This window comes from Streptomyces sp. NPDC104313, assembly GCF_055583985.1.
On sequence record NZ_JBVJMW010000014.1, the window covers coordinates 115,344 to 199,300 of the forward strand.

At 71.0% G+C, this 83,957-nt stretch carries 58 protein-coding genes, 1 tRNA gene and 5 pseudogenes (1 of these 64 only partly in view); 20 read left to right on the top strand and 44 right to left on the bottom strand.

Going from position 1 to position 83,957, the window contains the following annotated elements; genetic code table 11:
- From ACZ60Q_RS28290 to ACZ60Q_RS28315, 6 genes are all read right to left on the bottom strand, one after another.
- On the bottom strand, positions 1-3 hold the 5' end (the start) of the coding sequence (locus tag ACZ60Q_RS28290; RefSeq protein WP_469640266.1) for a response regulator. Its footprint begins 642 nt before the window's first position; the window shows 3 of its 645 coding nt (coding positions 1-3); the start codon lies at positions 1-3; its stop codon lies beyond the left edge, outside the window.
- Between the two features lie 53 nt (positions 4-56).
- Positions 57-1,397 (bottom strand): sensor histidine kinase, encoded by a 1,341-nt coding sequence (locus ACZ60Q_RS28295; protein ID WP_469640156.1) that lies wholly within the window; start codon positions 1,395-1,397, stop codon positions 57-59.
- 435 nt (positions 1,398-1,832) lie between these two features.
- Positions 1,833-2,084, bottom strand: a complete 252-nt coding sequence (locus tag ACZ60Q_RS28300) for a hypothetical protein (RefSeq protein WP_469640158.1) — start codon at positions 2,082-2,084, stop codon at positions 1,833-1,835.
- Between the two features lie 595 nt (positions 2,085-2,679).
- The gene (locus ACZ60Q_RS28305; protein ID WP_469640160.1) at positions 2,680-3,369 is read right to left on the bottom strand and encodes a hypothetical protein; all 690 of its coding nucleotides are present in this window, start codon (positions 3,367-3,369) and stop codon (positions 2,680-2,682) included.
- Between the two features lie 36 nt (positions 3,370-3,405).
- Complete coding sequence (locus ACZ60Q_RS28310) at positions 3,406-5,655, bottom strand: hypothetical protein (RefSeq protein ID WP_469640162.1); 2,250 nt, start codon at positions 5,653-5,655, stop codon at positions 3,406-3,408.
- Positions 5,656-5,668: 13 nt separating this feature from the next.
- Complete coding sequence (locus ACZ60Q_RS28315; protein WP_469640164.1) at positions 5,669-5,950, bottom strand: hypothetical protein; 282 nt, start codon at positions 5,948-5,950, stop codon at positions 5,669-5,671.
- 643 nt (positions 5,951-6,593) lie between these two features.
- Between ACZ60Q_RS28315 and ACZ60Q_RS28320 the strand changes: the two genes are divergently transcribed.
- Both ACZ60Q_RS28320 and ACZ60Q_RS28325 read left to right on the top strand, forming a co-directional pair.
- The gene (locus ACZ60Q_RS28320) at positions 6,594-7,133 is read left to right on the top strand and encodes an ArsR/SmtB family transcription factor (RefSeq protein ID WP_469640166.1); all 540 of its coding nucleotides are present in this window, start codon (positions 6,594-6,596) and stop codon (positions 7,131-7,133) included.
- Entirely contained in the window at positions 7,130-8,437 is a 1,308-nt protein-coding gene (locus ACZ60Q_RS28325; RefSeq protein ID WP_469640168.1) for an MFS transporter, read from the top strand. Before ACZ60Q_RS28320 ends, ACZ60Q_RS28325 begins: the two co-directional genes overlap by 4 nt.
- A 233-nt stretch (positions 8,438-8,670) precedes the next feature.
- Here the strand turns inward: ACZ60Q_RS28325 and ACZ60Q_RS28330 are convergent, their stop codons facing one another.
- The 14 genes and pseudogenes from ACZ60Q_RS28330 to ACZ60Q_RS28395 form a co-directional block, all read right to left on the bottom strand.
- Positions 8,671-9,828: a thioesterase domain-containing protein gene (locus ACZ60Q_RS28330; RefSeq protein ID WP_469640268.1), complete on the bottom strand. Its 1,158-nt coding sequence runs from the start codon at positions 9,826-9,828 to the stop codon at positions 8,671-8,673.
- Positions 9,802-11,301 (bottom strand): annotated as a pseudogene (locus tag ACZ60Q_RS28335) (amino acid adenylation domain-containing protein); the annotation flags it as partial. The gene ACZ60Q_RS28330 and the pseudogene ACZ60Q_RS28335, both read right to left, overlap by 27 nt.
- Positions 11,302-11,397: 96 nt before the next feature.
- Positions 11,398-12,846 (bottom strand): annotated as a pseudogene (locus ACZ60Q_RS28340) (condensation domain-containing protein); the annotation flags it as partial.
- Positions 12,847-12,857: 11 nt separating this feature from the next.
- Complete coding sequence (gntD, locus tag ACZ60Q_RS28345; RefSeq protein WP_469640170.1) at positions 12,858-13,895, bottom strand: guanitoxin biosynthesis L-enduracididine beta-hydroxylase GntD; 1,038 nt, start codon at positions 13,893-13,895, stop codon at positions 12,858-12,860.
- Positions 13,888-14,124, bottom strand: coding sequence for an MbtH family protein (locus tag ACZ60Q_RS28350; protein ID WP_469640172.1), 237 nt, complete (start codon positions 14,122-14,124; stop codon positions 13,888-13,890). Before ACZ60Q_RS28350 ends, gntD begins: the two co-directional genes overlap by 8 nt.
- A 14-nt stretch (positions 14,125-14,138) precedes the next feature.
- A complete protein-coding gene (locus ACZ60Q_RS28355; protein ID WP_469640173.1) occupies positions 14,139-17,573 on the bottom strand; it encodes a non-ribosomal peptide synthetase in 3,435 nt (1,144 codons plus the stop codon).
- Positions 17,574-17,587: 14 nt separating this feature from the next.
- Positions 17,588-18,394: a phytanoyl-CoA dioxygenase family protein gene (locus ACZ60Q_RS28360; protein WP_469640175.1), complete on the bottom strand. Its 807-nt coding sequence runs from the start codon at positions 18,392-18,394 to the stop codon at positions 17,588-17,590.
- Between the two features lie 98 nt (positions 18,395-18,492).
- Positions 18,493-20,334: a hypothetical protein gene (locus ACZ60Q_RS28365; protein WP_469640177.1), complete on the bottom strand. Its 1,842-nt coding sequence runs from the start codon at positions 20,332-20,334 to the stop codon at positions 18,493-18,495.
- 69 nt (positions 20,335-20,403) lie between these two features.
- Positions 20,404-25,914, bottom strand: coding sequence for an amino acid adenylation domain-containing protein (locus ACZ60Q_RS28370; protein ID WP_469640179.1), 5,511 nt, complete (start codon positions 25,912-25,914; stop codon positions 20,404-20,406).
- Between the two features lie 47 nt (positions 25,915-25,961).
- A complete protein-coding gene (locus ACZ60Q_RS28375) occupies positions 25,962-26,237 on the bottom strand; it encodes a helix-turn-helix domain-containing protein (RefSeq protein WP_469640181.1) in 276 nt (91 codons plus the stop codon).
- 137 nt (positions 26,238-26,374) lie between these two features.
- Positions 26,375-27,214, bottom strand: a complete 840-nt coding sequence (locus ACZ60Q_RS28380; protein WP_469640183.1) for a hypothetical protein — start codon at positions 27,212-27,214, stop codon at positions 26,375-26,377.
- The gene (locus ACZ60Q_RS28385; protein WP_469640185.1) at positions 27,198-27,812 is read right to left on the bottom strand and encodes a phosphopantetheine-binding protein; all 615 of its coding nucleotides are present in this window, start codon (positions 27,810-27,812) and stop codon (positions 27,198-27,200) included. Before ACZ60Q_RS28385 ends, ACZ60Q_RS28380 begins: the two co-directional genes overlap by 17 nt.
- Before the next feature lie 21 nt (positions 27,813-27,833).
- The gene (locus ACZ60Q_RS28390; RefSeq protein ID WP_469640187.1) at positions 27,834-28,643 is read right to left on the bottom strand and encodes a class I SAM-dependent methyltransferase; all 810 of its coding nucleotides are present in this window, start codon (positions 28,641-28,643) and stop codon (positions 27,834-27,836) included.
- Positions 28,644-28,645: 2 nt separating this feature from the next.
- Positions 28,646-33,430, bottom strand: a complete 4,785-nt coding sequence (locus ACZ60Q_RS28395; protein ID WP_469640189.1) for an amino acid adenylation domain-containing protein — start codon at positions 33,428-33,430, stop codon at positions 28,646-28,648.
- A gap of 368 nt (positions 33,431-33,798) precedes the next feature.
- Here ACZ60Q_RS28395 and ACZ60Q_RS28400 point away from each other — a divergent pair.
- A pseudogene (locus ACZ60Q_RS28400) lies at positions 33,799-35,577 on the top strand (amino acid adenylation domain-containing protein); the annotation flags it as partial.
- Between the two features lie 127 nt (positions 35,578-35,704).
- Here ACZ60Q_RS28400 and miaA read toward each other — a convergent pair.
- Positions 35,705-36,643 (bottom strand): tRNA (adenosine(37)-N6)-dimethylallyltransferase MiaA, encoded by a 939-nt coding sequence (gene miaA, locus ACZ60Q_RS28405; protein WP_469640191.1) that lies wholly within the window; start codon positions 36,641-36,643, stop codon positions 35,705-35,707.
- A gap of 201 nt (positions 36,644-36,844) precedes the next feature.
- Here miaA and ACZ60Q_RS28410 point away from each other — a divergent pair, with 201 nt between their 5' ends.
- Positions 36,845-37,111, top strand: a complete 267-nt coding sequence (locus ACZ60Q_RS28410) for an antitoxin (RefSeq protein WP_469640193.1) — start codon at positions 36,845-36,847, stop codon at positions 37,109-37,111.
- A gap of 63 nt (positions 37,112-37,174) precedes the next feature.
- Here ACZ60Q_RS28410 and ACZ60Q_RS28415 read toward each other — a convergent pair whose 3' ends face one another.
- A complete protein-coding gene (locus ACZ60Q_RS28415; protein ID WP_469640195.1) occupies positions 37,175-37,894 on the bottom strand; it encodes a class III extradiol dioxygenase subunit B-like domain-containing protein in 720 nt (239 codons plus the stop codon).
- Between the two features lie 163 nt (positions 37,895-38,057).
- On the bottom strand, positions 38,058-39,578 hold the full coding sequence (miaB, locus tag ACZ60Q_RS28420) for a tRNA (N6-isopentenyl adenosine(37)-C2)-methylthiotransferase MiaB (protein ID WP_469640197.1): 1,521 nt from the start codon (positions 39,576-39,578) through the stop codon (positions 38,058-38,060).
- A gap of 149 nt (positions 39,579-39,727) precedes the next feature.
- Here miaB and ACZ60Q_RS28425 point away from each other — a divergent pair, with 149 nt between their 5' ends.
- Entirely contained in the window at positions 39,728-40,729 is a 1,002-nt protein-coding gene (locus tag ACZ60Q_RS28425; protein ID WP_469640199.1) for a TAXI family TRAP transporter solute-binding subunit, read from the top strand.
- 79 nt (positions 40,730-40,808) lie between these two features.
- On the opposite strand, the gene ACZ60Q_RS28430 is transcribed toward ACZ60Q_RS28425, so the two are convergent.
- Together ACZ60Q_RS28430 and ACZ60Q_RS28435 are read right to left on the bottom strand one after the other, a co-directional pair.
- A complete protein-coding gene (locus ACZ60Q_RS28430; protein WP_469640201.1) occupies positions 40,809-42,203 on the bottom strand; it encodes a sensor histidine kinase in 1,395 nt (464 codons plus the stop codon).
- Positions 42,204-42,222: 19 nt separating this feature from the next.
- A complete protein-coding gene (locus ACZ60Q_RS28435; RefSeq protein ID WP_469640203.1) occupies positions 42,223-42,915 on the bottom strand; it encodes a response regulator transcription factor in 693 nt (230 codons plus the stop codon).
- A 466-nt stretch (positions 42,916-43,381) separates the two neighbouring features.
- Here ACZ60Q_RS28435 and ACZ60Q_RS28440 point away from each other — a divergent pair, with 466 nt between their 5' ends.
- From ACZ60Q_RS28440 to ACZ60Q_RS28480, 9 genes are all read left to right on the top strand, one after another.
- Positions 43,382-44,167, top strand: a complete 786-nt coding sequence (locus ACZ60Q_RS28440; RefSeq protein WP_026291196.1) for an amino acid ABC transporter ATP-binding protein — start codon at positions 43,382-43,384, stop codon at positions 44,165-44,167.
- Between the two features lie 32 nt (positions 44,168-44,199).
- On the top strand, positions 44,200-45,123 hold the full coding sequence (locus ACZ60Q_RS28445; RefSeq protein ID WP_469640205.1) for a glutamate ABC transporter substrate-binding protein: 924 nt from the start codon (positions 44,200-44,202) through the stop codon (positions 45,121-45,123).
- Positions 45,124-45,314: 191 nt separating this feature from the next.
- Positions 45,315-45,962, top strand: coding sequence for an amino acid ABC transporter permease (locus ACZ60Q_RS28450; RefSeq protein ID WP_469640207.1), 648 nt, complete (start codon positions 45,315-45,317; stop codon positions 45,960-45,962).
- Positions 45,959-46,900, top strand: a complete 942-nt coding sequence (locus tag ACZ60Q_RS28455) for an amino acid ABC transporter permease (protein WP_469640209.1) — start codon at positions 45,959-45,961, stop codon at positions 46,898-46,900. The genes ACZ60Q_RS28450 and ACZ60Q_RS28455 overlap by 4 nt, the downstream gene beginning before the upstream one ends.
- Before the next feature lie 176 nt (positions 46,901-47,076).
- Complete coding sequence (locus tag ACZ60Q_RS28460; protein ID WP_469640211.1) at positions 47,077-48,780, top strand: FAD-dependent monooxygenase; 1,704 nt, start codon at positions 47,077-47,079, stop codon at positions 48,778-48,780.
- A gap of 40 nt (positions 48,781-48,820) precedes the next feature.
- Positions 48,821-48,907, top strand: a complete 87-nt coding sequence (locus ACZ60Q_RS28465) for a putative leader peptide (protein ID WP_311605579.1) — start codon at positions 48,821-48,823, stop codon at positions 48,905-48,907.
- Between the two features lie 74 nt (positions 48,908-48,981).
- Positions 48,982-49,563, top strand: a complete 582-nt coding sequence (locus ACZ60Q_RS28470) for a cupin domain-containing protein (RefSeq protein WP_469640213.1) — start codon at positions 48,982-48,984, stop codon at positions 49,561-49,563.
- A complete protein-coding gene (locus ACZ60Q_RS28475; protein WP_469640215.1) occupies positions 49,560-50,000 on the top strand; it encodes a rhodanese-like domain-containing protein in 441 nt (146 codons plus the stop codon). Before ACZ60Q_RS28470 ends, ACZ60Q_RS28475 begins: the two co-directional genes overlap by 4 nt.
- A 219-nt stretch (positions 50,001-50,219) precedes the next feature.
- Positions 50,220-50,924, top strand: a complete 705-nt coding sequence (locus tag ACZ60Q_RS28480; protein ID WP_469640217.1) for a DUF6197 family protein — start codon at positions 50,220-50,222, stop codon at positions 50,922-50,924.
- A gap of 82 nt (positions 50,925-51,006) precedes the next feature.
- On the opposite strand, the gene recX is transcribed toward ACZ60Q_RS28480, so the two are convergent.
- Together recX and recA are read right to left on the bottom strand one after the other, a co-directional pair.
- Complete coding sequence (recX, locus tag ACZ60Q_RS28485) at positions 51,007-51,735, bottom strand: recombination regulator RecX (RefSeq protein ID WP_469640219.1); 729 nt, start codon at positions 51,733-51,735, stop codon at positions 51,007-51,009.
- Between the two features lie 3 nt (positions 51,736-51,738).
- Positions 51,739-52,875, bottom strand: coding sequence for a recombinase RecA (gene recA, locus ACZ60Q_RS28490; RefSeq protein ID WP_469640221.1), 1,137 nt, complete (start codon positions 52,873-52,875; stop codon positions 51,739-51,741).
- Between the two features lie 256 nt (positions 52,876-53,131).
- On the opposite strand from recA, the pseudogene ACZ60Q_RS28495 reads away from it, so the two are divergent.
- Positions 53,132-53,760: pseudogene (locus ACZ60Q_RS28495) on the top strand (short-chain dehydrogenase); the annotation flags it as partial.
- A gap of 20 nt (positions 53,761-53,780) precedes the next feature.
- Here the strand turns inward: ACZ60Q_RS28495 and ACZ60Q_RS28500 are convergent.
- Together ACZ60Q_RS28500 and ACZ60Q_RS28505 are read right to left on the bottom strand one after the other, a co-directional pair.
- On the bottom strand, positions 53,781-54,947 hold the full coding sequence (locus tag ACZ60Q_RS28500; protein WP_469640269.1) for an AI-2E family transporter: 1,167 nt from the start codon (positions 54,945-54,947) through the stop codon (positions 53,781-53,783).
- Between the two features lie 300 nt (positions 54,948-55,247).
- Positions 55,248-55,442 carry a DUF3046 domain-containing protein gene (locus ACZ60Q_RS28505; RefSeq protein WP_469640223.1) on the bottom strand — a complete coding sequence of 65 codons (195 nt, stop codon included), beginning with the start codon at positions 55,440-55,442 and terminating at the stop codon, positions 55,248-55,250.
- 79 nt (positions 55,443-55,521) lie between these two features.
- On the opposite strand from ACZ60Q_RS28505, the gene ACZ60Q_RS28510 reads away from it, so the two are divergent.
- Positions 55,522-56,436 (top strand): hypothetical protein, encoded by a 915-nt coding sequence (locus ACZ60Q_RS28510; RefSeq protein WP_469640225.1) that lies wholly within the window; start codon positions 55,522-55,524, stop codon positions 56,434-56,436.
- A 61-nt stretch (positions 56,437-56,497) separates the two neighbouring features.
- Here the strand turns inward: ACZ60Q_RS28510 and ACZ60Q_RS28515 are convergent, their stop codons facing one another.
- From ACZ60Q_RS28515 to ACZ60Q_RS28525, 3 genes and pseudogenes are all read right to left on the bottom strand, one after another.
- Positions 56,498-56,803, bottom strand: coding sequence for an AzlD domain-containing protein (locus tag ACZ60Q_RS28515; RefSeq protein WP_398066037.1), 306 nt, complete (start codon positions 56,801-56,803; stop codon positions 56,498-56,500).
- A complete protein-coding gene (locus tag ACZ60Q_RS28520) occupies positions 56,800-57,624 on the bottom strand; it encodes an AzlC family ABC transporter permease (protein WP_469640227.1) in 825 nt (274 codons plus the stop codon). The genes ACZ60Q_RS28515 and ACZ60Q_RS28520 overlap by 4 nt, the downstream gene beginning before the upstream one ends.
- A gap of 117 nt (positions 57,625-57,741) precedes the next feature.
- Positions 57,742-58,589 (bottom strand): annotated as a pseudogene (locus ACZ60Q_RS28525) (AraC family transcriptional regulator).
- A gap of 102 nt (positions 58,590-58,691) precedes the next feature.
- Between ACZ60Q_RS28525 and ACZ60Q_RS28530 the strand changes: the two are divergent.
- The 3 genes from ACZ60Q_RS28530 (at position 58,692) to ACZ60Q_RS28540 (ending at position 65,220) form a co-directional block, all read left to right on the top strand.
- Positions 58,692-63,377, top strand: coding sequence for an Lhr family ATP-dependent helicase (locus ACZ60Q_RS28530; RefSeq protein ID WP_469640228.1), 4,686 nt, complete (start codon positions 58,692-58,694; stop codon positions 63,375-63,377).
- A 148-nt stretch (positions 63,378-63,525) separates the two neighbouring features.
- On the top strand, positions 63,526-64,419 hold the full coding sequence (locus tag ACZ60Q_RS28535) for an Fpg/Nei family DNA glycosylase (RefSeq protein WP_469640230.1): 894 nt from the start codon (positions 63,526-63,528) through the stop codon (positions 64,417-64,419).
- Positions 64,420-64,455: 36 nt separating this feature from the next.
- Positions 64,456-65,220: an SDR family NAD(P)-dependent oxidoreductase gene (locus ACZ60Q_RS28540; RefSeq protein ID WP_469640232.1), complete on the top strand. Its 765-nt coding sequence runs from the start codon at positions 64,456-64,458 to the stop codon at positions 65,218-65,220.
- On the opposite strand, the gene ACZ60Q_RS28545 is transcribed toward ACZ60Q_RS28540, so the two are convergent.
- The 11 genes from ACZ60Q_RS28545 to ACZ60Q_RS28595 form a co-directional block, all read right to left on the bottom strand.
- On the bottom strand, positions 65,168-65,473 hold the full coding sequence (locus ACZ60Q_RS28545; RefSeq protein WP_469640233.1) for a hypothetical protein: 306 nt from the start codon (positions 65,471-65,473) through the stop codon (positions 65,168-65,170). The two genes, ACZ60Q_RS28540 and ACZ60Q_RS28545, sit on opposite strands and share 53 nt — an antisense overlap.
- Before the next feature lie 160 nt (positions 65,474-65,633).
- Entirely contained in the window at positions 65,634-65,825 is a 192-nt protein-coding gene (locus tag ACZ60Q_RS28550) for a CsbD family protein (RefSeq protein ID WP_469640235.1), read from the bottom strand.
- A 52-nt stretch (positions 65,826-65,877) separates the two neighbouring features.
- A complete protein-coding gene (locus tag ACZ60Q_RS28555) occupies positions 65,878-66,348 on the bottom strand; it encodes a Dps family protein (protein ID WP_469640237.1) in 471 nt (156 codons plus the stop codon).
- Between the two features lie 267 nt (positions 66,349-66,615).
- A complete protein-coding gene (locus ACZ60Q_RS28560) occupies positions 66,616-66,999 on the bottom strand; it encodes a helix-turn-helix domain-containing protein (protein ID WP_469640238.1) in 384 nt (127 codons plus the stop codon).
- 109 nt (positions 67,000-67,108) lie between these two features.
- Positions 67,109-67,618, bottom strand: coding sequence for a CinA family protein (locus ACZ60Q_RS28565; protein WP_469640240.1), 510 nt, complete (start codon positions 67,616-67,618; stop codon positions 67,109-67,111).
- The gene (gene pgsA, locus ACZ60Q_RS28570; RefSeq protein ID WP_469640241.1) at positions 67,615-68,406 is read right to left on the bottom strand and encodes a CDP-diacylglycerol--glycerol-3-phosphate 3-phosphatidyltransferase; all 792 of its coding nucleotides are present in this window, start codon (positions 68,404-68,406) and stop codon (positions 67,615-67,617) included. Before pgsA ends, ACZ60Q_RS28565 begins: the two co-directional genes overlap by 4 nt.
- On the bottom strand, positions 68,403-69,884 hold the full coding sequence (gene rimO, locus ACZ60Q_RS28575; protein ID WP_469640243.1) for a 30S ribosomal protein S12 methylthiotransferase RimO: 1,482 nt from the start codon (positions 69,882-69,884) through the stop codon (positions 68,403-68,405). Before rimO ends, pgsA begins: the two co-directional genes overlap by 4 nt.
- Before the next feature lie 165 nt (positions 69,885-70,049).
- A complete protein-coding gene (locus ACZ60Q_RS28580) occupies positions 70,050-70,850 on the bottom strand; it encodes a helix-turn-helix domain-containing protein (protein WP_469640245.1) in 801 nt (266 codons plus the stop codon).
- 321 nt (positions 70,851-71,171) lie between these two features.
- A complete protein-coding gene (locus ACZ60Q_RS28585) occupies positions 71,172-73,988 on the bottom strand; it encodes a DNA translocase FtsK (protein ID WP_469640247.1) in 2,817 nt (938 codons plus the stop codon).
- A gap of 140 nt (positions 73,989-74,128) precedes the next feature.
- Positions 74,129-74,812, bottom strand: coding sequence for a response regulator (locus ACZ60Q_RS28590; protein WP_279568328.1), 684 nt, complete (start codon positions 74,810-74,812; stop codon positions 74,129-74,131).
- A gap of 244 nt (positions 74,813-75,056) precedes the next feature.
- Positions 75,057-80,501, bottom strand: a complete 5,445-nt coding sequence (locus ACZ60Q_RS28595) for a HAMP domain-containing protein (protein ID WP_469640249.1) — start codon at positions 80,499-80,501, stop codon at positions 75,057-75,059.
- 401 nt (positions 80,502-80,902) lie between these two features.
- Here ACZ60Q_RS28595 and ACZ60Q_RS28600 point away from each other — a divergent pair, with 401 nt between their 5' ends.
- Positions 80,903-83,530: a SpoIIE family protein phosphatase gene (locus tag ACZ60Q_RS28600; RefSeq protein WP_469640251.1), complete on the top strand. Its 2,628-nt coding sequence runs from the start codon at positions 80,903-80,905 to the stop codon at positions 83,528-83,530.
- A gap of 54 nt (positions 83,531-83,584) precedes the next feature.
- On the opposite strand, the gene ACZ60Q_RS28605 is transcribed toward ACZ60Q_RS28600, so the two are convergent.
- A tRNA-Thr gene (locus ACZ60Q_RS28605) sits at positions 83,585-83,657 on the bottom strand.
- Between the last annotated feature and the right edge of the window lie 300 nt (positions 83,658-83,957).

The following is an 83,957-nucleotide window of genomic DNA, read 5'->3' on the forward strand; positions in this document are numbered from 1 at the left end:
CAGCGGTTCCCGGTGGCCGGGGGACGACGGGCCACCGGGCACGATGCCGCTCCGGGTCAGCTCCATGGCAGCTCCGCCGTGATCGTCGTCGGTCCGTCCTCGGGACTCAGGACGCGCAGCCGCCCACCGGCAGCGTGCACTCGGTCGGCGAGCCCCCTCAGTCCGTGCCCCTTGGCCAGGGCCGCGCCGCCCACTCCGTCGTCGGTGACCCAGACGCGCAGGGTCTGTCCGGCGCGCCGCGCCCCGACGGTGCAGCGCAGGGCGTGGCTGTGCTTGGCCACATTCGTGAGCGCCTCTGCGACCACGAAGTACGCGGCCGTCTCCACGGCGGCGGCGGGCCGTTCGGCCAGCGGGCCGACGTCCAGCTCGGCGGGCACGGCGCTGCGCGCGCACAGGGAGCCGAGCGCCTCGCACAGTCCTCGGTCGACGAGGATCGGCGGGGCGATCCCGCGCGAGAGGGCACGTAACTCGTCCAGCGCCTCCTGGGTCCGCACGACCGCGTCGGCCAGTGCGTCCCGGACGAGTTCCGGCCTGCTGTCGAAGTGGTGCTGGGCGCGGCCCAGTTCCATTGCCAGCCGCACGAGCTGTTGTTGCGGTCCGTCGTGGATGTCGCGTTCGAGCCTCCGCAGCGCCGCGGCCTCCGCCGTCACCGCCGCGACGACCTGCGCCCGGGCGGTGTCCCGCTCCTGCTCGAGTCCGCTGATCCTGCGGTGCAGCGCTGACTTGCTGCTCAGCAGCGCGTGCCCGAGACCGGTCTGCGCGGTGACGCCGGCCCGGGTGACGAGCGGCAGGGTGAGCAGGAACAGCGCGGCGACCGTGAGCGCGAGGACGAGCCGCTCGGATGGCGCTGTCAGCCCCAGGCTGAGGGCGACGTGGGAATGGTCGCTGCCCGCGTACAGGGTCATGGGGTGCAGCGCACCGGGGGTGATGTCGTTGCGCAGCGGATAGGTGGCGGTCGCGAGTCCCACGAACCACCACAGCACGGTCACCAGCGAGGTGATCAGGACGATGGGAAGCACGAGGACCGCGTGGGCCAAGTCGAGCCACGGGCCGGCGGGGTCCGCCGTCTCCTTCTGCCTCGGGTGCCGACCGGCGGCCGGCTCCCGTTGGGAGGAGGCCCGCACCTTGCCGATGCGCCACCGCTCCAGGTCGCCGGGGAGCCGTGCGATCGCCACGGCACGGCTCGCGGCGGGCTCCGAACCCGGTAGCAGGGAGCCGACCGTACCGGCGCACAGGCCGCCCGCCACCACCAGCAGTCCGAGGACGGCGGTCACCGGCGCGGTCAGGAGGTACAGCGATTCCACGAGGGTGCGGCGTACGGCGGAGCCGACGCGCCCGGCTCCCGGCCGCCACCGGCCTGCGGCGGCCACGGCCTCGGAGGGCAAGGAGTCGACCATGCCGTCAGCATAATGTCGCCCCGTTCGGCCGGCGGAACGGTCCACCTCCCGGGGTGGGGCGGGGCGTTGGCGAGATCCGCTGGCCTTCGAGGTCCTGCGGGCCGTCCGAGGCGTCGGAGTTCGACGACCGGCTGAAGGCCCCGATCCTGGACACCGACCGGACCCCCGATACCGCACCGCGGCAAGGCGTCGAAGCCCTCCCGGCCCAACACCTCGTCGTAGCTGGCCAGATCACCGGACAGATGATCGGCCCCGTCTCCACCGGTGCGGCACACAGAAAGCAGGCCGTCCGACAGGAGTCCCAGGTCCCTCTTGCAGACCGGCCGCCCCACGGTGACCGGCCGCCCCACGGTGACCGGCGGCACCCTTCCGGAGGCAGCGCCGCACAAACGTGTGCAGGGCCCGCCCCCGAAGGGCGGGCCCTGCACGTGTGTTCTAGCGGCCGTGGAAGTACTGGGCGTAGAAGTAGCCGCGCTCCGCCTTGAAGTGCTCCCTGTTCTCGTTGGCGTAGGTGATGCCGTGCGGGCCGCCGACGTTCAGGAATTCCGCACTCGCGCGGTGGCCCTCGACGGACTGGTATCCGGCTCCGACCTTGCCGCCCTCCCAGTCGTTGGCGGCCGCGGGGGCGACAGCAACGAATCCTGCGGCCGCGACGGTTGCCACGGTGATCGCGATGCGACGAAACATGAGCTCTCCCTCTCAAAGAAGGCGTAACAGGTAGTGGACAGCAAGAACTATTACTGCTGTCGCGTTGCCTGCCGAGCAGAATCGCCTTGCCGAATGCCGAAACCACTCTTCTGGAGCCATAGTTGAACCCGGCAGTACTCAGCCTCTCGCCCGGAGTTCCGACCGAGGTCAAGCCTCTGAAGCTCTTCTGCTTCCGAGCTCCCCCGGGTGCGGACCGGTTGCCGCGTCCTGAACAGCGTTCCCGGTCCACGCGCCGGCGCCACCAACGGCACCGTCATCGGAAAGGGGTCGCACTCGGCGAAGGCTGCGAACACACGGCGAAGTCCGCTCGGCAGCTCGTGCCGCAAGACCTCGATCACACCATCGAAGTCCTGCCCCTGCTGGCTGAACGGGACTTCAGAGAGGCCTACAGGCTCGACCGGCAGGCCACAGAGTCCTCCCAAGGGGCGAAACCCGCGGGAACCGCGTCTTCGCCCCGCCAACGGAATATGGCCCGCATGCCCTCTTCCTGGACCAGGACGATGTCGAACTCCTCCGCTACGCAGGCGCCCGGTGACCCAAGTCCGCGTGGCACAAGGAGATCAGAGGGGTGAAGTCATCGGCGACGCAGATCAGGTGCAACCGCTCCTGGGGACCTGGGACGCGACCATCGCTCCGAGCCGGTCGCGGACCAGGTGCTCGAACTCCGGGCGGGCGGTGCGGGGCCGGCACTGGCTCTTGCTGATCTCGCCACGATCAGGGGTGGAGCGGTGGGCGAGGATGTCGGGTAAGGGGCGTGCCGGCCCCGGCTGACCTGGCCCTGGGGGCAGGTCAGCCGGTGGCGGTCGTAGTCGATGTGGAAGTAGTCGCGGGCGAAGCCGCCGGCGAGGCGATACTGCCGGGTGGGGTGTCCCGGCAGCGGACCGGTGACGGTGACCTGGTGGTCCCGGGCGGCTTGTTCGGGGTGGACCAGGCAGGTGTAGCCGCTGTCGACCAGGTGCTCGGCGGGCAGCAGGCCGCGGCGGCGCAGGCGGGTGTGGATGCCGGGCTGAGCCCTACTGTCGTGCGTGGTGGCCTCAGTGGTGGCCACGTCCGTGATCACGTTGGGGCTGTCGGGATCACATGTCTCTGTCAGGTGAGCGGAGAATCCCTTCCAGCTGACGATGTGTCCGTGACGTGCGCAGCGGGCCGAGGTGTCGTAGCGAGAGACGATCGCCCTGGACGAAGGCGGCAGCCCGGGCCCGCCGTCCTCGTCGGTGCGCCGGCGCAGGTGTCCTGCGGCGTCGCGGTGGTGGTTCTGCACCATGATCTGGCGCAGTGCTCAAAAGGCGGACCCATCTCTCTACGAGCCCTGCTCTTCGCGCCCACCCAGGTCCTCCACCGCGTCGCGCATCGCACGGACCGACAGCAGCGTCCGGGCCAGATTCCGGGTGACTTCGGCACCCGCTTTTCCGGTCAGCGGGCGATCGCTGCCGTCCTTCACCGCCGCGGCCGAAAGCGCTTCGAGCTCCGCCTGTAGGTGCTGTGCCGTCTGCAGCAGCCGTTCGGTCAGGTCCGCCACAGCGTCCGCCCGCTGCGACAGAGGCATCCCGACGGTTGCCGAGGCCGACCCTGAGAGCGATGCCGCGGCGGTGACCGCCGGCGCCGCCTCGCTCGCCGTGCCCCGGGACGACGGTGGAGACACGAAGGCTCCGAGCGACGCCGACGAATTCCCCGAGGGAGCCGCCGACGAGTGATGCGGGAGCTGGGGAGATACCGCAGGTGTGGGGCTGCCGCTGTTGTTCGGCGCCATGGCCGAGGGACTAGGGCCCTGGCGGGCGGCGGGCACCTTCAGCCGGCGCTTTCCCGATTCCTTGGGGAACTCACGATCGAACCAAGCCGTGCTCATCTCTTCGATCATCCGGTTTCCGGACCGGCTCACCCGGATCGGTTTGCGATCACCCTCGTCCATGGCCCTCGCCAGCTCGCGCAGGACCGCCACCGCCATGATCCGGTTGCTCCGGAGAGCGTTGAGATGGTTCTTCACCGTGCGCCGCACCCGGGCGGCCTTGGCACCGTCGTCGTCGTCCGTCTTCTGGCCGGCCAACGAGCCCCGGTCGGCATCGATGATGTCGAAAGCAGCCAGCCAGTGCGCTGCCCTGAAGGCCACGAGCTCCTCGAATGCGTCGTCGTCCTTGTCCGCGACCTTGAGCAGCTCCCTCAACGGGCGCCCGGAGAACTGCAAACCGGCTCGCACGGTTCCGGCGTTGAACACCTCGGCGATACGAGGGTTCCATGGTGCCGGGTAACTCTCCGAGGTGAGCGCGGACCACGCGCGAGCGCGCCGGTTGATCTCAGGGCTGCTGAGCTGCGAGGGAGGTGACTCGCTCAGTGCTCGGCGAATCAACAGTTTCTTGTGGAGGTCGGACGGGAAGAGCTCTCGCAAGATCTTCATGGAGCGAATATCCCGAAGCTCAGAAACAGTAGCGTCCTCTCCGGCGTCGGGCAGCTCCTTGATGGGTGCCAGCCCCGACAGGACCTGCGACTCCTTCTCGTCGAGTACACCCTGCGCCACGTACATGCCGAGAACGCTACGGCCCAGGGCTCGCCCTCGATCGTTCGGTACGAATTCAAGTGGCGGGTGCACGTGATCCCGACGGTTGCTCATCTGCACGATGCGGTAGATCCGCTCGGGTGTTGGCGTGCCGACCACCAAATGGGCTGTCACCACTGCCACGTTCGCCGCCCGGATCGCTGTCGCCTCGGCGCCATCGGCGAGGTCTGCCTCTGCGTGCTCCTGATTCAGTCGCGCCGACAGTTTCCCAAGCCAGGACTGCGGAACGAAGTCGACCTTGTCCCCGTGCAGCCCCAGCTTGATTTCCGGAACCCCGGTGAGAACCTCTGCGGAGGTGACACCAAAGATGTCCTGACGTCGCTTTGTTCGATTGTTTCCGCGAACGGCCATCCAGCCCACGTAGTCGGTGGGATATTCAAGGGTGCCGTCGACACCCCTTGGAGGCGCTTCATCGAGACGGAAGAGCTGCGGGATGTACATGCCTGGTTCTTGCTGACCGTTCAGGACCAGGTCTTCCTTGAGGTCGTAGGTCCGCAGACCATCTCGCCGATCCAGCTCGTCGGACGCCTCCTCCGTATTGGATGTGAGCCACTGTCGACTGGGTGACCGGCTCATCAGGGCGGCGTACGGCTCGTCGCCCTCCTCGGAGCCTTCACGAGTCCAGGGATACACCCTGGTGAGAGCGCGTTTCGTTCCACCGCCAACCGCCGGGTCAGCAGTGGAATTCCACAATGAGCTGATTCGCTCATTATGTTCCCATACGACTCCTGCCACTCCATGCATATGCACTTCAACTACCAGCATCTCGCCCGCATCGGTTCTCACCCTCCGCAAGGCCCCTTCCCGAAACGTGCGGACACCATTGATGTCCGGCTCACTCAGGGTTTCCTCGGGATTCACGAGGAAGACGGCTGCATTATCCAGCGCGACGCGTGGGCACTTCACTCCGGGAGTTGAGCATGCGGCATCTACCCACGCGCGCTGACGTTCCACTGAAACCGGCAACGGAAACGGCCCGCCGGTTGTAAGTTGGCTCATCGAATACTCCGGTTCACTCGTTATTCCAATCGAACAAGTCCACTGCGACCATGAAGGACTTCGTGGCCAGTGTCGCCGCCTCGTCGCCGGATGCGCGTAGTGCCTCCCGAGCGGCCAGGAGGAGGGCGGCCACCCGGACCGCCAGGGCGAAACGCTGCCTCTTGTTCTGCCTCGCCAGTTCGCGCTCGATCTCCAACAGTTTCCGGGAGATGCCGAGGTCAGCGCTGGAGGGCAGGCCGATTTCGGGCGTGTTGTCAGGCTCATGCGAAGGACCCGAAGTCGAGGCGGCGGACATGAGGGAACCCTTCGAGCGGCGGCTTGGAACGCTAACCATGCCATTGAATATTGGCCGACTCTTGCGAATGCCACACAAAGCAACAAATTGGTCATTTTTGATCAATCATGGAAATAAATCGATCGCTTTGGAGGTGGATCTCCTTTAGTGAGGGGTGTCGTTAGAAAAACGAATGACTAAGCACTCCCCGCGAGGCGGGTAGCGAAATCTCTGCGCAGTAGCACCTCTCACTCCTCTATTGACTTAGCGGTCAATTGATGGTAGGCCCTGGGGGTGCTGCCGCCTCTCTGTCACGCCGTGGTGTTGGCTCGCTTTGGAGCTGCGTGAGGGGTAAGCGTCGGCGAACTCGGCGTACCGCTCCAGGGCGGTTCACCCCGGATACCGCGCCACTTCCGCGACTGGCTTACCGATTTCGCCGCCGGGGTCGCAAACGTGGGCGTCGCGAGACCGACGCCATCCGCGGCACCCCTCGTACGCGCGGGTCGGCGGCAAGGCCCTCGGACCGGTCCTGTTCGACTCCGTCGAGACCTCCACCCACCACGTCGCCGAAGCCGTCTGCCGCGTCGACTGGCGGACAGCCGTCTCTTCCCATGTCCAAAAGAAGTCTTTGACAGTGCGGAGCCGGGACCGGATACTCATCGCCATGTCCGCTGCCGAGAAACGCACGGAGCTCAGCAGCCTGCGCGCGCTGGCTCATCCACTGCGTCTGCGCCTGCTCTCCCTGGTCACGGCGCATGCCATGAGTGCCAGTGAGGCCGCGCGCGAGCTGGGTGAGTCACAGGCGAACGTCAGCTACCACATGCGTCATCTGCATGCCGTCGGCCTGCTGGAAATGGTCGAGGAGACCTCCGTGCGCGGCGGCCGGGCCAAGCGGTACCGCCACAGTCCGGCGAGCGGGGACTCCGTCACCGGAGGATCGCTCGACGACTACGCGGTCCTGGCCTCCGCCTTCGCCGAGGAACTCCAGCGCCGCAGCCTGAAGCGGGTGGCCGGGTCGCCGGGCGCGTTCACCGACGCCGAGCTGTGGCTGCCCCCTGACGCGTGGGAGCGGGTGCATGACCTCGCCCGGGAGCTGGGCGAGGTCATGCACGCCGAGGCGCTGCCGCCGGACACGCCGGGGACCGTACGTGCCAGCGCGACGCTCATGCTGTTCGAAATGGCCCGGGAAGGAACCTCGGAGTGACCGAGCGAGTCAAGAGGGCGTCCGTCCTGGCGTCTCTACGCCACCGGAACTTCCGCAACCTGGTGTTCGGCCGCACGATGACCCACTGCGCCAATTCCATGGCGCCCATCGCCCTGGCCTTCGCCGTCCTGGACATGACGGGCTCGGCGGTGGACGTCGGGATCGTCGTCGGCTCCCGGTCGATCGCCAACGTCCTCCTCGTGCTCTTCGGCGGCATCCTCGCCGACCGTGTGCCGCGCGCCCTCATCCTTCAGGGATCCAGCCTGTCGGCCGCTACGGTGCAGGCGGCGGTCGCGGTGGTGGTACTCACCGACTCTGCCTCGCTCGGGGTACTCATCCTGCTGAGCGTGGTCAACGGCGCGGTGTCGGCGGTGTCGATGCCCGCGTCCGCCTCGTTGGTCCCGCAGACCGTTCCGGTCGCGGAACTGCGTCCCGCCAACGCACTGAGCCGCATGGGTGTGAACACCGGCATGATCGTCGGCGCCTCGACCGGCGGCATGATCGCGGCCGTCTTCAGCCCCGGCTGGGGCTTGGCCGCCAACGCCGTTGTGTTCGCGGGTGCCGCCCTCGCCTACCACGGCGTACGCGTGCCCCGGTCGAAGCCCACATCGGACACGCCCTCCCATCCGATGCGCGAACTCCGGGAAGGATGGACGGAGTTCACCGCACGCACATGGGTGTGGGTGGTGGTGCTCCAGTTCTTTGTGGTCAACGCCGTGACCTCGGGCGGCATCCAGGTGCTCGGACCGACCATCGCCGACAGCACATACGGGCGTACCGCCTGGGGGCTGGTCCTCGCCACCCAGATGGTCGGCGCGCTCATCGGCGGATTCCTGGTGGGCCGTTCCCGCTCCCGGCACGCCCTGCGCATCGGCGTGGCCGTGGTGGCCCTGGACGCCCTGCCGTTGGTCGCGCTGGCCGAGGCGGCTCCCTTGGCGCTGCTGGTGGCGGCGATGTTCGTCAACGGCATCGCGCTGGAGCAGTTCGGGGTCGCCTGGGACGTGTCGCTCCAGGAGAACGTCCCGGCCGACAAGCTGGCCAGGGTCTACTCGTACGACATGCTCGGCTCGATCCTCGCTCTGCCCATCGGCGAGATGACGGCAGGCGTCCTCTCCGAGCGCTTCGGATCGCGCGCGACGCTTCTCGGCGGCGTCTGTCTGGTCCTCTCCGTCACCGTCTTGGCACTGAGTAGCAGGGAGGTCCGGGCGCTGACCGTGAAGGGCGGGCACGAGGACGCCGAGATTCCTAGTGAGGCCGCCGCTGCCGTTGCCGCTGCTGAGCCGATGCGGGACCCGGCGGAGTGAGGACCGTGAGAACCGTAGGTCCGGAAGTGTGAAGGCCCCTGCTTGACCTGGCGGTCGACCACTGCGGCGGTCGACCGCCGTGATGTGCGGGAACACCGCGGGGCAGAGGGCCCGCAGGTGCGCGACCGTGGCGCGTCCTCGCGCCGCTGCCGCATCACCTCCGGGGCACGGGACTGCCGTCGTACGTGCCGCATCGGCCGCCGAACTCCTCCCCGGGCGGCAGCGGCTCCGGGTCATCGACCGCCGTCCGTCCCATGTGTTCCACCCGTCCCGTGCAGTGCTTCCAGCCAGGCCCGCGTCTCCCGCGCAGCCGAAGACACGTGCGGTCGGCGCATGACACTGTGGTGGTCGCCGGGCACCTCCCGGATCGCCAGGCCATCGCCGAGCATCGGCCGCCAGGGCTCCCAGCGCTCCTCGGCCCGTTCGTCACGGCACGCCAGGTAGAGCGCCGGCCCCGGATGTGGCGTGACACGGTGCCGGGACAGCGCCTCCCGGTTGGCGCGGAAGACCTCCAGCCGCCCCCGCAGCTGGTCGAGCTCCGTCTCCTCGCCCAGCACGCCGCGGCGGAGCGCCCACTCCAGAAGCGCGGTCACATCGGGCCACATCCCGTCGTGTACGTTCTCGGTCAGCCCTGCCCCCGCCGCCAGATGGGCACCGAACTCGGCGATCGGGTCGGCGACGTCGAACTCGGGGCCGGGCACGGTGCTGTCGATGAGCACCACCGGGGGCGGCATACCTCCCGCCGTCCGCAGCCGGTGCGCCATCTCCACCGCGACCACCCCGCCCATCGACCACCCCAGCAGCGCCGACGGCCGGTCGACGCCCTCCTGGCGCAGCAGCGTCAGGTAGTGGTCGGCCATTTCGGGTACGGACTTCAGCGGACCCGGACCCGTTACGGGATCGAGGCCGGGCGCGGTGGTCCCGAGGACCGGGAACCCGGCACCGAGAGCGGTGGCGAACTCGGCGTACGCCAGGACATCCCCGCCCACCGGTGGCAGGCAGACCACGGGGGCGCCGCCGGCCCCCTCCCGCAGGACCGTCACCCGCGCCGCCGCACTCGGTGGTCCCGTTTTCCCGTGCAGCAGTTCGGCGTAGAGCTCCACGGTCGGCGCCTCGAACAAGGACGTCGGGGCAAGTCGCGCGCCGGCTTCCCGGTTCAGGCGGCCGACCACGCGCAGCGCCGTCAACGAGTTGCCGCCCAGCACGAAGAAGTCGTCCGCCAAGCGCAGCCCGTCGCGCCCGAGCACTTCGCCCCAGACGTCAGCAACCAGGCGCTGTCGCGCCGTTCGCGGCGGCGGCGAGTCCGGCCGGCCGGCCGGCGCCCCGGGGTCGGGCAGCGCCCGCCGGTCGGTCTTCCCGCTGGCCGTCAGCGGGAGGGCGGGCAGCACCACGTACTGCGACGGCACCAGGTGCGCGGGCAGCCGCGAACGCAGTGCCGTGGCCAGCGCACGGGGGGCGAGCGTTTCCGGACCCGCCACGTATGCCACCAGCCGGGCCTCCGGGCCCTTCCCGTACGCCGTTACGGCCGCGCCGCGCACGCCGGGCGAGCGCAGCAGGGCGTGTTCGATCTCGCCGGGCTCGATTCGCAGGCCGTGCAGTTTGATCTGGTGGTCAGCGCGGCCGAGATACTCCAACTCCCTGTCGGGACGCAGCCGTACGAGGTCACCGGTGCGGTAGATCCGGCCACCGCGACCGGACACGAGCGGACCGGGCTCGAACGGGTCGGGCATGAAATGCGCGGCGGTGAGTGCGGGCCGGCCGAGATAGCCGCGTGCCAGCCCCGTGCCGCCGAGGTACAGCTCGCCCACCGCGCCCTCGGGCAGCGGACCGCCGCGCTCGTCGAGCACGTACGCGAAGCTGCCGTCCACCGGTCGGCCGATCGCGGGCCGGTCCGTCTCCGGTGGCACCTCGCTCCAGGTGGAGTAGACGGTGTCCTCGCTCGGCCCGTAGAGGTTGACGAGGCGGCGGACCGTCCCCTTCGCGTGCACCGCCCTCGCGAGTGTGGCCGGCAGCGGCTCACCGGCGAGGTTCACGGTGCGTACGGTCGCGGGCAGGGAGTGCTCCAGCAGATGGTCCTGGAGGAGGCTGGGGACCGTGTTGACGAGAGTGACCGGCGGGATGTCTTCCCGGTCCGGCAGCTCGGACACCCCTGCCAGGCCGTCGGTGAGCACCACGGTGCCGCCCGCCGCCAACGGCACGAACAGCTCGAAGACGGAGATGTCGAACGATATCGGCGTGGCGGCCAGCACGCCCGCCAACTCCTCTGCCGAGTACGTCCGCAGGGCCCACTCGACCATCGCGACGACACTGCGGTGTTCGACCGCCACGCCCTTGGGCCGGCCGGTCGAACCCGAGGTGTAGAGCACATAGGCGAGGTCCGCGGGACCGAACCGCGCACCGCCCTGTTCCTGCTCCTGGTTCCGGGGCGCGGCTTCGTCCGCGTCGCTCTCGTCGACCCGCACGGTACGCACTCCGGCCGCGCGGAACGCGTCCTGCCCCGCGTCCGTAGCGGTGCCCGCGTCCGCACCGGTACCTGTGCCCGTACCGGTATCGGTGATCACGAGGCGTATACCGCAGTCTTCCAGTATCCAGGCCAGGCGCTCGGCGGGCAGGGCGGTGTCGAGCGGTACGTAGACCGCCCCGGCCATGAGGACGCCCAGGACGGCGACGGGCATCCGCGCGGTCCGCCCCAGATGGATTCCGACCCGGTCCCCCGGTCCGACACCGAACGCCGCGAGCCGGTCGCGGAACGCGCGTGCCCGGGCGTGCAGTTCCCCGTACGTCAGGCGCTCGGTGCCCGCCGCCAGGACGAGGGCCAAGGCGTCCGGGGTGCGTTCCGCCTGCCGCGCCACCAGGTCGCACACGGTGGCCCCGGACGGACCGCCGGGGTCCGCGCCCCGAAGGGCGGCGGGACGGCCCGCAGTCCCCAGCCCGGACAGGCCGAGTGCGGTGCCGTGGTCGGCGACCGCGTGGAGGACGGCGACGACATCGTCCAGCAGGCGCCGCGCCGTCGCCTCCTCGAAGCGGCTTTCGGCGAGGCTCAGGCGCAGGGCGAGGCTGCCGTCCGGCCGTTCACTCACCCACAGGTCCACGTCGAACCGGAATCCGCCGCCGGGAGGCGTGATCGTCTCGCCCGGCACGCCTCCCAGCACCACCGGGTGCTCCGTGAAGCCCTCCATGGACAGGAATGCCTGGAAGAGCGGATTGCGTCCGGGCACCCGCCGAGCGCCCGCCGCGTCCACCAGGACGTCGAAGGGCACGTCCTGGTGGGCGTAGGCGTCCAGGGCCGTCCGCCGCGTGCGCGACAGCAGCTCGGCGAAGGTCTCCGCCCCGGCGGGCGCGCTGCGCAGCACGACGGTGTTCACGAACAGCCCCACCGTCCCCTCAGTCTCCTGACGGTGGCGACCGGACACGGGTGACCCGACCAGTACGTCCTCCTGTCCCGTGAACCGGTGCAGGGTCAGGGAGTAGGCGGCCAGCAGCATCATGAAGGGTGTGACGCCTTCGGCGTGCCCGCGCTCCCGCAGCCGCTCGGCGGTCCCCGCCGGCAGCTCCGCGGCGGCGCCGACGACCCCGTCGGCCCCAGCGACTCCATCCGCCACGACCACCCCGGCCGCACGGTCGGCAGGCAACGTGAGGAGTTCGGGTGCGTCCGCCAACTGCCGCTGCCAGTAGGCGAGGTGCTCGGCGGCCTCCGGGCCCTCCAGCCAGGCACGCTGCCAGGCGGCGTGTTGCGCGTAACGGTGTCGGGGCGCCGGCAGTGCCGCCCGCCGCCCTGCCACCTCGGCTTCGTAGAGCGTGGCCAGGTCGGCGAAGAGGATCTCCAGCGACCAGCCGTCGGCCACGCTGTGATGCAGCGTCAGCAGCAGGACGGTGTCCTGGTGTGTGAGCAGGACCTCGACGCGCACGAGCGGCCCCCCGTCGAGGCGGAAGGGAGTGTCGGCCGCCGTCTCGACGCGCCGCCGAATCTCCTCCGTCGCCTCGCCCTCCGCCGCCTCGTCCGGCGACGCCGGCCCGCGCAGGTCGGTCACGGGACACCGCAGCGGTTCGCCGGAGGGCAGTTGGACCGGCACCCCGTCGATCTCGGTGTACCGCATACGCAGCATCTCGTGCCGCTCGACCAGCGCGAGCAGCGCCCGGCGCAGCGCGGCGGTGTCCACAGGGCCGCGGAAGCGGTAGGCCAGCGGGATGACGTATGAGGCACTGCCGGGTGTCAACTGCCCCATGAACCACATGCGTCGCTGCGCCGCGGTCAGCAGGACCTCGTCACCGAGCCGCTTCTCGCCGCGGACCCTGGCGAGGAAAGCGCTCCGGCGCTCCGGCGAGAGGAGCGAGAAGCGCTCGAAGGGGCCCTCGGCGCCGACGGACGGGCGCATGTCCTCCGCCGGCATCGGCCGTCCGGTGTCCATCGCGCTGTCCGTCACTGCTCGCCGACGAGCACGTGCCGGGTCTCCTTGCTCCAGGCGGGCCAGCTGCGGCCCAGGTCCCTGCTGACGCTGATGCGCTTCAGCCAGCGGTCCTTGCCGTCGTACTGGGCGGCGAACGGCCTGCGCCCGTGCACGGCCGTGCGGTTGTCCACCAGCAGCATGTCGCCCGGCGTCAGCGCCACGGGGCGCAGGGACGCCTCCACCGTGTCGTAGAACCGCCGCAGTGCCTCGGCCACTCGGCCGTCTTCCGGAGGCTCCAGAAAGTACGGGTCCACGCACGCGTACGGGCGCTCGCGCGGCCCGAAGAGCACCGGCCGGAGCTCGGCCCCGTCACCCGTCACACCGTGCGAGTGGTCGGGGAGCTGGCGGAACCTCGGTTCGAAGAGCACGTCGAAGGCCGGGTCGCCCAGGTCCCAGTCGGCCGCGCAGCTCACCGTCGTGGCGGCGGCCGTGGGATTGCGCAGGCACAGCAGGCCGACGTAGTCCGGCCGGAACGGGTGGAAGGCGTCCTCCGTGTGCCACCAGATCGGCTCCTGACTGGCGAAGTTGATCTGGGTGTTCTCGTACTCCCGCATCGGCAGCACGTCGTGCACCACCGCGCCGTCCTGCTGACTCCGCCAGCCGAAGACCTCGCCGACGAGGGAGCCGATGAGCACCGCCTGGATCTCCTGGCGGTGGGTGCGTTCGTGCGCCGCTCCGTCGCCCCACGACGAGGGCGTGGTGCCGACGGCCTCGTCGTCCACCGCGAGGCCGCGGACAAGGGCGTAGGCGGCCGGGCCGTCCTGCCGTAGTCTTCCCAGCGCCCGCCGGAGCCGTATCGGCAGCTCGTGGGCGATCACCGGGGCCTCGCGGCAGAGGTCGTGCGACGCCGCCGCGGGCGCCTCGCCGGCCAGCCGGGACGTGACGTCCTCCAGCACCTGGCGCTCGGCGTCCGTCAGGGTCAGCTCGATGCCAGGGGTGTACGTCGGTGCGCTCATACCCCTCCCTTCGGGTCCCTCGGACTCCTCGGTGAGGTCGACCGTCTCAGCCATGGTTTCCTCCGCCTTCCGCTGCCAGGGCATCGCGCACCGACTTCGGGCGCATATCGGTCCAGTGCTCTTCGATGTACGCCAGGCAGGCGGCTTTGTCCCGCGCCTCACCCACCGTCCGCCAGCCGTCGGGAACGGGGTCGCCGACCGCCCAGATCGAGTACTGGTCCTCGTCGTTGACCACCACGAAGCAGGCGTTCTCCACGCCATCGTCGGTGTCCGTGTTCTCCATGGAGCCGTTCCTCCTCACTCGCGCCGTTCCGCGCCGGGTTCACCGGCGGGGCCCAGCAGTTCGTCGAGCAGCGTGTCCAGTCGCGCGAGACCCGCGGCGTTCTCCGCGCCCATCTCCTCCCGCACACTTCCTTCTCCGGCCTCTTCGGCTTCGCTCTCGGCCCGTGCCACGAGCCCGGCGAGGCCAGCGACCGTGGGGTCGCCGAAGAAGCCCGTGAAGGAGACGCTGACCGAGAACTCCTCCCGGATGCCCGTCAGCAGCCGTGCCACCAGCAAGGAGCTGCCTCCGAGCCGGAAGAAGTCCTCGTCGCGCCCCACCGCGTCCGTGCCGAGGGCGGTCGCGAACCGGTGGGCGACGCGCCGCTCCCGTCGGCCGCGCGGTTCGACGCGCTCCCCGCCGCCACGCCGGGCGGGGCCGAAACGCGGCTCCGGCAGCCCACGCTGGTCGACCTTGCCGTTGACCGTCAGCGGGAAGGTGTCCATCACGACGTACGCGGCGGGCACCATGTAGGCGGGCAGCCGCGCCCGGAGGTACTCACGCAGCGCCTCTTCGTCCGGGTTCGTCCCTGGCAGGGGAGTCGCGTACGCCACGAGCCGCCGGTCGGCGGAGCGCTCGCCCCACACCCGGACAAAGGCGGTGCCGATCTCCGGGTGCTCCTCCAACACGGTCCGGACCTCGCCCAGTTCCACTCGATAGCCGCGGATCTTCACCTGATCGTCGGCGCGGCCGAGGAATTCGAGGGTGCCGTCGGGCTGGTACCGCGCCTGGTCTCCGGTCCGGTACAGGCGGGCGCCCGGATCGCCGGAGAACGGGTCGGGAACGAAGGCGGCGGCGGTGGCGGCGGGCATGCCGAGGTAGCCGTGGGCCAGGCCGATGCCGCCGACGCACACCTCTCCGGTGACGCCGACGGGCACCAGGCGTCCCCACGCGTCCAGGAGATACACGCGGGACGCGGTGACGGGCCGCCCGATCGGAGCCCAGGCGGGCCAGCCGGCCGGATCGGGCCCGAGGGCGTGCGCGGTGGTGACGTGGGTCTCCGAGGGGCCGTACTCGTTGTGCAGCCGCCCGTCCGGCAGGCCGGTGAACAGACAGCGCAGGTCATCCGTGACGACGAGCTGCTCCGAACCGGAGATCACCGTGCGCAGGGTGTCCGGGAGTCCGCCGCCCGCCCGGTGCCCCTCGGCCATCTGCTGGAGCGCCGCCGCGGGGATGAAGAGCCGCTCCACGCGGAGCGAGGTGAGCAGCGCCGCCAGGCCGTGGACGTCGCGCCGCTGGTCCTCCGAGATGAGGACGAGCGTCCCGCCTGCCGCGAAGGTGGAGAAGATCTCCTGGAACGAGACGTCGAAGCTCAGCGAGGCGAACTGGAGGGTCCGCCGCCCCGGCGGCACCGGAGTGCGGCTCTCCAACTGCCAGGCGACGAGGTTGCTCACCGCCCGGTGCGGCATGCAGATGCCCTTGGGGCGGCCGGTGGATCCGGAGGTGTACGTCACGTACGCCACCGCGTCCGCCGGAATCCGGGTCACCGGGGCGGGGACAGGGACGTCGGGGGCATGTTCGTGGGCCTCGGCGACCTCGGCAACGTCCAAGAATCGTGCCGCGGTCGGCGGCAGCCCGGTGCGGGTGTGCGCGTCGACGAGCACCACCGGGGCGGCCGTGTCCTCAAGGATCATGGCGAGGCGTTCCGCCGGGTGGTCGAGGTCCAGGGGCACGTAGGCGGCGCCCGCCTTCAGCACGCCGAGGACCGCGGCGACCATGGCGGGGGAGCGCCGCACCGCCACGGCCACGAAGTCACCCGGCCGCACGGACACCTCACGCAGAGCGTGTGCCACCGCCTCGGCTTGTGCGTCGAGTTCGCCGTACGTCACGCGCCGGCCGTCCTGCTCCAGCGCCGTACGGCCGGGCTCGGCCGCCACCCGACGCTCGAACCACTGGTGCGCGAGCGGGGCGGGAGAGGGCGCGGTACCGGTGTCGTTCCAGGCGCGCAGGACGAGGTCGCGTTCGGCGGTGTCGAGCAGGTCGTGGTCGGCGAGCGGGGTGTCGGGGGAAGCGGCGATGGCGTCGGCGATGCGGCCCAGCCGGCCGGCCATCCGCTCCATCGTGTCCCGGTCGAACATCGACGTGTCGTACTCAAGGGTCAGTCGCGTGCCGTCGCCGGTGCCGGTGGCGAACAGCGCCAGGTCGAACTTGGCGTCGCCGCCCCCGACCGGGATCTCCCGGCACGTGGCCCCCGCCAGCTCCAAGGCGTCCACGCCCTCGCCTTCGGCGGCGAACCACACCTGGAACAGCGGATGCCGCACGTCCTGCCGGGGCGGGGCCACGGCTTCGACGACCGCGTCGTAGGGAGCGGCGGCGTGGGCGTGGGCCTCGGCGAGGGATTCGGAGGTGCGCGAAAGCAACCGCCGGAAGGAGGCGCGGGCCGGTACCGCGAGCCGCAGCGCGAACGTGTTGAGGAAGAAGCCGACCATTCGGTGGGTCTCGGGTCGGTCGCGGAGCGTGACAGGCGTCCCGACCACCATGTCCTGCTCCCCTGTGACACGGTGCAGCAGGGCGGCCCACACCGTGAGCAGTACCGTGAACGGGGAACAGCCCTCCGCGCGGCCGAGGTCCAGTAGCGCACCGAGAGTGGCGGGGCGAGCCGGGACGCGGACATGAGCCGCCGGGGCGCCCCCGGGCGGACCGGAGACCGGAAGGTCCATGCGCCGGGGGGCTTCTCGCAACCGCTCGGCCCAGTAGCTGACCTGAGGCGCCGTCAGCTCCGGCCGCTCATGCTCCCGCACCGCCCAGTCCAGGTACGAAGGCCCCGGGGCCACACCCGCCTCGTTGCCGTCGCCGTCGTCGGCGGCGGTTCGAGCGGACCGATAGAGCTCGGCCAGATCGCTCTGGAGAATGCCCAGGGACCAGTCGTCGACCAGGATGTGATGCAGCACCATGCCGAGCGTCCAGCGGCGCCCGGGGTGCTGGTAGAGCGTCAGCCTCACCGGTGGCGCCTGTGCCAGGTCGAACGGTGTGCCGGCCCGCTCCGCCAGCGCCGCCGCGAGAGCGGCTTCGTCGTCGTACGAGCCCCGGGTCGGGTCCGCGGTCCGGGCAGGGCCGCCGAGTTCCACGATCTCCACCTCGGGCGGGACGTCGAGCACGACCTGTTCCACCGCGTCCCCGTCTCCCGCCGTGCGGAAGACGGTCCGTAGCGCCGCGTGTCGCAGGCACAGCCGTTCCAGGGCGCGTACGAGCGCGGTCTCGTCCAGGTCGCCTTCGAGTCGCCAGGCCGATGCGACGTTGTACGCGGCACTGTCCGGCCGCATCGTCTGCGCCAGCCACATCCGCCGCTGCCCCCGGGAGAGAGGGCCGCTACCGCGGTCACCGCGCGGTAGCGCGCCGTCCCCGCGCGGCCGGGCGAGGCCACGCTGGGCGAGCAGCGCGGCGATCCGCTTTTCGCGACTGTCCATTCTCATGGCGGCCGTCCCTTCTAACCGCGCGGGATTTCGGCGACGAGCGCGTTGTCGCCGACGGTCAGGACCGGGTCGGGGGCTCGGCTCGCGAGAAAGTCGGGGCGCGGGTCGGGCACGTCGCGTAGCGGGTTCTCCACGCTGTTGTAACTGACCAGCACCATGGTCCTGTTGTCCGGGGACATGTTGGGACCGGAGCCGTGGAGGATGCTGCTGTGGAACAGCAGCACGGACCCCGCCGGGGCCTTGGGCGCCACGATTCCCCGTTGCTTGGCGGCGGCAGCCAGCGCCTCCACGCGCAGTGAGTACTTCAGCTTCGACGTGAGGGTCTGGGTCCAGTCCGCGTCGCGCGTGTCAACGGCGCACAACCCGTCCCGGTGCGACCCGGGGACGAACATCAATGGGCCGTTGAATTCGTCCACGTCGTCCAGCAGTATCGCCGCGCTGAGCGCCCGGTCGGTCGGCATTCCGTCCTCGTCACGCCAGAACCGGAAATCCTGATGCCATTCCCACACATCACCCACGAGAGCGATCTTCGCGTTGATTTTGAACTGGAACACATGGACGTCACTGCCCAGCAACTGACGCGCGGGATCGACCAGCCGGGGAAGCCTTACCAGCGTACGGAACACGGGGTTGGTCTCGTGCACCCCGTGCACCCCGCGAACAACGCCGCTGCCCTCCTCCAGTACCCGCCGGGGCGAGTCCTCGTTGAATACCACGGGGATCTCTCCGCGCAGTACGTCGAGTTCCGCGCGATTCACGTACCCGGGCAGCAGAAGATATCCATCCTTCTCGTACTGCTCGACCTGTTCCTCGGTAAGCAAAGGGAAGCCCGCCTCTCCGCTCGGAGGTCTCTCGTATCTCCGCAGGATTTCAACAACGCCGACATTCTTGTGAGTCGCGGAAAGATGGGACTTGACAATCAGTCCCGCCCGTCCGGTGCGACAGCGAAATAGACGCGGCTCACCGCGACTCCCAGGTCGTGCACCGCGAAGGGCAGCAGACAGTACAACTGCGGTACGGCGTCCGGTTCGATATCGACCGTGAACTCCGCCCGCGCGGACTCCCCCGCGGCCACCTTCACGCGCCGCAGCGTCGGCCGCACCTGTACGCGGATGGTCGGCGACGGCACGATGCCCAGGTTGATCGTCCCCGCGCGCCGCGCCACGGCCTCGACCCGCACTGTGACGCTTGTCCCCGGCGCGCCGCCGAGCGGCGTGTCGACGCGCAGCAGCGGGGCCCCGACCAGCGCGTTGTACACGTCGCCGCACCGCGCGCAGACTCCGCGCACCGTGTCCGTCACCTGGGGCAGCACGCCCCGGTGCACATAGCCGTCCAGCGGGCCACCGCACGCGCACGCCACGTCAAGGGCGGGCCACTCCTCCGCGACGCTACGTTCGCCGAAGTACGTCGAGAAGTCGAACACCGGGTCGTCACGGTGCTTGGCGAACCGCTGCGCCAGCGCCAGGTCGAGCGATGTCACCTCCTTCGCGACCGCCGTGAGCACGGCCCGCAGCTCCGGGGCGGAGCCGGTGACCGTACGCACCGAGTCGCGCAGCACGGTGTCCGCCAGGGGGCGCAGCCGGGGACGCAGCGGGTGGTCCTGAGCCATCAGCCCGCTGTCGAGCAGACCCGCAAGGCGGCCCCCCACCACACGCAGATACGAAACCGCGTCCTCGCGGCCCTCGCCGTCACCGGCGTCACTGTCGGGCGCGGTCGGCTCGTCGGCGGCGGGTGCCTGGAACCCCACCTGGACGAAGGCGGGGTAGGGATTGATGTCGGCGAGCCGGTCGTTGAGGGCGCGCGCCGCGCTGCCCCTGTCGCCGGCTCCCACCCAGGCGAGGAGCTCCGGACGCTGCGCGTCGCACGCGAAGAGGGCGGCCACGACGGTCTGGGCCGGTCCGTCCACGGCAGCCAGCAGGCTGAGGTATTTCGGGTCGTACGCCCCGTGGTCGGCCAGCGGGCCGCTGAAGCAGTTGGCGAGGACGAGTTCGGCCGCCCGCACCGCACGTGCCGGCACCAACTTGTCCTCCGGCTTGACGCAGCCGAGCCCGAAGGCGCACTTCGGTCCCCGCCGTCCCGGCTCCCGGTCCCCGGCGGGGCTGAGGCCGCACACGGTGAACTGGCCCAGGTGCAACTGGTCCTCGGTGCCGTTGCCGTGGAAGAGCAGCCTGCGCCACACCCGGTTCAGGGCGAGTCCCTGGATATCGCGATGGCGCATGTCGTCGGCGCCGAACCACTCCACACCGGGCGCGGCGGACGCCGAGTCCAGCGCGGAGAACATCCCGACCGGTCCCCGGGCATCCGGCGCGGCGTACTGCTTGGCAACCATCCAGCTCACGCTGTGCGCGTCACGTCCCGTGAGCAGGAACAAATCCCGCGCCGCACGGTGCGTGGCGTCGATGAGAGGCCGCAGCGCCCCGGCTGTCAGTTGCGGGTACGCGCCGACGACCAGCACCGAGCCGTGCTCGGGCAGGTCGGCCAGATCGGTCACGTCGCTCACCCAGGTCAGGGCGAGAGGGCGGGCGATACGCAGGACAGGTTCGGGGAGGGCGTCGCCCACGACGACACCGATGGCGGCCGGCCGGACCGTGCCGCGGGCCGCGTAGACGTCCTCGGCGAGCGCGACGCCGTCCAACAGGTCCTCCCTCTCCCCCGTCCACACCGGCACGGGCGCCGTGCCGGAATCCACGAACCCCGCCACCGCCGCCCCGTACTCGTCCAGCGACTTGCAGGGCAGGAAGACCGCCTCGACAGAACTCATGGAATCCTCGATTTCCTGGAGGGCCTCGGAAAGGGACCGGCGCACGCCGAACAGGACGCGAAGCGAAGGTCAGACGCCGTCCGTGGCGTGCTCGACGACGTACTCCCGGCACAGTTCGCGGATGTCCTCGGCGTGCACCTCGCGCCAGCCGGCGGGGACGGGCTGGCCACTGGGCCACATCGCGTGCCGCCCCGCCTCGTTCTCGACCACCAGGAAGGTGCCGTACTCGTCCTCGTACGGGTCCTTCGGCCAGGGCTCGGCGAGCACCTCCACCCGGCCGTCCGAACACCGCCGGGCGGCGTGGCCCGCGCGCCACATCCAGGCGCCCGGCCGCCGGAAGGGGTCGGGGACGAACCGCTCCGCGGTCTCGCCCGGCAGATCCGGGTAGCCGGAGGTCACGCCCGCGCCCGCGACGCAGAGCGCGCCGGTGCCGCCCGGCCCCACCGGGCGCATCCCGGCGTCCAGCACGTACGCGTGGTGGTTCGGCGCGACCCGTACCTCCCCACCCGGGCCGTGGACCCTGACCAGGCGCGCCTCCTCGGGCCCGCCGCGGTGGACGAGCCGCAGGCCGAGAGCCCCGGCGGCACGGACCAGGTGGGGATCGGGGTCGTACGCGCCACCGGTCACGGTGAGGGAGCGCAGCGCTTCGGGGCGCCGGCCACCCGCGGCGATCGCGTGGCACAGCCGCAGCGCGGTCTCCTGCCCGGCCATCACGTCCTGGGCCCCGGCCTCCGCCAGCCAGGCGGCGAGCTCCGACGGCTTCCCCAGCGCGCCCGGCCGGGGAACGAGCACGGTGTTGCCCGCGGCGAGCGCCGCGAGGAGATCCACCGCCCCCGCGGTGCCGCCGTACGTACCCTCGGCCAGCCAGGCGGCACGCGCGCCCGGCAACGTCAGCCGGCGGTACTCCGCCGCGGCGGCCACGCGTCGCGCGCCGATCGGGCAGCCGCCCGCGACCGCCCCCGCCCCGGTGTGGAGGGCGAGGCCGCCCTCATCGGCTCCGTCTCCGGATCGGGCGGCGGCCAGCAGGGCGGCTATGTGGTCGACCGGAGAGGAGAGCTCCGAGGGCAAGGGCCCGCCCGGACCGCGCCCTTGGGCGATCGACGCGGCGCGAGACGCCAGTTCCGCGTAGGTGACCACCGTCGTGCTGTCGCTGTCGCTGTCGCGCACCAGCGCCGGGGTGTCGGGGGCCCCGCAGATCGTGGCGTCGAGGAGTCGCGCCAGCGTGCCCGGTTCCAGGGGCCGCTCGTCGCCGTTCCACTGCCGCTGTGCCCGCTCCAGGGCCGCCGCGTCGATCAGATCGAGGCGGCTGACAGGCCGTTCGGGGTCGTCCATGGCCGAGCCGAGAAGGGTGGCCCACGCGTCGACCAGGTCGGCCGCGGTCTCTCGTGCCACCGCCTCGCTCCGGAAGAAGGCCGTGACGCCGATGCCCTCGAAGCCGCCGGTGTGGCTCTGCTCCTCCTTCAGCACCAGGCTCAGGTCGGCCCCGTCGCACGGAACGGGCGCCGGCTCGGCCGCCGCCTCAAGACCCGCGACCGCGACGGAGGGAACGGCCGGGCACCACAGGGCGAGCGCGACGCCCCCCGGCAGGGCCGGTTCCGCGCCCGGCCGCAGGCACGCGTCCACCACCGCCTCGTGCGTCCGCCGGACGAGCGCACCGAACGCCGGGTCGTCCGAGGCGTCGACCCGCAGGGCGCGGGCGATGGCCAGCGGGCCCACCGCCCGGCGGACGGCCGGGCCGCCGGGGCGCGCGACGGGGACCGTGGTGACGATCGGGCCTGGGCCTGCGGCGCCGTGCCGGGTGAGCAGCGCCGCCATCGCCGCGTGCAGGAGCGCGGTCAGGGTGGTGTCGTGCTCCGCGGCGTACGCGGCGAGCCTGCTGTGCAGGTCGGCCGGTACACGGGCGCGATGGACACCGTGCCGCCCCGCTCCGTGGTCCGGTCCGGTGGCAGTGGCAGTGGCGGAGGCGGTGGGAGTGGGCAAGGTCGTGGGCCGCACCGCGTCCGGTGCGGCGCGGTCCCCGGGCTCCGGTCCGAGCGGGGGCAACGGCGCCCAGCTCGGCGCGTGTTCGTTCACCCGGGAGTCGTACGCCTCCAGCAGGTCGGCGCCGAGCGGCGCGAGCGACCAGGCGTCGGCGAGCCACGGGTGCAGTCGGACCAGGAGCAGATGGTCGGCGGGGCCCACTTCGTGCAGCTCGGCCCGCCACGGAGGGGTGGTGCCGTACGGATCGGGGAGCGCGTCACGCGCCGCGGACAGCGCTTCGGCGACACCGGTCCCGGAGGGCGTACGGAGGACCGGCAGGTCGACGCGGACCGCGTCAACGGCGCCGATCGTACGCTCACCACTGCCACTGCCACCGACGTCCCGCCCTGCGGCGGCGAACGTGGCGCGGAGCATCTCGTGACGCCGTGCCACGTCCCGCAGCGCGGTCCGCAGGGCCTCGACATTCAGGGGACCCGTCAGCCGGAGCGGCAGCAACCGGCATGCTTTCGCGTCCGGTCGGGCGACCGGGGCCGGTTGGTGGGCCCTGGTGGTCTCCGCTCCGAGGAGCGCGGCGAGCGCGGCCGGTGTGGGTGCCTCGTACAGCGCCCGCCCGCCGGGGTCGACAGCGAAGATGGTCCGCAGCCGGGAGAGAAGCCGTGCTGCGGCGAGGGAGTGCCCGCCGGACAGGAAGAAGTCGGAGTCGGCGTGGAGATCGCGCCTGGGCATGCCGAGGGTGTCGGCGAAGAGGTCGCGCAGGGTCTCTTCGAGGGGCGTCGCAGGCGGTAGTCCGGGGGTGGACCCGCCGCGTACGGGCTCGGGCAGCGCCTTGCGGTCCACCTTGCCGTTGGCGGTGAGCGGCATGGCGTCCAGCGTGGTGATGGTGGCCGGGACCATGTAGTCGGGGAGGTGTTCTCGCAGATACCTGCGGAGCACGAGAGCCGGGTCGACGGCGCGTTCGAAGGCGGTCGGTGTGTTGGCGCAGTCACCCAACTCGCGGGGGTCGTCCTGCGGAGTGACGAACACGGAGGTCAGGCCGCCCGGCGGGAGATGCCCGGGGTCGAGCAGCATCACGTCCAGCGATCCGTGGGACTCACCCGACCAGGTCGCCAGGGCCTGGTAGCCCACGTGCTCGGCCAGCGCGCACAGCTCCTCCGGGTCCACGGCACCTGCCGCACCCGCGCCGGGCGGCGACGCCAGGGCGGCCAGGGCCGCGGCGACGCCATCACCCCCGTCCAGCGCGGCCATGGCCGCCCGTTCCCCCGCGGTGCGCGCGTCAGGAACGCCGGTGACCCGGAGCCGGGCCGGCCGGTGTTCCTGCAGGAGCCGGACCAGTTCCTCCGCGTCGGCGAGGTCCACCCCCCAGCGGACCCGGGGCGCGTCGCGCAGGTCGGCGGCGGGCGGATCGGTGCCGAGGACCGCGTCGAAGCGGTAGCGCGTCAGCTCGTTGTGGCTCCGGCCGCGCTTGACGCGTACGTCGGCGGAGCGAATGCCGGTCAGCTCGCGCGCCAGGATGTCGAAGAAGCCGGGATCGAGCAGCAGTTCGGTCTCCACGGTGACGCGTTCGTGGATCTCCCGGCGCACGGCGTCGGCCCCCCGCGCCGTGTCGCCGCCGACGGCGGCCAGGGCCACTCCGGTCTGCATGTGGTGCTGCAGCGGAGCGTTGCGCAGGTCGCCGAGGAATACGCAGCCGCCGGGGGCCAGCAGCGGCAGGACGCCCTCGATCACGGCACGGAGGTAGCCCGCGTCCGGGAAGTACTGGACGACCGAGTTGAGCACGACGGCCGTGAAGTGGCCCCGCGGCAGCCCCTCGGTGACGTCGGCGGCCTGTCGGCGCAGGATCACCCTGTCCCGCAGCTCGGGCAGTTCGCCCAGTTGGAGGCGGAGCGCGTCGAGCACGGTCCCGGAGAAGTCGGTGGCCCAGTACTCGTCGGCGCCGGGCGCCAGTTGCGCCAGGAGCAGCCCGGTGCCCACGCCGATCTCCAGGACGCGCCGGGTGTCCAGTTCGCGGATACGGGCGACGGTGGCGTCGCGCCACTCGCGCATCTCGTGCCGGGGTATGGGCTCGCTGTCGTAACTGCTGTTCCAGCCGACGAAGTTCTCGCCGAAGTCCGCCGACTCCTGTGCGCTGTAGAGCGTCTCGTAGATCTCGTGCCACTCGGCCGTCAGCGCGTCGCCGTTCGCGGTCCCTGACGCGGAGGGCACGACGTACGCGGCGAGGCTCTTGTCGCCGGTCGGTGTCCGGCGCGGGATCACACTGACCTGCGCGACGCTCGGATGTCCGGCGAGCACCGCCTCGATCTCGCTCGGTTCGATGCGGAAGCCACGCAGTTTCACCTGGTTGTCGACGCGGCCCTGGAAGAGGAGGGCGCCGTCCTCGCGCACCGTGACCCGGTCTCCGGTGCGATAGAGCCTGCCGTCACCTCCATCACCGCCGTCACCGGGCACGAAACTCTCCTCGGTCAGGGCGTCCTGGCCCAGATAGCCCAAGGCGAGGCAGGGCCCGCCGACGTACAGCTCCCCGGTGCCGCCCGGCCCCACCGGGGAGCCGTGGTCGTCCAGGACGCGGGTGACGGTGGCGCCGATGGCCTTGCCGATGGGGATGGGCCGGGTGCCGTCGCCATCCGCCTCGCCGATCTCGTACCAGGTGGCGAAGGTGGTGGCTTCCGTCGGCCCGTAGATGTTCAGCAGCCGGGCGGGGGGAGAGCTCTCCAGCACGCGCCGCACGGCACGGGGGTCGCACACGTCGCCGCCGACGAGAAGCGTGCGCAGCGGAGCGAAGGCCGAGGGCCGTTCGGCCGCGATCTGCTGGAAGAGCGCTGTGGTCAGGAAGAGGACGGTCACCCCGTGGTCGCGCACTGCGGCATCGAAGGCGATCGGGTCCAGGATGACGTCCTTCTCCAGGCCGACGACCGTGGCACCGGCGCACAGCGCGGCCCAGATCTCGAACGTGATGGCGTCGAAAGCGGGGTTCGCCGCCTGCGCGACGTTGTCGTCCGCCGCGATGCGGACGTAGTCCGTGGAGTTCACCAGGTCGAGAACGGCGCGGTGCGGGATGACGACGCCCTTGGGCGCGCCGGTCGTCCCGGACGTGTAGCAGACGTAGGCGGTCGCCTCGGGTCCCACGGACACCGGGGCGAACGTGCTGTCGCCGCGTGCGATCCGTTCCGCGGCGGTGTCGAGGGCGATCACGGTCGGGCCCGTGCCCGTGCCCGCGTGGGCGTCGGCGAACCGGGCCAGGGTGACAACGGCCCGCGCCGCGCAGTCGCGTACGATCAGCCGTCGCCGCTCGGCCGGGTGGCCGGGGTCCAGCGACACGTAGGCGGCGCCGGCGCGGACGACCGCCAGGAAGGCCACCACCAGATCTGCTCCCGGTGGCAGACAGAGCGCCACGTGGTCCCCGGGTCGCACACCCTGCGACGCGAGGTGGGCGGCAAGACGGGCGGCCCTCCGGTCCAGCTCCCGGTAGGTGAGCGTGGAGCCCTCCGCCGGATACGCCACGGCAATCGCCTCAGGGGCCGACTCCGCGTGCCGGAGGACCGTTTCGACAAGCCCCGCGACGTTCTTGGTCCGCACGCTCTTGGACTCCAGGCTCTTCGGCATGTGCGTACCCCACCCTTCCTCGTTCATTCACCCGGCTCGCCCTTTATTCACCCTGTCGCACTACACGCGACAGCGGCAGCGGAGCCTCCCCTGCCGTTCGCCAGTGAAATGCCGAGGCGGACGATATCCGCATGCGTTTCCACTTGGCACTTCTCGCGTATTCTCCGAATGTAGGTATTGACGGTATGTATGCTGATACCCAGTCTTGTGGCGATCTGACTGTAGGTGAAACCCTGGGAAACAAACGCCGCGACCTGGCGTTCTCTGGGCGAGAAGCTGTGGCCGTTCACTTGTGCCGCATTTTCGGATTCGCTGACTGGCATGCGCAACACACGCTCCCTTTGCGGCTCATCGGCAGATGGAGCTCGACCAAATCCTCAACGCCAAACATAGAACAGCCGAACCCGCGACCACCATTTAATATTGACTCTTGACTTATCCCCGGGCGTATGATCGGCGACTATTCGGCCATTCTTGGTGGTGATATCAAGTCATAAACGGTCCGGGCCACCGCAGGGTCGCGCAGCAGATCTTCCTGACGTGCCGGGAACCGGATTTCCCGCCCGACGGGCACACCGGCCCAGTCCGTGGAGAACAGAGAGGTCGCCGACGCCCAGCCGGTTCCGGGCCCCAGGTGCCGCGCCTCCGAGAGGTAGCCGGCATAGGAACGGAACAGCCTCGTCAGCTGTCGGGCGAAGTCACCGCCGATGCCCATCCGCGCGAGGGCGGCCTCGTACGCCTCGCGGTACAGGGCGACGAACGCCTCTGCCGCCTTGTCGAAGCCGTCGTCGACTCCGCCGCCCGCCGCGTCGCGAATCCGGTCGATGCCGCGGTGCAGTTCGGCCCGCTCCTCGGCGCTCACCTCGTCCATCCCGTCCACCGCCAGGCGAATGTCCCGTTCGAGGCTCGCCACGCCGGGCACTTCCGGGTCGAAGAGCAGCAGCGCGGGACGCTCGCCCTGCCGACGTTCCACGATATCCGCGAGACGGGAGGCGAACACGGAACCGGCGCAGTAGCCGAGCACCGCGCGCACCGGGCGGGCGGTGGGCCCGTACGCCACCTGGCCGGCCCACCAGCTCAGGTAGTGCCGCGCCCGCTCGCCGGCCCGTCCCTCGACGGGCACGTCGGGCGGGGGCGCCGCCTGCCGCACGTCGAGAGACCCCGGCAGCAGCCCGGCGAGGTCGGCGAACGTCGCCTCGTGTCGCCCCGTCGTGGCGAAGTCCACCGCGAGCACCACGTCCCCGTCGGCGCCCGGGACGAGCGGGGTCCAGGCGCGCCCCGCGTCACTGCCGCCCGGCACCGGCGTCCTCCCCGTACACCTCGGCGGCCACGGCCACGATCTCGGTGAAGCCTGGCACCTCGGCGGAGCGTTCCTCAAGGGCGTCCGCGAGTCCGGCCACGGTGCGGTGGCTGAACAGCGTGGCTACCGGCAGTTCGATGTCCAGGACGGCCTGGACCCGGGCGAGGACCCGCACGCCGCGTAGTGAACTCCCGCCCAACGTGAAGAAGTCCGCGTCCGCCGACGGCACTTGTACGTCGAGCACGTCGGCCCAGATCGCAGCCAGCCAGCGCTGGAGGTTGCCGGTGGGCGCGGCGACGTCCGCGGGGGCCGCGCCTCGGGTGGGGGATGTGCCCGCCGCCGCCGGTGACGGTGACGGCAGGTCCATGACCGGTACGAAGCGTGGCCACACGGACTCGCCCGGCAGCACCCGTGCGGTGTGCGCGCGCAGTTCCTCCTCACCGGGCGGCGGCGCCCCGGGCTCCGGCACGTAGTAGACGGTCAGTTCAGAGCCGGTGCTCTCCGGCGGCGCCGTGCTGCCGCCCGCCGTGAGGAGGTCCTCCAGCGCGTCGAGCTGAGAAGGGGAAAGGCCGGCGGCTCCGGGGAAGGACAGGGACACGGAGTTCCTTTCTGCCACTGCTTAGCGGGTCGCGGTTACGACGGTCATCCGGTCCGTCCACCAGTACTGACAGTCCGGCGGTGGCTGGAGACCGTCCACGACCTCCACGGAGAAGGAGGAGAAGTAGCGCAGCAGGCCACGCTGATGACGGCGGCTCAACGAGTCGCGCTCGTTGGTGTAGTACGTGAAGACCCCGCCGGAGCGCAGGTGTGCGGCGGCCTCGCAGAAGAACGCCTCCGCGACCGTGCTGTCCCGCAGTACGTACTGGTCGAACTCGGCCTCGCTGGTGGGGAAGGCGTCCCACAGGATGCCGTCGAAGTCGCCGAGCTGAGGCAGCGCGGCCTGCCAGTGCCCCCGCAGGAACTCGATATCGGAACCGGGACGCTCGGCCGCCCACTTCCGGGCCTGGTCGAGCACGCCGTCGTTGTACTCCACGATGGTGTGCGAACGCACCCCTTGTTCTTCGATGAAGGTCGCCGAGATGCCCAGGCCGAACCCGATCTCCAAGATGTCGCCGTGAGTGGCGGTCACGCGCTCCGCCATGCGGTGCATGAGCCGTTCCTCCCAGTCCTGCATCACCTGCTGCCCCTCGATGAGGAGCTGGTCGTCGTGGTAGTCGGCCTCGCTCTCGTGCCAGTCCGCGTGGATCTCGCCACGCGTGGTGCCGCCGATGAAGTCCGGTGCGATGAGGTCCAGATGGCGCAGTTGCTCGGCCAGCTCGTCGACGGCGCGGTGGATCACCCAGCGGCGCTGTTCCGCGCGCGGCGCGTTGATGAAGGCGTCCCGCCGGATGTCGAGATCCACGGCGAAGTCCTTGTAGCGGCGCAGCATGGTCACCTTCCGTTCGGCGGGGTGGTCGGGAGGGCGTCCGCCCCGGTGACCGCACGCAGCGCGGCGGCTACATCGGGTGGCACGGCGGCCAGGAGTGCGGCGATCCGGTGCGGCTGGGACACGTCGGGCGGTGTCGCGGCCACCGTGGCGGAGCGGACCCCCGGGTGGTCGGCCACATGGGCGGCGATCCGGCCGAGCCGCACCTGGACGCCTCGGAGCGCAGCCCGGTCGTCGGCCGTACCGCACAGCTCCACGGCGCCGGACGGCCGCATCCGCGCGAGCTCGCCCGTCCGTACCAGCCGGGCACCGGCCGACAGTTCCGGGTAGCGGCTCTCCACCAGACGCCGCCGGTCGAGGACGGCGCTCGTGAGGCCGTCGGACGAGTTGGCATCGGTCTCGGGGGCGTCGGCGGTCAGGCAGAGTTCACCGAGAACGCCGTGGGGAACCGCGCGGCGCCGATCATCGACGATGACGGCCGAGCCGTCGCCGGCGACGAGTCCGCGGCCCTCTTCCTGGTCGCCGGTCAGCGACCGGACCAGCGCGGCCAGGCCCCCTCCGGCGTCCGTGTGCAGGTGGTGCAGGCGCACGGCCGGAGCCAGGGTGGCGAAGCGGCGCGCCGCCTCCTCCCGGGGAGCCTCGCCGATGGTGATCACGGTCCGCAGGGAGGAGAGGTCGTCAACACGGCCGGGTTCGGCAGGCAGGTGGCCGGCTTGACCGAGCTGGTCGACCAGTTCGGCCAGCATGCTCGGCAGGAGGAAGAGTGTGTTCACACCGTCCCGGGCCAGCGTCGCCGCCAGCGCCTTCAGGTCGGCCCGTGCGCCGGATTCGGGCAGGACGGCGGTGCCCCCGTGCGCGAGCGGCCACAGCAGCTCCCAGACGCCGTGCGCGCGGGCGGGCGGTGTGAGGTGCAGGACCGTTGGCGCGGCCGTGCCGAAGCCGTCCGCGCCAAAGCCCTCCGCACCGAAGTGCCGCACGGCCCACGCTGTGTGGCGGGCGAACGCCCGGTGCGCGACGACGGCCAGCTGAGGCGGGTCGGCCGGCCCTGTCGTGCACACCGCATACATCGGTCGCCGCTCGTCGCCGGGCGCGTCCGCGGCGTACGGCTCACGGCTCGGTTCCGGCCGATCCCCGACGGGTAGCAGCCGCACACCGGGCGGCACGGCCGGCGCATCCGCGTCCGTGCCCTCGGCCACGACGACGAACGGGTTTCCGGTCCGTGCGACGACGTCCGCGACGCGCCGCGTCGGCCAGCGCGGGTCGACGGGCACGAAGGCCCGCCCAAGGCTGTTCACCGCAAGCATCGCGGCGATCAGCGCGGGCCCTTCCGGGAGGACGAGCGGCACGAACCCCGTCATCGGTAGGGCATCGCGCAACTGGGCGCGGACGCCCTCGACGAGCTCGGACAGCGCACCGTACGTCACGTCCCGGCCGTCCGAGACGAGAGCTGTGCGCTCCGGCCACCGCCGTGCGGCGGCCTCGAACCGCAGTGCCAACGGCGCCCGTTCCGCCGGATCGAGGGCCAGGTCGGCGGCGGCGGCCAGCGACCGGTCCGCCGGGCGCGCGGCGTCCATGTCCCGCACCCGCAGGTCCGGGTCCGCGACGACCTGGTCCACCAGCGTCAGGAAGCTCGCGACCATGCGCTCCGCGGTCTCCGGGGCCAACACCTCGGCGCAGTACCACAGGCGCCCGCTCAGCGTCCCGTCGTCACCTCCGTCATCGCTCTCGCCATCGCCGATGGCCAGCGTGAGGTCGAGCGCGGAGGACCGCACGGGCACGTGCGCGGGACGGACCCGCGAGCCGGGCAGCCGCAGCGAGCCCCGCTGCTCCTCGTCCATCACGAACAGTGTCTGGAACATCGGGTTCCGGGTGGCGGACCCCTGCCTGCCTACGGCACGGGCGATCTCGTCGACCGGGACGTGCCCGGCTGCCTGCGCGGCCAGCGTGCTCTTACTGACGCGGCGCACCGCCTCGGCGAAGGTGGGGTTGTCATCCAGCCGTACGCGCACGGGAAGGGTGTTGACGAAGAAGCCGATCAGCTCCTCCAGCTCCTCCGAGTCACGGTTGGCCGAGGGCACTCCGACCGCCATGTCGTACGTTCCGCTGTAGCGCGCCAGCAGGACGGAGAACAGCGCGAGGAGCGTGTGATAGCGGGTGACCCCCTCGCGCCGGGTGAGGGCTTCGAGGGCGGCGGTCTGACGGCGCGGCACGGTGAAGCGCCGCTCGGCGCCCGCGCGGGTGGGCCGCTCCGGCGGAAGCAGGTCGGCGGGGAGGGCCTGTTCGGGCAGCCCCTCCAGGTACTCCCGCCAGAATCCGAGCCCTTCCGTCACGCGCCGCCGGAACGCCGTGTCCGCCTGCCAGCCGCAGAAGTCCAGGTAGCGCGCGCCGAGCGGACGCCGATCGGACGGCGCGCTGTCCCCGCCGTTCAGGGCGGCGGCGTACGCTCCGCTCAGTTCGTCGACGAACAGCCCCGCCGACCACTCGTCGAACGCCACGTGGTGGACGGCGAAGGCGAGGAGGCTGCGGCCGGCCGCGCACTCGACCACCGTTGCGCGCAGCACCTGGCCCGAACTGAGGTCGAACGGGCGCGAGACGAACGCCGCCAGCACGCCGCCCTGTGAGGACAGTTCCTCCTGGACGGTGTGCGGGACGGACGCCGTCTCGACGGGGATGTCCGGTGCGACCACGATCTGGGAGAGCCGGGTGCCGTCGAGTCGGATGGCCGTACGCAGTGGCTCGTGCCGCACCGCCACCGCCCGCAGCGCGGTCCGCAGAGCGGGTACGCTGACGCCGCCCGTCACCTCGAACGCGAGCGGTATGTGGTAGGCGGCGGACTCGGGCAACAGGCGCTGGAGGAACCACATCCGCTCCTGGCCGGACCAGCACGGTCCCTCGCCTCCTGCCGTGTGCGGCAGCCGGGGCGGACCGCTCGCGCTCTCCCGCGTCAGCGCGCCCGCCTCGACGAGGTCCGCCGCGAGGGCGGCCACCGTGGGCTCCTCGAAGAACCGGGCGACGTCGATAGTCACGCCGTACCGTCCGCTCAACCGGGTCAGCAGTTGGATGGCGAGCAGCGAGTTGCCGCCGAGGTCGAGGAAGTTGTCCCGGGCCGTGATCTCTTGGTCGCCCAGGAGTTCTCGCCACACGGCGGTGACCGCGGCGACCGCGGCACGATGGGTGTCGGTGACCCCGTCGGAGCGCCTGTCGGTGACCTGGTCGGTGTCCGCGCTCCGCGGCGGGCGGGCCGACGGGCGGATGAGCGTGCGCGGCGCGCCGCCCGCGGGGGAGTGCACCACGTACCGCTGCGGGCAGGCGTAGTGCGGCAGCCGCTCGGCCGCCCGCCCGGTGAGTTCCGCCACGAGTGACTCGGTGTCCTCGGCGTCCGCCGTCCCGACCACCTCGGCGACCAGCAGGTCCCTGCCGTCCGGCCCCGGCTCCGCGGTCACCGCGACCTTCTCGACCCGGGCCACTTCGGCCAGTACGCCCTCGACCTCACGCGGCTGCACGGTGAAGCCTCTGATCTTCAAGCGCGTGTCGATGCGCCCGGCGAAGCGGAAACCACCGTCGGTGAGGGCCACAGCCCGGTCCCCGGTCGCGTACATCCGGGTGCCGGGGCGGTCCGTGAACGGGTCGGGCAGGAACCGTTGCGCCGTGCGCCCCGGCTGTCCCACGTAGCCGCGGGCCGTAGCCAGCCCGCCGACGTACAGCTCTCCCGGAACGCCCGGCAGCCGCGGGCGCAGTCGCGAGTCGAGCACATAGGCGCGGACGCCCGGCAGCGGCCGGCCGATCACACCGCTGCCCACCGGGTCGCCGGGGGCGAGGGGCCCGTCCACGACGGAGGTGATGGCCTGCTCGGTCGACCCGTACATGTTGAACGTGCGGCATTCCGGACCGGCGACGGCCTGCCAGCGGGCGATGTCGTCCGCGGCGACCTCCTCGCTGCCGACCGCGACCACCCGCACACATCCGGGAGGCGGCGGCACGTCTCCCGCCTCCACCGCCGAAAGCCACGTGGTCCAGAAGGAGGTCGGCAGATCGAGGGCGCTGACCTGGAATTCCGCCAGGAACGCGGTGAACCGCACGAGGTCACCCGCGGTCGCGGAATCCATCAGGGCGAGCGCGGCGCCTGCCGTCCAGGCGCTGAACGCCTCCTCCAGCGTGATGTCCACACCGAGCGAGGTGAACTGGAGCACCCGGTCCGCCGGGGTGAGCTCCCAGCGGTCGGCCACCCGGGCACAGGCGTTGGCGAGCGCCGCGTGCTCGGTCAGCACGCCCTTCGGCGCGCCGGTCGAGCCCGAGGTGAACACGAGGTAGGCGAGGTCCGAGCCCGTCCCGGCCCACCGCGCCACGGGCGCCCGGCGCTCCGGTGCCTCCGTCCGCGTCGGCACCTCCACCACCGGGAGCACGTGGGACAGCCCGGCGTCGCGGGCGAGGGCGGCGTGCTCCGCGTCGACGAACACATGGCGCAGGCCCGCCACTTCGGCGACGTCCGCGATGCGGGCCGCCGGCCACGACGGGTCCAGCGGCACATATGCCGCGCCGCTGCCGAGCACGCCCAGCACCGTCGCCAGGAAGTAGGGACGGCGCGCCCCCAGGTATCCGACAGGCAGCTCCGCGCACTCGGAGGGGGCGCCGAGCGCCCGTACCGAGGCCACGACGGAGTCCGCCATCGTGCCCAGTTGCTCGAAAGAAAGATCACCGTAGGCACCTGTGACGGCCACGGCGTCGGGATGTGTCACGCGCCGCGCGGCGAACGCCTCGCATACGGAAGTCCATGCCCCCGAATCGACCACTGAGATCTCCTCACCTCATCCGGTTTTCCGTCACATGCACTCAGTTGTCAGTCTTTTTGCTGTCCGAAGATCACTTCGCGAGCTCCCACCAAACCGATAGACACATTTACAGACGGCAAGTGCGCACTCCACTCACCAAAACCCGTGACTTGACAGCCCCACACCCCTGTGGCAACTTCGGCACATCGCGGCTCCGCCCTTCCACCACGTCTGTGAAACGCCGTCCTGCGCACGGCGTCCCGCCTCGCTGGGAGAGCTGAGAGTTGTCACCGTCATCCGCCGTACCCGCCGCTGCGACCGCTTCCTCCACCGCGCGCGTTCCATGGCACGGCCCCCCGCGCAAAATCCCCCCGGCCACGATCCCCGAGTTGTTCGAGGACCAGGTCGCGGCCACACCCGAGCGCACCGCCCTGGTATTCGAGGGCAGCGGGACCCGCTACGACCAACTCGACGCCGCCGCCAACCGCCTGGCGCACCTGCTTGCCCAGCGCGGCGTCGCCCCCGGCGACCGGGTCGCGGTGGCGGTGCCGCGCTCCGTGGACCTGGTGGTCGCGCTGCTCGCGGTGCTCAAGAGCGGAGCGGCGTACGTACCGGTCGACCCGGACCACCCCCGCGACCGCGTCAGCCGCCTGCTGCGCGACTCCGCACCCCGTGCGATGCTCACCACGACATCGGCCGCCGGGGCCGTGGACGCACCCGACGACGCCGTGGTCCTGGACGATCCGCACACGGTCGCGTCGCTGGCGGCGTTCCCCTCATCCCGTCCGGCCGATCCCGGCGACGGAGCCCGGCCCACCCCCGGCCATCCCGCCTACGTCATCTACACCTCGGGCTCCACAGGTCACCCCAAGGGCGTCGTGGTCCCGCACCACGCTGTCGTCAACCGCCTTCTCTGGATGCAGGACACCTACCGCCTGGCGGCCGACGACCGCGTCCTGCAGAAGACCCCGGCCAGCTTCGACGTGTCGGTCTGGGAGTTCTTCTGGCCTCTGATCACCGGTGCCACGCTGGTCGTCGCCCGCCCCGGCGGGCACAAGGACCCGGGCTACCTCGTCCGGCTCATCCGCGCCGAGCGGGTGACCACCGTCCACTTCGTACCGTCCATGCTGCGGTACTTCCTCCAGGCGCCGGGCGCATCCGAATGCGGCAGCCTGCGCCGGGTGCTCTGCAGCGGCGAGACCCTTCCCGCCGACCTCGTGGAGCCCTGCCTCCGCACGCTCGGGGCCGACCTCCACAACCTCTACGGCCCCACCGAGGCGACCGTCGACGTCACCTCCTGGCGCTGCCTCCCGGGCGTCGGCGACGCCTCCGCGACGGTCCCGATCGGCAGGCCCGTGTGGAACACCAGCGTCTACGTCCTCGACGGGTCGCTGCACTCCGTCCCCCCGGGCGGCATCGGCGACCTGTACCTGGCCGGCGTCCAGCTCGCCCACGGCTACCTCGGCAAGCCGGGGCTGACGGCGGGCAGCTTCGTCCCGGACCCCTTCGGAGCCCCGGGCGCCCGCATGTACCGCACCGGCGACCTGGCCGCCTGGCACGAGGACGGGCATCTCCTCTTTCACGGGCGCGCCGACCACCAAGTGAAGGTGCGCGGGTTCCGCGTCGAGCCGGTGGAGATCGAGGCGGCGCTGACCGCACTGCCGGAGGTCGGGCAGGCGGTCGTCGTCCTGCGCGAGGACCGACCGGGCGACCCCCGCCTGGTGGCCTACCTCACCCCCACTGCCGCCCCCGCCCAGCCGGACGGCCCGGACACCACTCACCTGCGGGAACAGCTGGCGGCACAGCTGCCCGACTACATGGTGCCCGCGGCTTTCGTGACCTTGGACGAGCTGCCGCTGACCCCCAACGGCAAGCTGGAGCGGCGCGCCCTACCGGCACCCGGGAGCCCCGCACCGGCCCGCGCCGGCCGGGAGCCGCGCACGCCCGAGGAACGCACGCTGTGCGCCTTGGCCGCGGAGATCCTGGGCGTGGCCGACCTGACCATCGACGACAACTTCTTCCGCCTCGGTGGAAGCTCCCTGTCGGCCGTCCGCTACGCCGCGGGCGTCCACAGCGAGCTGGGCACGCCGATCGACGACATACGGGTCTTCTTCGAGGCACCAACAGTCGCCGAACTCTCCGCCCGCCTCTTCCCCACGGCGGACTGACACGGCTCGGCCGGGCCCACGACGACGTTCGGCCCGGTTGCGCGCGGACGCGCATGGACGGCGCCGGCACATGGCCTTCGATGCGGCACTGAGGGTTCCTGCTACACGTCGTTCTCCTTTCAAGCGATCAGACTGCGACCGCTCGTTCGACCAACGTCAGCGCCCGGTGCGGGAGTTCATCCCGGTCGCGGAGTCCGCCGCCGAGCCACACGACACGCGCGTCACGGCGGAACCACGAGTCCTGACGGCGGGCGAAACGCTTGGTGGCACGCACGGTCTCGGCCCGCGCGTCGTCCTCGGTGCACTCCCCCGCGAGCACCGCGAGGACCTGCTGGTAGCCGAGGGCCCGCGAGGCCGTGAGACCCTCGCGCAGCCCGGACGCCTCCAGCGTGCGCACCTCGTCCACGAGCCCCGCCTCCCACATCCGGTCGACGCGCAGGGCGATGCGCTCGTCCAGTTCGGGGCGGTCCACGTCGACGCCGACCTGCACGGCGTCGTAGACCGGCTCGTCGCCGGGGAGGTTGGCGGTGAACGGCTTGCCGGTGATCTCGATGACTTCGAGGGCGCGGACGATGCGCCGCCCGTTGCTCCCCAGGATGGACCGGGCGGCATCCGGGTCGGCGGCGGCGAGGCGTTCATGCAGGGCGCCCGGGCCGCGCTCGGCCAGCTCCGCTTCGAGGCGGGCGCGCACCTCGGGGTCCGTACCGGGGAACTCCAGCGCGTCGATGGCGCCCTTCAGGTACAGCCCGGAGCCGCCGACCAGGATCGGGGTGCGACCTTCGGCGAGCAGCCGGTCGATCTCCAGACGGGCCAGTCGCTGGTACTCGGCGACGCTGGCGGTCTCGGTGACGTCCCAGATGTCCAGCAGTCGGTGCGGCACGCCATCGCGCTCGGGGACCGTCAGCTTCGCGGTGCCGATGTCCATTCCTCGGTAGAGCTGCATGGAATCGGCGTTGATCACCTCGCCACCGAGCCGCTGGGCGAGAAAGACCCCCAGATCCGACTTTCCGGCTGCGGTGGGGCCTACGACGGTGATGACGCGGGGGGCGGAAGCGGGAGGGGTCACCCGGACAGTCTCCCAAACATCCGGGCCCTCCCGAACACGCCGGGTGTCCGCGGAGACGCGGCCGGGCACGGAGAACGACGTCGAGGACGCACCGGGGAAGCTCAATGAGGCGAGTAAAAACGGCAGGAACGGACAGGTGACGGACAATGGGTACGGGAGAACGCTCCCGCGAACAGTCCTCACTGCACGGAAGGTGACCCAATGGGGTTCCTGGACAACCTGAAGGCCAAGCTGGGGCCGGCCAAGGACAAGGTCGGCGAGCTCGCGCAGCAGCACGGGGGCAAGATCGAGCAGGGCCTCGACAAGGCCGCGCGCACGGTCGACCAGAAGACCAAGGGCAAATACAGCGACAAGATCGATTCGGGTACGCGCAAGGCCAAGGAGGCCGTGGACAAGCTGGGGAACAAGGACGGGGGCACCCCCGGGACACCCGGGAACACTCCTCCTCCGCCGCCGCCCGCTTCCTGACACGGTGACCGCGGGCCGGCGGTGGGTACGGGGCACTCCGCCCCGTACCGGCCGTCGGCCTGTTCAGGACCAGGCGGCAACGGTGTAGCCCACGCCGTACGGAGCGTCCTCGTACAGCAGGCGTCCGGCGAGCCCCGCGTCCCGCGCGGCGCCGCCGAGCAGCTGCCAGGAGGCGCGTCCGGCCGCCTTGAGTTCACGGCCGAGCTCCGCGTCGAGCGCCGCGAGGGCGTCGAGGTCCGCGGAGCCGAGCGCTTCGGTGGCGCGGGCGTCGAAGGCGGCGGCCCGCTCGTCGAGGTAGCCGGGGGCCTTCAGCGTGCGGCAGGCACTGCCGTCGCCCATCACCAGGAGCGCGACCCGCTCGGCACGCCGGGCCAGGGAGTGTCCGGCCGCCGCGCACTGACGGGCGGCCTCGCTCTCCGCCACAGCGAACCCTTCGACGGGAGCGCCCGCCCATCGTGCCCGGCCCAGCAGCCAGGCGCCCACCGTGAGGGACTGAGGCAGCGGCCTGTCCGGCGCGGCGGCGTCCCGCCGTGCCTCGCCGAGCGTCACGTCGAGGTTCACGCCAACGCCCCGGAAGGACCCGTGCGCCCCCGTCGGGTGAGGCCCGGCGCACCGGTCGCCGCCCGGCCCCACGACGACGAGCAGGTCCGGGCGCGCGGCGGCGAGCACTCCCACGGCGTCGAGGCACGCGTCACGTGCGGCGGCGAGCTCGGGGGCGGCCCCGGCGGCGACCTCGGGCACCAGAAGCGGCGGACAGGGGCACACGGCGGCGGCGACAAGCATGCCGGTCAGCGTACTTCGGAAGCCGGGGGCCGGGCCCGGTCGGCCGCGCGGGGCTCGTGGGGAGGGGCGCCGGTCAGCCCCGCGAGGACCCGAAGGCCGGGGCCGGTCAGCCGGCCTCGCCGTCGGGCCCGGCCGGCCGAGACCGCTGGGCGGACCCGAGCCGTCAGCCGATGCCGCAGGCCGGGGCCGTGGCGGCCGGGAGCGGGTCCGGGGCGCCGATGCCGGGGAGGCCGAGCATCACTCCGGCGGGCTTGGCGGCGACCTCGGTGGTGCGCCTCTCCCAGGCGTCGCCCGCGCGGGTGGACCGTACGGCGAGGGGTGTGCCCTCGGCGAGCAGGTGGTGCGGGGCGGCGTAGGTGATCTCGACGGTCACGACGTCGCCGGGGCGTACGGCCTTCTCGGGCTGCGTGAAGTGGACCAGCCGGTTGTCGGGGGCTCGGCCGGAGAGGCGCCGTGTCGCTCCGTCCTTGCGACCCTCGCCCTCCGCGACCATGACGTCCAGGGTGCGGCCGACCTGCTTCTTGTTCTCGTCCCAGGAGATCTGCTCCTGGAGGACGGACAGGCGCATGTACCGCTCCTGGACGACCTTCTTGGGGATCTGGCCGTCCATGTCGGCGGCCGGGGTCCCGGGGCGCTTGGAGTACTGGAAGGTGAACGCGCCTGCGAACCGCGCCTCGCGGACCGCGTGCATCGTCTGTTCGAAGTCCTCCTCCGTCTCGCCGGGGAAGCCCACGATGATGTCGGTGGAGATGGCGGCGTCCGGCATCGCGGCGCGCACCTTCTCGATGATCCCCAGGAAGCGCTCCTGACGGTAGGAGCGGCGCATCGCCTTCAGGATGCTGTCCGATCCGGACTGCATCGGCATGTGCAGCTGCGGCATCACGTTGGGCGTCTCGGCCATGGCGGCGATGACGTCGTCGGTGAAGTCGCGGGGGTGCGGCGAGGTGAAGCGGACGCGCTCCAGGCCCTCTATGGTGCCGCAGGCGCGCAACAGCTTGGAGAAGGCCTCGCGGTCGCCGATGTCGGAGCCGTACGCGTTCACGTTCTGGCCGAGCAGGGTGATCTCGGAGACGCCCTCGGCGACCAGGGCCTCGATCTCGGCCAGGATGTCACCGGTGCGGCGGTCCTTCTCCTTGCCGCGCAGCGCCGGGACGATGCAGAAGGTGCAGGTGTTGTTGCAGCCGACCGAGATGGAGACCCACGCGGCGTAGGCGGACTCGCGGCGGGTGGGGAGCGTGGAGGGGAAGGCCTCCAGGGACTCGGCGATCTCGATCTGCGCCTCCTCCTGGATACGGGCGCGCTCCAGGAGGACCGGCAGCTTGCCGATGTTGTGGGTGCCGAAGACGACGTCGACCCAGGGGGCCCGCTTGACAATGGTGTCGCGGTCCTTCTGCGCGAGGCAGCCGCCGACGGCGATCTGCATCCCGGGGCGCTTGGTCTTCATGGGCGCGAGGCGGCCGAGGTTCCCGTACAGCTTGTTGTCGGCGTTCTCCCGCACCGCGCAGGTGTTGAAGACGACGACATCGGCGTCGCCGTCACAGCCTTCGGGGGCCCGCACGTAACCGGCGCCCTCCAGGAGACCCGACAGCCGTTCGGAGTCGTGGACGTTCATCTGACACCCGTAGGTGCGCACCTCGTAGCTCTTCTGGACGTCCACTGCTTCGCTCCGGTTGCCGCTGCTCATGGGACAAGGGTAGGCGGTTGCCGGGCGACTCCCTCCCGTCCCCTTGCCCGGCCCCGACCGGCCGCCGCCCGGCCCGGCCCGGCGCGCTGTGGGCCGGGCTTCACGCGGAAGCCTGGTCAGGGGGCGGGTGAGCTGGCAGGATCGCCCGCATGCTCCACGCTCTGTCCCGATTCGGCCGTCGGCGCACCCTGCGGACGGGCGCCGTCCTCGCGGTCGTGCTCGGGCTGCTCGCGTGGTGGCTGCAGCCCCGGGAGGACGAGGGGGACCCGAGCGGGTCGCTCACCTTCTCCACCGGAGTGCCCAGCGGCGTATACCAGCGGTACGGGGAGCGGCTGGAGGGCGCGCTCGCCAAGGACATGCCGGAGGTGTCCATACGGCTGCGGACCAGCGAGGGGTCGCAGCAGAACCTCGCCCGGGTGGCGACGGGCGAGGCGGACTTCACCATCGCCACCGCCGACGCGGTGGCCACCTATCTGCGTGACGGCAGACCGGGGGCCCAGCGACTGCGCGGCTGTGTCCGGCTCTACGACGACTACGTCCAGCTGGTCGTCCCCCGCGACTCCGACGTCCGGACGATCTCCGACCTGCGGGGTATGCGGGTGGGCGTCGGCCAGGAGGGCTCCGGGGTGCGGCTGGTCGCGGACCGGCTGCTGGCGGCGGCGGGGATCGATCCGGCCGACGACGTCACACCGGTGCCGGTGGGCATCGACACCATGCCCGTACAACTGGCCCAGGGCCGGCTCGACGCGTTCTTCTGGTCGGGCGGGCTGCCGACCGCGGCTGTGCAGGAGCTGTCGCAGCGCTTCGACATCCGGCTGGTGCCGCTGGAGGCCGAGCTGGCCGCGAAACTCCAGGCGGCGACCGGACCCACCCGCTTCTACCGGTCCGCCATGATGCCCGCCGACGTGTATCCGCCGGCCCAGCAGGGTCAGGCGGTGCCCACGGTCGCCGTCGCCAACCTGCTCGTCACGACCGACCGTACGGACGCGGCCATGACCGAGGCCTTCACCCGGACGGTGATCAACAGCCGGGACCGGATCGGCCGCGAGGTCCACGCGGCGCAGTTGGTGGATCTGCGGACAGCGATCTACACGGATCCGCTGGACGTGCACGACGGGGCCAAGGACTACTACCGCTCCGTGAAGCCGTAGGCGGCGCTGCCGTTGGCCGTACGTCCCGGGACGTGCGGTCCCGGGCCGTGTCGCCGTAGAAGCCCTGGGCCCTTCCCTGTCAGCTCCCCGGCAGGTCGCGGGGGACCGAGACGGTCACCCGCAGGCCGTGCGGTTCGTGGTGCTCGTAGGCGATCGAGCCACCGCCCGCCGCGAGCAGCACCCGGGAGATCGAGAGGCCCAGGCCCGATCCACTGATGTTCTGGTGGCGGGCGCTGCGCCAGAAGCGGTCCCCGACGCGCTCCAGCTCCGCTTCGGTCAGGCCAGGACCCCGGTCGGCGACCAGGACGGTCGCCGCCACGGCTCCGGCGGTGACGGTGACCGTGACGTCCTCTCCGGCGGGGGTAAATTTCAGGGCGTTGTCGACCACCGCGTCCAGGGCGCTGGAGAGCGCGACGGGGTCGGCCCAGGCAGTGGCCGCCGGGGCCCCGTCCAGGATGAGGTTCACACCCTCCCGCTCCGCCATCGGGCGCCAGGAGGCGACCCGCTCCGCGGCGAGCGGGACGATGTCGATCAGCTGGAGGTCCGCCTCGGCGTGCTCGGCCAGCGCGAGGTCCAGGAGGTCGTCGAGAACCCGGGCCAGCCGCTTCCCCTCGGTGCGCACGGCCGCGATCTCCTCGCTGTCCTCGGGCAGCTCCAGGGCGAGGAGCTCGATGCGCAGCAACAGCGCGGCGAGCGGGTTGCGCAGCTGGTGCGAGGCGTCGGCGACGAAGGCGCGCTGCTGCTCCAGCACGTCCTCGACGTTGTCCGCCATCTCGTTGAAGGAACGAGCCAGGCGTCTGAGTTCCGGCGGCCCGGCGGAGGCGGCGACCCGGGAGCGCATACGGCCGCCGGCGATGTCGTGGGTGGCCGCGTCGAGGGTCCGTACGGGCAGCAGGACCCAACCGGTGAGCCGTACCGCCGCGCCGACCGCCACCAGCAACGCCAGCGCCTCTCCGAGGCCGATGAACAGCCACGTCCGCAGGATCCGGGACCGCATCTCGCCGGTGGGCGAGTCGAGGACCACCACAGCGACCACATCGCCGTCGCGCACGACGGGCGAGGCGACGACGACCCGGCCGTCGCGCCAGGGCCACACCTGCGGGGGGTCGTGCGAGCGGCGACCCAGCAGCGCCTCGTTGAAGGCCGTGCGCCCCTCCCCCTCGACGGGCAGGGTCCAGAAACCGGGGGCCTTGGCCAGAGCCCGGTCGTCCCGGAAGAAGACGCCGGCGCGGATGCCGTACACCGAGGCGTAGAGCTCCAGGTCCGTCTGGAGGGTGCGGCGCCGCTCCTCGCTGTCCGGGGTGGTGTCGGTGATGGACTGTGCCAGGGCGGCGAACCGTGCGGTGTCGTCGATCCGGTCGATCACCAGACGCTGCTGCTCGGCGGCGGCCACGCTGATCGCGAGCGGGAAGCCGAGGGTGAGCAGGACGGCGGCCATCAGGACGATGAGCAGCGGGAGCAGACGGGAGCGCACCGGGAGACGTACCCGCCGGTTACGCGGACGGCGCGACGAGCCGGTAGCCGACGCCCCGCACGGTCTCGATCAGGGCGGGCAGCCGCAGCTTGGAGCGGAGGGAGGCCACGTGGACCTCCAGGGTGCGCCCGGTGCCCTCCCAGCTGGTACGCCAGACCTCGCTGATGATCTGCTCGCGGCGGAAGACGACACCGGGGCGCTGGGCGAGGAGGGCCAGCAGGTCGAACTCCTTGCGGGTGAGCTGGACCTCGACCCCGTCGACGCTGACCCGGCGGGTCGGCAGCTCGATGGCGACCGGCCCGAGGCGCAGGGCGACGAGGGGGGGCGGCGCGGTGTCCTCGCCGCTGGAGGTGCGCCGGGCGACCGCGTGGATACGGGCGAGCAGCTCGCCGGTGTCGTACGGCTTGGTGACGTAGTCGTCGGCGCCGAGGTTGAGTCCATGGATGCGCGAACGTACGTCCGCGCGGGCGGTAACCATGATCACAGGGGTCGCGGTGCGTTTGCGGATCTTCCCGCACACCTCGTAGCCGTCCTGGTCGGGCAGGCCGAGGTCGAGGAGGATCACCCCGAAGGGCTCCTTCTCGGCGGGCAGCAGCGCGCGCAGGGCCTCCTCACCGCTACGGGCGTGCACGACCTGGAATCCGTGCCGGGCGAGCACGGCGGACAGGGCCGCCGCGACATGGTCGTCGTCCTCGACGAGCAGCAGTCTCATGGCCCTCCTCTCCGTGTCTCCCCGGGGCCGTGCGGCTCCTCGGGCCTCCGTGCTTCCCCGGGGGCCGAGCGGCTCCTCGGGCTCGTTCGCTTCACCGTCCCGTCCGCGCCACCGTCGCTCGGCGTCACCGGGTAAGGCCCCGACATTAACCCGCGCTTCATTCGCGCGAGCCACCGAGAGCCACCGAGGGCCCCCGATGAGACTTCCCGTTCTGCGGTGCTTCACGTCTGCCTCGTTCAAAGCATCCACGCCGATGAACGGCACAACCGTCAAGAGTCTGCCGGTTACAGCAGGGTTTCTGTTATGCACCCGGTACACCCCCGGGGCAGCGCGTGGCGTCCAGTTCACACGGTGTGTCCGGTTGCCGCCGGATCGTTATGCTCAATTTCCGCTCAGATGTAATGACGTTGGTAGCACTGCGTCATTAGTGTCCTTGTTCAACCGAGGAGGACGGAGCAAGAAGCCGATGAGCGGAGTTTCAGTGACCAAGGACGCCGAGGATGCCGCGCCCGCGGCGAACGACCTGGTCGTACTGAGCAACGTCAACAAGCACTTCGGCGCGCTGCATGTGCTCCAGGACATCGACCTGACCATCGCCCGTGGCGAGGTCGTGGTCGTCATCGGGCCTTCCGGGTCCGGCAAGTCCACGCTGTGCCGCACGATCAACCGCTTGGAGACGGTCGATTCGGGAGCGATCTCGATCGACGGCAAGCCCCTGCCCCAGGAGGGCAAGGAGCTGGCCAGGCTGCGTGCCGACGTGGGCATGGTCTTCCAGTCGTTCAATCTCTTCGCACACAAGACGGTGCTGGAGAACGTCATGCTGGGCCAGGTGAAGGTCCGCAAGGCCGACAAGAAGGCGGCGGAGGAGAAGGCCCGGACCCTGCTCGACCGGGTGGGCGTCGGCGTACAGGCCGACAAGTACCCGGCGCAGCTCTCCGGTGGCCAGCAGCAACGCGTCGCGATCGCACGGGCGTTGGCGATGGACCCGAAGGTCATGCTCTTCGACGAGCCCACGTCGGCGCTCGATCCGGAGATGATCAACGAGGTCCTGGAGGTCATGCAGCAGCTGGCCCGGGACGGTATGACGATGATCGTCGTCACCCACGAGATGGGCTTCGCCCGTTCCGCCGCCAACCGCGTCGTGTTCATGGCCGACGGGAAGATCGTCGAAGAGGCGACCCCCGACCAGTTCTTCAGCAATCCGCGCAGCGACCGGGCCAAGGACTTCCTGTCGAAGATCCTTCACCACTGACGACAACGACCTACGACCTAAGGATTGCTCACATGAAGCTCCGTCAGTCCGCCGCCGTCGCGGCCATCGCCGTCCTCGCCCTGACCGCGACCGCCTGCGGCGGCAAGGAGGGCTCCGCCGGTGACAAGCCGGGCGGCACGAAGCCCGGTTCCTCCGAGGCCCCCGCGCTGCCCACGTACACCGTGGCCAAGGACGTCACGCTGGACTCCCCGGTCTTCAAGAAGGCCAAGGAGCGCGGCAAGCTGATCCTCGGCGCCAAGGCCGACCAGCCGTACCTCGGCTTCGAGGACCAGTCGACCAAGGAGCGCTCGGGCTTCGATATCGAGATCGCCAAGATGGTCGCGGCCGACCTCGGCTTCTCCGACAAGCAGATCGAGTGGAAGACCGTCGACTCCGGTGTCCGTGAGACGGCCATCTCCAAGGGCCAGGTCGACTACTACGTCGGCACCTACACGATCAACGACGAGCGCAAGAAGCAGGTCGGCTTCGCCGGGCCGTACTACAAGGCCGGCGCGGACCTCCTGGTGCGCGCGGACGAGAAGACGATCACCGGCAAGGACTCGGTGAAGGGCAAGAAGGTCTGCTCGATCGTCGGCTCCACCCCGCTCCAGGAGATCAAGAAGCCCGAGTACGGCGCGAGCGTCGTCGAGCTGGCCAAGTACTCCGACTGCGTGCAGCAGCTGCTGACCAAGCAGGTCGACGCCGTCACCACGGACGACTCGATCCTCAAGGGCTACGCGGCCGCCAACTCCGGCAAGCTCAAGGTCGTCGGCGACCCGTTCACCGACGAGCCCTACGGCGTCGGCCTGAACAAGGACGACAAGGTGCTCCGCGAGGCCATCAGCAAGTCGCTGGAGGACCGCGTCAAGGACGGCACGTACAAGAAGATCTACGAGGCCACGCTGGGTCTGTCCGGTTCGGACTACGTCGAGCCGCCGGCCATCGAGCGCTACTGACGCCGTCGGCCGTCGTCCCGCGGGCTCCGGCTCGCCGTCCGACGGCCGGCATCCCGTCATCCGTCACGACGCCCCGCGAGTGACCCAGGCGTCCCGTACGCCACCGCCGTCCCGGCTTCCCCGGGGACGGCGGGCGTACGGGGCGCCCCTTCCCCTGCCCTGATGCCGCTGACCGCCGACGCGGAGACCTCATGAACGTACTGCTCGACAATTTCCCAGAGTTCCGCGACGGCTTCATAGGAACCGTGTCGATCACCGCCGTCAGCTCGGTTATCGCCCTGGTCCTCGGTGTGGTCATCGCCGGATTCCGGGTCTCGCCGGTGCCGCCGCTGCGGTACTTCGGCACCGCCTGGGTGACGCTGATGCGCAACACCCCGCTGACACTGCTCTTCCTGATCTTCTTCTTCGTCGTGCCCGAGATCCTCTTCCCGGGGATGAGCCCGTTCGTGCTCGGCTCGCTGGCGCTCGGCTTCTACACCTCCTCGTTCGTGTGCGAGGCGGTCCGCTCAGGCATCAACACCGTGCCGCTGGGACAGGCCGAGGCCGCCCGCTCCATCGGCATGACCTTCGCCCAGACGCTGCAGATCGTGGTGCTCCCCCAGGCGACCCGGACCGTGATCCCGCCGCTGAGCAGCATCTTCATCGCGCTGACGAAGAACTCCGCGATCGCCGGCGCCTTCAGCGTCGCCGAGCTGTTCGGCTGGCAGAAGCTGATGAGTGACAAGGGCTACGACATCGTCCCCGTCTTCATCTGGGTGGCCATCGGCTTCCTGATCGTCACGTTTACCATCAGCGGCCTCTTCCGGCTGCTGGAGCGTCGCATGGAGGTCGCCCGATGAGCGCCAGCGTTCTCTACGACACCCCGGGCCCCAAGGCCGTCGTCCGCAACCGGATCTACGCGGTCGTCGGCAGCCTCGCCATCGCGGCGCTGATCGGCATCAGCATCATGCGGCTCGCGGACAAGGGGCATCTCGCCCCCGCGATGTGGGACATCTTCAACTACACGGGCATCCGGCAGAACATCGCCGACGCCCTGATCGCCACGCTCAAGGCGTTCGGTCTCGCCGCGATCGGCTCGCTGGTCCTCGGCGTGGTCCTGGTGGTGGGCAGGCTCTCCGACCACAAGCCGGTCCGCTGGGCGGCGACCACCTTCATCGAGCTGTTCCGCTCGCTCCCGCTGCTGATCACCATCTACGCCATCTGGGTCGGCTTCCTCACCGACTACTCGATGTGGGCGCTGGCGGCGGGTCTGTCCGTCTACAACGGCTGCGTCCAGGCCGAGGTGCTGCGGGCCGGCATCAACTCGGTTCCCAAGGGCCAGAGCGAGGCGGCGTACGCGCTCGGCATGAGCAAGACGCAGGTGATGGTCAGCGTCCTGATGCCGCAGGCCGTTCGGTCCATGCTGCCGACGATCATCGGCCAGCTCGTGGTGACCCTCAAGGACACCTCGCTCGGCTTCATCATCCTGTACCCGGAGCTGCTCCAGACCGCGCGTCTGATCGCCTCCAACACCCAGGTGAACGGCCAGTACCCGTACGTCTCGACGATCGTCGTCATCGGCACCCTCTACATCGCGATGTGTCTGCTGCTCTCGGCGCTGGCGACGTGGATCGAGAAGCGCGGCCGCCGCGCCAGGACCGGCATCAAGGTGGCGCCCGGCGCCCCGGCCGCCGGCATCCCCGCGGTGGAGGCCGTTCCCGGTCCGGACGCGGGGGGCGCAGGGGGCGCAGGCCCGACGGCCGACGGTGCCGGTGGGACCGGTGTGACGAAGGGCTGACCGTCCCGGGCCCTTCCCGGCCCTGACGAGCAGGAGCATTCGAGGCAGCGGCGCACGCGTCGCTGCCTCGGTCACTTGACGCAAGCACCACCAGTGGGTTGCATACGTTCTGTGATCACGCACCCGGCTTCCTATGCCACGTTCCGCATGACCGTACGGGCCGGAGGGTACGAGCCGTGGACCCGGTGATCGTCGTCGGCGCCGGGCCCGTCGGCCTGACGCTGTCGCTGGCCCTCGCCGCCCAGGGCGTCCCCTCGGTCGTTCTCGACGAGGGCCCCGGCACGGAGGAGCCCCGTCCCGCCCGCACGGTCGTGCTGCGCGAGGACACCGCCGACCTGGTGGGCCGCCTCGGCTGCCGGGAGCTGGACCGGGTCGGGCTGCGCTGGGCCGGGTGGCGTTCGATGCGCCGCAAGCAACTGGTCCGGAACGTGCCGCTGAGCGGGGGGCGCGGCGACGAGGACGGGGCCCCGCTCACCGGACTCCTTCCCGCGCCGCTCCACCTTCCGCAGCACGAGCTGAGCGCCGCCCTGCGTGCGGCGGCGGACAAGGCGCCGCTGGTCCAGCGGGTGCCGATGAGCCGGATCGACACCCTGGAGCAGGACCCCGACGGCATCACGGTGCACACGAGGGAGCCGGGCTCGACCTGGTGGCGCGGGAGTTATCTGGTCGGCTGCGACGGCGCCCGGTCGACCGTGCGCAAGCTGCTGGACATCCGCTTCCCCGGTCGTACGGCGGTGGAGCGGCATGCCGTCGCCGCGCTCCGAGCCGAACTGCCCTGGCCCGACGAGGCCGTTCTGCACCGGCAGCCGCCCTGGCGTACCGGGGGCGCCGAGGTCTCCGCCCGGCCGCTGCCGGACGGCGTCTGGAGGCTGGACTGGCTGCTGCCGCCGCGTGGCGAACTGGTCACTCCCGAAGCTCTGATCACCCGTATCCGGGACACCCTGGCCGGCTGGTGCGGCGAGACCCCGGCGTACGAACTGCTGGACACCGGGGTCCACACGCTCCACCACCGGCTCGCCCGGCGCTGGCGCAAGCAGCGCGCCTTCCTGGCGGGGGACGCGGCGCACCTGCTGGGCGCGGTGGGCACGCAGGGACTGGACGAGGGCATCCGGGACGCCGAGAACCTGGCCTGGAAGCTGGCCCACGCCTGGCACCACGGCCCGGCCGAGCAGCTGCTCGACAGCTACCAGGCGGAGCGCCGGGCAGCGGTGGCCGCACGGCTGCGCGCCGCCGACCAGTCGCTGCCGATACTGCGCGGCGGAGGCGGCCTTCGGACCCTGGTCCCGGGTGCCGCACGCGGTCACGACACCCTGCTCGCCGACGGCCATCTGGGCTGCGGAGCACTGGGTGCGCCCCCTTCGTACTCACACTCCCCCCTTTCGCCGCCGCACACCGAGGCGCACACCGTTGTCGGTACGCCCCCCGGTGCGCCGGTCGCCGACGTGACGGTGACAGCGCCGGACGGAACGACGGCGCGTCTGCGGGAGCGGCTCGGGCAGGGCCATCCGCTGGTGATCCTGGTCGCGCCGGGGACCGGGGTCTGGGACCGGCGACACTGGCAGACCGCGGGCGTCATGCCCGGCCTCACGGACGCCGTGGCAGCGCTCCCCGGGTCGACGGAGCTGCTGGTCACCGAGAGCTACCCGGGGGCATCGGCCCACACGGTCCTGCTGGTCAGGCCGGACGGGCATCTGGTGACGGCCTTCGGCGGCGTACGGCCCGCGGAGCTGTTCACCGCGGCACAGGCCGCTCTGGGCGGTGCGCCTGGCGAGGCGCGGGAGCCCGTGGAGCCGGGCGACGGCGGGGACGAACGGGGTGCGGGGCACGAGCAGCGGTCCCGGGACCGGGTCCACGCCGACGGGACCTCAGGGCTCCACTGATCGATTGACCGTCACGGGCGCGCGTGGTGTACTCCAGATCATGACCGACACCGATGTGCGCCTGTGGCGGAGGGTCCATATGGACCTCGTCCGTTACGCGGGCTGCGTGTGTCGCCCGTCCTGCTGAATCGCCTCCCTCCGCCGGTGCGTGCCGCTTTCCGCACGGCCCGGAACCCCGCGCGAACTCTCAGGACGGTCCTCGTGTCTTCCGCTCGCTCCGCCGTGCCCACGGCTGCCGCTGTTCCTTCCCCTTCCGCCCCTGTGACCGGGGGCTCCGCAACCTCTTCCGCCGCACCGACGGTCGCGGAGCTGATGGACTTCGTCCGCGGCGCCGCCCAGGACGAGGCTCTCATCGCCTCGCTCCCCCTGGATCCGGAGGGCCGCACCTGGATCCGGCTCGACGGACCGGGCGGCAGCGAGGCGTGGCTGATCGGCTGGCCGCCCGGCACCGGCACGGGCTGGCACGATCACGCCGACTCGTTCGGCGCGTTCACCACCGCGGCCGGTGCCCTCAAGGAACACTCGCTGGCCGTACGACTGCCCACCGACGGCTGGAAGACGCTGGAGCTGACGGACGGGGTGGACCGGTCGAGGAAGCTGGCCACCGGCCAGGGCAGGGCCTTCGGGCAGAACCACGTCCATGAGGTCCTCAACGAGTCCGAGGTCGCACACGCCATCTCCGTCCACGCCTACTACCCGCCCCTGGCGCGGATCCGCCGGTTCAGCCGCATCGGTGCGGTGCTCCGCCTGGAGCAGACCGAACGCCCGGAGGACTGGCAGTGAGCGAGGACCGGAACACGAACCGGTACGAGACCGTACCGGACGCCCCACCGCCTGTGGGCATCGACGAACTACTGGAACGGGCCAGGGCCGGCTACGACCGGATCGGCCCGCCCGAGGCCGCCGCGGCGACGGAGGCCGGGGCCCTCCTGGTGGACATCCGGTACGCGGCGCTCCGCGACCGGGACGGGCTGATCCCGGGCGCGCTGGTCGTCGAACGCAACGAACTGGAATGGCGGCTCGACCCCCGGGGCAGCCACCGCGCCGCCGAAGCGGTCGGCCACGACCTCCAGATCGTCGTCATCTGCAACGAGGGATACGCCTCCAGCCTCGCGGTCGTCTCGCTGCGGCAGCTGGGGCTGCACCGGGCCACCGACCTGATCGGCGGCTTCCAGGCGTGGCGCGCCGCGGGACTTCCGGTCGCCTCCACCTCCACCTGACACCCGGGAACTGACCCGGTATCTGACGCCTGCCACCCGAGCTCGGGTGGCAGGCGTCAGGTATCAGGCGTCAGATATCAGGTATCAGGCGTTAGGTATCAGGCGTCAGATCCGTTCGGATGTCACACACCCGAACGCCACGTTCCACTGGAGCAACCGCCGTGCGTGACCGACATTCGCCTCACATAGAGGACCGAAATGTACGGAGATGGCGCATTCATGACGACTGTTCTCCTCACCCCCGACCAGCTCGACGGCCAGGCTTCCCGGCTGCACGACACCCAGGCCTGGCAGCAGATCGTCACGGGCTGGGAGCGCACAGCCCCCGAGCTCCCCGGGCCCGTGCTCCCCGGGCCCGAGCTCCCCGGGCCCGAGCCCACTCCGGCGGAGCCGGCGTGGGCACGGCTCGTGGAACCCACCCAACCTGCGGAACCCGTGCCCGCAGGGCCCTTCGACTGGCGGACCCTGCTGTCCGTGCCCGTGGACCGGCTCGTCGACGACTCCCTGCGGGCACTGCCCGCCGCACCCCCGCACGAGCGCCCACTGCCCGGACGGCTGGGCGCGATGCTGCCCGACCGCGTTCACCTATGGCGGCGGTTCGGGCAGGGCGACCTGCGCCCGTCGACCCACCTCGGCTACGCACGGCAGATCCTGGCCGAGTGGGGCTGGCAGAACACCCCGTACCGGCTGCGCAACGCCCGTGGCGCACGCTGCGTCTGCGGTGCCCTGATCTCCGCGCACCGCCTCGGCTACGGCTCCCTGGACACCGTGGACCGGGCCGGCGCCTGGCTGATCACGGAGCTGCGCGCGCAGGGCTGGCCCGGACTGATCGGCTCCTGGAACCGGCACCCCGGCCGCACCGCAGCGAACGCCCTGGCCCTCGTCGACGCCGCCATCCGCCGTGCGTCCCTGGCCGGACAGTGACCATGGGCCGCTGACCGTCGGACGTTGACCGCTGGCACTTGGCACCTGGCACCTGGCCGCCGGTATCTCCGGGCCCGGGACTTCAGAAGGGCTCGTCCAGACCTTCCGTCTCCTCGCCCTCCTCCTCCAGCGCCTGCCGCACCACCCGCAGGGCCATACCCTCCCCGTATCCCTTGCGTGCGAGCATCCCCGCCAGGCGGCGCAGCCGCTTGTCCCGATCCAGGCCCCGCGTGGAGCGGAGCTTGCGGGCCACGAGCTCGCGCGCCGTCTCCTCCTCCTGCCCCGGGTCGAGCTGACCGACCGCCTCGTCGATCACGGTGGAGTCCACACCTTTCGTCCGCAGCTCACGGACGAGGGCACGGCGCGCGAGCCCCCGACCGTGGTGCCGGGACTCCACCCATGCCCCGGCGAACGCCGCGTCGTCGATCAGCCCGACGTCCTCGAAGCGCGCGAGCACTTCCTCGGCCGCCTCGTCCGGGATCTCCCGCTTGCGCAGGGCGTCCGCGAGCTGTTTGCGCGTTCGCGGCGTCCCGGTGAGCAGCCGCAGACAGATGTTGCGCGCCTGCTCGACCGGGTCACGCGGCTCCCCCTTCTCGGCCCTCGACGAGGAAGGGGAGCCGCTGCTTCTGGTGCCGGAGCGGGCGCGGCGGCCCGCCCCCTCGCCGAATCCGCCCCCGGCTCCCGCTCCACCGCGTGTGCGGCGCCCGGGCCGCGCCCCGGCATCCTCCTCCGGCTCTGCGGGCCCGTAACCGGGTTCGGGGTCGCCGCCTGGCTCGGCAAGACCGCCCGGCCACTCCGTACGACGTGTCACGGCCTAGCTCTTGGCCGCCACGGTCTTGGCCGGCTTGGCCTTGGCCGCCGCAGTGGTCGCCGGCTTCGCCGCCCCGTCGGCCGCAGGTGCCGCAGCCGCTGTCGCGGCGGCGTCCGCGGCAGGCTCGCCCGTAGCGGCGTCCGGACGAACACCGATACCCAGCTTCTCCAGGATCTTCCTCTCGATCTCGTTGGCGAGGTCGGGGTTGTCCTTGAGGAAGTTGCGGGCGTTCTCCTTGCCCTGGCCGAGCTGATCGCCCTCGTACGTGTACCAGGCGCCGGCCTTGCGGACGAAGCCGTGGTCCACACCCATGTCGATCAGACCGCCCTCGCGGCTGATGCCCTGGCCGTAGAGGATGTCGAACTCCGCCTGCTTGAACGGCGGGGCGACCTTGTTCTTGACGACCTTGACGCGGGTGCGGTTGCCGACGGCGTCGGTGCCGTCCTTGAGCGTCTCGATCCGGCGGATGTCGAGGCGCACCGAGGCGTAGAACTTCAGCGCCCGGCCACCGGTGGTGGTCTCCGGGGAGCCGAACATCACACCGATCTTCTCGCGGAGCTGGTTGATGAAGATCGCGGTGGTCTTGGACTGGTTGAGCGCACTGGTGATCTTGCGGAGGGCCTGGCTCATCAGACGGGCCTGGAGACCCACGTGCGAGTCGCCCATCTCACCCTCGATCTCCGCGCGGGGCACCAGAGCGGCCACGGAGTCGATGACGATCAGGTCCAGGGCGCCGGAGCGCACCAGCATGTCGACGATCTCCAGCGCCTGCTCACCGTTGTCCGGCTGGGACAGGATGAGGTTGTCGATGTCGACGCCGAGCTTCTTCGCGTACTCCGGGTCCAGCGCGTGCTCGGCGTCGATGAACGCCACCGAGCCGCCGAGCTTCTGCGCGTTCGCCACCGCGTGCAACGTCAGAGTCGTCTTACCGGAGGACTCCGGTCCGTACACCTCCACCACACGGCCGCGCGGCAGACCGCCGACGCCGAGGGCGACGTCGAGAGCGGTCGATCCCGTGGGGATGACCTCGATGGGCTCGTTCGGCCGCTCGCCCAGGCGCATCACCGCGCCCTTGCCGAATTGCCGTTCAATCTGTGCGAGTGCGGCGTCCAGCGCCTTCTCGCGGTCGTTACCTGCCATGGGTTCCACCCGATTTGCTTGAGTCGATCGCTTCACGTCTCAGACGCTAACCCCTGCCACTGACAATGGGCCTCGACGTCCTCCCGACCTGTGGACAACTCCACGGCCGGGCCCGGGAAAGCCCGGCCGGAATTCCATCAGAATGGATGTTCGATTTCCATGTCAAGCGCACCACGCGACCCCGCGGCTACCCCTGACCGAACGCAGCCGAGCCTGCACTCCTGAGCCTATCGCCCCGTTTTCAATCGATATGGCAGTGATTGCGGGGGACATCTGGGGCGCCGAGATCGAGGGGGACAAGCCGGTGTGGGGGCGTCGCTCGGCACCGGGCTGCGCACCCTGCGGCCGGCCGTCGATACCCACGCCATCACCAGTCACTTCGCACTGCCGCTGCTGATCGAGACACCGGGCGGCCTGGTCGTCGAAAGACCGACGGGACGGACGAGCACAACGCGTCCCATTACCGCGTCTCGTTCTTCTACGACCTGGCCAAGGCCGCGGTGAACCGGATGGCCCTCGCCCTCGGCCATGAACTCGCCCCGCACCACGCGACCGCCGTGGAGCTCACCCGGGCCGGCTCCGGTCCGAAGCCATGCTCCAGGCCCACGGAGTGACGGGGACCACCTGGCGGGACGCCGTCGCGCACACGCCCCACTTCGCGATCTCCGAGTCCCCCGCGTACGTCGGCCGCGCTGTGTCCGCCCTCACCGGCGACCCGAGGTGGCCCGCTGGAACGGCAGGTCGCTCTCCAGCCGTCAGCTCGCCCAGGTGTACGGCCTCACCGATGCGGACGGGAGCCGGCCCGACGCCTGGCGGTATCTGACCGAGGTCCAGGACCCGGGCCTGCCTGCCTGCCTGCCTGCCGATGTGACGGGCTACCGCTGAGGCCGCCCCGCCGTGTCCGGCTACCGCTGAGGCGGCCCGTCCGGCGTACCCTCCGCGCCCCCGCGTCCGGCGAGCCGGGAGCCCTTCACCAGACGGCGTATCCGTGACGGCAACGGCCTCCCGGGCGCGCGGCTGCTCCCCCCGTGCACGCGTGGGTCGTCGGTGACGTCGTACCGCTTCACATAGGCGCCGAGGAACGCCTGGAGCGTGGCGACGGCGGGAATGGCGACCAGCGCGCCGACCGCGCCGAGCAGGGCCGTGCCGACGATGACCGATCCGAAGGCGACCGCGGGGTGGATGTCGACGGTCTTCGCGGTCAGCTTGGGCTGGAGCACGTAGTTCTCGAACTGTTGGTAGATCACGACGAACCCGAGCACCCACAGCGCGTACCAGGGGTTGACCGTGAAGGCGATCAGCATGGGCAGGGCACCCGCGAGGTACGTGCCGATGGTGGGGATGAACTGCGAGACGAGTCCGACCCAGACGGCGAGTGCCGGGGCGTAGGGCACCCCGAGAATCACCAGCAGGACGTAGTGCGCGACGCCGGAGATCAACGCCATCAGACCGCGCGAGTAGATGTATCCGCCGGTCTTGTCGACCGCGATCTCCCAGGCGCGCAGCACCTCGGCCTGCCGGGCCGGCGGCAGGACGGAGCACAGGGCGCGGCGGAGCCGGGGACCGTCGGCCGCGAAGTAGAAGGAGAACAGGAAGATCGTCAACAGCCGGAACAGTCCGCCGATGACCGTGGTGGAGACGTCGAGCACTCCGGTGGCGCTGTTCTGGACGTACTTCTGCAGCCAGTCGGAGTGCAGCAGGCTGTCCTGGACCTCGACCCGGGAGAGTTCGGTGCGGAAGGTCTGGTTGACCCAGTTGATCACCGAGTCGATGTACTTGGGGAACTCGTCGACCATGTCGACGATCTGGCCCGCGAGCATCGACCCCAGCAGCACCACGAATCCGACGCCGAAGATCATCACTCCGAGGAAGACGAGGAACGTGGCCAGCCCTCGGCGCATGCCGCGACCCGCCATCCGGCCGACCGCGGGCTCGATGGCGAGCGCCAGGAAGAACGCGATCAGCACGTTCGTCAGCAACCCGATGAGCTGATGGAAAGCCCAACTGCCGAGCTGGAAGCAGGCGTAGAGCGCCAGGGCCAGCACCATCGCACGCGGCAGCCAGCCGGGCATGCGGACCCCACCGGCACCGGAGGCCGGCGCCGGTGGCGCGGCCGGCGGGGCGGGCGGGGCGGGCGGGGATGCGGACGGCTGGGCCGGGGCGGTCTCGTCTGTCGATGACACGGGACAAGTCTGGCCTATGCCGCCGGCCACCGGTCCCCCGCCCCGAGTCGACCGTTCCGGTCCCGTTCCCGCCCGGAACGGGGTTCAGTCACGCTCGGCTCTTGTCCACCGGCCGTGCACGGAGTTCAGCGCCCGTCCGCCGGAATGCGCGGGGACTTCAGGGCTCGTCCGCCGGAACGTATACAGGCATCAGCGCCTGTCGGCCGGGACGCCCATGGCCGTGCAGACCCCGCGCCAGACGTCTTTGGCGTCCCAGCCCGCGTCCAGGGCCTGGTGCACCGTACGGCCGCCGAGTTCGGCCATCACATGGTCACGGGCGAAGGAGTCCGCGTAGGCCGCACCGAAGTGGTCGGCCATCCGCTCCCAGAAAATCGTCAACCGCATGCCACCAGTATCCCGCTCCTGAGAGTGCAGCAGGTCCGCCGGGCACCTGCCGGGCACCTTTCCCCTCTACGGTCGGTTCATGGCTCAAACCGGAGCAAACACCCTCGCCCGCGCCGAGCAGTTCATCTGGCTCACGGCCCGTGTCCTCGAACAGCGGAGGTTCACCCATGGCTTCCTGAGCGGAGATCCCGCCACCGTCGAGACGGCCCTCTCCGCCTATCTGAACGAGGACGGCGGCTACGGTCACGCGCTGGAACCCGATCTCCGGGGGCCGGTCAGCCAGCCGTTGCACACCGCCCACGCGCTGAGCGTTCTTGATTCGATCGGCCGCTGCGACGGACAGCGCGTCGAACGGATCTGCCGCTATCTGACCGATGTGTCGACCAAAGAAGGTGCCTTGCCCGCTCTGCTCCCCACGCAGCGCGGCTATCCCGCGGCACCGTTCATCCCGATCGTGGACAACCCGCCGGCGGAGCTGCTGGCGACCGGCCCGGTCGTCGGGCTGCTGCACGGCAATCAGGTATGGCACGCCTGGCTGTTCCGGGCGACGGACTTCTGCTGGAGTGCCGTAGAGGCTCTGGAGCAGTCCCATCCCTACGAGGTCGAGGCCGCGGTCGCCTTCCTCGACGGCGCCCCCGACCGGGCCCGCGCCGAGGCGGCGGCCGACCGGCTCGGCCGTCTGGTGCGCGAACAACGCCTCGCGGTGCTCGATCCCTCCCGGCGGGCGGAGTACCCGGTGGCGGCGGGCTACGCGCCGAACGAGCACCACTTCCCGCACGACTACGCCCGTACGCCCGGGTCCCTGGCCAGACGCTGGTTCACGGACGAGGAGCTGGAGCGTTCGCTCAACCACCTGGCCGCCGAGCAGCAGGATGACGGCGGATGGCCCGTGAACTGGCGTCAGTGGGCGCCGGGAACCGCGCTGGAAGGGCGCCCCCTGGTGACGCTCAGAGCCTTGGGGACGCTCCGCTCGTACGGTCGCCCACTGGGCTGACCACGTATCGGGCGCGGTGGACGGGCTCCTCCTCGCCCCGCCTCCCGGATGCTCGGCTCGCTCAGGCCAGCGCGCGCACGCCCGCCGTGACCAGAACGCCCGCGCCGACGACGACCAGGAAAGGAGCGCGAAGGATCAGGGCGAGTGCCGCCGCTCCGAGACCGGCGGCGCGGGCGTCGAGGACGAGCTGCTGACCGTCGCCGAAGGTCTGCTGCGCGGTGAGCGCCGCCAGCAGCGCCACGGGCAGCAGGGCGGCCATCCGCTGGACGAGCGGTCGCTCCAGCACGCCCGCGGGCACCAGCAGGCCCAGGAGTTTGGCGAGGTAGCAGCCCGCCACGGTCAGTCCGATGGCGATCCAGACGTTCATGAGCGCCGCTCACCCTTCTTCCGCTGTGTCGCCGAGCCGTCCGCGGCGTTCCCGGTGGCCGGTCCCCGCTTCGTCCGTCCCATGAGGAAGAGGCCGACGGGCGCCGCGAGCGCCGCCAGCAGGACGGGCACGCCCGCCGGCAGAACGGGCAGCAGCGTCAGGGCCGGCAGGACGGCCAGCCCCGCCGTGACGCGTTCGGTGGTGCTCTTGAGCATCGGCGCGAGCAACGCGAGGAACACCGCGGGGCTCGCCGCGTCCAGGCCCCACACGTCGGTGTCGCCCAGCGCCTCGGCGCCCAGGGCGCCCACCAGGGTGGTCAGGTTCCACAGCACGTACAGGGTGAGTCCGGTGACCGTGAAGCCGATGCGTGCGGCCCGCCGAGTGGGCTGCGGCAGGGTGACCGCGGTCGTCTCGTCGATGACCCAGTGGGCGGCGAACGGCCGTACCGCGCGGGGAAGGGCGAGCAGTTGGGAGAGGCGCAGACCGTAGAACGCGTTCCGGACGCCCAGGAAGAACGCCCCGGCCGCGGCGGTGTAGGGGTTGCCGCCCGCGGCCAGCGCGCCGACCAGGGCGAACTGGGAGGCGCCGGTGAAGACGAGAAGACTCAGGACGCAGGTCTGCAACAGGCTGAGTCCGGAGCCCGCGGAGGTGACGCCGAAGGCGAAGCCGGAGAGGCCGACGGCGATACCGACGCCGAGCGCGTCCCGGACGACGGCCGCGTCCGGCTTGTCCGGTCGGGCCTCGGCCGCCGGGCCGGGCGGCCCGGAGGACATGGCACCGGTCGGGCCGGTGCTCTCTGGGAGTGCTGTCTGTTCTGCCACGCCCGGAACGCTACGGGGATCGTTCGGTCCTGGTCTTGTACGTTCTTGCACACTCGCCGGTACGTTCTGCGCACTCACCGGCGCCTACCGCACCATCACCGGTACGTTCTCGCGTCCTCACCGGCCGGGCCTCGGCCCGCCGCGCTCGCGCTGGTAGGCGCCGGGCGGCACACCCACGATCCGGGTGAAGTGGCGATTGAGGTGCGGCTGATCCGTGAAGCCGACGGCGGTCGCGGCCTCGGCGGGAGCGACACCGGCGTCGAGCATACGGCGGGCCCTGCGCACCCGGGCGTCGGTGAGCCAGGTGTGGGGCGGCGTCCCGTACTCCTTCTTGAAGGCTCTCAGCAGCGCGAACGGACCGTGCCCAGCTCGGCGGCGAGCGTCTCCAGCGTGGGCGGGGCGGCCATCCGCTCCTCCAGCGCGACCCGGGCGCGCACGGCGTTCCGCGCACCCCCGGTGTGCGCGGCCAGTCCGGGCAGCGGGCTGCCGTGCCGATTGAGGAGCCGGGTGACCAGGACCCGCAGCAGGCTGTCGGCCGCCAGCGCGTTGCCCTCCTCCGCCGCCCGGTGCACCTCGGTGATCAGGCGGGAGGCGTGGGGGTCGGTCACCCGGGTCTCGGCGAAGCCGACCGTGCCGCGCAGGGACGTCACCTCGGCCGCGATACCGTTGACGACCTGTGCCGACGGGTAGAGCGTGGCGTACGCCCAGCCCTCGGGCGCCCCGGAGCGGGCGGTGTGCGGCACTTCCGGGTTGATCATGACGACGGTTCCGGGGACCGCGTGGACCGTGCCGCCCGGCAGCCCCACGTCCTCCACGCCGCCGGTGACCGCGCCGAAGACATAGCCCTCGTGGCTGTGCCGGGGGAAGGTGTGGCGGACGTACCGGGCCCGCAGCAGATCAAGGTCGGGCAGCGCGGCGTACCGCCAGTGCCGTGCCCATTCCTCCGTGCCGTCCGCTCCCGTCATCGGGCCATTCTCGCAGGTCCCGGTCGTGCGCAACCGGCTGAGCGGGCCGCCGCCAGCGGTGTCACCGGCCCGTTGTCAGTGCCGGGGTGCACGATGGGGAGCATGACCGGATCCGCGCTCGACGCGTTCTCGCCCGCGACCCGCAGTTGGTTCGCCGGGGCTTTCAGCGCGCCCACCGCGGCGCAGGAGGGCGCCTGGCGGGCCATCGGCGAGGGCAGCGATGTCCTGGTCGTCGCGCCGACCGGTTCCGGTAAGACACTGGCCGCGTTCCTCGCCTCACTGGACCGGCTGGCGGCCGAGCCGCCGCCCGCCGAGGCCAAGAAGCGCTGCCGCGTGCTGTACGTGTCCCCGCTCAAGGCCCTCGCGGTCGACGTCGAGCGCAATCTCCGCTCGCCGCTGACCGGCATCCGCCAGGAGTCGGTGCGCCTGGGTCTGCCGGAGCCGGAGGTGCGGGTCGGCATCCGGTCCGGAGACACCCCGCCCGCCGAGCGGCGCTCCATGGTGACCAGGCCGCCGGACATCCTGATCACCACGCCCGAGTCGTTGTTCCTGATGCTGACGTCCTCCGCCCGGGACGCGCTGGCCGGCGTCGAGACGGTCATCCTCGACGAGGTGCACGCGGTCGCCGGCACGAAGCGCGGCGCCCATCTCGCCCTGTCCCTGGAGCGTCTCGACGAGCTGCTGCCGCGTCCCGCCCGACGTATCGGTCTGTCCGCGACGGTCCGGCCGGTCGACGAGGTGGCCCGCTTCCTGTCGCCGCAGCGCAAGGTGGAGGTCGTCCAGCCCCGGTCCACCAAGGAGTTCGACCTCTCGGTCGTCGTCCCGGTCGAGGATCTGGGCGAGCTGGGCGGCTCGCCCGCCACGGACGGCGACTCCGGCCAGGCGGACAAGCCCTCGATCTGGCCGCATGTCGAGGAGCGCATCGCCGATCTCGTGCAGTCGCACCGCTCCACCATCGTCTTCGCCAACTCCCGGCGGCTGGCGGAGCGCCTGTGCAACCGGCTGAACGAGATCGCGTACGAGCGGGCGACCGGCACCGCCTTCGACCCCGACGACCCGGCCCCCGCACTTCCGGAGGCCCACGCCCCCGCCGAGATCATGGCTCAGTCCGGTGCGGGCCGGGGCGCCCCCGCGCTGCTGGCCCGCGCCCACCACGGTTCGGTCTCCAAGGAGCAGCGGGCCCAGGTCGAGGAGGACCTCAAGGCGGGTCGGCTGCCCGCCGTGGTGGCCACCTCCAGCCTGGAGCTGGGCATCGACATGGGCGCGGTCGACCTGGTGATCCAGGTGGAGTCCCCGCCCTCCGTCGCCTCCGGCCTCCAGCGGGTGGGCCGGGCCGGACACCAGGTGGGCGCGGTCTCCACCGGGGTGGTCTTCCCGAAGTACCGCGGCGATCTGGTGCAGGCCGCCGTGGTCACCGAGCGGATGCGCGAGGGTGCCATCGAGGCGCTGCGCGTCCCGTCCAATCCGCTGGACGTCCTGGCGCAGCAGCTGGTCGCCATGGTGGCCCTGGACAGTTGGCAGGCCGACGACCTGCTGTCCCTGGTGCGGCGGGCCGCCCCGTTCGCCTCGCTCCCCGAGTCGGCGTTCACCGCCGTGCTCGACATGCTCGCCGGACGCTATCCCTCCGACGCCTTCGCGGAGCTGCGTCCCCGGGTGGTGTGGGACCGCGTCGGGGGTACGGTCACGGGCCGGCCCGGCGCGCAGCGGCTCGCCGTCACCTCGGGGGGCACCATTCCCGACCGGGGACTCTTCGGGGTCTTCCTCGCCGGGGCCGACCCGAAGAAGGGCGGGAGCCGGGTGGGCGAGCTGGACGAGGAGATGGTCTACGAGTCCCGTGTGGGCGACGTCTTCACCCTGGGCACCACGTCCTGGCGGATCGAGGACATCACCCGGGACCGGGTTCTCGTCTCACCCGCCCCGGGTGTTCCGGGCAGGCTGCCCTTCTGGAAGGGCGACCAGCTGGGCCGTCCCCTGGAGCTCGGGCGGGCTCTGGGAGCGTTCCTCCGTGAGATCGGCGGGCTCACCGACGAGGACGCCCGGCCGCGTCTGCTGGCCGCCGGGCTCGACACCTGGGCGGCGGACAACGTCCTGGCCTATCTGGACGAGCAGCGCCGGGCCTGCGGCCACGTCCCGGACGACCGGACGATCCTGGTCGAGCGGTTCCGGGACGAGCTGGGCGACTGGCGGGTCGTCATCCACTCCCCCTTCGGTGCCCAGGTGCATGCCCCTTGGGCGCTCGCCCTCTCCGCCCGCCTCGGTGAGCGCTACGGGATGGACGCCCAGGTCATGCACGCCGACGACGGGATCGTGCTGCGGCTGCCCGACGCCGACATGATGGGTCTGGACCTGCTCGATTTCGACGCCCCGGGACCCCCGGACGCCGGGAACGGCGGACCCGCGCCGGGAGCCGTGGCGTACGACAGCGACCAGCCCCCGGTGGCCGCCGCCGACGTCGTCTTCGACCAGGGCGAGGTCCAGCAGATCGTCACCGACCAGGTGGGCGGATCGGCCCTGTTCGCCGCCCGGTTCCGGGAGTGCGCCGCGCGCGCCCTGCTGCTGCCCCGGCGCTCCCCCGGCAAGCGGACCCCGCTCTGGCAGCAGCGCCAGCGGGCCTCCCAGCTGCTTCAGGTCGCCTCGGAGTTCGGTTCGTTCCCGATCGTCCTGGAGGCCGTCCGCGAATGCCTCCAGGACGTGTTCGACGTCCCCGGGCTCACGGAACTGATGGGCGACCTGGAGGCGCGCCGGGTCCGGCTGGTCGAGGTGACCACCCAGGAGCCCTCGCCGTTCGCCCGCTCGCTCCTCTTCGGTTACGTGGCGCAGTTCCTCTACGAGGGCGACTCGCCGCTCGCCGAACGGCGCGCCGCCGCCCTCTCCCTGGACTCCCACCTCCTCGCCGAGCTGCTGGGCCAGGCCGAGCTGCGTGAACTGCTCGACCCCGAGGTCCTCACCGAGCTGGAGCGGGAGCTGCAGTGGCTCGCCGAGGACCGGCGGATCAAGGACGTCGAGGGGGTCGCCGACCTGCTGCGCGTGCTCGGTCCGCTCACCGACGCCGAGCTTGCCGAGCGGGGCGCCGAGCCGTCGTGGGTACCGGATCTGGCGTCGGCCCGCCGGGCGATCCAGGTCCGGATCGCCGGAGCCGATCACTGGGCGGCGATCGAGGACGCGGGCCGGCTCCGGGACGCCCTGGGCACCGCGCTTCCGGTCGGTGTTCCCGAGGCGTTCACCGAGCCGGTGAAGGACCCGCTCGGAGACCTCCTCGCCCGTTTCGCGCGGACGCACGGCCCGTTCACCGCCGCCAGGGCCGCCGAGCGCTTCGGGCTCGGCACCGCCGTCACCGACGGTGCGCTGCAACGCCTTTCGGCCTCCGGCAGGACCGTCCAGGGCGAATTCCACCCGGCTGGCATCGGCCAGGAATGGTGCGATGCCACGGTGTTGCGCCGGCTCCGCCGGCGGTCGCTGGCGGTGCTCCGCCAGGAGCTGGAGCCGGTGCCGCCCGCGGCCCTCGCCTCTTTCCTCCCCCAGTGGCAGCACTTCGGCTCCAACGGTCTGCGGGGCATCGACGGGCTGGCCCGCGCCGTCGAGCAGCTTCAGGGCGCGCCCGTTCCCGCGTCGGCGCTGGAGAGGCTGATCCTGCCGAGCCGGGTCCTGGGATACGCCCCGGCGATGCTCGATGAGCTGACGACCACGGGCGAGGTCGTCTGGGCCGGCGCGGGCGCGCTGACCGGCAAGGACGGCTGGGTCTCCCTCTATCTCGCCGACAGCGCGCCGCTGCTCCTGCCTCCCCCGCATCCGCTGGAGCTGTCGGCGCTCCACGAGTCCGTGCTCACCACGCTCTCCGGCGGGTACGGCCTCTTCTTCCGCCAGGTCGCCGACCAGGTCCGGGCCACCACCCACCCGGACTGCACGGACCAACAGCTGGCCGACGCCCTGTGGGACCTGGCCTGGTCCGGGCGGCTCACCAACGACACCCTGGCCCCGCTGCGTTCGCTCCTGGGCTCGGGGCGGACAGCGGGCTCCACCGCCCACCGCTCCCGGCGCAGCGTCCCGCGCGGACGCTATGGCTCACTCACCGCCGCTGCCCGTCCCGCGTCCCGGACCGGCCCGCCGACCGTCTCGGGCCGCTGGTCCCTGCTGCCCCCGGTCGAGCCGGAACCGACCCACCGCGCCCACGCCCTGGCCCGGACCCTCCTCGACCGGCACGGCGTGGTGACCCGCGGTGCGGTGCAGGCCGAAGGGGTGGAGGGCGGCTTCTCCGCGACGTACCGCGTCCTGGCCGCCTTCGAGGACAGCGGACAGGCACGGCGCGGCTATGTGGTCGAGGGGCTCGGGGCCGCCCAGTTCGCGATGGACGGCGCGGTGGACCGCCTGCGGGCGGCTTCCACGGCCCGTGACCGGCGGGATCCGGGCACCGAGCCCCAGGCTCTGGTGCTCGCCGCGGCCGACCCGGCCAACGCGTACGGCGCGGCCCTGTCGTGGCCCGGGTCCCCGGACGGCGCCGGACACAAGCCGGGCCGCAAGGCGGGGGCGCTGGTGGTCCTCGTCGACGGCGAGCTGACGCTCTACATGGAGCGGGGCGGGAAGACTCTTCTGGCCTGGCCGTCCGACCCCGAGGCACCGGCTCTGCGGGCGGCGACCGAGGCCCTGGCCGCCTCGGCCCGCGCCGGCGCCCTGGGCACGGTGACGGTGGAGCGGACGAACGGGGTCTCCTCCCTCACCTCGCCGCTGGGCCGGACGCTGGAGTCCGCCGGATTCCTGGCCACCCCGAGAGGCCTGCGCCTGCGCGCCTGAACAGGGGGGCCAATGATCCGAGGAGCCGCCACGGCCCGGTCCCGGCACTTCGGTGCGAACGGCACCCGCCCTCGGCCGACGCCTCCCGGCCCGACGCGGCGGGCCCTGATCGGCGCACGACGCCCCGGCGCGGCCCATCATGGATGGCATGCCCGAAGGAGACACCGTCCTCCAGACCGCCACCCGGCTCCATGAGGCGCTGGCCGGGAGGGTGCTGACCCGGTCGGACCTGCGTGTCCCCCGCTTCGCCGCCGCCGACCTCTCCGGCCGGACCGTCCTGGACGTCACCGCGCGCGGCAAGCACCTGCTGACCCGCGTCGAGGGCGGCCTGACCCTGCACAGCCACCTCCGTATGGACGGCGCCTGGCGGGTCTACGCCCCGGACGAACGCTGGCGGGGCGGCCCGGGGCACCAGATCCGCGCGATCCTCGCCAACGCGGAGCACACCGCGGTCGGCTACCGGCTCCCGGTGCTGGAGCTGCTGCGCACCAGCGAGGAGGACCGGGCCGTGGGTCATCTGGGCCTTGATCCGCTGGGCCCCGACTGGGACCCCGGCCAGGCCCTGGACCGACTGCTCGCCGTGCCGGAGCGCCCTCTCGGCGAGGCGCTCCTGGACCAGCGCAACCTGGCGGGCATCGGCAATGTCTACAAGTGCGAGCTGTGCTTCCTGGCCCACGTCACGCCGTGGTCCCCCGTGGGCGCCCTCCCCGAAGGCGCACTCCTCCGGCTCGTCACGCTGGCCGAGCGGCTGCTGCACGCCAACCGCGACCGCCCCACCCGCACCACGACGATCGCCTCCGAGCTCCGCACCCCGCCGCCCGCGGGGCCCGGGGCCGGGGTCGAGGCCGGAGCGGGAGCTGAGTGCCCGCCTGCCCGGGCTGCCAGGCAGGCCCGACGATCCGTCCGCGTACAGGAGCGGCTGTACGTCTACGGGCGGGCCCGTCGCCCCTGTCTGCGCTGCGGCACTCCGATTCGTCTCGCCGACCAGGACGGCCGGCCCACCTACTGGTGTCCTGGTTGCCAATCAGGACCGACCCCCTAGTTGACGCCCCGTCAGATGCGGTCGTACGGTCCCGTCATGCCTCTCTCCGCGTACGACCTCACGGGCCGCGCCGCGTTCGTCACCGGCGCCGCGAGCGGCATCGGGCGGGCGAGCGCCCTGCTGCTCGCGGAGGCCGGGGCGACCGTGCACTGCGCGGACCGCGACGAGACCGGACTGCGCCGGACGTACGACCTGATCGCCGAGGCGGGCGGCAGCGCCGGCGCCCATCCCCTCGATGTCACCGACCGCGACCAGGTCCGTGCGGCTGTCGGCGCGGCCGGGCGTCTCGACGTCCTGGTCGCCTCGGCCGGGATCATGCACACCAGCAGCGTGCTGGAGACAGCGGACGAGGACCTGGACCGGGTACTGGCCGTCAATTTCAAAGGGGTGCTGTACGCCTGCCAGGAAGTGGCCCGCTCCATGACGGCCCGCTCCGCCCCCGGCTCGCTGATCACGATGGCGTCCGGCGCCGTGGACTCCGCGAGCGCGGGCCTGCTCTGCTACAGCGTCGCGAAGGCCGCCGTGGTGCAGCTCACCAGGACGCTCGCCACGGAACTGGGGCCCCATGCCATACGGGTGAACGCCGTCGCACCCGGCTGGATCCGTACGCCCATGACCGACCGGCACGACGCCGCGGACCGGCGCCGGACGGAGGCGACGATGGCCCGGATCTCCCCGCTGGGCCGGGTCGGCGAACCCGAGGACGTCGCCCATACCGTGCTGCACCTGGCGTCGGATGCCTCGGCCTTCATGACCGGTCAGATTCTCCGACCGAACGGCGGCGTCGCCATGCCCTGGTAGGCCACCGCCTCGTCAACGAACCCAACGAGCCCGACCGCCCGAGCAGGCCCGACGGCCCGAGCAGGCCCGACCGGCCCGACGGGCTCACCGGCACGACCGACGCGGCATGGACCGGCAACAGACTCAGCCCCCAGCCGCCCGCCGCCACCGCCCCCTCCACCAGCCCCGCCTGCTCCGGACGCAGCACCATCCGGAGCACCGCCCACCACCACAGCCCGCCGAGGGCCAGCGCCGGCACCCATCGCCGTTTCATCGCTGCCTCCCGCGGCCGACGTCCTTTCCGGCAGTTTCCCCTGGCAGCGGCGGTGGTGCATCCAGAACGCCCGGCCGAGGGGTCCCCTCACACAGGAGCGCCCCCACCGAAAGGCGGGGGCGCTCGATCCCTGGGAAGGGTGGCTCCGAAGGCCGCGGGACTACTTGCCGTCGTCCCGGCGGAGGGAGTCCTTGACGCCCTTGGCGCGCTCACCGACCCCGTCGGCCGCGTCCTTGGCTCCGCCCTTGACCTGATCGGCCTTGCCCTCGGCCTCCTTGCGGCGGTCACCGGTCAGCTTGCCGACCGCTTCCTTGCCCTTGCCCTTCAGCTTGTCCATGGCTCCGTCGCTCATGCTGTCGCTCCTTCGCTCGTCAGACGTATCGCGGCCCTCGGCAGGGGGCCGGTCAGGCACTTTCCGCCTGGAACATCCACGCGTGCTTCTCAAGGTCTGCCGTCAGCCCGATCAACAGGTCCTGGGTGATCGGATCCGGCTCGTCGGTCACCTCGATGCGCTCCCGCATCCGGCCGATGACCACGCTCAGCGCGTTCACCAGGATCCGCACGGCGTCGGTGTCCTTGATCCAGCCTCCGGGCACGGACGCGATGGCGGTCTCCTTGGCCACCGTGCCGCAGCGCCCGTCCGGATTGACCCCGACGGCCGAGGCGCGCTCGGCGACCGTGTCGGAGTGCTGCCGGGCCGTGACGACCACGTCGTCGAGCTGAAGGTGCACGGAGCGAAAGCGTGGACCGACCACGTTCCAATGGACCTGCTTGGCCACCAGGGAGAGGTCGACGAGGTCGACCAGAGCGCCCTGCAGCGCCGTTCCCACGACTTTGAGGTCGCTCTCGGACAACGTGCTCTTGACCACAGACATGTGCGCTACTCCCATCCGTCAGCCGCTTCGCTGACCGTCTCGGTGCATCACCACGATGGCACATATAAAGCAAAACGGTCATGCGGGCCTTGTCCTCCGTCTGCCCACCTGCCGAGGACTCACACGCGTACGAAGCACACGACTCACAGGTCACAGGTCATGGGTCATGGGAAGGCCCGGCGATCACATCGACGTCACACGCGAAAGTCCCGGCCGACCCCGGTAGGGGCCGACCGGGACTCCGGTCGAGCAACTGCGCCGCGTGGCTCAGGCGGCGACGACGTTCACCGCTTCCGCGGGCGCCTTGATGGTCACCCGGCCCGACGGCACACCTGCGACCGACGAGACGGAGACGGAGTTGAGCATGGGACGAACCGGTACTGGGACCGGATCACTGGCAGCTGCCGACTCGGCCAGCTCAGCGAGCGAGAGCTCGTCGCTCACTTCTCGCATGAGCTCGGACATCCGTACGTCAAGCGCGTCGCAAATCGCGGAGAGCAGCTCGGAGGATGCCTCCTTCTGCCCCCGCTCCACCTCGGAGAGATAACCGAGCGAGACCCGGGCGGACGAGGAGACTTCGCGCAGAGTACGGCCTTGGCGCTGGCGCTGCCGACGCAGCACGTCACCCAGCAGGCGACGGAGCAGAATCATCGGTGGCTCCCTCCTCGGACCGCGTAGCCGCATCCTTCACGCCCTACCGTACCGCCTTGTGCTGCGGCCGTGCGGGGAGCGATGTCGTGTTCACTCAGGGCTGCAAACATCAATTCCCCCCGTTCTGTTCCGTATCCTGTGCCCGCTCGTTCTCACCGAGTTCGTCTGCGAGCAGTTCGAGGGCGCCTCGCACGCTCTCACCACGGATATCCGCCCTCTCACCATTCAACCGCAGAGCCGTCACTTTCTCGATGCCGGAGGGTCCGGCCACGGCGATGTAGACCGTGCCGACCGGCTGCCCGTCCTGTGCGTCCGGTCCCGCGACCCCGGTGGTGGAGACGCCCCAGTCCGCGCCGAGGATCCGGCGTACGCCGACCGCCATCTGCAGCGCGACCTCGGGGTCCACAGCTCCGCGCTCCGCCAGAAGGCTGTTCTCGACGCCCAGGACGTCCCGTTTCAGGGCGGTGGCGTAGGCCGTCACCGATCCTCGGAAGGAGCGGGAGGCGCCGGGTACGGAGGTCAGGTCTGCGGCGACCAGGCCGCCGGTCAGCGATTCGGCGACGGCCAGGGTCTCACCCCGCGCTCCGAGAAGCCGGAGCACCCGGGCGGCGGCTGTCACCGCTCGGCCTCCGCGGCGTCACGCGCCTCGGCAGCACGGCGTACGTCCTTCGCTCCGGCCGCGGCTCCGGCGGCCGGAGCGGCGTCGGCCTCGCTGTCGGCGGTGGTCCGAAGGGCCTCCGCGGCACGCTCGGCCGCGGCGGCCCGCTCGGCGGCGAGGCCCTGGCGACGCAGGACGACGGCCTGACGTACGTAATCGAGTCCGGTGACGACCGTCAGCACGACGGCGACCATCATCACCCAGAAGCGCAAGGTCGCCAGGGGCCCGGTGAGCACCAGGACGTACATCCCGGCCGCCGTCCCCTGCGCGAGCGTCTTCAGCTTGCCGCCTCTGCTGGCCGGGATCACCGCGTGCCGGATGACCCAGAATCGCATCAGCGTGATGCCCAGCTCACGGGCGAGGATCACTCCGGTGATCCACCACGGCAGGTCGCCCAGGACGGAGAGGGAGACCAGCGCCGCGCCCATGATCGCTTTGTCGGCGATCGGGTCGGCGATCTTCCCGAAGTCCGTGACCAGGTTGTACGCCCGTGCCAGATGACCGTCGAACAGGTCGGTGATCATCGCGACGGCGAAGGCCGCCCAGGCGAAGGCGCGCCAGACCGGATCGTATCCGCCGTCGTGGAACAGCAGCAGGACGAACCCGGGTACGAGCAGCAACCGCACCATGGTCAGGATGTTGGCGATGTTCCACAGGCTGGCCTGATTGACGGCCGCAGTGCCCAGCTTGCCGCCGCGGACCGGCTTCGCGCCGGAGCCGCCTGCCGCGGATGCCGGGACTCCGGTCATCTGGCTACCTCCGCAAGCTCGTGGTGTTCGGCCACCAGGTCGACACCCTCGGTGCCCACTGCCCTTGCCTCGACCATACGGCCGGGCACGAGTCCCTCGCGTGTGGTGAAGACCACCTGGCCATCGGTTTCGGGAGCCTGGTGCGCCGCGCGCCCGATCGCGACCTCGCCGTCCTCCTCCGACTCCACGGACTCCACCAGCACCTGGAGGGTCTCGCCGACGCGCTCCTCGGCCCGCTGCGAGGTCAGCTCCTCGGCAAGCTGGGAGATGTGGGCGAGGCGCTCCGCGATGGTGTCGGCGTCGAGCTTGTTCTCGTACCCGACCGCCTCGGTGCCCTCCTCGTCCGAGTACCCGAAGACGCCGATCGCGTCGAGGCGGGCGCCGGTGAGGAAGCGTTCCAGCTCGGCGAGGTCCGCCTCGGTCTCGCCGGGGAAGCCGACGATGAAGTTGGAGCGGGCACCGGCCTGGGGGGCCTTGCTCCGGATGGTGTCCAGGAGCTCCAGGAAGCGGTCGGTGTCGCCGAAGCGGCGCATCGCGCGCAGCACACCGGGGGCGGAGTGCTGGAAGGAGAGATCGAAGTACGGGGCGACCTTCGGCGTCGAGGTGAGGACGTCGATGAGGCCCGGGCGCATCTCGGCGGGCTGGAGGTAGCTGACCCGGATCCGCTCGATACCGTCCACGTCGGCCAGCTCGGGCAGCAGGGTCTCCAGGAGGCGGATGTCGCCGAGGTCCTTGCCGTAGGAGGTGTTGTTCTCGGAGACGAGCATGACCTCCTTGACGCCCTGCTCGGCCAGCCAGCGGGTCTCCTGGAGCACGTCCGAGGGACGCCGCGAGATGAACGAGCCGCGGAAGGAGGGGATGGCGCAGAAGGAGCAGCGGCGGTCGCAGCCGGAGGCAAGCTTCACCGAGGCGACGGGGCTGGTGCCGAGCCTGCGGCGCAGCGGCGCCCGCGGCCCGGAGACCGGTGCGACCCCCTCGGGGAGGTCCTCGGGCGCAGGAGCGGGCGTCTCCTGGGCATGGCCGGGCAGCGCCACTGCGGCGTCCTGCCGCTCGGCGGGGCTGATCGGCAGCAGCTTGCGGCGGTCGCGCGGGGTGTGCGAGGCGTGGATGCCGCCGTTGAGGATGGTCTGGAGCCGGTCGGAGATGTCGGCGTAGTCGTCGAACCCGAGGACGCCGTCCGCCTCCGGCAGGGCCTCGGCGAGGTCCTTGCCATAGCGCTCGGCCATGCAGCCGACGGCGACGACGGCCTGGGTGCGGCCGTGTTCCTTGAGATCGTTGGCTTCGAGCAGGGCGTCGACGGAGTCCTTCTTCGCGGCTTCGACGAACCCACAGGTGTTGACGACTGCGACATCCGCGTCGGAGGCATCCTCGACGAGGTCCCAGCCGTCCGCTGCCAAGCGGCCTGCAAGCTCCTCCGAGTCCACCTCGTTACGGGCGCAGCCAAGAGTGACAAGGGCGACGGTACGGCGTTCGGGCATGGGCTCAAGACTACTTTGTCCCGGCGGCCCCCCTGCCGTGCAGGGGGGCCGGTCCCCGCCGCTGTTACTCCCCGTAGCAGGAGGGCAGGATCGGGGAACGCCGACGGGCGCCCGGCGCGAGGCCGGACGCCCGTCGGGACGTGTACGTGGACGAAGGGCGGCGTATCAGCCGGCCTCGGGGTCGCCCTTGGTGTAGGAAAGCCGTTCGACCTGGCCCGGACCGAAGCGGTCCTCGACCTGCTTTCCGTTGACGAAGAGCTCGATCGCCCCGGCGTCGCCGAGGACGAGGTCGATGCGCTCCTTGTCCTGGAAGGTCTTGGACTCGCCCTGGAGCAGCAGCCCGTCGAAGAGCAGCCGTCCGTTGTGGTCCTTGGCCGAGATCCAGCTCTTGCCGCGGTCCGCGCTGAGCTTGACCGTCACCTTGTCCCGGGGGGCCGCGGCGATGGCGCTCTCGGAGGGCACGGGCTTGGGGTCGGAGGGCTTGGTGGCGGTGGGCTCGGCCGCGGTCTTGTCGGGCTTGGAGCCCTCCGCCATCTGCGCGGTGTTCGAGGGTTCGTCCTCGCCGCTGAAGAGCGTGAAGCCGACGAACCCGATGACAGCGACGATGGCCGCGACCATGGCGGCGGTCCAGTTGGGCCGCCGGGGTTCGGAGCGGATGCGTTCCGCTTCGAACAGCGGAGCCGCGGGGGTCGGTGCGGGACGGCCGCCGTGATCGGCGTCGTACTCCTCGACCAGCGGTTCCGGATCGAGGCCCACGGCACGGGCGAGCGTGCGGATGTGGCCGCGGGCGTAGACGTCGCCGCCGCAGCGGGAGAAGTCGTCCTGCTCGATCGCGTGCACGATGGGGATGCGCACCCGGGTGGAGCTGCTGACTTCCTCGACCGTCAGAGCTGCGGCGATACGAGCCTGCTGAAGGGCACGACCGATCGAAGGCCGGTCGTCTTCGGGGGAGTTGCCGATGGACACGGGGGCGCCTTTCGAGCGTGAGCCACCTGCTGGATGTTCAGTCTAGGGGGGGTACGAAAGGGAGGGGCAACCGGGAGGGACGACTTTTTACGCCATCGGGTTCGCCGGACGGCCCCGCCTCCGGCTCCGGGGCGGAGCAGGTGCGGAGCACAGCCCCGATCGAGGACTGGTCAACCGGTAGTGGGCCGAACGGGGTGGAAGAACGGGTGCGGTGACGACGGAGCGTGCGGCGGGGAGAAGCACGGTTCCGTCCCTCCCTTCAACTTGACGTACGGCCGTACGAAACGGTTGCCCACAAAACCTTTACGGGGGCGGGTTCCGTTACGGAGCGGATTCCCCTCGGATGACGGCCAACATCCCGTCGAGCTCGTCGGGTTTCACCATGACGTCACGCGCCTTGGAGCCCTCGCTGGGTCCGACGATGTTGCGGGACTCCATCAGATCCATCAGCCGGCCCGCCTTCGCGAAGCCGACCCGGAGTTTGCGCTGGAGCATCGACGTCGATCCGAACTGGGTGGAGACGACCAGCTCGGCCGCCTGGCAGAGCAGGTCCAGGTCGTCGCCGATGTCCTCGTCGATCTCCTTCTTCTGTTTCGTTCCCACCACGACGTCGTCCCGGAAGACCGGGGCCATCTGGTCCTTGCAGTGCTGGACGACGGCGGCGACCTCGTCCTCGGTGACGAACGCGCCCTGCATACGGGTGGGCTTGTTGGCCCCCATCGGGAGGAAGAGCCCGTCGCCCTTGCCGATGAGTTTCTCGGCGCCGGGCTGGTCGAGGATGACCCGGCTGTCGGCGAGGGAGGAGGTGGCGAAGGCGAGCCGCGAGGGCACGTTGGCCTTGATCAGGCCGGTCACCACGTCGACCGAGGGCCGCTGGGTGGCGAGCACCAGGTGAATGCCGGCCGCGCGGGCCAGCTGGGTGATACGGACGATCGAGTCCTCGACGTCGCGCGGGGCCACCATCATCAGGTCGGCCAGCTCGTCGACGATCACCAGCAGGTACGGATACGGGGACAGCTCCCGCTCGCTGCCCTCGGGCGCCTTGCACTTGCCGTTGCGCACCGCGTGGTTGAAGTCGTCGATGTGCCGGTAGCCGAAGTTGGCGAGGTCGTCGTAGCGCAGGTCCATCTCCCGCACGACCCACTGGAGCGCCTCGGCGGCCTTCTTGGGGTTGGTGATGATCGGGGTGATGAGGTGGGGGATGCCCTCGTACGCGGTGAGCTCGACACGCTTGGGGTCGACGAGGACCATCCGGACGTCGTCCGGGGTGGCCCGCACCATGATCGAGGTGATCAGGCAGTTGATGCAGGAGGACTTGCCGGAACCGGTGGCGCCGGCGACCAGGACGTGCGGCATCTTGGCGAGGTTGGCCATCTCGTAGCCGCCCTCGACGTTCTTGCCGAGCGCCACCAGCATCGGGTGATCGTCCTCGGCGGCGTCCGCGAGGCGCAGCACATCGCCGAGGTTGACCATCTCGCGGTCGGAGTTGGGGATCTCGATGCCGACGGCGGACTTGCCCGGGATCGGCGAGATGATCCGCACGTCCGGGCTCGCCACGGCGTACGCGATGTTCTTGGCCAGTGCCGTGATCTTCTCGACCTTCACGGCGGGGCCGAGCTCGATCTCGTAGCGGGTGACGGTCGGGCCCCGGGTGAACCCGGTGACCGCGGCGTCGACCTTGAACTCGGTGAAGACGTTGGTCAGCGAGGCGACGACCACGTCGTTGGCGGCACTACGGGTCTTGCCCGGTCCGCCGCGCTCCAGCAGGTCGAGCGAGGGCAGCGAGTACGTGATGTCGCCGGACAGCTGGAGCTGCTCGGCGCGGGCGGGCAGTCCCTCGGAACGCTCCGGCGCGGGCTTCGTCAGGTCGGGAACGGCGCCGGACCGGCCGGAGGGGTCTCCGCCGGTCGCCTCGTCCGCGTCACCGGACCGGCCCTGCCTGCGCCCTGCCCCGGCCTTCCCCGCGCCGTCCCGCTCGGCCTCCCGGGCCCCGGGGACAGGCGTCCCGGTGCGCTCCCGGTCCACGGAGACGCCCTGGGTCAGATCGGCGACGATCGGTGAGGGCGGCATGCCGTTGAGTACGGCCCCGTCGAGTGCGGCGGCAGCGGCCGCCGCGACGTCCACCGCGTCCAGCGGCCGGTTCATCGCGGGCTGCGCGGAGGGCCTGCGGGGCCTCCTGCGCTGGGTGAGCGCTTCCGCCTCGGCCTGGTCGTGGACCGGGTCGGCGTCCGGGCGCCGCGCGCCGCGTCGGCGGGTCCGCTCGGGCAGTGCCTCGCGCCACTGTTCGTCGTAGCGCTCGTCGTCGTCCTCGTACCCCTCGCCGGCCTCGGGTGCCGGTTCCACGATGCCGAGGCGGACACCGAGCTGACGCAGCCGCTGCGGAATCGCGTTGACCGGGGTGGCGGTGACGACGAGGAGCCCGAACACGGTCAGCAGCACCAGCAGCGGTACGGCGAGCACCTCGCCCGTCATGAAGATCAGCGGCTTGGAGCCGGCCCAGCCGATCAACCCGCCCGCGTCCTGCATCGCCTCGGTGCCCTCGTCCCGGCCCGGTGAACCGACGGCGATGTGGACCTGGCCGAGGACTCCGATGATCAGGGCGGAGAGCCCGATGACGATACGGCCGTTGGCCTCGGGCCGCTCCGGGTACAGGATCAGCCGCACCGCCATCGCGCCCAGCAGTATCGGCGCGAGCAGGTCGAGCCGGCCGAACGCCCCGGTCACCAGCATCTCCACCAGATCGCCGACCGGTCCCTGGAGATTGGACCAGGTGCCCGCGGCGACGATCAGCGCCAGGCCGAGCAGCAGCAGGGCGAGCCCGTCCTTGCGGTGGGCCGGGTCAAGTCCCTTGGCTCCACGCCCTATCGAGCGGAACAGCGCGCCGACGCCGTGCGCCGCGCCGAGCCAGACCGCCCGCACCAGCCGGTAGACGCCTCCGGTGGGTGACGGTGCGGGTTTGGGCGCGGGCTTCTTGGCCGCCGCCTTCTTCGCGGGAGCCTTCCGCGCGGGAGCAGCCGACTTCTTGGGCGCGGTCTTCTTGGCGGGCGCGGCTTTCTTCGCCGGGCCCGCGGTACGGCCGACGCGCTTCGCGGTGCCCGCCGTGCCCTGGGAACCCTTGCCGGACGTACGTGAGGCCATGGTGCCGAGGTTACCGCTGTCGTCGCCCGTGAACACGTTCGCCTACTGGTTCACCCGACCGTGTCGCCCTCAAGGGGACGGGAGCTGACGTCGTCTCATGACAGCGGCCGGCACGCGCCGAGCCGGAGGGACCGGAATCGTCAGCTCTGTGCGGGCAGCACGCCCGTACCCCCGCCGGTGCCCGGCTCCAGCGCGTCGAGCGCGCGGCGCAGGCCGGTCAACTTGCGTTCGAGGTGGGCGGCGGTGGCTACCGCCGCGGCATCCGCGGATTCGTCGTCGAGCTGCTTCGAGAGCGCTTCCGCCTGCTCCTCGACCGCCGCGAGCCGCGCGGAGAGTTCGGCCAGGAGACCGGCCGGCTCCTTCTCATGCGCGCCGCCCGCGTGGCCGTCGCCCTCCAACTGGAGTCGCAGCAGTGCGGCCTGTTCGCGGAGCTTGCAGTTCTTCATGTACAGCTCGACGAAGACCGAGACCTTGGCTCGCAGGACCCACGGGTCGAACGGCTTCGAGATGTAGTCCACCGCACCGGCCGCGTAGCCGCGGAAGGTGTGATGCGGACCATGGTTGATCGCGGTGAGGAAGATGATCGGGATGTCCCGGGTCCGCTCCCGCCGCTTGATGTGCGCGGCTGTCTCGAAACCGTCCATGCCCGGCATCTGGACGTCCAGCAGAATGACCGCGAAGTCGTCCGTGAGCAGCGCTTTGAGCGCCTCCTCCCCTGACGATGCCCGGACCAGTGTCTGATCGAGCGCAGAGAGGATGGCCTCCAGCGCCAGCAGATTCTCCGGCCGGTCATCGACCAGGAGGATCTTGGCCTTCTGCACCATGGCCCGTCCTCCTCGCCCCGGAAATGCACCGGGTGCCGCCCCAGGGGACGACTCCCTTACGCCGTCCGTCCTTGTGCCGGTCATGGTAGCCGCACCCCGCCCGTCACCACACCCTGTCACCGCGATGTCACTGCGTACGTACCGCAAACGCGGTGGGAGACAAGAAGGTTCCCCGAATACAGCGCGTTCACACCCGTTCGAGCACAGTCGGTCAACAACTGGCGCCCATTCGTTCCATTCTCAATCACTCTCCGTGCATCCACTGCTCCATCACCGCAAGCAAGTGATCAGGGTCGACCGGCTTCGTCACATAGTCGGAAGCCCCGCAATCGATGGCCTTCTCCCGGTCGCCCTTCATCGCCTTCGCGGTGAGCGCGACGATCGGCAGCCCGGCGAACTGCGGCATCCGACGGATCGCTGTCGTCGTCGCGTAACCGTCCATCTCGGGCATCATGATGTCCATCAGCACCACCGTCACATCGTCGTGCTGCTCCAGGACTTCGATGCCCTCACGACCGTTCTCCGCGTACAGCACAGCCAATCCGTGCTGCTCCAGCACGCTGGTGAGCGCGAAGACGTTGCGGATGTCGTCGTCGACGATGAGGACCTTCTCCCCGCGGAAGCGGAACGTCCGCCGGGGTTCCCTCTCCTCCGCCGCTCGGCCCTCGCTCCGGCCATCCTGCACCCACTCCTCCTGCTGCGGGGAGCTTTCGGGCGTGGTCCGGCCGACCGGCAGCGCGGGCCGGCGGGCCGCGTCCCCAAGGGCCTTGCGCCGCCGGAACATCCCGGCGGAGTTGGCCGGGTCGCCGAACGGAGCCGACTGGACCTGCGGGGACTGCACGTGCCCCACCTCTCCCTCGCCGCCCAGCACCTCGGCGGAAGAACCGGAACCCGCCGGGGGGTAGCCCTGAGGAGGCAGTTCGGCGCGGTGCAACGGCAGGTACAGGGTGAAGGTCGAACCACGTCCGGGCTCGCTCGCGGCATGGATCTCGCCGCCGAGCAGCCGGGCGATCTCCCGGCTGATGGAGAGACCGAGACCGGTGCCACCGTACTTCCGGCTCGTCGTCCCGTCCGCCTGCTTGAACGCCTCGAAGATCACCAGCATCTTGCTCGACGCGATCCCGATCCCGGTGTCGGTGACCGAGAACGCGATCAGATCGGCGTCCGCGTCCCGCAACGAACCCGACTCCAGCAGATGCTCCCGGATCGCGTTGGGCACATCGGCGCCGGCCGGCCGGATCACCAGCTCCACCGCACCGCTGTCGGTGAACTTCACCGCGTTGGAGAGCAGGTTGCGCAGCACCTGGAGCAGGCGTTGCTCGTCGGTGTGCAGCGTCGCGGGAAGCTCCGGCGACACCCGTACGGAGAAGTCGAGCCCCTTCTCCGCGGTGAGCGGGCGGAAGGTCGCCTCCACGTAGTCGACCAGTTGGACCAACGCGATCCGGGTCGGGCTGACGTCCATCTTGCCCGCCTCTACCTTGGACAGGTCGAGGATGTCGTTGATCAGCTGGAGCAGGTCGGAACCGGCCCCGTGAATCGTCTCGGCGAACTCCACCTGCTTCGGCGAGAGGTTGCCCTCGGCGTTGTCCGCCAGCAACTTGGCCAGGATCAGCAGCGAGTTGAGCGGCGTGCGCAGCTCGTGCGACATGTTCGCCAGGAACTCGGACTTGTAGCGCATCGAGACCGCGAGCTGCTCGGCCCGCTCCTCCAGCACCTGCCGCGCCTCCTCGATCTCGGTGTTCTTCACCTCGATGTCACGGTTCTGCTGGGCCAGCAGTTCGGCCTTCTCCTCCAGTTCGGCGTTGGACGCCTGGAGGGCCTTCTGCCGGTTCTCCAACTCCTGCGAACGGTCCCGTAGTTGCTCGGTCAACTCCTGCGACTGCTCCAGGAGCTTCTCGGTCTTGGTGTTGACGCTGATCGTGTTGACGCTCGTCGCGATCATCTCGGCGAGCTGGTTGAGGAAGTCCCGCTGGATGTGTGTGAACGGCTGGAAGGAGGCCAGTTCGATCACGCCGAGGACCTTGCCCTCGAAGAGCACCGGCAGCACGATCACATGCGCCGGCGGTGCCTCTCCCAGCCCGGAGGAGATCTTCAGATAGCCCGGCGGCACGTTGTCCACCTGGATCGTCCGCTTCTCCTCGGCCGCCGTCCCGATGAGCGTCTCACCGGGCCGGAAGGAGGTCGGCATCGAACCCGCGGAGTAGCCGTAACTCCCCCGCATCCGCAGCTCGTACGCGCTGGCCGCACCGTCGTCCGGACCCACCTCGTCCGATTCGCCCGCGGTCATGGCCAGGAAGAACGCGCCGTGCTGCGCCGAGACCACGGGCGTCAGCTCGCTCATGATCAGCGAGGCCACGTCGTCCAGGTCCCGGCGGCCCTGCATCAGACCGGAGATCCGGGCCAGGTTGCCCTTCAGCCAGTCCTGCTCCTTGTTGGCGAGGGTGGTGTCGCGCAGGTTGGCGATCATCGTGTTGATGTTGTCCTGGAGGACCTGGATCTCGCCGGCCGCGTCCACGTCGATCTTCAGGTTCAGATCGCCGCGCGTCACCGCGGTGGCGACGGCCGCGATGGCCCGGACCTGACGGGTCAGGTTCCCGGCCATCTCGTTCACCGACTCGGTGAGGTCGCGCCAGGTGCCGTCGACGTCCCGCACCCGCGCCTGACCGCCCAGCTGCCCCTCGGTGCCCACCTCGCGGGCGACCCGGGTCACCTGCTCCGCGAACGAGGACAGCTGGTCGACCATCGTGTTGATGGTGTTCTTCAACTCCAGGATCTCACCGCGCGCGTCGATGTCGATCTTCTTGGTCAGGTCGCCCTTGGCGATGGCGGTGGTGACCGTGGCGATCTGCCGCACCTGGCCGGTCAGGTTGGAGGCCATCGAGTTCACTGACTCGGTGAGGTCCTTCCACGTACCGGCGACGCCCGGCACCCGCGCCTGGCCGCCCAGCTCGCCTTCCGTACCCACCTCACGGGCCACGCGCGTGACCTCGTCCGCGAACGAGGACAGCGTCGTCACCATCGTGTTGACCGTGTCGGCCAGCTCCGCGACCTCGCCGCGCGCCTCCACGGTGACCTTCTTCGTCAGATCGCCGTTGGCGACCGCCGAGGAGACCCGGGAGATGTTGCGCACCTGGCTGGTCAGGTTGTTGGCCATGAGGTTGACGTTCTCGCTGAGGTCCTTCCAGATGCCGGTCGCCCCGCGCACCCGCGCCTGACCACCGAGAATGCCCTCGGTACCCACCTCACGGGCCACGCGCGCGACCTCGTCCGCGAAGTTCAGCAACTGGTCGACCATCGTGTTCACGGTCGTGACCAGTTCGAGGATCTCGCCCTTGGCGTCGACGGTGATCTTCTTGGAGAGATCACCCTTGGCGACCGCTGTGGTGACCTCGGCGATGTTGCGGACCTGGAGGGTCAGGTTGTTCGCCATGCCGTTGACGGACTGGGTGAGGTCCTTCCACGTACCGGACACACCCTGCACCTCGGCCTGACCACCGAGGATCCCCTCCGTACCCACCTCACGGGCGACGCGTGTCACCTGCTCCGCGAAGTTGGACAGCTGGTCCACCATCGTGTTGAGGGTGTTCTTCAGCTCCAGGATCTCGCCCCGGGCGTCCACGTCGATCTTCTGCGACAGGTCACCGCGCGCCACCGCCGTGGCGACCTGCGCGATGTTGCGGACCTGAGCGGTGAGGTTACCGGCCATGCCGTTCACCGAATCGGTGAGATCACGCCACACTCCGGCCACACCGGGCACCTGCGCCTGACCTCCGAGCCGCCCGTCCGTGCCCACCTCACGGGCCACCCGGGTGACCTGGTCGGCGAAGGCGGAAAGCTGGTCGACCATCGTGTTGATGGTGTTCTTCAGCTCCAGGATCTCGCCCCGGGCGTCCACGTCGATCTTCTGCGACAGATCGCCCCGCGCCACCGCCGTCGTCACCTGCGCGATCTGCCTCACCTGGGAGGTGAGGTTGCCGGCCATGAAGTTGACGGAGTCCGTGAGTTCCTTCCACGTACCCGAGACGCCGTCCACCCGCGCCTGACCGCCGAGGCGCCCCTCGGTGCCCACGTCCCGGGCCATCCGCGTCACCTGGTCGGCGAAGCTGGAGAGCTGAGACACCATCGTGTTGACGGTGTTCTTCAGCTCCAGCATCTCCCCCGCCACGTTCACGGTGACCTTCTGCGACAGGTCACCGTTGGCGACCGCCGTGGTGACCTGCGCGATGTCCCGGACCTGACCGGTCAGGTTGCGGAACGCGGTGTTCACCGAGTCGGTGAGGTCCTTCCACGTGCCCGCGGCCCCCGGCACCTCTGCCTGGCCGCCGAGCCGGCCCTCGACGCCGACCTCTCGGGCGACGCGGGTCACCTCGGAACCGAACGACTGGAGCTGGTCCACCATCGTGTTGACGGTGTTCTTCAGCTCCAGCATCTCCCCCGCCACGTCGACCGTGACCTTCTGCGACATGTCGCCGCTGGCCACCGCCGTCGTCACCTGCGCGATGTCGCGCACCTGGGTCGTCAGGTTCCTGAAGACCGTGTTCACCGAGTCGGTGAGGTCCTTCCAGGTCCCGGCAGCGCCCGGCACCTGCGCCTGGCCGCCGAGGAGTCCCTCGCCCCCGACCTCGCTCGCCACCCGCGTCACTTCGTCCGCGAAGGTGCGCAGCGTCTCGGTCATCTGGTTGATCGTCTCGGCGAGCTGCGCGACCTCGCCGCGCGCGCTCACGGTGACCTTCTGCGTCAGGTCACCGCTGGCGACCGCCGTCGTCACCTCCGCGATCCCGCGTACCTGGGAGGTGAGGTTGCCCGCCATCGTGTTGACGGAGTCGGTGAGGTCCTTCCAGACGCCCGCCACACCCGGCACGGTCGCCTGACCGCCCAACTCGCCCTCCGTGCCCACCTCACGGGCGACGCGTGTCACCTCGGAGGAGAACGAGGACAACTGGTCGACCATCGTGTTGACGGTGTTCTTCAACTGGAGCATCTCGCCGGCCACATGGACGGTGACCTTCCGCGACAGATCGCCCTTGGCAACCGCCGTCGTCACCAACGCGATGTCCCGTACCTGGGCCGTCAGCCGGTACGCCATGGTGTTCACGGAGTCCGTGAGGTCCTTCCAGGACCCGGACATCCCGCGCACCTGCGCCTGCCCGCCGAGCTTGCCCTCGGTGCCCACCTCGACGGCGACCCGGGTCACCTGCTCGGTGAAGACCGACAGCTGGTCAACCAGGTTGTTGACCGTACGGGCGACCTTCAGGAACTCGCCGCGCAGCGGCCGGACCGTCTCGTCCGTCGTGTGCGACCGCAGCTCCATCCGCTGCTCCAGATCACCGTCGGCGACCGCCGAAAGCACCCGGCCCACTTCGGAGACCGGTCGCGCGAGATCGTCCACGAGCTCGTTGGAGGCGTCGATCGCGGCGGCCCAGGAACCCTCGCAGGCACCCGTCTCCAGCCGCTCCGTGAGCTTCCCCTCCCGGCCGACCACGCGCCGGACACGGGCCAGCTCACCGGTGAGATGGAGGTTGCGGTCCGCGACCTCGTTGAAGACCGCGGAGATCTCCGTCATCACGCCGTCGCCGGAGACGGTGAGCCGCCGGCGGAAGTTGCCGTCGCGCATCGCCACAAGGCCCGCGAGCAGCCTGTTCAGAGCTGCCGCGTCCACTTCGACGGTGCCATTGCGCTGCTTTTTCACGGACTGTCCGCCTTTTGTACGCGCCTTCGAACCCTGCGCCGCCACGCCAGACTCCACCGTGTCCCTCCCGCAGGGGTTGACCTTTTCACTCGGGCCTATCAGGAAGCTTGCCCAGTTCCACTTTGGCTCACCGCCACAGCACACCGTCAACGGGCGACCGTGCGGACGTCAAATCGTTGCAACGTACCAGGCCGGAACCGGTCGGCGAGCGACCTGTCCCGGTTGCCCCTCAATCCCTTGCACCGGGAGTCCATACTTGTGCGCCCGCGCACCACTGCCGGACCGTCCTGTCCCGAACTCGGCCCTCGTGTAACCGGCACCCTCGACGAACGTCTAGCCTGGCAAGCGAATCGAAGCGGCGATAAACGGGCACAGGACTCGGGGAAGCGACGAGACACCATATGGGGAGTGCTGTGATCACCGCGCGCGCGGCCGCCACCTTCGAACCGGTCGGGCGCTCTGTCGCGACCGCCCGCGCCTTCGTCCGGGACACGCTCCAGGGGTGGGGCTACAACGATGTCGTCGACGACGCCGTCGTCCTCACCAGTGAGCTCGTGACCAACGCCGTCGTGCACGCGGGGACGGCGGCCGACGTGCTGTGCCTGCGCAGCGGGGACGGCGTCCGCGTCGAAGTCGCCGACCACTATCCGGAACGCGAGGTCCCGCTCCAGAGCAACGGCCTCGACTTCGGCAGCCCCGACCGCGAGAACGGCCGCGGTCTGCTGCTCTGCGCCGCCCTGGCCTCCCGCTGGGGCGTCGAGTACTCCCCCACCCGTAAGCACGTCTGGTTCCAGCTGGACCTGCCCGACCGGCCGGTGGGAATCCGCTCGGCGGGCCCCGTCCTGCCCATCTCACTCCTCCCGGTCACCGACCAACGGGTCCGGGTCGCCGTCGTCCAGATCGACAGCACCGGCGCGATCAGCGCGTGGAACGACGCCGCCGCGTACGTCTTCGGGCACACCGCGGAACAGGTCACCGGCAAGCAGTTCACCGACTTCGTGGCCTGGCCGCACACCCCCGGGACCAACACCGGCATCGCCGACGCCCTCCAGCTCTCCCGCTGGGAGGGCAGCTACGGAATCCGCGGCGCCGACGGCCGGACCATCGCCGTCTACTCCTCGCATCTGCGCGTCCGCGACACCGAAGGCGAACCCTCCACGGTCTGCCTCCTCGTCCGCGACGACGAGCGCGCGGTGCTCCAGTCCCCCGTCCGCGCCCCGGTCTCCGACACCTCCTCCGACAACCGCGCCGCGGACCCGTTCGAGGTCTTCATCGGCTCCCCGGCCCCCGACGATCTCGACGGCCTCCTCCAGCGGACGGTCGAGCGGGCACGCGACATGCTCGACGCCGACGCGGCGTTCCTCCTGCTCGCCACGGACGACGAGACGGAGCTGGAGGTCCGCGCCACAACGGGCCTCCCTTCGGCCCGCCAGCGCTTCGCCCGGGTCCCCGTCGAAGCCGGAACGGGACGCTACGGCTCCGCCCGGATGCCGGCCGTCCACGAGGACCTCACCGCCGTCCCCGGCGCCGTACCCCTGCTCACCGACACCGGGATGCGCTCGGTCGTCACGGTCCCCTTGAAGGTCGAGGGCCGCCTCACCGGCTCCCTCGGCGTCGCGGCGGAAGGCGCGGGCCGCTACACGAACGAGGAGGCCCTGCGCCTCCAGTTCGCGGCGGACCGCATCGCCCTGGCCGTGGAGTCCGCCCGCCTCGGCGAGCTGGAACGGCTGCGCCGCGGCTCCCTGTCCTTCCTCGTCGAGGCCTCCGACCTGCTGGCCGGCACGCTCGACCGGGACCAGACCCTGGCGCTCATGGCCCAGATGACGGTCCCGACCCTGGCCACCTGGTGCGCCGTCTACACGATCGCGGACCAGTCCTCCGAGCCGTACCTCTCGTACGTGCTCCACGAGGACGAGGACCTCATCGACGGGCTCAAGGCCCTCCTCTCCAAGATCGCCCCACCTGACCCCGTACCGACCCCGGGCGCCCGTGTCTGGGCCGCCCCCTCAAAGGCCGGTCACCGTGCCGCGCTGAGCACCTCGACCCGCAGCCTGCAGCGCGACGCGCCGCTGAGCATGAGCACGGCCACCCGCACCGTCCTCGCCACGGCCCAGGCCGTCGGCGGCGAGACGGTGGTCCTCCCGCTGGTCGCCCGCAACCGCGTGATCGGCATGCTGACGCTCGGGAAGCCCTCGGACGACCACTTCCGCCAGGAGATCCTGGAACTGGCCGAGGACCTTTCCCGCAGGGCCGCCCTGGCTCTGGACAACGCCCGCCTGTACTCGGAGCGCATGGCGATCAGCCAGTCCCTCCAGCGCAGCCTGCTGCCCCCGGGCCTCCCCGACGTGCCGAACGTCGAGATCGAGGTCATCTACCGCGCCGCGGGCGAGGGCAACGAGGTCGGCGGCGACTTCTACGACGTCTTCCCGATCAGCGACGGCGCATACGGCTTCGCCATCGGCGACGTCTGCGGTACAGGGCCGGAGGCCGCCGCCGTCACGGGCCTCGCCCGCCACGCGCTGCGCCTGCTGGCCCGCGAGGGCTTCGGCGGTCCGGCGGTCCTGGAACGCCTCAACGCGGCGATCCTGGACGAGGGCGCCCGTAGCCGATTCCTGACCCTCCTGTACGGCGAGCTGTGGCCCCAGGAGGACGGCAGCGCCCTCCTGAAGGTCGTCTGCGCCGGCCACCCGCTGCCGCTCCGTCTGCGTCAGGACGGCTCCGTCGAGTCCGCCGCGGAACCGCAGCCCCTGCTCGGCGTCATCGAGGACCTCGACCTGTACGAGCAGGAAGTCGTCCTCAACCCGGGCGACGTCCTCCTGTGCGTCACCGACGGCGTCACCGAACGCCGCGAGGGAAGCCGCATGCTGGGCGACGACGGCCTCGCGGACGTCCTGTCGACCTGTACGGGTCTGACGGCCGGAGCGGTCGCCTCACGCATTCTGCGGGCCGTGGAACGCTTCGCCGCCGAACCGGCCTCGGACGACATGGCGATCCTGGCGATGCGCGTCCCGGAGCCGCCCCGCGTCTGACCCTCTCAAAGCGAAAGGCCCCCGCCAGTGGCGGGGGCCTTTCGCTTTTCTCTGAGCCCCAATGCGGAATCGAACCGCAGACCTTCTCCTTACCATGGAGACGCTCTACCGACTGAGCTATTGGGGCCTCGTTGCGCTGTGGCAACAAGGTAAACCATACACGGGTTCCAGGGATGCTCATAATCCCGGCCGGCCTGGGTCGCGGCTCCAGGCCGGCCTTTCAAACTGGCTTCCGCAGGCTTCCACCAGCCATCCAGCATGCCCTTGGTGGCAGAGGCAACGCAGGCCGTTCACCGGCCGGACGCAGTGCCCCGGGTCGCGCCGGGCTGCCGTTCGAACCGTGAACGCAGAAAAGCCCCGTGCCAATGGCACGGGGCTTTCCCGGAAAAATTGTTCGGCGGCGTCCTACTCTCCCACAGGGTCCCCC

Coding starts and splice junctions, on each gene's coding strand:
- ACZ60Q_RS28550 (WP_469640235.1), bottom strand. CDS start 65,825: ATGAGCGACGGAGCCATGGACAAGCTGAAGGGCAAGGGCAAGGAAGCG.
- ACZ60Q_RS28305 (WP_469640160.1), bottom strand. CDS start 3,369: ATGGTGCAGAACCACCACCGCGACGCCGCAGGACACCTGCGCCGGCGC.
- ACZ60Q_RS28585 (WP_469640247.1), bottom strand. CDS start 73,988: ATGGCCTCACGTACGTCCGGCAAGGGTTCCCAGGGCACGGCGGGCACC.
- ACZ60Q_RS28560 (WP_469640238.1), bottom strand. CDS start 66,999: ATGATTCTGCTCCGTCGCCTGCTGGGTGACGTGCTGCGTCGGCAGCGC.
- ACZ60Q_RS28350 (WP_469640172.1), bottom strand. CDS start 14,124: ATGGAGAACACGGACACCGACGATGGCGTGGAGAACGCCTGCTTCGTG.
- ACZ60Q_RS28530 (WP_469640228.1), top strand. CDS start 58,692: ATGACCGGATCCGCGCTCGACGCGTTCTCGCCCGCGACCCGCAGTTGG.
- ACZ60Q_RS28510 (WP_469640225.1), top strand. CDS start 55,522: ATGGCTCAAACCGGAGCAAACACCCTCGCCCGCGCCGAGCAGTTCATC.
- pgsA (WP_469640241.1), bottom strand. CDS start 68,406: ATGACCGGAGTCCCGGCATCCGCGGCAGGCGGCTCCGGCGCGAAGCCG.
- ACZ60Q_RS28320 (WP_469640166.1), top strand. CDS start 6,594: ATGTCCGCTGCCGAGAAACGCACGGAGCTCAGCAGCCTGCGCGCGCTG.
- gntD (WP_469640170.1), bottom strand. CDS start 13,895: ATGGCTGAGACGGTCGACCTCACCGAGGAGTCCGAGGGACCCGAAGGG.
- ACZ60Q_RS28435 (WP_469640203.1), bottom strand. CDS start 42,915: ATGAGACTGCTGCTCGTCGAGGACGACGACCATGTCGCGGCGGCCCTG.
- ACZ60Q_RS28390 (WP_469640187.1), bottom strand. CDS start 28,643: ATGCTGCGCCGCTACAAGGACTTCGCCGTGGATCTCGACATCCGGCGG.
- ACZ60Q_RS28310 (WP_469640162.1), bottom strand. CDS start 5,655: ATGAGCCAACTTACAACCGGCGGGCCGTTTCCGTTGCCGGTTTCAGTG.
- recA (WP_469640221.1), bottom strand. CDS start 52,875: ATGGCAGGTAACGACCGCGAGAAGGCGCTGGACGCCGCACTCGCACAG.
- ACZ60Q_RS28455 (WP_469640209.1), top strand. CDS start 45,959: ATGAGCGCCAGCGTTCTCTACGACACCCCGGGCCCCAAGGCCGTCGTC.
- ACZ60Q_RS28535 (WP_469640230.1), top strand. CDS start 63,526: ATGCCCGAAGGAGACACCGTCCTCCAGACCGCCACCCGGCTCCATGAG.
- ACZ60Q_RS28505 (WP_469640223.1), bottom strand. CDS start 55,442: ATGCGGTTGACGATTTTCTGGGAGCGGATGGCCGACCACTTCGGTGCG.
- ACZ60Q_RS28450 (WP_469640207.1), top strand. CDS start 45,315: ATGAACGTACTGCTCGACAATTTCCCAGAGTTCCGCGACGGCTTCATA.
- ACZ60Q_RS28480 (WP_469640217.1), top strand. CDS start 50,220: ATGACGACTGTTCTCCTCACCCCCGACCAGCTCGACGGCCAGGCTTCC.
- ACZ60Q_RS28545 (WP_469640233.1), bottom strand. CDS start 65,473: ATGAAACGGCGATGGGTGCCGGCGCTGGCCCTCGGCGGGCTGTGGTGG.
- ACZ60Q_RS28295 (WP_469640156.1), bottom strand. CDS start 1,397: ATGGTCGACTCCTTGCCCTCCGAGGCCGTGGCCGCCGCAGGCCGGTGG.
- ACZ60Q_RS28415 (WP_469640195.1), bottom strand. CDS start 37,894: ATGCTTGTCGCCGCCGCCGTGTGCCCCTGTCCGCCGCTTCTGGTGCCC.
- ACZ60Q_RS28300 (WP_469640158.1), bottom strand. CDS start 2,084: ATGTTTCGTCGCATCGCGATCACCGTGGCAACCGTCGCGGCCGCAGGA.
- ACZ60Q_RS28555 (WP_469640237.1), bottom strand. CDS start 66,348: ATGTCTGTGGTCAAGAGCACGTTGTCCGAGAGCGACCTCAAAGTCGTG.
- rimO (WP_469640243.1), bottom strand. CDS start 69,884: ATGCCCGAACGCCGTACCGTCGCCCTTGTCACTCTTGGCTGCGCCCGT.
- ACZ60Q_RS28365 (WP_469640177.1), bottom strand. CDS start 20,334: ATGAGTTCTGTCGAGGCGGTCTTCCTGCCCTGCAAGTCGCTGGACGAG.
- ACZ60Q_RS28600 (WP_469640251.1), top strand. CDS start 80,903: ATGGGGAGTGCTGTGATCACCGCGCGCGCGGCCGCCACCTTCGAACCG.
- ACZ60Q_RS28465 (WP_311605579.1), top strand. CDS start 48,821: ATGACCGACACCGATGTGCGCCTGTGGCGGAGGGTCCATATGGACCTC.
- ACZ60Q_RS28440 (WP_026291196.1), top strand. CDS start 43,382: ATGAGCGGAGTTTCAGTGACCAAGGACGCCGAGGATGCCGCGCCCGCG.
- ACZ60Q_RS28425 (WP_469640199.1), top strand. CDS start 39,728: ATGCTCCACGCTCTGTCCCGATTCGGCCGTCGGCGCACCCTGCGGACG.
- miaB (WP_469640197.1), bottom strand. CDS start 39,578: ATGAGCAGCGGCAACCGGAGCGAAGCAGTGGACGTCCAGAAGAGCTAC.
- ACZ60Q_RS28445 (WP_469640205.1), top strand. CDS start 44,200: ATGAAGCTCCGTCAGTCCGCCGCCGTCGCGGCCATCGCCGTCCTCGCC.
- ACZ60Q_RS28355 (WP_469640173.1), bottom strand. CDS start 17,573: ATGAGAATGGACAGTCGCGAAAAGCGGATCGCCGCGCTGCTCGCCCAG.
- ACZ60Q_RS28410 (WP_469640193.1), top strand. CDS start 36,845: ATGGGGTTCCTGGACAACCTGAAGGCCAAGCTGGGGCCGGCCAAGGAC.
- ACZ60Q_RS28375 (WP_469640181.1), bottom strand. CDS start 26,237: ATGCCAGTCAGCGAATCCGAAAATGCGGCACAAGTGAACGGCCACAGC.
- ACZ60Q_RS28540 (WP_469640232.1), top strand. CDS start 64,456: ATGCCTCTCTCCGCGTACGACCTCACGGGCCGCGCCGCGTTCGTCACC.
- ACZ60Q_RS28315 (WP_469640164.1), bottom strand. CDS start 5,950: ATGTCCGCCGCCTCGACTTCGGGTCCTTCGCATGAGCCTGACAACACG.
- ACZ60Q_RS28515 (WP_398066037.1), bottom strand. CDS start 56,803: ATGAACGTCTGGATCGCCATCGGACTGACCGTGGCGGGCTGCTACCTC.
- ACZ60Q_RS28370 (WP_469640179.1), bottom strand. CDS start 25,914: ATGCCGAAGAGCCTGGAGTCCAAGAGCGTGCGGACCAAGAACGTCGCG.
- ACZ60Q_RS28500 (WP_469640269.1), bottom strand. CDS start 54,947: ATGCCCGGCTGGCTGCCGCGTGCGATGGTGCTGGCCCTGGCGCTCTAC.
- ACZ60Q_RS28590 (WP_279568328.1), bottom strand. CDS start 74,812: ATGGTGCAGAAGGCCAAGATCCTCCTGGTCGATGACCGGCCGGAGAAT.